The following is a 115,343-nucleotide window of genomic DNA, read 5'->3' on the forward strand; positions in this document are numbered from 1 at the left end:
TCGGCACGGTCTGTGTCGCGGTGCCCGTCTACAGCGGGACCACCCTCGGCTCGCTCGGCGTCTCGCTGCGCGCCGACCGCCGCTTCCGGCTGGAGGAGACGCGGGCCCGGCTGGAGGAGGTCCGGGCGCGGCTGATCCCGACCGCGAGCCGCATCACCCGGGGCCTGTCGCTCACTATCTGAAAATCCTCTCCTTGTCGCACCCGGGGTCGAAACGATTCCCTATATAAACCGGACATTTCCCCGGCCCCCATGCCCCCGCGTACAGGTGAGGACAGCGGACAAGACATGAGCCACGCCCAGGATCACGGTCGTGACCATTGGCCGAGGCGGCTGGTCGCCGCCTCGCCCGTACTGCCCATACTGATCGTCTCCGCCCTCGTGCTCGTCGATCTCGTCGGCGGGTCGGGGATGGCGTGGGTGCCGCTGCTTGCCACGGGACCCGCCCTCGCCGCCACCACCTGTGGTCCGCGCGGCGTCCTGCTCGTGGGGCTGCTGTCCGTCGTCGTGGGCGTGAGCCTCGGTGTGCGGGGCGGTGCTCCGGGCAGTGAGCTGGCGGTCGCGCTGGCCGCGCTGCTGGTCGTCACCCTGGCGTGTGCAGTGACCAGCGCGCTGCGCGGGCGGCGCGAGCGGGTGCTGGCCGCCGTCCGCTCGGTCGCCGAGGCCGCGCAGCACGCGCTGCTCCAACCCGTGCCGGCGACCGTCGGCCCGTTCCAGGTGGCCGTCCGCTACAGCGCCGCCGCCGCGGAGGCCCGGATCGGCGGCGATCTGTACGCCCTGGTGTCCACGCCGTACGGCGTCCGGCTGATCGTCGGCGATGTGCGCGGCAAGGGGCTGCCGGCCGTGGGGACGGCGGCGCTGGTGCTCGGTGTGTTCCGGGAGGCCGCCCATGACGAGCCCGATCTGCTCGACGTCGTCGCGCGGATCGAGCGCAGCCTGGCGCGCAACCTGGGCAGCGACGACTTCGTCACCGCCGTGGTCGCCGGGTATCCGCGGCGGGGGCAGCTCGAGGTGGTCAACTGTGGTCACGCGCCGCCGCTGCTGGTGCGCGACTCCGTCGTCGTACCGGTGGAGCCGGACCGTCCGGCCCCGCCGCTCGGCCTGCGCGCCCTGTCGGGCGAGACGCCCGAGCTGCATGTGCTGCCCTTCGACGACGAGGACCAGCTCCTGCTCTACACCGACGGCGTCACCGAGGCCCGCGACCACGACCGGGAGTTCTATCCGCTCGCCGAGGGCCTGGCCCGGCACACGTGCGACGACCCGGTGGCCACGGTCACCGCACTCCACGACGAACTGCTGACCCACGTGGGCGGCCGACTGCACGACGACGCGGCCCTGCTGCTGCTCCGCATGCCGCCGGCCACGCAAGCCCCCGCCACCTGTGACACGCCCGACGGCGGGCGCGTCGAGTCCTGCTCACCGTAGATCCCCGCCCGCCCAACGCGCAGCACCGCGAGGCCGACAACGCCCCCGCGAACTCCACCCACCCGCAGAGACCCGCCAGCACATCCGTAACACCCGCAAGACGCCCAGCGGCAGGCGCCAGGCGGCACGCCCGGCCCTGCCCCCTTGGGTCCCCGCCGCCCAACGCACAGCACCACCGAGGCCGACACCGACCCCTGCAAGCTCCACCCACCCGCCGAGCACCCGGCGCGGTCACCCCTCCCTCTGCGTCGCCGCGGGCCCGGAAGGGTGGCGTGGGCTCAGCATCGCCGCCAGCGACTGGGTGAACCGGGTGGCCGGCCACGGCAGTCGGCGGCCCGCGGCCGTCTGTACCTGGGCCTCGCGCTGCCGGAACACCGGGTGGTCGACGCGGACATGGGTCACGCCCTCGGCGCCGCCGTCCCCACCCAGGTCGCCGAGGTCCCCGACCAGGGCGAGTCCTCCTCCGGCGCGTACGAACTCGTACCCCGGGGCGAGGGAGTCGCAGACCAGGGCGGGGCGTACGGTCAGGCCCTCCAGTTGTACGCCGATGTCGAAGAGTTCACGCTGGCTGGAGCCCGGTGGGGCCAGCGCCAGCGGATGCGCGCACAGTTCCGCGAGGCCGATCCGGTCGCGGCCGGCCAGCTCGTGGCCGAGCGGGACCACGGCGCACACCGGCACCACGACGGCGCACTCCACACGGACGTCGTACTGTGGCCCCATCGCATAGGTGACGGCCACGTCGGCGATGCCCTCCACCACTCGGCGCGTGGCCTCCCGGCGGGGGACGACGTCGAGGCGGAACGACACATCGGGGTGCTCGCTCCGGAACCCGGCCATCGCCCGGGGTACGAGACGGCGCGCGAACCCCTCCGAGCAGGCCACGCGGACATCGCGTTCCTCGGCGCCGCGACCCGTGCGCAGCTCCTCGACCAGCGCGGCGGACTCGGTCTCGGTGCGGCGGGCGTGGGCCAGCAGCCGGGAGCCGGCGTCGGTCAGGGTCATGCCGCGCGGATGGCGGGCGAACAGGGCGATGCCGAGCCCCGACTCCAGCTTGGCGATCTGCCGGCTGACCGCCGACGGCGCGACGCCGAGCACCTGCGCGGCCTCGGTCACCGATCCGGAACGGGCGACCTCCAGGAAGTACGTGAGGTTCACCGGAAGCAGCCGCATCGTCCGTCCTCCATGAACTCGCATGAACTCGCATGAAACCCGCCATCAGCATTGCCGAAAGTAGAACGCCGACCGGCACAGACGGCAATGGTCATGGACCGGGAGTCCGTCCTAGGCTGCGGGGACGATGCCGTAACCCCTGGAAGGTCTGTCCGTGGTTCCCGAGCAACTGGTGTGCAAGGCCGAGGAGTTCGTCGACTCGGGCGGCTTCTTCACGGAGCTGGCCTCGATGGTCGCGTACCCGACGGAGAGCGCCCGCCCGGAAGGCCGCGTTGCCCTGGACGCATACCTCGACGAGGTCCTGGCGCCCGCGCTCGCCGGGCTCGGCTGCCGGGTCACCCGGTACGAGAGCCCCGATGCCGCCGGTCCCTTCCTGCTGGGCAGCCGGATCGAGTCGCCGGAGCTGCCGACGGTGCTGTGCTATGGCCATGCCGACGTGGTGGAGGGGCAGGCCGGCCGGTGGCGCGAGGGGCGTGATCCGTGGACGCTGACCGCCGAGGGCGATCGCTGGTACGGGCGCGGTGCCGCCGACAACAAGGGGCAGCACCTGGTCAATCTCGCGGCGCTGCGGCTGCTGCTGGCCGAGCGGGGCGCGCTGGGCTTCAACCTGAAGTTCCTGTTCGAGTCGGGCGAGGAGATCGGCTCCCCCGGCCTCGCCGAGTTCGCCGCCGCGCATCGCGACGAGTTGCGGGCCGACGTGCTTCTCGCCTCGGACGGACCGCGCGTGGACGCGGCGACGCCGACCCTGTTCCTCGGCGCGCGCGGCGGCGTCCAGCTCCTCCTCGACGCGGATCTGCGGCCGGACTCCTACCACTCCGGCAACTGGGGCGGCGTGCTGCGCAACCCGGCCACCACCCTCGCGGGCGCGATAGCGACCCTGGTCGACGGCCACGGCCGTATCCGCGTACCGGCGCTGCTGCCGCCCGCCGTCGCGGACGCGGTCCGCGAGGCGCTCACCGGCATCGCGGTCGCGGGCGGCGCCGGCGATCCGGTGCCGGACGAGGGCTGGGGCGAGCCCGGTCTGTCGGCCGCCGAGCGGCTGTACGCGTGGAACACCCTGGAGGTGCTCGGCCTCGGCGCGGGCGACGTCGACCACCCCGTCAACGCGATCCCCGGCCGGGCCCGCGCGGTCCTTCAACTGCGGTACGTCGCCGGCACCGACGTCGGCGGGGCGGCGCGGGCCGTCGCCGAGCACCTCGCCGAGCACGGGTATCCGATGGTCGACGTCCGCCTCCTCGGCAGCTTCGCGGCGAGCCGTACGCCGCTCGACGACCCGTGGGCGCGCTGGGCCCGCACGGCGCTGGAGCGGGTCGCCGGGCGCCCGGTGGCGGTCCTGCCCAACATCGGCGGCTCCCTGCCGAACGCCGTCTTCACCGACGTCCTCGGGCTGCCGACCCTGTGGCTGCCGCACTCCTACCCCGGCTGCCTCCAGCACGCCCCCGACGAGCACCTGCTCGCCTCCGTCGCCCGCGAGGGCATGGCCCTGGCGACGGGCCTGTTCCACGCGCTGGGCCACCCTCCGGCCGGCCTCCCCCTGCCGGCCCGCGCCTGAGCTGTCGGCCCACCGCCAGGCACACGAACGGGGCGGCGCACTCCGACGGTCTGTCGGTGTGCGCCGCCCTCGGGTGGGACGGGTTGCGGGTGCCGGCCCGCGTGGCCATGGCGGTTACTTCGGGTCGTCGTTGAACTTCGAGGTCGACCAGAAGTAGCCGAGCACCGCCAGGCCCAGGCACCAGGCGACCGCGAGCCATCCGTCGTTGCCGATCCCGGTGCCGAGCAGCAGACCGCGCAGGGTCTCGATGGCGGGTGTGAAGGGCTGGTACTCGGCGATCGGCCGGAACCAGCCCGGCATCGTCTCCAGCGGGACGAAGGCGCTGGACAGCAGCGGCAGCAGGATCAGCGGCATGGCCTGGTTGCTGGCGGCCTCGGCGTTCGGGCTGACCAGGCCCATGCCCACCGCGATCCAGGTGAGCGCCGTGGCGAAGAGCACGACCAGTCCGAACGCCGCCAGCCACTCCAGGACGGTCGCGTCGGTGGAGCGGAAGCCGATGGCCACGGCGACGGCGCCGACGAGGACCACGCTCAGCACCGACTGCAGCACGCTGCCGACGACGTGCCCGACGAGCACCGAAGGGCGGTGGATCGCCATCGTGCGGAAGCGGGCGATGATGCCCTCGGTCATGTCGTTGCAGACCGAGACCGCGGTGCCGATCGTGGTGCTGCCGATGGTCATCAGCAGCAGGCCCGGGACGATGTAGGCGATGTACGCGGAGCGGTCCGGGGCGCCGCCGCCGATGCCCGCGCTCATGGTGTCGCCGAAGATGTAGACGAAGAGCAGCAACAGCATGATCGGCGTGAGCAGCAGGTTCAGCGTGAGGGACGGATAGCGCCGGGCGTGCAGGAGGTTGCGGCGCAGCATCGTGGAGGAGTCGCGCAGGGCGAGGGCGAGGTTGCTCATCGGGCGGTCTCCTTGGGCTGGTGGGGGACGACGGCGCCGCCGGTCAGGGCGAAGAAGACGTCGTCGAGGTCGGGGGTGTGCACGGTCAGCTCGTCGGCCTCGACGCCGGCCGAGTCCAGCCGGTCGAGGATGGAGCGCAGCGCGCGCTGGCTGCCGTCGCTGGGGAGTTGCAGGGCGAGGGATTCGTCGTCCCGGGCGCCGTCGCCCAGTGCGGCGGCGGCGCTCCGGTAGGCGGCCGGGTCGGTGAAGCGGAGCCGGACGTGTCCGCCGGGGACGATCCGCTTCAGCTCCTCGGCGGTGCCCTGCGCGGCGATCTGGCCGTCGTTGAGCACGGCGATGCGGTCGGCGAGTTCGTCGGCCTCCTCCAGGTACTGGGTGGTGAGGAAGACGGTGACGCCGCCCGTGACCAGCTCACGGATGATCTGCCACATGGTGTGCCGGGAGCGTGGGTCGAGCCCGGTGGTCGGTTCGTCGAGGAAGATGATCCGCGGGTCGCCGACCAGGGTCATGGCGATGTCGAGGCGGCGCTTCATGCCGCCGGAGTAGGTGGAGGCGGGCTTCTTCGCTGCCTCGGTGAGGTCGAAGCGCTCCAGCAGTCCGGCGGTGACCCGCCGTCCCTCGCGCTGGGAGAGGTGGTGCAGGTCCGCCATGAGGAGCATGTTCTCCTCGCCGGTGATCAGCCCGTCGACTGCGGAGAACTGTCCGGTGACGCCGATCGAGGCGCGCACCGCCTGGGGGTCGGCGGCCAGGTCGTGGCCGCCGATGTGGATGGCGCCGGTACCCGGGTCGGCGGAGACGAGCGTGGAGAGGATCTTGACGGCGGTGGTCTTTCCGGCGCCGTTCGGGCCGAGCAGGGCGAAGATCGTGCCTTCCGGGACGGCCAGGTCGACACCGTCGAGGACGGTCTTGTCGCCGTAGGACTTGCGCAGCCCGTTCGCCGCGATGGCCAGGTTGGTCATGGAGGGTGCTCCTTGTCGCTCAGAGGCTGCGGGCGGTGATGTCGCCGTAGGACGTGGTCGCGTGGATGGTCAGGCCGGCGGCGGCGCCGTCGGCGTTCTTGAGCGCGTTGTGGATCCGGCCGTAGCCGGTGCCGGCGTCGAGGGAGGCGGAGACTCCGCGGGCGGCGCCGACCGAGATCTCTCCCTTCTCGGTGCGCAGCGTGACGGTGCCGTGCACCGCCTCGGCGATCCGGATGTCGCCGCGCTGGGTGCTGATCTCCGCGGGGCCGCCCAGCCGGCCGACCGAGACGTCGCCGTCGAGGACGGTGAGGCGGGCGCCGGCGGTCTCGTCGAGCTTGACCGGGCCCTGAGCGACCTCGAAGGTGACGTCGCCGAGCCGCCCGACGCCGCGGAGTTCACCGCCGGCCGCCTTGCCCTCGATACGGGACCCGGCGGGCAGCTGGACCGTGACCTCGACGGATCCGGAGGGGCCGAAGTACTGGTTCTTCGCCGCCGGGGCCGTGATCCGCAGGACGCCGTCGGCGTAGCCGACCTCGGTCTGCTCCGCCGCCTTCACGTCGCGGCTCTTGGAGGCGTCCGCGGGCAGGACCTCGACGGTGGTGTCCGTGCGGTCGGCGGCGATGAACCGGATGAGACCGCCGGGGAGGTCGAGAACGGCGGAGATCGGGGCGGAGGTGTCGAACTGCTGCATGGTGTGCTCCTGTGTTCGTCGTCGTTTCTGACATTGGAAAAGCTACGTTGCGTTCATGGATCCAGCAACATGCTTGTTGCACCCCATCGCTATCTCTGCAGGTAGATGCTGATATTTCGTTGCAACGAGCCTGGGCTTTAACGCAACGAACCCAGTAAGTCCGTTGCAATGGATAGCAAGTGAAGGCTATGCTGGAGGCACCACGGAGCACGAAGGAGACCGCGATGCCGGGAGGCAGGCTCACCCAGCAGGAACGCCAGCAGATCGCGCTGGGACTGGCCGACGGCCTCGCCTACGCGGAGATCGCCAGGCGCCTGGAGCGCCCGACCTCGACCATCACGCGCGAGGTCATGCGCAACGGCGGCCCCACCGCCTACCGCGCCGACCTGGCCCACCGCGCCACCGAACGCCGCGCGCACCGCCGCAAGCAGGCCGCGCCCCGGGGGCCGCAGGCGCCGCCGCAGGCCTACGGACGCGACGCGGAGGCGGTGCGCGAGTACGAGGAGACGTTGACCACCGTCTTCATGCAGTCGGGCATGACCAAGATGACGGCCCGGGTGATGGCCGGCCTCACCATCAGCGACACCGGCAGCCTCACCGCGTCCGAACTCGTCCAGCGTCTCCAGGTCAGCCCGGCATCCATCTCCAAGGCGATCGCATTCCTCGAGAGCCAGGAGTTCGTCCGCCGGGAGCGCGACGAACGCCGCCGCGAGCGCTACGTCGTCGACGACGACGTCATGTACCAGTCGATGATGGCCAGCGCCCGCGCCGTCGCCCAGGTCGCCGAGACCGCACGGCAGGGCGTCGGCGTCCTCGGTTCCGGCACCCCGGCCGCCACCCGTCTCGAGAGCATGGCCCGCTTCCTGGACTTCGTCGGCGAGAGCACCGCCCGCGCCGCGGAGCAGGCGCGGGCGGTGCTCTACACGAAACCCGAAACCCCCGCGGGCGGTGCCGCCGAGCCGGGCCCGGCCCGCTGACGCCGTCGCGGCCCTCGCCGCGCGGGTCTCCCCGCGGAGCACCCCGTGCTAGAAAAGAGGCATGGCCGGAATCCTCGGCCGGCTGCGCTCCCTGTTGAGCGCACGCACCGTCGCCCGCCAGGTCTTCGTGCTGCAGGCCGCGATCGTCGTGCTCCTCGTCGTCGCCGCGGTGGTGGCCCTGGTGCTCCAGGTGCGCACCGACTCCAGGCGGGAGGCCGGCAACCGCTCCCTCGCCGTGGCCGAGGCCTTCGCGAACGCGCCCGGTGTGGTCGACGCCCTGGCCGGCCCGGACCCCAGCGCGGAACTCCAGCCGCGGGCCGAGGCGGCGCGCGAGGCCACCGACGTGGACTTCATCGTGGTGATGACCAGGGACGGGATCCGCTACACCCACCCCAACCCCGAGCAGATCGGCAAGCACTTCGTCGGCACCATCGCCCCGGCCGCACAGGGCGGTGTCGTACGGGAGACGTACACCGGGACCCTGGGGCCGTCGGTGCGGGCCGTGGTCCCCGTGACCGACGGCGACGGCCGGATCGTCGGGCTGGTGGCCGCCGGGGTGACGCTGGCCAGCGTGGGCGGGATCGTCGACCACCAGCTGCCGGTGCTGCTCGGCACGGCGGCGGCCGCGCTCGTCCTCGCCACCGCCGGGACCGCGCTGGTCAGCCGGCGCCTGCTGCGGCAGACGCACGGGCTGGGGCCCGCCGAGATGACGCGGATGTACGAGCATCACGACGCCGTCCTGCACGCCGTACGGGAAGGCGTGCTGATCATGGACGGGCGGCACCGGCTGGCGCTGGCCAACGACGAGGCGCGCCGGCTGCTCGGGCTGTCGGCGCACGCGGAGGGGCTGCCCTGTATCGCCCTGGGCATCGGCAGTGACCTCGCGGGGCTGTTCGCCTCCGGGCGGGACGCCACCGACGAGGTGCACCTGGCACGGGGCCGGCTGCTGGCCGTCAGCCAGCGCTCGACCGACCGGGACGGCGGCCCGCCCGGCAGCGTGGTCACCCTGCGGGACACCACCGAGCTGCGCACCATGACCGGCAGGGCGGACGTGGCGCAGGAGCGGCTGAAGCTGCTGTACGACGCGGGGCTGGAGATCGGCACCGCCCTCGATGTCACACGCACCTCACAGGAGCTGGCCGAGTTCGCGGTGCCCCGGTTCGCGGACTTCGTCTCCATCGATCTGGCGGATCCGGTGCTGCGCGGCGAGGAGCCCAAGGAGGGCCGTACGGACATGCGCCGGGTCGCCTTCCAGGGCGTACGGGAGGGCAGCCCGCTCTATCCGGTCGGCAAGCTGATCCACTTCGCCAAGGGCACCCCGCAGGCCTTCGGGTTCGGCACCGGAGAGTCCGTGCTGGAGGAGGACCTGCCCGCCTTCTCCGGCTGGCAGCGGCAGGATCCCGACAACGCCCGCAGAATCGTGGAGTTCGGGATCCACACGATGCTCACCGTGCCGCTGCGGGCCCGTGGCGTCATCATGGGCATGGCCACCTTCTGGCGCGCCGACCGGCCCGATCCGTTCGAGCCCGACGACATCTCCCTCGCCGAGGAGCTGGTGGCGCGCGCCGCCGTCAGCATCGACAACGCCCGCCGCTACACCCGTGAGCACACCCTGTCGGTCACCCTCCAGCGCAGCCTGCTGCCCCGGGCGCTGCCGGAGCAGAGCGCGCTCGACGTCGCCTACCGCTATCTGCCCGCACAGGCGGCGCAGGGCGGGGTCGGCGGGGACTGGTTCGACGTCATCCCGCTGCCGGGTGCGCGGGTGGCACTGGTCGTGGGGGACGTCGTGGGACACGGACTGCACGCGGCGGCCACGATGGGACGGCTGCGTACGGCGGTCCACAACTTCTCCACCCTGGACCTGCCGCCCGACGAACTCCTCGGCCATCTGGACGAGTTGGTGGCCCGCATCGACCAGGACGAGGGCGACGGCGAGATAGCGCCCATCACCGGAGCGACCTGTCTGTACGCCGTGTACGACCCGTCCTCCGGGAATTGCGCCCTCTCCCGCGCCGGCCACCTCGAACCGGCGCTCGTGCACCCCGACGGCGAGGTCGAGTTCCTGACTGTGCCCGGCGGGGCGCCGCTGGGCCTGGGCGGCAGCCTGCCCTTCGAGGCGACCGAACTGCGGCTGCCGGAGGGCAGCGGTCTTGTGCTGTACACGGACGGGCTGGTCGAGGACCAGGGGCGGGACATCGACGAGGGGCTGGAGCGGCTGCGCGGGGCGCTGGCCGCGGCGCCGCCGACCCGGGGCCGGACGCCGGAGGAGACGTGCAAGTCGGTGCTGGAGGAACTGCTGCCCGAGCGGCCGCGCGACGACGTCGCCCTCGTCGTGGCCCGGACCCGGCTGCTCCCCGCCGACCGCACGGCGAACTGGGACGTCCCGGACGACCCCGCCGCCGTGGCACGGGTGCGGGCGGCGGCCACCCGGACGCTGGACGAGTGGGGGCTGGCGGAGGAGGCGTTCACGACCGAGCTGATCCTCAGCGAGCTGGTCACCAACGCCCTGCGCCACGCCACCGGCCCCATCCGCGTCCGCCTCGTCCGCGACCGCGCCCTGATCTGCGAGGTCTCCGACGGCAGCAACACCGCCCCGCATCTGCGCAGCGCGGCCACCACGGACGAGGGCGGCCGGGGACTGTTCCTGGTGGCGCAGTTCGCCGAGCGGTGGGGGACGCGCTACACGGCGCTCGGCAAGGTGATCTGGACGGAACAGCCCCTGCCGGGCTCGTGACAGGGCCACGACGAAGCCATGTAAAGCGCGGATGACGAAACCGTTGACGGAAACATGACTCACTTTTATCTTCTGTCCCATCACGATCGGAATCACGAACTGCGTTCGACATTCCGAACTTACGGACAGGGACGGTCTCGTATGCCCCGGATGTCTCACCCCCCACTCAGGAGACGCCGCAGATCGCTGATCCTCTGCGTGCTCGCGGCCCTCCTCACCCTGGTGGCCACCACTCAGCCGGCGTCCGCGGCGGACGGCCGCCCGTACACCAACCCGCTGAAGTCGTTCAAGGGCGCCGACCCGTGGCTCCAGTACCACGACGGCGACTACTACCTGATCACCACGACGTTCACCGGCATCCTCGGCATCCGCAAGTCGCCGACGCTCGCGGGTCTGGCCACCGCGCCCAACGTCCAGGTGTGGTCGGACACCACGTCGACCCGCAACACCAACTTCTGGGCGCCGGAGATGCATCTGTTCAACGGCCGCTGGTACGTGTACTACTCGGCCGGCCGGAGCGGCGTCGCCTGCTGCGACTCCCAGCGCACTCATGTGCTGGAGAGCGCCGGGACGGACCCGATGGGGCCGTACACCTACAAGGGCTCGCTGACCGGGTCCAATCTCACGCCGGGCGGCTGGCTGATCGACGCGAGTGTGCTGCGGGCGAACAACAGGCTGTATCTGCTGGGCAGCGGGTTCGTCAACGGCAGTACGCAGAGCCTGGTCATCGCCCCGCTGAGCAACCCCTACACGCTGGCGAGCGACAACTTCACGATCATCTCCAGCCCGACCCTGGACTGGGAGCGCTCCGGCAACCCGGTCAACGAGGGCCCCGAGCCGCTCTACCGGGGCGGCCGCACCTTCCTCACGTACTCGGCGAGTTCCTGCCAGACCGCCGACTACAAGCTCGGACAACTGGAGCTGACCGGCTCCGACCCGCTGGACCCGGCGTCCTGGACCAAGAAGCGGACCCCGGTCTTCCAGCGCAGTGACGCCAGCGGCGTCTACGGCCCGGGACACAACGGCTTCTTCACCTCCCCCGACGGCACCGAGAACTGGATCGTCTACCACGCCAACTCCGCCTCGAACGGCGGCTGCGGCAACGGACGCACCACCCGGGCCCAGGAGTTCACCTGGAACGCCGACGGCACCCCGGACTTCGGCACACCGGCCGGCCTCGGCACCACCCTTCCCGGCCCGTCCGGCGAGACGGCCGCGACGCCGACGTCGTACACCCTCGTCAACCGGTCCAGCGGCAAGTGCCTGGACGTGAACGGCGGCAACACCGCCGACGGCACGAACATCTTCCAGTGGACCTGCAACGGCGGGGCCAACCAGAAGTGGAAGGTCGAGGACCTCGGCGACGACACCAACCGACTGGTCAACGTCGCCACCGGCAAGGTGATGGACACCGCCGAGTGCTCCGCCGCCGACGGCGCCGGGATCCGGCAGTGGTCCTGGCTCAACAACAAGTGCCAGCGCTACCGGCTCGTGTTCACCGCGAGCGGCGACCACGTCCGGATCGTCAACGAGTCCACCGGCAAGGTCGCCGACGTCGCCAACTGCTCCACCGCGAACGGCACCGACGTGCGCCAGTGGACCTGGCTGAACAACAACTGCCAGCAGTGGCGCCTCGTCCCCGCGACCTGATCTTCCAACTCCCGCATTGGAGAAGCACCTTGAGACGCAACGCCCTGCGGCTGCTCACGGCCGTCCTGATGGCCCTCGCGGCCTGCCTCGCCGGGCCGGGTCCCGCCGCCCAGGCCGCCGTGCCGGACTCCCCCGCCGTGACCTTCACCAACCCGATCGCTCTGCAGCGCGCCGATCCGCACATCTTCAAGCACACCGACGGCTTCTACTACTTCACGGCGACCGTTCCGGCGTACGACAAGATCGTCATGCGCCGGGCCACCACTCTTCAGGGGCTCTCCACCGCCCCGGAGACCACGATCTGGACCAAGCACGCGAGCGGTGAGATGGGCGCCCACATCTGGGCCCCGGAGATCCACTTCATCGACGGCAAGTGGTACGTCTACTTCACCGCCGGCTGGTCCAACGACAAGTGGCGGATCCGGCCATACGTCCTGGAGTCCAGCTCCGCCAACCCGCTCACCGGCACCTGGACCGAGAAGGGCCGCATCTCCCTGCCCCTGGACACCTTCTCGCTCGACGCCACGACGTTCGTGCACAACGGCACCCGCTACCTCAGCTGGGCGCAGAACGACCCCGCCGTCGGCGCGGGCACCAACATCTACCTGGCCCGGATGTCCAGCCCATGGACCATCACCGGCAGCCCCGTGATGATCGCCCGGCCCACCCACGCCTGGGAGAAGGTCGGCGCGACCGTCAACGAGGGCCCGGCCTTCATCCAGCACGGCAGCAAGGTTTTCATGACCTTCTCCGCCAGCGCCACCGACGCCAACTACTGCCTCGGCCTGCTGACCGCCGATGCCACGGCCGACCTGATGAACCCGGCGTCCTGGACCAAGAATCCCTCGCCGGTCTTCAAGAGCAACGACGCCACCGGCCAGTACGGTCCCGGTCACAACAGTTTCACCGTCTCCGAGGACGGCAAGTCGGACATCCTCGTCTACCACGACCGCGACTACAAGAACATCAGCGGCGACCCGCTCAACGACCCCAACCGCCGCACCCGCTTCCAGAAGCTGTACTGGAAGGCCGACGGCACCCCTGACTTCGGCATCCCGGTGGCCGACGGGGTCACGCCACAGCGCCTGTCGTCGTACAACTTCGCGGACCGGTTCATCCGGCACTGGGAGTACCGCGCCCGCATCGAAGCGAACGTCTCGCCGCTCGCGGACTCGCAGTTCCGCGTGGTCACCGGCCTGGCCGGCAGCGGCACCGTCTCCCTGGAGTCCACCAACTTCCCCGGCTACTACCTGCGGCACAAGAACTACGAGGTGAGGGTGGAGAAGAACGACGGCACGGCGACGTTCGCGTCCGACGCCAGCTTCCACCAGCGGGCCGGGCTGGCTGACTCGGCTGGGGTCTCCTACGAGTCGTACAACTACGCGGGCCGCTACATCAGGCACTACGAGTACCTGCTGTACATCCAGACGCCGAGCACGGCGACGGACCGGGCGGACGCCACGTTCTACGCCCAGTGATCCGGTGAGGAACGGGATCCGGGCCGGTCGTCCGTGCGGCCCGGATCCCGCAGAACCGTTCCGTAAGATCACCTCCGTGGCGAACTTCCTCCTTCAGCGCACGGTCCCGCTCCCCCTCCCCGAGGCGTGGCGCCGCCTGACGGAGTGGTCCCGCCATGCCGACGTCGCCCCGCTGACCCGCGTCCGCGTGACCACCCCCGGGCCGACCCACGAAGGCACCCGCTTCGTCGCCCGTTCCGGCATCGGCCCCCTCTCCTTCGACGACCCGATGGAGGTGACGGTGTGGCGGCCGCCGGGCGACGACGCTCCGGGGCTGTGCCGGCTGGAGAAGCGGGGCCGGGTCATCACGGGCTGGGCCGAGATCGAGGTGCGGCCCGGTCCGGGCGGGCGCGCACGGGTGCTGTGGCGGGAGGAGTTGCGGGTGCGGTTCGTGCCGGGGGCGTTCGACGGGGTGGTGGAGCGGACGGCTCGGGCGGTGTTCGGGCGGGCGGTGAATCGGTTGCTCAGACGGCCGTGAGGCCCCGGTGGCGGCCGTGCCAGAGTGGGCGCCATGGCCAAGACCGAGGCAACGAGCGTGACGCCGGGCGAGGTTGAGGCGCCGACGGCGGACGGACTGCGGTGGTCGCCGGCCAGCGCCCGGGACACCGGGGACGACGGCGGGCTCGGTCGGCCGGCCCTCGGCGACCGCTGCCGGCACTCCGTCCCGCGCTCCGGTGTGCCGAACCGGCTGCGCCCCGGCTTCTGGGACAACAACGGCCAGCGCTGCGGCACGGCCGACGTGCTCGCGCCGGCCTGCGACCGGATCGCCGAGCAGGGCGACCCACCCGACCCACCCCACTGCGCCCACGCCCTCGTCACCGACATCGCCCGCCACGCCACCCGCGACGCCGGCGGCGCCCGTTGGTCCAACGTCGAGCACCGGGCCGACCCGATCAGCCGGGGCGGTGACCCGGCCTACGCGTTCACCTGGCCCGATCAGCCGGCACCGCGGACCTGGGACGGGTGTCTCGCTAGGCCACCGAACCGATCCGTCCCGCCGGGGACGACGTGGACGTCGTGTCGTGATGGATCGGTGTGTGCGCGCCGGTCAGTGAGGCGCCGCTGCCGCCACGCCGGGCCGCGACGATCTCCGACCCGATCGACAGGGCCGTCTCCTCGGGCGTACGGGCGCCCAGGTCCAGGCCGATCGGGGAGTGCAGCCGCGCCAACTCCAGTTCGGTGACGCCGACTTGGCGCAGCCGCTCGTTGCGGTCCAGATGCGTCCGCCGTGACCCCATCGCGCCGACGTAGGCGACCGGGAGGCGCAACGCCCGTTGCAGCAGGGGCACGTCGAACTTGGCGTCGTGGGTGAGTACGCACAGGACGGTTCGGCCGTCCACCTCCGTGGCCTCCAGGTATTTGTGGGGCCACTCGACGACGATCTCGTCGGCCTCGGGGAAGCGCGCCTTCGTCGCGAAGACGGGGCGCGCGTCGCACACGGTCACGTGGTAGTTCAGGAACTTGCCGATCCGCACCAGGGCCGAGGCGAAGTCGATCGCGCCGAAGACGATCATCCGGGGCGGCGGTACGGAGGACTCGATCAGCACCGTGAGCGGGGCGCCGCAGCGCGAGCCCTGTTCGCCGATCTCCAGGGTGCCCGTGCGGCCCGCGTCCAGGAACGCGGCCGTCTCCGCCGCGACCGTGCGGTCCAACTCGGGGTGGGCGCCGAAGCCGCCCTCGTGCGAGCCGTCCGGGCCGACCAGAAGGGCACGGCCCATCAGCTCCGCCGGCCCGGACACGATCCGTGCCACCGCCGCCGCCTCGCCACCCGCGGCCGCCCGCAGCGCGGACGCGAGCACCCGGCGGGCCGGGTCGGTGGAACGTGCCGGCGTGACCAGGATGTCGATGATGCCCCCGCAGGTCAGACCGACCGCGAAGGCATCCTCGTCGCTGTAGCCGAAGCGCTCCAGAACCGTCTCGCCGTCCTGCAGCGCCTGTTGGCACAGCTCGTACACCGCGCCCTCCACACAGCCGCCGGAGACCGAGCCGATCGCCGTGCCGTCGGCGTCCACCGCGAGCGCGGCACCGGGCTGCCGGGGTGCGCTGCCGCCGACCGCCACCACGGTGGCGACGGCGAAGTCACGCCCCTGCTCGACCCACCGGTGCAACTCCTCGGCGATGTCCAGCATCTGTCGGTCTCCTTAAAGCGGTTGTGTGGAGGGCGGTGCACACCCGCCGGCGCACCGGCTAGTGCACGCCCATCCAGCTCTCAATGGGATTGAGGGCGAAGAAGACCAGGAAGATGCCTGTCAGGGCCCACATGAATGCCCCGATCTCCCTCGCCTTGCCCTGAGCGATCTTGATGGCCACGTACGAGATGACGCCGGCCGCGACACCGGCCGTGATCGAGTACGTGAACGGCATGATGACGACCGTCAGGAACACCGGGATCGCGGTGGCCCGGTCGGCCCAGTCCACATGCCGTGCGTTCATCATCATCATGGCGCCGATCACCACCAGGGCCGCCGCCGCGACCTCGCCCGGCACGATCGCCGTCAGCGGGGTGAAGAACAGGCAGGCCGCGAAGAACAGTCCGGTGACGACCGAGGACAGGCCCGTGCGGGCACCCTCGCCGACGCCGGTCGCCGACTCGACGAACACCGTCTGGCCGGACGCGCCGGACACACCGCCGATCGCACCGCCCGCGCCGTCGATGAACAGCGCCTTGGACAGGCCCGGCATCCGGCCCTTGTCGTCGGCGAGCTTGGCCTCGGTGCCGACGCCGATGATCGTCGCCATCGCGTCGAAGAACCCGGCGAGCACCAGGGTGAACACGATCATGCCGACCGTCATGGCGCCGACCTCGCCCCAGCCGCCGAACTCGACATTGCCGAAGATCGAGAAGTCGGGCATGGACACCGCGCTGCCGTGCAGTTCGGGAGCGCCGCTGGCCCACTGCTTGGGGTCGATGACGTCGAGGGCGTTGAGGACGACGGCCAGTACGGTGCCGCCGATGATGCCGATCAGGATCGCGCCGGGGATGCCGCGCGCCTGGAGCATGAAGATCGCGAGCAGGGTGGCCGCGAAGAGCAGCACCGGCCAGCCGGCCAGTTCGCCGGCCGGGCCGAGGGTGACCGGGGTGGCCTCGCCCTGGTGCACGAAGCCGGCCTTGAAGAAGCCGATCAGGGCGACGAACAGGCCGATGCCCATGGTGATGGCGTGCTTGAGCGCGAGCGGGATCGCGTTCATGATCATCTCGCGCAGGCCGGTGACGACCAGCAGCATGATGACGACGCCGTACATCACACACATGCCCATGGCCTGCGGCCAGGTCATCTGCGGGGCGACCTGTGAGGCGAGCACGCCGGAGACGGAGAGGCCGGCGGCGAGGGCGAGCGGCACCTTGCCGAAGAAGCCCATCAACAGCGTGGTGAGGGCCGCCGCGAACGCGGTCGCGGTGATCAGGGCCTTCTGGGCGAGGGTGTCCCCCGCCGCGTCCTTGCCGGACAGGATCAGCGGGTTGAGCAGGAGGATGTACGCCATCGCCATGAAGGTGGTGACGCCGCCGCGCACCTCGCGCGCGACCGAGGATCCTCTGTGGGATATGTGAAAGTACCGGTCGAGCCAGGACCTGCCGGCCGGGACGCGGGTGCCTTCTCCCGCGTCTTCGGCTGTGGTCCTGGGCTCCGTTGACTGCTGGGTCATGTGGGCCTACTCCCAAGGTTCATAGGGGCACCCGCGGATTGCCTTCGGCGATCGACGGGGTTTGGGGAGGTGCACGACCCGGGGGACGGCCCGAGACGAACAATCGGGGGGTCCTGGGGGGACGAAGTCCCCCCAGGAGAATTCACCGGTTCAACCCCCGGAGGGTTGCGTGCCCGTGAGGTGTTCGGGCCGTACCGGCGTTCGGTTGAGCTCCAGCCCGGTCGCGTTCCGGATCGCCGCGAGGACGGCCGGGGTCGACGACAGGGTGGGGGCCTCGCCGACGCCGCGCAGCCCGTACGGGGCGTGGTCGTCGGCGAGTTCGAGCACGTCGACCGGGATGATCGGCGTGTCGAGGATGGTCGGGAGCAGGTAGTCCGTGAAGGACGGGTTCCTGACCTTCGCGGTCTTGGGGTCGACGACGATCTCCTCCATCACCGCGATGCCCATGCCCTGGAGGGTGCCGCCCTGGATCTGGCCCAGGACGGACAGCGGGTTGAGCGCCTTGCCGACGTCCTGGGCGCAGGCCAGTTCGATGACCTTGACCAGGCCGAGCTCGGTGTCGACCTCGACGACGGCGCGGTGCGCGGCGAAGGAGTACTGGACGTGGCCGAAGCCCTGGCCGGTGCGCAGGTCGAAGGCCTCGGTCGGACGGTGCCGCCACTCGGCCTCGACCTCGACGCTCTCGTCTTCGAGCACGTCGACCAGGTCGGCGAGCACTTCGCCGCCGTCGGTGACGACCTTGCCGCCCTCAAGGAGCAGCTCCGCCGTCGCCCAGGCCGGGTGGTAGGAGCCGAACTTGCGGCGCCCGATCTCCAGGACCTTCTCGCGGACGAGTTCGCAGGAGTTCTTCACGGCGCCGCCGGTGACGTACGTCTGCCGCGACGCGGACGTCGAGCCGGCGCTGCCGACCTGGGTGTCCGCCGGGTGGATGGTCACCTGGGTGACGCCCAGCTCGGTGCGGGCGATCTGCGCGTGGACGGTGACTCCGCCCTGGCCGACTTCCGCCATGGCCGTGTGCACGGTGGCGACGGGCTCGCCGCCGATGACCTCCATGCGCACCTTGGCGGTGGAGTAGTCGTCGAAGCCCTCGGAGAAGCCGACGTTCTTGATGCCGACCGCGTAGCCGACCCCGCGGACGACGCCCTCGCCGTGCGTGGTGTTGGACAGACCGCCCGGCAGCTGCCGTACGTCCGACCCCTCGCTGGACTCCCACTGGCGCTCCGGCGGCATCGGCATCGCCTTGACGCGGCGCAGGAGTTCGGCGACCGGGGCCGGGGAGTCGACCGGCTGCCCGGTCGGCATGATGGTCCCCTGCTCCATGGCGTTGCGCCGGCGGAACTCCACCGGGTCCATGCCGAGTTGCTTCGCCACCTTGTCCATCTGCGCCTCGTAGGCGAAGCACGCCTGGACCGCGCCGAAGCCGCGCATGGCGCCGCAGGGCGGGTTGTTGGTGTAGAGGGCGATGGCCTCGATGTCGACGTCGTCGACCACGTACGGGCCGATCGACAGCGAGGAGGCGTTGCCGACGACGGCCGGGGAGGCGGAGGCGTACGCGCCGCCGTCCAGCACGATCCGGCACTTGACGTGGGTGAGCTTGCCGTCGCGCGTGGCCCCGTGCTCGTAGTACAGCTTGGCGGGGTGGCGGTGGACGTGTCCGAAGAAGGACTCGAAGCGGTTGTAGACGATCTTGACCGGCTTGCCCGTGCGCAGCGCCAGCAGACAGGCGTGGATCTGCATCGACAGGTCCTCGCGGCCGCCGAAGGCGCCGCCGACGCCGGACAGCGTCATGCGGACCTTGCTCTCGGGCAGGCCGAGGACGGGCGCGATCTGGCGCAGGTCGGAGTGCAGCCACTGGGTGGCGATGTAGAGGTGGACACCGCCGTCCTCGTCGGGCACGGCGAGGCCGGACTCCGGGCCGAGGAAGGCCTGGTCCTGCATGCCGAAGGTGTACTCGCCCTTGACGATGACGTCGGCCCGCTTCGCCGCCTCGGCGGCGTCGCCGCGGAAGATCGGCTGGCGGTGCACGATGTTCGGGTGCGGGACGTGGCCGGAGTGGTGGTCGTCGCGGTTCTCGTGGATGAGGATCGCGTCGGGGGCGGTCGCTGAGGCCTCGTCGGTGATGACGGGCAGTTCGCGGTAGTCGACCTTGATCTTCGCGGCGGCGCGGCGGGCGGTCTCCGGGTGGTCGGCGGCGACGATGGCGACCGGCTCACCGTGGTGCCGGACCCTGCCGTTGGCCAGGACGGGGGTGTCCTGGATCTCCAGGCCGTAGTTCTTCACGTCGGTCGGCAGGTCGTCGTACGTCATGACGGCGTACACGCCCGCCATGGCGAGCGCCTCGCTCGTGTCGATGGACACGATCTCGGCGTGTGCGACGGTGGATCGGAGGATCTGCCCCCAGAGCATGTCCTCGTGCCACATGTCGGACGAGTACGCGAACTCGCCGGTGACCTTGAGGGTGCCGTCCGGGCGGAGCGTGGACTCGCCGATGCCGCCCTTGGTCTGGGACCCCTGGGTGATCTTGGTGGGAGCGCCGTTGGTGGGCATGCTGCTCAGACCGCCTCTCCCTGCCGGGCGGCCGCGAGGCGGACCGCGTCCATGATCTTCTCGTAGCCGGTGCAGCGGCACAGGTTGCCCGAGAGCGCCTCGCGGATGTCCGCGTCGGTGGGGTTCGGGTTGCGCTCCAGCATCTCGTCGGCGGCGACCAGCAGACCCGGGGTGCAGAACCCGCACTGGACCGCGCCGGCGTCGATGAACGCCTGCTGGATCGGGGAGAGTTCGGTGCCCTCACCGGTCTGGGAGTCCTGGCCCTTGGCGGCCCACTGCTGGGCGTCGTTCAGCGAGGTGCCGCAGGCTCCGGTGGCACAACCGCCGCCCTCGGCACGCTGCTTGGCGAAGTCGGCCAGGCCCTCGACGGTGACGACCTCACGGCCCTCGACCTGCCCGGCGGCGACGAGGCACGAACACACCGGCACACCATCCAGCCGGACCGTGCAGGACCCGCACTCGCCCTGCTCACAGGCGTTCTTGGACCCCGGCAGACCGAGCCGCTCGCGCAGCACGTACAGCAGGCTCTCGCCCTCCCACACGTCGTCGGCTTCCTGCGGACGTCCGTTGACAGTGAAGTTGACGCGCATTACGCGGCTCCCTCCGTGAGGCGGCGCTCGCCGCGGTACGACTCCCAGGTCCAGGTCAGCGTGCGGCGGGCCATGACGCCGACCGCGTGCCGGCGGTAGCTCGCCGTGCCCCGGACGTCGTCGATCGGGTTGCAGGCGCCCGAGCACAGCTCGGCGAACTGCTTGGCGACCGACGGGGTGATGATCTTGCCGTTGTCCCAGAAGCCGCCCTCTTCGAGCGCCGCGTTCAGGAACTCCTCGGCAGCCTCGGCCCGGATCGGCGTCGGGGCGGCCGAGCCGATGCCGGTGCGGACGGTCCGCGTCTCGGGGTGCAGCGCGAGCCCGAAGGCGCACACCGCGATGACCATGGCGTTGCGGGTGCCGACCTTGGAGTACTGCTGCGGTCCGTCGGCCTTCTTGATGTGCACGGCCCGGATCAGCTCGTCGGCGGCGAGCGCGTTGCGCTTCACGCCGGTGTAGAACGCGTCGATCGGAATACGACGGGACCCGCGCACCGACTCGACCTCGACCTCGGCGCCTGCCGCCAGCAGGGCGGGGTGGGCGTCGCCGGCCGGGGAGGCGGTGCCGAGGTTGCCGCCGACGCCGCCGCGGTTGCGGATCTGCGGGGAGGCGACCGTGTGCGAGGCGAGGGCCAGGCCCGGCAGCTCGGCGCGCAGGTGCTCCATGATCTCGGTGTACGGCACGGAGGCCCCGAGCCGCACGCTCTCCTCGCCGGCCTCCCACTCGTAGAGGTCACCGATGCGGTTCAGGTCGAGGAGGTACTCGGGCCGACGGTGGTCGAAGTTGATCTCGACCATCACATCGGTGCCACCCGCAATCGGCACAGCGGTGGGGTGCTCGGCCTTCGCGGCGAGCGCCTCCTCCCAACTGGCGGGGCGAAGGAAGTCCATGACCGGCTCTCTTCTTCGTCTCGTGGGTCGTACGGTTTGAGCCAGATCAGGTGCGGCGGGCCCGGCTCGTTCATGTGCTGTTAACGCGCATTGACGTCAGTACACAGCGCCCTGCTCCACCGGGGTCAGTCACGGAAACCATGAAGGAGTTGGCTGGCCAGGGAGGTCATCTTGTAGATTCGTATGAACGGAGGTCACCAGTAACCTCCACGTCTTTCTCCGGAAACATCGGGCACAGCCCTGTGACCTGGGACACCGTCCGAAAGACGACGAGCACCGCGCTCCGGCGCCGCTCATCGGGCCCGCCGATCGGGCCGCACCCACGGACCCCCAGGATTCATCGTAGATTTCGAGACAAGGAACGGCGGCGACGAGAATGCGGCTGCGCGCACTGCTGGAAACGGACGCGCTGGGCCTCAAGCTGCTCGGCGGCGAGGACGAGCTGGACCGCACCGTGCGCGGGGTGATGACCACCGACCTCCGGGACCCCAGCCGCTATCTGTCCGGCGGGGAGCTGGTGCTCACCGGGCTGGCCTGGCGTCGGAACGCCGCGGACTCGGACCCTTTCGTGCGGATCCTCGTACAGGCCGGGGTCGCGGCCCTCGCGGCCGGTGAGGCCGAGCTGGGCGACATCCCCGACGACCTGGTGGTGGCCTGCGCCCGGCACCGTCTGCCGCTGTTCGCGGTGCACGAGTCGGTGGCGTTCGCGACGGTCACCGAGCATGTCGTTCGGCAGGTGAGCGGCGAGCGCGCCGGGGACCTCGCGGCCGTCGTCGACCGGCACCGCCGGATGATGACCTCGGGCCCGGCGGGCGGCGGCCCGGACGTGGTCCTGGATCTGCTCGGCTCGGACCTGGACCTGCGGGCGTGGGTGATGTCGCCGACGGGCCGGCTCATCGCGGGCTCCAAGGTCGGGGGCCCGGCCCTGCCCGTCGAGGTGTGCGCGAGGCTGGCGGCGGAGCATCTGGCGGCCACCCGCACCGGCCGCCGCGGCCCGCACCGGTCGACCCTCGGCACCACCACGTACTCCCTCTTCCCGATCCGCAGCAGCGGCCGCACCCCGCAGGGCGCGCGGGATGTGCGCGAGACGCTGCTGTCGGACTGGCTGCTGGCCGTGGAGGCGGACGCGGGCGACTGGCCCGAGGAGCGGCTCGACCTCCTCCAGGGCGTCACCCAGCTCATCGCGGTCGAACGGGACCGCCGGGACGCGGCGCGCACGGTCCGCCGCCGCCTCGCCCAGGAGGTCCTGGAGCTGGTCCAGACGGGCGCGGCGCCCGCGGAGATCGCCGCGCGCCTGCGGGTCGCGGCACCGGTCCTGCTGCCCGGCCTCGGGGCGGCGCCGCACTGGCAGGTGGTGGTCGCGCGGGTCGAGTGGGAGGACGGCGACATCGAGGCGGGTCCGATCGCGCAGTCCCTCCTGGAGGAGATCCTGGTGGACCCGGTGGCGACGGGGCCCGAACCGTCCGACCGCATCGCCGTCGCCCACACGGGCGACGAGGCGATCGCCCTGGTGCCGCTCCCGGCGGTCTCGTCGGAGCACGACGGCTCGGAGGCCGGCATCCTCGCGGACGCCCTCCTCGACTCGGTGCGCGACCCGCTCGCCGCGGGCCTGGACGGCGACGGCCGGGTCACGCTCGGTGTCAGCGCGGCGGTGCACTCGGCGGAGGGCCTGCGCGGCGCCCTGGAGGAGGCCCGCCACGCCCGCCGGGTGGCGGCGGCGCGCCCGGGCCGGGTCTGCGCGGCGGGCCACCAGGAGCTGGCCTCCCATGTGCTCCTGCTGCCGTTCGTCCCCGACGACGTGCGCAGGGCCTTCACGGCCCGCCTCCTCGACCCGCTGCGCGACTACGACCGCCGCCACCGGGCCGAGCTGATCCCCACCCTCGAGGCGTTCCTGGACTGCGACGGCTCCTGGACCCGCTGTGCGACCCGTCTCCACCTGCACGTCAACACACTGCGCTACCGCGTGGGCAGGATCGAGCAGTTGACGAGTCGGGACCTCTCCCGCCTGGAGGACAAGCTGGATTTCTTCTTGGCATTGCGGATGAGTTGACCTCACGCGGGACCTCGCGAACGGCGGCACGGAGTGGCACCAAGTGCCGCCGTTGTCCCACGACTTTGTGAAATCCTTCACCCACCCTCTTGGCCGGGCCCGGAGATTCGTGCTGAGATGCCGCCACCACTCAACAGCTCGATGGCGTGCTCGGGGAGGGCAAGGTGGCGCATACCGCCATGTCTGGTAACGGAACGACCGCTGGCGACGATCCACTCCAGACCGCGGTATGGCGGCTGCGCTCACGCGCCTGCTGGGCGGACGCGGCGGCCCTGCTCCAGCCGGTGACCGCGCCGGCCGCGCTGCAGCGGGCATCGCTGCTGGTGGAGCGCTGCCTCTACACCGAGCAGGGCTGGCAGGAGGCCGAGGACGCGCTCCGAACGGCCGAAGCGCTCGCGCACAGTGACGACGAACGGGGCGCGGCCGCTTGTGAACGCGGGCAACTTGCGTACGCGGCGACGCTGCACGGAGTGCGCGACCGGGCGGACGAGGCGCGGGCGGCGCTGGGCAGGGCGGCGGCGCTGATCCCTCCGGGGGCGGTGGGCAGGGCGCTGCTGGACTTCCGCCGGGGTCTGCTGGCGGAGAACCTGGCCCGCTCGCCGCAGGCCGCCCGCGCCGCATACCGGCGCGCGCACGCGGGTGCCACGGCCCACGCCGACCCGCTGCTGCTCTCCTTCACCTGGCGTCATCTGGCCGGACTGGCCCTGCGTGACGGCGAGTTGGCGGAGGCGCGGCACGGTTTCGCGGAGTCGCTGCGGATCCGGGAGGAGCTGGGGTATCTGGTGGGCACGGCCCCCGCCCTGGCGTCCCTGGCCGACGCGGAGGCCGAGCCGGAGGCGTCCCGGCTGCGTGAGGAGGCCCGCCGGCTGTTCCGCCTCCTGGGCGGCGTGCCGACCTGGCTCTCGCGGCAGCTGGCCCCGATTCCCCCGGCCGCGGGGGCGGCGACGGCGTAACGAACGGCGTTTCCTCGCCCCCGCCGCCCCTACCCGTCCCATCCCCAGGGGCTCCGCCCCTTCGACCCCACTGGGGCTGCCGCCCCAGACCCCGCTCCGGCCCCTAAAGGGCCTTGTCCTCAAACGCCGGACGGGCTGGATTGCGCCGACCGGCGCTGAAAGGTGGCGCCCAGCGGGTGGGTGGGGGCTCGGGATGGGGAGAGCCAGCCCTCGGGCACCGGACAGGCCGGAGGACGCCGGCTGGCGTTGAAGGGTAGCGCCGGATGGAAAGAGTCCGTCCTCGGGCGCTGGGCGGGCCGGAGGATGCCGGCCGGCGTTGAAAAGTTGCGCCCAGCGGGTGGGTGAGGGCTCGGGGTGGCGAGAGTCCGTCCTCGGGCACCGGACGGGCTGGAAGGTGTCGGTCGGTGTTCAGTGGGCGGTGGTGAAGTGCTCTCCCGCCAGTGACCGCACCACGTCCAGGTCCCTGGCGATCAGTGCGTCCAGCAGGGTGGTGTGCTCCGTCGCGTCCGCGATCAGGTCGGCGTTGCCCCGGCCCGGGGGCCTCACCAGGGGCCACTGGGCCCGCCGGTGGAGGTCGTCGGCGACCTGGACGAGCTGTTCGTTGCCGCAGAGCGACAGCACCGCGCGATGGAAGGTGCGGTCCGACTCCGCGTACGTCGCCCGGCAGCCCGTGGCCGCCGCTCGCACCGTCGCCTCCGCCAACGGCCGCAGCTCCGCCCACCGTTCGGCGGCGACCGTGCGCGCGAGCCGCAGCATCACCGGCACCTCGATCAGCGCCCGCACCTCGGCCAGTTCCGCCAGCTCCCGGGCCCCGCGCTCGACGACCCGGAACCCCCGATTGGGCACGACCTCGACCGCGCCCTCCAGGGCGAGCTGCTGCATGGCCTCGCGCACCGGCGTCGCCGAGACCCCGAACCGCTCGCCGAGCGCGGGGGCCGAGTAGACCGCCCCGGGCGTCAGCTCACCGGTGACCAGCGCCGTACGCAGGGCGTCCAGGATCTGCCCGCGCACCGAGGCCCGCTGCACCAGCGGGCGCGGCATAGGCGGCCGCGGCATCGGCGGCTCACTGTGCGTGTGCTCACCACGAGCCGACACCGCCGGGTCACCCTGGGCCTGCCGCACCTCGGCGGCCCGTCCCTGCACCGGCACCCGCGGCACATCCGTACGGCCCTCCGGATTCCCCGTCACCGCGGAGCCCTGCGCGCCCTGCCTCACGGGTCCTCCTCGGGACGTGTCAGTACTTGGGGTCATTACGGCGGGTTGTTACTCACCCGTCAAGCACCTTAGGCGCAGAACGCGACAGTTCAAACTGCGGCGATCTTGGGTAAGGTAAGGCTTACCTTCAGAGCCTCCACGGATCGGCGGTCCCATGCCCGTGCCCCCTTCGGCCCTCGCAGACGCCTACACCCGTCTCGCCGAGGTCTTCCCGGGGCTCGAGATCACCCAGCCGCCCGCCGGTCGGCCGGTGCCCCGGCACGGGGGCTGGGTCGCCGCGGCCGACCTCGCGGACGGCGCCACCGCCCTCGACGCCTTCCTGGCCTGGGACGACACACAGATACGACGCGACTACGGACAGCCGGCCCGGCCCGATGTCGTCGCCGGCTTCGGACTGCATCGCTACGCCTGGCCCGTCTGTCTGCTGATCACCGTGCCCTGGTTCCTGCTGCGCCGCGTCCCGCGCTTCCCCGTGACGCATGTCTCCTACGACCGCACGGCCCCCGGACTCCCGATGGGCCGCCTGGCGGCCCGCCCCACCACCTTCGCCTGCCTCCCCGACGACCCGGCCGCCATCCTGCCCGGCGCCAGGGTCGCCCCCGACGAGGAGGCTCTGCGCGCCGAGGTGCGCGCGGCCGTCGCCGAGCACCTCGAACCCGTCCTGGCCGGCTTCGGCCCGCGCATGCGGCGACGCGGCCGCGCACTGTGGGGCATGGCGACCGACGAGATCGTCGAGGGGCTGTGGTACGTCGCCCACCTCTTCGGCGACGGCGAGCAGGACCGGGCGCGGCGCGAGCTGGAGCTGCTGCTGCCGGGCGCGACGAAGCCGTACGTCGGCTCGGCCGCCTTCCGCGAGCTGACCGGCCCGAACGGCGAGTCGCTGCCCACCCGCGACCGGGCGAGCTGCTGCATGTTCTACACACTGCGCCCCGAGGACACCTGCGCGACCTGCCCGCGCACCTGCGACGCGGACCGGATCACCAGGCTGGTGGCCGCCGCCGGTTGAGGCACCCTCAGATATGGCCGTAACTCGTCGTGCCGTAAGATCACCCGCGAGCGCGACACCCGTTATGGTTACAGCCGTTTCACGATTTCCTCACTCCGCGCGGGAACTTTCCGTGGAACCACCCGCACGGGTAGTGTTGTTCGAACTCAACTCCCGCCCCTCAAGCGGCAGTTCGAGCAGAACGCCGCCCTGGGCATCCCCTTGCACTTCCTTGGCGGCCTCTTGCCCCGAAACCCCCTGAGGGCCAGCGGGATTGGGCCACTATGGCGGGCGTTACGCCCTATCCCAATGCAAGGGACCCCAGATGAGATTGACCGACATATCGCTGAACTGGCTGCTTCCGGGCGCCGTCCTGCTCCTGGGCCTGCTGGCGGCGATAGCGGTGCTCCGGCGCGGAAAGACCGCGGGGAAGGACACGAGCGCGGACGACTCGTGGGAGCGCAGCGAGGAGCGCCGTAGGCGCAAGGAGGCCATATACGGCACCGTCTCCTACGTCCTGCTGTTCTGCTGTGCGGCGGTGGCCGCGGCACTCTCCTTCCATGGCCTGGTCGGCTTCGGTGAGCAGAACCTCGGCCTCACCAACGGCTGGCAGTACCTCGTGCCGTTCGGCCTCGACGGCGCGGCCATGTTCTGCTCCGTGCTCGCCGTGCGGGAGGCCAGCCACGGCGACGCGGCGCTCGGCTCCCGGATACTCGTGTGGACGTTCGCCTTCGCCGCGGCCTGGTTCAACTGGGTGCACGCGCCCAGGGGCATCGGCCACGACGGCGCCCCGCACTTCTTCGCGGGCATGTCCCTGTCCGCGGCGGTGCTGTTCGACCGGGCCCTGAAGCAGACCCGCCGGGCCGCCCTGCGCGAGCAGGGCCTGGTGCCGAGGCCGCTGCCGCAGATCCGGATCGTGCGCTGGCTGCGGGCGCCCCGCGAGACCTACAAGGCCTGGTCGCTGATGCTCCTGGAGGGCGTGCGCAGCCTGGACGAGGCCGTCGACGAGGTCCGCGAGGACAAGCGGCAGAAGGACGAGAGCCGCCTGCGCCGGCGCGACCAGCAGCGCATGGAGCGTGCGCAGTTGAAGGCCATCAGCCGGGGCCACCGCGGCTTCATCGGCCGCGGCGCCGGACGACAGGTCGAGACGCAGGCTCTGGAGCGCGCCGCCTCGGCCCAAGTCACCGCGGAGCCTGCCATATCCGCGCCGGAGCAGCTGCCCGTACGGTCGCGTCCCTCGCTGCAGCCCGTACGCACCGGTTCTGAGCCGGTCACCGTCGACCTCACTTCGGAGGACGACACAATGGCGCTGCCGCGCCTCGACTCGCTGGAGCGCAAGCTCAAGGATCTTGAGCAGCAGTTCGGCTGAGTACGCCGCTCATCGACGGGAAGGGCGCGATCCGGAACTCGGGTCGCGCCCTTCCCGTCTCCCGCGTCGGTCCCTTCCCGTCTCCCGCGTCGGTCCCGTGCCGTCACGCGGCGTCCGCGTCGAGTTCGAACCACACCGCCTTACCCACCCCGTGCGCGCGCACGCCCCAGGTGTCCGCGAGGGTCTGGACGAGGAGCAGGCCGCGGCCGTTGGTGGCGTCGTCGGCGTTCGTCGCGCGTGGTCTGGGCAGCCGGGCCATGAAGTCCCGCACCTCCACCCGGAGCCCGCCCGGTCCGACGGTCGCCGTCAGCACGGCGTCCCGGTCGGTGTGCACCAGGGCGTTGGTGACGAGCTCGCTGGTCAGCAGCTCGGCTATGTCCGATCGCCCGGGCCCGCCCCAGTGCCGTAGCAGCTCGCGCAGCGCCCTGCGCGCCTCCGGCACGGCCCTCAGGTCCGCCCGCCCGAGTCTGCGCCTGAGCTGAGGCGGCTGCGTGTGTCCCCCGGCGCTCGCGGCCCTGTCCTCCACTGTCTCCACCGAGGAGGCCCCGATCGCCATGGGACCGCCTCCTCGCGCCTGCCTCTTCATGACCCCCGCCCGCGTGCCGATGTCGGTTCCCCTCCTGGCTCGAACACGTTCACGGGAACCATTTCCCGGCCGGACCCTCGGCAGTCATGTCGAATCGTCAACGACCAGGTGTTCGGCCATGGTTGGGGCGGCTCGGGCGGGGTGGATGAACTCCGGAACGTCATCCGTCGGCCGCCCGCAAGCCGCCGTACGCGGTGACCGGGCGTGTCGGCCACCGGCCACGGCCCGGTTTCCGGGTGCGCGACCCGCTCGTGGCGAGGTGAGGCGAGGCGGTGCATCCGGTGCCGGAGCCGGAGGGCCGATCAGTGCGGTCCCGCCCCGCATCGGGTCGACTCCCCACCGACGGCCCGACCGCAGCGGATCGGACCGTCTGCCGACTCCGCTCTGCCGTTCCGGCCGTATCCGACGAAGCCGTGGGGCGGTTGGGGTCGTACGCGCCGTGCACACCCACATGTCCCGCGGCGAGGCAACGACGCGCCTTTGGCCAGTTTCCCGCAAGCCGGGAAACTGGCCGGATCTCATGGGTGCGGGGCCGCCCGCCCGACCCCCGTCCGGGAGGGCGGCCCCGCTGGTGGGTGGCGTGTCGGTCAGTAGAGCTTGTGGACCGCCGTGGTGGTCGTCTTCTTGAAGGCCTTCACCGGCGCGTGAGTGAAGTCGCCCATCTGCCCCCATCGCACGACGGTGACGGTGCCGCCGTCCCGGCCGACGGAGACGAGGTGGATGTCCATGGCACCCCACGCGGCACGGGTCGCGAAGCCGTGGACGCGGGCGCCCTCCTCGACCGGCAGGCGGCCGTAGCCCCGGTAGTCGGCCTCGATCTCCGGGTCCGCGTCCATGCGCGTGACACAGCGCTTGACCTCCCTGTCGAGGCGGGCGGCGAGGGCCTTGGCCTTGGCGCTGTCGCCCACCACGACGGTGAGCTGCTCGGCACCGGTGTCGAGTTCGGTGCGGAAGGTGCGGTGGCGGGAGTCGTAGGCGAGCAGCGCTTCGCCGAAGCAGTACCGCATCTCGTCCGGGAGTCCGTCGGTGACCTTCCCGGCTGTCCAGCCGGAGGGGTGCGGCGGGAGTTCGGACGCCGCGAGGAACTTCGGCGCGGGCGCCTTGGTCGTGGCGCCGGCCGGCGCGGCGCACAGTGCGGTGCCCGCGGTGAGGCCGGCGACGGCGAGTGCGGTGAGCGTGCCGGCTCGGGTGCGCTTGGGCATGGTGGTCCCCCCGTGGATGACAGGAAAATGCGTGAGACGTCGGAAGTGGCTCGGCACCGACGCCGGTTGGTCCGTCCGGCCTGGTCGGTGCCACACCAAGAGCATCAGCCGTCACAGCGGGCGGCGGCAAGCGCCGTCGCCCGATCCGCGACGGTGGAACCATCCCAGCCCTTCTGACGTGCAGGTATATGGAGTGCCTGGGATGCCGTCCCGGGACGGGGAGGACACGGGAGAACAGTGTCGGAAGCACAGGACGACGACGTCCAGGAGTTCGCGGCGTTACTCAGGCGCCTGAAGGACCGCACCGACCGCAGCTACGGTCAGCTCGCCCGGCGCCTGAACATGAACACGTCCACGCTGCACCGTTACTGCGCCGGTGACGCGGTCCCCCTCGGCTTCGCCCCCGTGGAGCGCTTCGCCGCCCTGTGCGGGGCGGCCCCGGAGGAGCGGCTGGAGCTGCACCGCCGGTGGATCCTGGCGGTGGCGGCACGACAGCGCTCGCGTACGGCGGCACCGGCCGCCGCTCCGCAGGCGGACGCCTCCCCCGCTGACCCCGAGGAGCCGACCGGGCAACCACCACAGCCGGAACCTCCCCGCCGCCCCTGGTACCGCCGCCGGCGCCTCCTCGTCTCCGTGGCCGTGGCGACCGCCCTCCTGGCCACCCTCGGCAGCCTCTCCGCCCTGCCGGACGACGAACGTCCCCGGTCGAGCGACTCCGCCGAGGCCTCCCATCCGCCCCGTACGACGGCGCCGGGCACCCCGCGCCCGAAGTCGACCAGGTCCCCGAGCGCCTCCCCCACCACCCCCGCGCCCTCGCCCGACGCGTCGAGGAAGCCGTCGGCGAAGCCCACCGCCACCGCCGACGGGCAGTCCGGGGAAGCAGGCCCGCGGCAGTCCCCGGCCGGCCTGCCGCTCACCTGGAGCGCCGACTCCCATGTCTGGGAGGCCGGCTGCGGCCACGACTACGTCATCGCCAAGCCCTTGCGGCAGGTGCCGCCGCCCCCGGCCCCGCAGGACGCGGCGACCTGGGCGGCGACGCAGAACGCCGTGCACGGGCAGCAGACGATGGTGGAGATCACGGTGCAGGGCCGGACGTCCACGGCCGTCGTCCTGGAGGCGCTGCGCGTACGCGTCATCGGCCGCTCGACGCCCATGGAGGGCGCCAACTACGCCATGGACAACGGCTGCGGCGGAGCCCTGACGCCCCGCTACTTCGACGTCGACCTGGACAAGGACCGGCCCATCGCCCGCCCGGTCGACGGCAACGACACCGGTGTCACCATCCCGGCGATGCGGCTGCCGTACCGCGTGTCCGCCGAGGACCCTGAGGTGCTGCTGGTCGACGCGCGGACGCAGACCTGCGACTGCCGCTGGTATCTGGAACTGGACTGGTCGTCCCAGGGCCGCACCGGCACGCTTCGCATCGACGACCACGGCCGCCCGTTCCGTACATCGAGCACCAAGGGGCTGCCGAACTACGCGTACGACACCTCGGCCCGCGCCTGGGTGCCGTCGGAGGACTAGCGGCACGGGCCGCCGCTAGCTCTCCCACACCGCGGCGGCCGTACGGTCGTCGGCGTACCCCTTCACGCGGACCTGGGTGTCGAGGAGGAACTCCGCGAGGCCGGGCGGTTCGGAGCCGGACCAGCGGCCCGTCAGGTGGGCGGCGAGTGCGGGTTCGCCGCGCAGGGGGTCGGCCAGGCCGCCCGTGCACATCAGGAGGGTGTCGCCGGGGCGGGCCACGGAGGCGCGGAAGCGGAAGGGTTCGCGGGGCGGCTCGGGGGCCGGGTCGTAGGGGCTCGGCGGTGTGGTGATGCCGAGGTCCATGGTGAGGCGGTCGCCGTCGGGGGTCTCGGCGGGGAGCGAGCCGAAGCCGACGACGGGTTCACCGGTGACGTCGGTGACGAGGGGTTCGATGTCCTGCATCTCGCCGTCGCGCAGCCGGAACAGCCCGCCCTCGCCGACGCCGAAGAAGACGCGCGTACGGCATTCGGGGTCGGCGGGGAGCAGCAGGCAGCGCAGGGTCGCCGCGTACTCCTCGGGGTCGATGCCCTGTTCGGCGGCGCTGGCGCGGAGTTTGCCGAGGCTGCGGTCGGTCAGCCGGTGCAGCCCGGACTTGAGGTCGCCGCGCCGGGCTGCCCTGATGTCCTCCGAGAGCCTGGCATGACTGCGGCCGACGGCCCGGCCGATCCAGTGGCAGGCCTCGGCGGCGGCGCGGTGCGCGCCCGGGGTGGCCCGGGCGCCGGTGGCCATCGCGACGAGGAGGAGCGCGTGGTCACCGGTGCCGAAGCGGGCGGTGAGGAGGGAGTCGCGGCGGGGTTCGCCCCGGTAGCGGGCGGAGTCTCCGCGCAGGGAGACGGCGCGCAGGGTGCAGGCGCCGTAGTGGGCGCCGTCGAGGACGGTGTCGGCGACCAGGTCGTCGAGGTCGTCCGGGTCGGCGGGCGGGAGGGCGGTGGGTTCGGCGGCGTAGGTGGGAGGGCCGTCGCCCACGTAGTCGAGGGGGCGGGATGAGGGGGTGGGTGCGGGCTCTTCCGGGGCCGGCCGCTCGGGGGCGTCGGCCGGGGACGGCGGTTCGTCGTCGGCCGGCGGTGTCTCCACGGTGAATCCCGGCGGCTTCGGCAGACCGGGCGGAAACGCCGGCGGAGCCGGCGCGGCATCCGGCTCGGCCCGGGGTGACGGTACGGCCGCGCCCGTCCCCGACCGCTGGTTCACCGCCCCCGCCGCCGAGGCGAACCGGTCGTCCAGTGAGTCGGGGGCCGTGGTCGGGCCCGTGTCGTCGGTGACGTCACCGTACAGCTGCCCCCACCAGTCGTCCTCGCGACCACTGGACCTACCCCCCTGCTGGTTCATGCCCCCAATTGTCCACCGCGCGGCCCGGATGAAAACGGGGCATCGGGAAAATCCGGCCCCGCGAAGCCGCCGTGAACGGCACGGCGGGTGAAGCCCGGAACAGTCTTGCGAAACCACGGACGACACACGTCGCCGGGCGGCCCCACCCCCCACGGGAGAACCGCCCGGCGACTGCCGGGTGACCCGGGCCCCGATCCCCTTCGCGCGCCTCAGCGCACGTCGTAGGCCCGGATCACGATCTGGGTGACCAAGGCGCCGTCCACGCCTCGGCCCAGCTCTCGCCCTCGTCGTAGGCATACGCGAACTCGACCCGGGTCAACTCACCGGGCTCGTGACCCGCGTGGCCCGTCGCCGTGAGCGTGATGCTCTGTCCGTCCTCGGCGGGGAGCGTCTTCAGCCCGTCCTCCGGCAGCGTGTACCGCGGAAACAGCAGAGGTATGCCCTGGGAGTACGCGTCCTCGTCCCGTGCGGAGCGGAACGTCCAGGTCGTGGTGGTGTTCGTGGACCGGTTCCAGGCCCGGGCCGAAGGGGTACGGGCTTTCGCCGATGGTCTCGCCGTCCCGCCGCAGCGTCATGCCGCCGATGTCGCCGAAGCTCCCCGCACGCCCAGGTGTTGGCGGTCGCCCCAGAGGCCGGGTGCCACCCCGATCAGGTCGCCCTGCCGCTCGGCGGCGAGGGCCTCGGTCGCGCCCTCGGCGTAGCCGTACAGGTCGTCGCCGGAGCGGTGGGTCTGGGTGAAGGGGGTCGTGCCGTCGGCGCGAGGCAGGGCGACGGCTCCGTCCCGGGTGACGAGGACCCGGTCGCCGGTGACCAGGGTGACGACGGAGCCGGAGCCGGAGCCGGTGCCGGGGGTGACCGGTGGTCTCGGGCCGGCGGTGGCCGCGCCCAGAACCGTATGCGCCATCCCTCTCCCCAAGATCGCCATCTTCCTGTCCGCCGCCTGCCCGCGGACGCGAAAGCGCAGGCCAAGAAGGCCCAAGTCGGGCAAAGCGGGCGGTGGTTGATGCTGCGGTGGCGACACCTTGGCAGAGTGACGGGTGGTGCGGCGATGATGTGCTGAGGCGGTTTTACGCCGTGGCCGTTTTCCGCCACGGACCGGACGCGGGTGTTCGCTTGGGGAAGGGCGCAGCCACATGCTGGGAGCGATTGGTCTCGACGAGACGCACGAGTCGGCCTACCGGGCCCTGGTGTCCGTGGGCGCGGCAGACGTGCCGGATCTCGCGCGGCGGCTGACGCTCGGCGAGCTCGACACCGAACGCGCCCTGCGCCGGCTGGAGCGGCGCGGGCTGGCCGCGCAGTCCTCGGCCCGGCCCGGCCGCTGGGTCGCCGCGCCGCCCGGGGTGGCGCTCGGCGCGCTGCTCACCCAGCAGCGGCACGAGCTGGAGAAGGCGGAGCTGGCGGCCGCGATGCTCGCCGAGGAGTACCGGGCGGGGGCCACCGAGCCCGCCGTGCACGACATGGTCGAGGTGGTGATCGGCGCGGCCGCTGTCTCGCAGCGCTTCCTGCAGCTCCAGCTCGGCGCGGGCGACGAGGTGTGTGCGCTGGTCACCGGCACCCCGGTCGCCGTCACCGGCACGGAGAACGAGGCGGAGGAGCAGGCCGCCGACCGGGGCGTGCGCTACCGGGTGGTCCTGGAGCGCTCGGTCCTCGACCAGCCGCACGGCGTCACCGAGCTGTCCGCCGCACTCGGCCGCGACGAGCAGATCCGGGTCGTGGACCAGGTTCCGACCAAGCTGGTGATCGCCGACCGGACCCTCGCCCTGGTGCCGCTCATCTCGCACACCGCGGAGCCGGCCGCGCTGGTCGTCCATGCGAGCGGGCTGCTGGAGCTGCTCTGCGGGCTGTTCGAGTCGGTGTGGCGGGACGCGCTGCCGGTCCGCCTCGGCGCCTCCGGCGTCACCGAGCAGCAGCCGGACGGTCCCGACGAGACCGATCTGGAGGTGCTCTCGCTGCTGCTGGCCGGTCTGACCGACGCGAGTGTGGCCAAGCAGCTCGACCTGGGCCTGCGGACCGTGCAGCGCCGGGTGAAGCGGCTCATGGAGCTGACCGGGGTGACGACCCGGTTGCAGCTCGGATGGCACGCCTACGAGCGGGGATGGGTGGCCCGGGAGCGGCAGGGGTGACGGTGGTGCGCCCGCGGAGCGCGCGCTGATCTGCGCACTCCCGCCAGCTCCGGCACTCTGGTCAGATGGGAGTGTGGGACCTCCTGCTGGTCGGTCTGGTCCTCCTGCTCGGCCTGTGCGGAGTACTGGTGCCCGGGGTGCCGGGGTCGTGGCTGGTGTGGGCCGCGGTCATGTGGTGGGCGCTGAAGGATCCCCAGCCGGTCGCGTGGTGGGTGCTCGTGGGGGCCACCGTCGTGCTGTTCCTCTCCCAGGTGGTGCGCTGGGCGCTCCCGCCCCGCCGACTGCGCCCGAACTGGGCCGGCCGCCGGATGACGGTGTACGCGGGGGCGGGGTCGTTCCTGGGCTTCTTCCTGATCCCCGTGCTCGGTTCGATCCCCGGCTTCGTGGCCGGCGTCTATCTGGAGGAGCGGCTCCGCCTGGGCCGACGGGGCGAGGCGCGGGCCGCGACGCGGTCGGCGCTGCGGTCGGGCGGGGGGAGCGTGCTGGCGGAGCTGTTCACGTGCCAGCTGATCGCGGGGGCGTGGCTGGGTGCCGTGATCTGGGGCTGATACATCGGGTCTCTCCCGTCATATTGACGACCATGCACCTCTTCTCTACGTTGCATGCCGGGATAGCTCCGATGAATAGCTCCTAGCGGGAGGCGCCATGCCCAGCCCGTCCAGACGTACCGTGCTCGCCACCGGATCCGCGCTCGGCGGGACCCTCCTCACCGGCGGACCGCCCGCCCCGGCGAGCGCGGCCTCGAACACCGCCCCCTCCGACCCCTGGCGCACCGTCCTCGACGACGCCGACCTCGTGTGGCGACGCATGCCGACGGCCTGGTACGAGGGCCCCTTCCTCGGCAACGGCTTCCTCGGCTCCGGCGTCTACGCCGAGCCGGGCGCCGAAACCAGCGCCGTGCGCTTCAACGTCCAGCACTCCGAGGTCCAGGACCACCGCCCCGAGTTCGGCTCCCTCTTCGGGCTGGCCCGCCTCCCCATCGGCCACTTCACGCTGGAGCCGGCGGGCACGATCACCGGCCTGGACTGGCGGCTGGGCCTGCGCGACGCCGAGCTGACCGGCACGCTCACCACGGACCGGGGCACGCTCACGCTGCGCGCCCTGGTGCACACCGACCGCTCGGTGCTGGCGGTCGAGGTCACCCCCAGCCCGGGCGAGCGCGGCTTCCGGTGGGTGTTCCACCCGGCGGAGGCAATCAGTCCCCGGGCGGCCTTCAAGCCGCTCCCCGACGGCTACCGCGGCAACCCGCCCGCCGAGGTCGCCGAGCACGACGGCGTCTTCGCGGCCGTACAGCCGCTGCTGGCGGGCGGACAGCACGTGACGGCGTGGCGGGAGCGGAGCAGGGGCGGGACGCGGACGCTGTACGTCCATGTCGCGCACTCGTTCCCGGGGACGACGGCGCTGGGCCGGGCGCTGCGGGCCGTACGCCGCGCCGCCCCGCTCCCGTACGCCGCGCTGGCGGTGTCGCACCGGGCCTGGTGGCGCGCCTACTACCGCAAGAGCTTCCTCTCCCTCCCCGACGCCCGGATGCAGCGCTTCTACTGGATCCAGCTCTACAAGACCGCCTCCGCCGCCCGCCGCGACGCCCCCGTGATGGCGACGAGCGGCCCCTGGCTGGAACCCACCCCGTGGCCCAACACCTGGTGGAACCTCAACGCACAGCTCGAGTACTGGCTGATCCACGGCTCCAACCACCTCGAACTCGACGCGATCACCAGGGCGTTGAGCGAGTTCCGGGACAACCTGGCCGAGCAGACGCCGGCCCCGTACCGCACCGACTCCCTCGGCATCCCCCGCACCACGGACCCCCATCTGATCAACGGTGCCACCAGCGCCCTCATGGGCTACGGCGTCGGCGTCCCCGGCCAGGACCCGCCCACCCCCGAGGTCGGCAACCTCACCTGGGCGCTGCACAACGTCTGGCTCAGCTACCGCCACACGATGGACGAGTCGATCCTCAGGGACGTGCTCTTCCCCCTGCTGCGCAAGGCGGTCGCCTACTACCTGCACTTCCTGGAGCCGGGCCCGGACGGCAAGCTGCATCTGCCCGCCACCTTCTCCCCGGAGTACGGCGGCAACTCACGGGACTGCAACTACGACCTGATGCTGCTGACGTGGGGCTGCCGCACACTGCTGGACTCAGCCGGACTCCTCGGCATCGACGACCCGCTGGCGCCGCGCTGGCGCGAGGTCCTGGCCAGACGAGCCCCGTACCCGACCGACGAGAACGGCTTCATGATCGGCGCGGACATCCCGTTCGCGAAGTCCCACCGCCACTACTCGCATCTGCTCGCGGTGTACCCGCTGTACGAGCTGACCGGCCGGACGCCCGGCGAACGGGCCCTGATCGAGCGGTCGTTGGCGCACTGGGTGGGCTTCGAGGGTGCCCTGCAGGGCTACACCTTCACCGGTGCCGCGTCGATGTCCGCGCTGCTCGGCAAGGGCGAGGACGCGCTGCGCTACCTGGGCGAGCTGATGTCCCGCTTCGTCCGGCCCAACACCATGTACCAGGAGTCGGGCCCGGTCATCGAGACACCGCTGTCGGCGGCCCAGTCCCTGCACGACATGGTCTGCCAGTCCTGGGGCGACACGATCCGCGTCTTCCCCGCCGTCCCGGCCGACTGGGCGGACGTGACGGTGCACGGCTTCCGCACGCAGGGCGCGTTCCTGCTGTCGGCGGTGCGCGAGGGCGGGGCCACCCGCTGGGTGCGGCTGACCAGCGAGGCGGGCGCGCCCTGCGTCGTACGGCACGGCATCGCTGGCCCGGTGGAGGTGCGCGATGGCCGGGGCCGGCCGCTGCGGTACTCCGAGGCCGGCGACGGGGCGATCCGCATCGCCCTGCCGAAGGGCGACTCGGCCCTGATCACCGCCCGGGGCGACCGGCCGGACCTGACGATCGGCCCGGTCCGGCCGAACGGGGCGGCACCGCGCTGGGGACTGGAGGACGCCTAGAGCGAGCCCTCCAGGGTCAGCAGCCGCGTCTTGCGTTCCAGGCCGCCCGCATAGCCGGTCAGCGATCCGTCGGCCCCGATCACCCGGTGGCAGGGGCGGACGATCAGCAGCGGGTTGGCGCCGATCGCGCCGCCGACGGCCCGTACGGCGGCGCGGGAGGCACCGATCCGGGCGGCGATCTCGCCGTACGTCGTCGTGGCCCCGTACGGAACGTGGTCGAGGGCGGCCCAGACCCGCTCCCGGAACTCACTGCCGTCCGTGCTCAACTCCAGCCGGAACTCCTTGAGTTCACCGGCGAAGTAGGCGGCGAGCTGCTCCTCGGCCGCGCGGAAGGGCGCCAGATCGCGCCGCCACCCCTCCCGCACGGTCCGGCCGCCCTTCTGCCCCGGCACGGAGAGCGAGGTCAGGGCGCCGGTGGCGGGATCGGCGGTGAGGAGAAGGGGGCCGACGGGGCTGTCGAGCTCGGTCCAGCGGGTGGCGTTCGTGAACAGCATGACTACTCCAACTCCCCTGCTGCACGCAGGTGTCGCACGGCGTAAGAGCGCCAGGGGCGCCAGCTTTCGGGGGCGTCCACGCCGGGCGGCGCGACGTCCGGATCGCCCAGGGCGCGGGTGCGGATGACGGCGACGGTACGGGCGTCCAGCCCGGGCAGCCGCAGCAGCGCGTCCCGCGCCTCGTCCCGGTCGGCGCCCGGGTCGAGCCGTACGGCACCGTCGGCGAGGGCGGCGGTGAGCGCGCCGAGGGGGCTGTCCGGGCCGGGCTCGGCCTCGGCGAGGACGGCAGGTTCGGGGAACAGATGGGTGAGGCTGCCGCAGGGCGCGTCCAGCGCCTTCCCGTACCGCCGTACCAGCCGCTCGGCCGCCACCGGCCCCACCAGCGCCCGCACGGCCAGCTCCCCCGCATCGGCGGTCCCGGGCGACCGCAGCCCCGGCCGGGCGGCGACGAGCGGACCGAGCCGGGCGTCGGCGCCGAGCCGCTCGTCGACGGCGTACGGATCGGAGTCGAGGTCGAACAGCCGCCGCAGCCGCTGCACGGCGGTGGTCAGATCACGCGGATCGGTCAGATGGAGCCGGGCGTCGAGCCAGCCGCCGGGATGGGTGGCCGAGGCGGCCGCGGCACCGCCGGGCAGCTCCTCCACCGCGACGACGGCGGTGCCGTGCGGCAGCCGCAGGGTGCGGCGGTAGGTGCGGTGGCCGGTCGGGCCGCCGACCGTCTCGATTCCGGGTACGGCCTCCTGGGCGAGCAGGTCGAAGACGGCACCGGCCTGGTACGGGCCCCGGTGGGCCAGCCGCAGCGGGATCCCGGCCGAGGGGGTGGCCGTGCGCCGGGCGGAGCGGCCGCCCCGGGGCGCGGCGGCGCGCAGCTCGCTCGGTGTCGAGGTGTACACCGCCCGGACGGTGTCGTTGAACTGCCGCACACTGGCGAACCCGGCCGCGAACGCGATCTCCGTGATCGGCAGCTCCGTGGTCTGGAGCAGCACGCGCGCCGTGTGCGCCCGCTGGGCCCGCGCGAGTGCGACCGGTCCGGCGCCCAGCTCCGCGGTGAGCTGCCGCTGCACCTGCCGGGCGCTGTAGCCGAGCCGTGCGGCGAGCCCGGCGACGCCCTCCCGGTCGACGATCCCGTCGCCGATCAGCCGCACGGCGCGGCCGACGACATCGGCTCGCACGTTCCACGCGGCCGACCCCGGCACGGCGTCCGGGCGGCACCGCCGGCAGGCCCGGAATCCCGAGCCCTGCGCGGCGGCGGCCGTCGGGAAGAACCGCACGTTGCGCCGCTTCGGAGTGACCGCCGGGCAGCTCGGGCGGCAGTAGACGCCGGTCGTCTCGACGGCGAAGAAGTACTCGCCGTCGAAACGGGCGTCACGGCTGCGGACCGCCTCGTACCTGGTGTCTTCGTCCATCACAAGGTCCAGTGTGGGCGAGGTACGAAGGCGCTGCTGGCGGAAATCGGACAGGGCGCTGGAGGCGGTTGCCTCGCCTGCGGGGTGCCGCCGGCACCGCCAGGGGGTGTTTTGAAAGCCCCTAGTGCCAACGCCCCCGCTTCGCCTCCATCGCCGCCCTCCCCTCGGCGCCCTTGCGCTTCCAGTCCCGCCTGAGCTCCGCACGGAGCCGCGCGTCCGTCTTGGCCACGATCCACTGGTTCTCCCGCTTCAGCTTGCGGTAGCTCTCCAGTCGCCGTACCGGCAGCTCACCGGCGTCGATCGCGGCCAGCACCGCGCACCCGGGCTCGCTCTCGTGCGCGCAGTCGTGGAAGCGGCATCGCTCGGCCAGCTCCTCGATCTCCGAGAAGACCTGGCCGACGCCCGTCTCGGCGTCCCAGAGGCCGACGCCGCGCAGCCCCGGTGTGTCGATGAGGACACCGCCGCCCGGCAGGGCGAGGAGGTTGCGGGTGGTGGTGGTGTGGCGGCCCTTGCCGTCGATGTCGCGCGCGGCCTGGACCTCCATCACGTCCTCGCCGAGCAGCGCGTTCGCGAGCGTGGACTTGCCCGCGCCGGACTGCCCGAGCAGCACGGTCGTACCGCCGCCGACCATCGCGGTGAGGACCTCGAGCCCCTCCCCCAGCGTGGCGCTGACACTCAGCACCGGCACACCGGGCGCGGTGTTCTCCACGTCCTGCACGAGATGCGCGAGCGTCACCGCGTCCGGCACGAGGTCGGCCTTGGTGAGGACCACGACCGGCTGCGCGCCCGACTCCCACGCCAGGGCGAGGAAGCGCTCGACGCGTCCGAGGTCGAGGTCGACGGCCAGCGACACGGCGACGATGGCGTGGTCGACGTTGGCGGCGAGGATCTGCCCCTCGGACCGCTTGGAGGAGGTGGAGCGCACGAAGGCGGTACGGCGCGGCAGATACGTCCGTACGTAGCGCGGACTGCCCGCGGGTTCGACGGCGACCCAGTCACCGGTGCACACGACCCGCATCGGGTCGTGCGGGGTGACGAACGCCGTGTCGGCGCGTACGAGGCCGTCGGCGGTGACGACGTCGCACTGCCCGCGGTCGACCCGCACGACCCGCCCGGGCAGCAGCCCTTCGGCGTCGTACGGGGTGAACGCGTCGGCCCAGGCGGAGTCCCAGCCGTAAGGAGCCAACGCGGGAAGAACAGAGGGGGAAGTCAACGGGGTGACCCTTCACGAGAGGGCCCCGGCCGCCGCGTGCACAGCACGCGGAGAGATCAGATGAGGTCAGCCGGCGGCCACGGAGGTGGACGTGATGATCTGGATGCGGGCAGCGCCCATCGCAAAGACAGCCATCGGTCGACACCTCCTCACTCATGTCCGCTCGACGGCGGCGGCCGTTCGGCCACCGCTCTGAACCGCTGTCACTCTAGCCCGGCCCCGCGAAGGCCCGTCAACCGATTTATGACGTGCAGTCGTGGCCGTTCAGCGTGAAGTCGACGCCCGCCGAGTTCTCGCCCTCCCACGACGCCAGGAACCCGAAGGCCAGCTCGCCGCCCGCGGTGACGGTCTTGTTGTAGTCGGCGGCGGTGGCGGTGACCCGGGAGCCGTTCTGGGCGAAGCTCGCGTCCCACATCTGGCCGACCTGCTGGCCGTCGCGGAAGGACCAGGCGACGCGCCAGTCGTCCAGGGCGCGTTCGGTGGTGACCTTGATGGTGGCCTGGAAGCCGTCGGGCCATTCGTTGACGAGTTCGTAGTCGACCGTGCAGTCCGCCGATGCGCTCGCGGACGGGTCAGGGTCGTCCTCGCGGGCCGTGGACGACTTGGTGCCCTGGGGCTCGGGGTCGGGGTTCTTCGGCTCGGGCGAGTCGTCGCCCGAGCCGGAGTCCGAGGGGGCCGGGGAGTCCGCGGAGGGCCGGGCGGCGGAGGCGGTCGGCAGCGTGAAGCCGGGGTCGGCGACCGGCTGGCGGTCGGAGGGGCCGTCGCCCGCCGTGGCGCCGTCGCCGGTGGAACCGCCCGGCATCATCGAGACCGCCAGGGCGAGTGCGGAGACGAGGACCGCGGCGACGAGGAGCCCGCTGCGCACGACGCGGGCCTTGTGCGCACCGGGGTTGGGCGGGTCCGCGTCCGTGTCCGCCGGGTCGGGGCGCCCGCCGAGGCGCACCTCGGTGGCCCGGCGGCGGCGCTCCAGGTAGGCGAGGCCGCCCCAGCCGATCACCCCGCCGGCCAGCGCCCCGGGCAGTCCGCCGCCGTGCAGCCGCAGACAGGCGGCGGCCTCGGCGCACTGCACACAGGTGGCGAGGTGGCGGGAGAGGTCGCCCGGGGTGTCGGCGCCGGTCGAGCGGGTGACGGCGTCGAGGAGGCGGGCGTAGCTGCGGCACTGCGCTTCCATCGGCGTGTCGAGGTGGTTGCGCTGGCAGCGGTCCCGGAACAGGCCGCGGACCTGGGCGAGTTCGTCGGCGACGGTGGCCGGGTCGAGGCCGAGCCGGCGGGCCACCACGGTCTGCGGCAGCGCCTCGACTTCGGCCAGCCACAGCAGGGCCGCGTCGGGTTCCTGCAGGTCGCGCAGTCCGCGCAGCGCGAGCGGGCGCCGCAGCGGGGGGCCGCTGTAGCGGGCGGCCTTGTCGGAGTTGAGCCACAGGCGCAGATCGGGGTCGAGGTCGTGGCCCCGGCCGTTCTCCTCCCAGGTGGCCGCCGTGGTGCGTACGGCGGTCAGGAGGAGGGGGATCCGGGGCAGCCGGGCCGGGCGGCGGCCCGCACTGCGGAAGGTCCCGGTCTCGGCCTCGCGGGCCTCACGTATGCCGGCGGAAAACGCCTCCGCGGCGAGCTGGTTGGCGGCCGAGGAGCCGGCCGTGCACAGATCGGCGTACGACAGCACGGCGTCCCAGCACTCGGAGAACAGCGCTGCCTCGGTGGCGTCCTGGGGAGTCGGCAGGTCGGGCATGGGTCTCCTGCATCCACATGCGAGGTCAACTCGCCATATTGGCAGTGGAGTTGGGGGGAACCTCGCGGCAGGACATGAGCCTTTCACGTGAAGAACACAACTGACAAGCGCCGTGTTCACATGTCATGACAGGCCGTCGCGTCCCTGCAACTCCAGCCACTTGTACGGACGCGAGCCCCGTTCGTCTCAACTACACCGTCACCTTCTCCTCGGCCGGGAGGCTGTCCATGAAGGAGCTCACCGAGAACACCGCGCGGCCGGGGCCGGGCGGGCCGTAGCCGGGGGGCGAGGACAGGCCGAAGTCCTCCATCGTCTGGCGATAGGCCTGCAGCAGCCGGATGTGGTACTCCAGCGGGGCGCCCTGCGGGTTGGCCTTGCCGAGCGGGGTGGTCGGCTCGGGGCACCAGGTGGTGAAGCGGGGCGTGATGCCCTGGGACATGAAGAAGCGCAGGCCCTCGGTGGTGGACGCGATGGCCTCGTCGACCGTCTTGAAGCCGAAGGGCTCCGCCATCTCCACGCCCGCGACGAAGTTGGGGATGACGTTGCGGGCACCGAAGACGTCGGCCGAGTCGAGGATGCGCCTGTGCCACTCGTCGCGGCCGACGTAGCGCTCCTTGCCCGGGCAGTACATCTTGAAGAGGTACTCGTCCCACACCTCGTAGTTGGGGTGGTAGATCTGCACGCCGTAGTCCTTGAACCGCTGCACGTCGTCCTTGGGCAGCGCCTGTGCGACGACCTTGCCGATCCAGCGGCCGGGGAAGCGCTCCTCGATGGCCTTGGCGTAGTGGCCGTAGAAGTCGGCCTCGTCGCGGCCGGAGACCGTCTTGGTGATGGCGCCGCCGGTGAGGGTGTAGGCGGTGGAGGCCTTGGCGGTGTCGTACCGGTCGATGATCTCGAGGGCCTCCAGGACCTCCTCGACGTCCTTCACCCCGGTGTACGGGCGGCCGGCCGCCTTGTGCTGGCGCCAGTTGTGGTTGATGTCGCAGTACTGGCACTCCTCCTTGGCGCCGAAGTACTGGCAGACCCGGAAGACGGTGAGGTAGATCAGGTAGCCCCACTGGATGGTCGGGGCGACCTCCATCACCGACTTCCCGTTGGCGAGGGTGTGCCGGTAGTACTCCGGCATCGGCGGCACTCCGACGTCGGCGATCCGCTTGCCGTCGAGGTAGAGGCCGAGCACGCCGTCGTCGCCGGCGGCCACGCGGTACGGCGACGTCGGGTTCACGCGCACCGAGACGACGGTGCGGCGCAGGTCGTACGGGCCGCCGGTGAGGATGATCTCCTCCGGCGGGCGGCGCAGCGCGGCCTCGCCGAGCTCGGGCAGGGTGCCGTGGTCGAAGGAGAAGATGAAGTACGACTTCGGCTTGACCTCACCGCCCTCGTTGTCGCTGAGGGCCGACGGGTCGAAGGCCACTCCGCCCCGGAGCAGATCCTCCTTGAAGACGGCTTCACGCGGAACGTGCGGGAACCTCTCCATCAGATCCTCGACCAGTGCGGTGCGGCTGCCCATCGTGTCTCTCCATCTGGATCGGATGTACGACTCCTCACGGTATCCGTTGCTTGAGAGCCGTCTTGGACTCGGCCCCTCTCACATGTCCGGCCTTTCTGCCGAAAAGCTTCGTGCCGGTGCCACCAAAGCAGACCAGGCGGGCCTTGGGCATCGACTTCGCGCTGCCCCCATGAGGCGGAGGCGAACGGAGTGAGTACTTACTCATTGACGGAGTGAGTACTCACTCCGTACTCTCGCGGGCATGACCGCACCCGAGGAGAACCAGACCACCCGACGTCGCGCCCCCGCCATGTCGCCGGCGCAGCGCCGTGAAATGATCATCCAGACCGCGATCCCGCTGATCACCGAGTACGGCGCCGCCGTGACCACCGCGAAGATCGCCCGCGCCGCAGGCATCGGCGAGGGCACGATCTTCCGCGTCTTCACCGACAAGGACGAGCTGCTGCAGGCATGCATGGCCGAGGCGCTCTCCCCCGAGCACGCGATCCGCGAGCTCGACGCGATCGACGTGTCCCAGCCGCTGCCCGACCGGCTCGCGGAGGCGGCCGAGGCGCTGCAGGCGCACATGGACAGGATGGGCGCGATCCTCGGTTCGCTGGGGCATCGTGGCGGCAAGCACCCCGGCACGGTGCGCGGCGCGGGCCGCGACGAGTCGATGACCCGTGTCCGTGCGGCCCTCGCGGAGCTGCTGGAGCCCGACAAGGCCGCCCTGCGCCGGCCGCCGGAGCAGATCGCCGCCCTCTTCTTCGGGCTGCTCTTCACCCAGCCGCGCACAGAGGACGAGCCCGACCTGACCCCGCAGGAGCTGGTGGAGGTCTTCCTGCACGGGGCGCTCTCGGGGGCCGTCAAGTGAGCGCGCGGAGAAGACGCCTGTGGGTGACGGCCCTGGCCGTCCTGGCCCCGGTCCTGGTGTGGCTGGTCGCGACCCCAGTGCTGGGGCACCGGCTGCGGATCGCCGACGGCGAGCAGACGCTCGACATCGGCGCCGTGCCCGTGGCGGTCGTCGCACTGCTCGCGTCACTCTCCGGCTGGGGGCTGCTGGCCGCCCTGGAGCGGTTCGGGGCGCGGCGCGCCCGCGCCATCTGGACCGGGGTGGCCGGCGCCGTACTCGCTGTGTCCTTCCTGCCGTTGATCGGCGACGGCATGGACGGCGGCACCCGGTTCTTCCTCGCTCTGATGCACCTGGTGGTGGCGGCGGTGCTGATCCCGGGGCTGGGCGGCAGGCCCCCGGGGCGGGAGCCGGTGTCGCCAGGGCCTGTGTGACGTCGTGATCAGTCTCGCCGATCCGGATCCGTCTGGAAGGCGGATCCGGCAGGAAGACGATCGTGACGCGCAGGCAACTCACCGACAGGCATGGGAAGTGGAGCGTCATCTTGGCTGCGACGGGACTGACCGCCTTGACCGCCACACCGGCCACCGCCGCGGTGCCAGCCTGGTCCTCCTCAGGCCTCCCGCTCCAGCACCCCCGGATCCACCGGATACGCCAACTCCCCTCCCGACCACAGCCGTTCCGCCTCCTGCGCGACCGCTAGCCCCAGCCGGGCCACCTCGTTCCCCTGTGAACCGGCCAGATGCGGGGTGATGAAGGCGTTCGGCAGGTCGTACAGGGGTGAGTCGGTGGGCAGCGGCTCGGGGTCGGTGACGTCGAGGATCGCGGTGAGGCGGCCGGTGCGCAGCTCGGTGATCAGGGCGTCGTGGTCGAGCAGGCCGCCGCGCGCGGTGTTGATCAGGACCGCTCCGTCGCGCATCAGGGCCAGCTCGCGGGCGCCGACGAGGTGGTGGGTCTCCGGGGTCTCGGGGGCGTGGACGGTCACGATGTCCGAGGTGCGCAGGAGGTCGTCCAGGGGAAGGAGGGGGACGCCGAGGGCGGCGGCGCCCTCCTCGTCGACGTACCGGTCGGTGAGGCCGACGGCCAGGTCGAAGGGGCGCAGCAGGTCGATCACCTTGCGGCCGATACGGGAGGCCCCGATGACGCCGACCCGGCGGCCGTGGTTGCCGATGCCGGGGACCAGCCCCCAGCCGGGGAAGGCGCGCTCGGTGCGCAGACGGTCGCGGGCGGCGAAGAGGTCCTTGCCGGCGAGCAGGATCATGGCCAGCGTGTACTCGGCGACCGGCACGGCGTTGGCCGCCGCCGCCGAGCTCACCGCGATGTCCCGCCGCCACAGCTCGGGCGTGGCGAGGCCCTTGACCGAGCCGGCCGAGTGCAGCACGGCGCGCAGCTCGGGGGCGGCGTCGAGCACGGCCGCGTCGAGGCGGGGGCAGCCCCAGCCGGTGACCAGGATCTCGGTGCGGGCGAGCGCCTCGGCGACGCCGGGGTCCGTGAAGTCCTCGGCGACCAGCGCGGGATCGATGTCCACGAACTCCCGCAGCCGTGCCAGCACCGGGGGCGGAAAGACGAGCGGCACGTTCTCGGCGGTCATGGCGAACAGAGCCTGGGGACGCTCGGGCAACGAAGTACCTTCCCACTGGGCCGCCCCACCGGGCTGCGGAAACCGTTGAGAAAACGCTCTCTACCGTAGGCGGCGGCGAATGAGAGGGTCAACGTACACGCACGCACGTGGAGGGACGGCAGGCATGACGGAGACGATCACCAACTGGGCGGGCAACATCACCTACACCGCCAAGGAGTTGCAGCGGCCGTACTCGGTCGCCGCGATCGGCGCCCTGGTGGCCGCGAGCGCGAAGGTGCGGGTGCTGGGCAGCGGGCACTCCTTCAACCAGATCGCCGAGCCGGGCCCCGAGGGCGTCCTGCTGTCGATCGCCGCCCTGCCTCCGGTGATCGACGTCGACCGCGAGGCCCGTACGGTACGGGTCTCGGGGGGCGTGCGGTACGCGGAGCTGGCCCGCGCGGTGCACGCGCACGGCCTCGCGCTGCCCAACATGGCGTCCCTGCCGCACATCTCGGTGGCCGGCTCGGTCGCCACCGGCACCCACGGGTCGGGGGTGGGCAACGGCTCGCTGGCCGCGTCCGTGCGGGAGGTGGAGCTGGTCACGGCGGACGGTTCGGTGGTGACCGTCGGCCGCGGCGACCCGCGGTTCGGCGGCGCCGTCACCTCGCTCGGCGCCCTCGGGGTCGTCACGGCGCTCACCCTGGACCTGGAACCGTCCTTCGACGTCCAGCAGCATGTCTTCACCGAACTTCCGCTGGACGGGCTGGACGCGGCGGCCTTCGAGGCGGTGATGTCGGCGGCGTACAGCGTCAGCCTGTTCACCGACTGGCGTGCTCCGGGCTTCCGGCAGGTGTGGCTCAAGCGGCGCACCGACCAGCCGCTGCCCGACATCCCGTGGGCCGCGCCCGCCACCGAGAAGCTGCACCCGGTGCCGGGGATGCCCGCGGTCAACTGCACCGAGCAGTTCGGGGCGCCGGGGCCGTGGCACGAACGACTGCCGCACTTCCGGGCGGAGTTCACGCCGAGCAGCGGGGCGGAGCTGCAGTCGGAGTATCTGCTGCCGCGCGGGCGGGCCGTGGCCGCGCTGCACGCGATCGACGCGATCCGGGACACGGTCGCCGCCGTGCTCCAGACCTGCGAGGTGCGCACGGTCGCCGCCGACGAGCAGTGGCTGAGCCCCTCCTACGGGCGGGACACCGTCGCCCTGCACTTCACCTGGGTCGAGGACACGGCGGCCGTACTGCCGGTGGTGCGGCGGCTGGAGGAGGCGCTGGCCGCGTTCGAGCCGCGGCCGCACTGGGGGAAGGTGTTCGCGATGGAGGCCGGGATCGTGCGCGAGCGGTATCCGCGCCTTGCCGACTTCCGGGCGCTGGCGCGCGAACTGGACCCGGGTCGGAAGTTCGCCAACGCCTTCGTGCAGGACATACTGGGTGACTGATCCTGGGAGGACTTCGTAAACCCCCTTTCCTAACCCCTTGTCGAAAGTTCCCGCACGCCATAGCCTTGCGCCGCGCCGGTGCCGACGACGACCCGGCATGACGTGAAGGGACGGGGCATGGCCAGCCCGGCGAAGCGCACATCACGCGACATCCGCACCGCGAACCGCTACGAGGTGCTGCGCCAGATCATCGCCGCGTCGCCGACCTCCCGGCAGGAGCTGGCGGCGGCCACCGGGCTGAGCCTGGCCACCGTGGCCACGCTCGTGGGCGAGCTGCTCGACCTCCATATGATCACCGAGGTCGGGTTCGAGGACTCGGCCGGGGGCCGCCCGCGGGGGCTCGTGGCGGTCAACGCCTCGGGCGGCGCGTTGATCGGCGTCGACATCGCGGAGACCTACGTCCATGTCGAGCTGTTCGACCTCGCGTTGAACGTGCTGGCCCGCGCCGAGGAGGACGTCCGCCCCGGCGAGAACCTCCCCGCGCAGATGGTCGGCCATGTGGCCGCCGCCGTCGGCTCGGTGGTGGCACAGGCCGGCGTCGAGGGCGCTCGGGTGCTCGGCGTGGGCGTGAGCGTGCCGGGGCAGGTGGACCGGGCCACCGGCATGTCCGAGTACGCGCCCAACTGGGACTGGCACGACGTGCCGCTGCTCGACCTGCTCACCGAGCACATCGCCTACCCGCTCTACCTGGACAACCCGCTGCGCGCCGTCGCGGTGGCCGAGCTGTGGTTCGGGGCCGCGCGCGGGCACGGGGACGCCGTGGTGGTCAACCTCGGGACCGGCGTGGGCGCCGGGCTCGTCCTGGGCGGTGGGCTGCACCGGGGCGTGAGCAACAGCGCCGGCGAGTGGGGCCACACCACGATCGTGCTGGACGGCCGGCTGTGCCGCTGCGGCAAGCACGGCTGCGTGGAGGCGTACGTCGGCGCGTCCGGAATCATGCTGAACCTGCGGGAGTTGAGCCCCGACAGCGCGCTGCTGCACCCCGAGGACCAGACGGCCACCATCGCCGCGCTGGCCGAGGGTCTGCGGGCGCAGGACCCGGTGGCGCTCAAGACGGTCCGGGACACCGCCCGTTACTTGGGCGTCGGCATCGCCGACCTGGTCAACCTGCTCAACCCCGAGGTGGTCGTGCTCAGCAGCTGGGTCGCCGCCGCCCTCGGCGAGCCCCTGGTCGCCGAGGTCCGCGAGGCCGTCGCCCGGCACGCGCTGCCGCGCCCGATGTCCTCCACCGAGATCGTCCTCTCCCCGATCCCCACCGACCCGGCGTGCCTGGGCGCGGCGACGTTCGCGCTGGAGGGGGCGCTGCAGTCGGTCGGGCAGAAGACCTCGCCGGCCGGCCAGAAGGGCTCGTCGGTGAGGCAGAAGGCGGACAAGCGAACCACCCCGGCGAGGGGCCGTACCGGACCGCTCTCGGGATGAGGCGGGTCGTGGCGATCGCTGGTGGTCGCGATCTCCCGTACACCCCGGTCGAGGCCGATGGCGCGGCCGGTGGTGTCCGGCGACTGGACCACGCCCGGCACGATCCCGCCCGCCGGGTGACCTGCCAGGTGCTTCCCCTTGCGCCGAGGCATCCGGCCCGCTGCCGCACCGGCACCCGGCTCTTGATGTCCGTGATCACCCGCGCACCGCGCCCCGATCGCACGCCGTCGCCCCAACCGCAGAACACGGGTGCGCATGTCCGCGTTTCCGGCTCCACCGGGCGGCCGCACGCGCACCGGACTGACCCCGTCACGTCCGGTATCCCGAACGTTGCACAACGCTTCGTGCAGACTTCGTCCAACCCCTTGCCGAAGCCTTAGCCGAAGGTTAACGTCCCGCACCGCAACCCCATTTGAGCCATCTGGCGCTGAGCCGCACCAGCAATGGGCACAGGGCCGCAGCCGCACTCGAGACAAGGACGTCAGCATGTCGGCATCGAGCAACACCAACTGGGACCGCCGAACCGTTCTGCGGGCCGCGATGGGCCTGGCCGCCGCCGGCGGTCTGGCCGCGTGCGGCGGCAACACCGGCCGGAGCAGCTCCGGCGACACCCTCGTGCAGATGTTCCACGCGTATGGCGAGGCGGGCACCGAGCAGGCCATCAAGCGGTACGCGAAGGCGTACAAGGAAGCCAACGTGACCACGCAGTGGATCACCAGCGCGGACTTCGAGAGCAAGCTGTTCTCGTCCCTGCTCACCGACAACGCGCCGGATCTCTTCGAGTTCCACCCGCAGATCCAGATGGTCAAGAGCGGCCAGGTGGCGGACCTGACCGACATCATCGACCCGGTCAAGGACGACTTCAATCCGGCCGACATCAAGTCGCACACGGTCGACGGGAAGATATACGGCGTCCGGATGATCGACGACCCGCAGTTCTTCTTCTACCGCAAGTCGATGCTGGAGAAGGCCAAGGTCGAGGTGCCCACCACGCTCGACGAGCTGATGGAGGCCGCCGCCAAGCTCACCACCGGCAAGGTCAAGGGCCTGTACATGGGCAACGACCTGCACAGCGTCAACGACACGTTGATCTGGTCGGCCGGCGCCCAGCACCTCGACGAGAAGAACCAGATCGCCTACCACACGGACGGCGTCGTCGAGGGCCTGAAGAAGATGCGCCAGCTGTTCACCAGCGGCGACCTTCTCCTCGGCGCCCCGACCGAGTCCTGGGACCCGTCCTCGTTCAACCAGGGCCTGTGCGCCATCCAGTTCTGCGGCATGTGGGCGATGCCGGCGATCCAGGACGCGCTCGGCGACGACTGGGGGGTCTTCCCCTTCCCGAAGGTCACGGACTCCGGCAAGCAGTCGGTCTACAACGGCGGCTGGTCGATGTTCGTCAACGCCAAGGGCAAGAACGTCGACGCGGCCAAGGAGTACGTCAAGTGGCTGTGGATCGACCAGAAGGAGTACCAGGAGGACTGGGCCACCTCCTACGGCTTCCACATCCCGCCGCGCGCCTCGCTCGCGGAGTCGGCCACCAAGCTCAAGTCGGGCAACGCCGCTGAGGGCGTCAGGCTCTTCAACGAGTTCGGGCACTTCGACAACATCGGCTGGACCCAGGCCATGCGCACCGCCTTCGAGGATGTCTTCGCCAACTGCGTCCGCAAGAACATGGACCCGGAGAAGGCTCTCGACAGGTGCGACACGGCCGTCAACCGCGAGCTGAAGAAGCTGTTCGGTTAGGCCGTAGGACGGACCACGCCATGTCGACGACCACACCGCGCGACCTCGCGCGCCCCGCCTCGGCGAAGGCCTCACCGGCCAAGCCGCGGCGGGGGCTGCGGGGCAGCTCCACCTTCAACTTCTGGCTGTTCACCGGGCCGTTCCTGATCGGTCTGGCGATCTTCGTCTACGCGCCGATCCTGTGGAGCCTCTGGCTCAGCTTCTTCGAGGCCCGCTTCACCGTCACACCCGACAAGTTCATCGGGTTCGACAACTACACGTACATGCTGACGAACGACGACTTCGTCGGCTCGCTCGGCACCTTCACCGTCTTCGCCGCGTTCATCGTGCCCACCACCTGGGCACTCTCGCTGGGCCTGGCCCTGCTGGTGAACCGGATGCGCTTCATGCGGGCGTTCTTCCGCTCGGTGTTCTTCCTGCCCACCGCCGTCAGCTATGTCGCCGCCTCGCTGATCTGGAAGATGTCCATCTTCAGCGGAGTCCGCTTCGGCCTGATGAACACCGTCCTCGGCTGGTTCGGGATCGACAACATCGCCTGGCTGATCGACCCCAACCCGCCCTGGTACTGGCTGGTCATCGTGACCGCCCGGCTGTGGCTGCAGGCCGGCTTCTTCATGATCCTGTTCATCGCGGCGCTGCAGAACATCCCGGACGAGCTGTACGAGGCCGCCGCCATCGACGGCGCCAAGCCGGGCTGGCAGACCTTCCGGTACATCACCCTGCCCCAGCTGCGTGCCACGTCCACCGCGGTGATCCTGCTGCTGCTCATCGCCGCCTACCAGGCCTTCGACGAGTTCTACAACCTGCTGTCGAAGACCACCTGGGGCCGCCCGCCCCTCGTCGAGCTGTACTACAAAGCCCTGGGCGAGAGCCAGGACTACGGCGCCGGCAGCGCGGGAGCGCTCATCCTGACCGTGCTGATCTGTGCCGTGACCCTGCTCCAGGGCAAGATCATGGGCTTTGGAAGGGGGGACGAGTCCAAGTGACCACCACCATGCCCGACGTCCAGAAGACCGCGCCGCCGGCCGACAAGCCCCGCCGCGTCCGGCGCGGTGGCGGCGTGATGAGCTCCACCGGCCTCTACATCGCCACCGGCGTCGCCGCCTTCCTCTTCCTGATCCCCTTCTACATCATCGTCCGCAACGCCCTCTCCACCGACGCCGAGATCACCGGAGAGAACTGGAAGATCTTCCCCACGGACCTCCAGTGGGGCAACATCAGCGAGCTCTTCACGGACGAGACGGTCCCCTTCGCCCAGTCCCTGTGGAACTCGACGGTCGTGGCCACCCTGCACACCGTCGGCGTCCTGCTGGTGTGCTCCCTCGCGGGCTACGGTCTGGCCCGCATCCCGTACAAGCACGCCAACAAGGTCTTCTACGCCGTCCTGGGGACCCTGATGGTCCCGACCGCGGTCACCTTCGTCCCCAGCTTCGTGCTGGTCTCCTCGCTCGGCTGGGTGGACACCTACCGCGGTCTCATCATTCCGGGGCTGTTCAGTGGTTTCACCTGCTTCCTGTTCCGGCAGTACTTCTTGGGGTTCCCCAAGGAGCTGGAGGAGGCGGCGCGCATGGACGGACTGGGCTACTGGGGCGCGTACTGGCGCGTCGTGGTGCCCAACTCGCTGAACTTCTTCGCCGCGATGGCGACGATCACCTTCATCAACGGCTGGAACGCCTTCCTGTGGCCGCTGGTCATCGGCCAGGACCCCAGTTCCTGGACCGTCCAGGTCGCGCTCTCCAGTTACATGACCAACCAGGTCGTCGTCTTCCACATGATCTTCATGGCCACGGCCGTTTCCATCCTGCCCCTGGTGTTCGTGTTCCTGTTCCTGCAGCGCTGGCTGGTGCAGGGGATCGCACAGACCGGCATCAAGGGCTGACGTTCTGCTCTCAAGACCTGGAGACCGATGTCTTTGCGCACCACCACTTCCGCCGACTACGTCGAGGACGTCTCACCCGGCACCGGGGCCCTGGCGCCCCGTGCCTGGTACGCCGTCTCGGACGCGAAGTCCCTGTCGCTGAACGGCGACTGGCGCTTCCGCCTGTCGGCGACCGCCGACGCCGAGGACGACTCCTTCGCCGCGCAGGGCTACGACGCCGGGGACTGGGCCGAGGTCACGGTCCCCGGCCACTGGGTCCTCCAGGGCGACGGCGCGTTCGGCTCCCCCATCTACACCAACCACCTCTACCCCTTCCCGGTCGATCCGCCGCGCGTGCCGACCGAGAATCCGACCGGCGACCACCTGCGGGTCTTCGACCTGCCGGAGGACTGGCCGGGCGACGGCGGTGCCGTCCTGCGCTTCGACGGCGTGGAGTCCTGCGCCCGCGTCTGGCTGAACGGCACGGAGCTCGGCGAGTTCAAGGGCTCCCGGCTGCCGCACGAGTTCGCGGTCGGCCAGCTGCTGAAGCCGGCCCAGAACGTGCTCGCCGTCCGGGTGCACCAGTGGTCGGCGGGCTCGTATTTGGAGGACCAGGACCAGTGGTGGCTGCCGGGCATCTTCCGTGACGTCACCCTGCTGCACCGCCCGGCGGGCGCGGCGGGCGACTTCTTCGTGCACGCCTCCTACGACCACACCACGGGCGAGGGCACCCTGCGCGTCGACTCCGACGTCGACGGGCGGGTGTCCGTGCCCGCCCTCGACATCGATGTCGCGACCGGGGAGCCGGTGACGGTTCCCGTCGAGCCGTGGTCCGCGGAGACGCCGAAGCTGTACGACGGCGAGCTGGTCACGCCCGGCGAGCGCGTGCCGCTGCGCATCGGCTTCCGTACGGTCGTCCTGGAGGACGGCCTGATCAAGGTCAACGGCCGGGCGATCCTCTTCAAGGGTGTCAACCGGCACGAGTGGCACCCGGAGAAGGGCCGCGCCCTGGACCTGGTGACCATGCGCGAGGACGTGCTGCTGATGAAGCGGCACAACCTCAACGCGGTGCGCACCTCGCACTACCCGCCGCACCCGGCCTTCCTCGACCTGTGCGACGAGTACGGGCTGTGGGTCGTCGACGAGTGCGACCTGGAGACCCACGGCTTCACCGAGCAGGCCTGGCGCGACAACCCCGTCGACGACGACCGCTGGACCCCGGCCCTGCTGGACCGCGCGGCCCGCATGGTCGAGCGCGACAAGAACCACCCGTCGGTCGTGTTCTGGTCCCTCGGCAACGAGGCGGGCACCGGACGCGGGCTGACCGCGATGGCCGAGTGGATCCACGGCCGGGACTCCTCGCGCCTGGTGCACTACGAGGGCGACTGGAACTGCCGGGACACGGACGTGTACTCGCGGATGTACGCCTCCCACGAGGAGGTCGAACGCATCGGGCGGGCTGTGGACGGCGGCACGCACAAGAGGCGTCAGCTCCCCTTCATCCAGTGCGAGTACGGCCACGCGATGGGCAACGGGCCGGGCGGGATCGCCGACTACCAGCAGATCTTCGAGCGGTACGAACGCCTCCAGGGCGGCTTCATCTGGGAGTGGATCGACCACGGCATCACCCATCCCGAGCTGGGCTACGCCTACGGCGGCGACTTCGGCGAGGAGCTGCACGACGGCAACTTCGTCTGCGACGGGCTGATCTTCCCGGACCGGCAGCCCTCCCCAGGGCTCGTCGAGTACAAGAAGGTGATCGAGCCGGTCCGTATCGAGGGCGACGGCACGGGCGGCACCGTACGGGTGACGAACGCGTACGACTTCGCCGACCTCTCGCACCTGCGGTTCGAGTTCTCCCACTCGGTGGACGGGCTCCCCACGGGGGCGCACACGCTCACCGTGCCCGCCCTCGCGCCGGGTGAGTCGGCGGAGGTCAAGCTCCCCGCGGCCCCCGACGGCCAGGGCGAGGAGGTGCTGTGGACGGTCCGCGCGCTGCTCGCCGAGGACACGCCCTGGGGACCCAAGGGCCATGAGGTGGCCTGGGGCCAGGGGACCGTCGCCCCGCGCACACCCGTGGCCGTCGCCGCCTCGGCGCGGCCCGTGCGCGAGGAGCGGCTGATCACGCTCGGCCCGGCGACCTTCGACGCCCGCTCGGGTGCGCCGAGGACGATCTGCGGCCTCGACGTGAGCGGGCTGCGCCTGGACGTGTGGCGGGCGACGACGGACAACGACGACGGCGCCTCCTGGCAGGACGACACCCGCTACGGCGTCCTGTGGCGGGGGCTCGGCCTGCACCGGATGCGGCACCGCCTGGACGGCGTGGAGTCGACCGACGACGCGCTGACCGTGCGCACCCGGGTGGCGCCCGCCGCCGCCGAGGTGGGCCTGCGCACGGTGTACCGCTGGACGTCCGACGGCACCCTGCTGAAGCTGACCGTGTCCGTGACCCCCGAGGGCGACTGGACGGTGCCGCTGCCCCGGCTCGGCATCCGTTTCGGGCTGCCGGCGGACACCGCGCGGGAGGTCCTGTACTTCGGCGGCAGTGGCGAGGCGTACCCGGACACCCGTGCCGCCTCGATGCTCGGCCAGTGGACGCCGGGCATCGACGACCTGCACACCCCGTACGTCCGCCCGCAGGAGAACGGCGCCCGTGCCGACGTCCGCTGGGCGGAGCTCGGGGGGCTGCGGATCGAGGGCGACCCGGAGTTCTGGTTCAGCGCCCGGCGCTGGACCAACGAGCAGCTGGACGCCGCCCGGCATCTGACCGACCTCACGCCCGGCGACACGCTCTGGATCAACCTCGACCACGGCCAGCACGGCATCGGCTCGCAGTCCTGCGGCCCGGGCCCGCTGCCGCAGTACTTCCTCACGGTCGAGCCCACGGAGTTCTCGTTCGTGTTCTCGGTCACCGAGTGAGAACACCAAGTGAGAGAACCGTAAATCGATTGACCGATTGATCGACTTTCCGACACCGTCAGAGAGGTCAGTTGCGGCCGGTCGGCGGACAACGCCGACCGGCCGCGACTTGTGTTCAGAGCAAGGGAGTTGATGCCACTTGGATGGCAGTATCGAGGTTCGCGGACTGTCCCGAACCTTCCACACCACCGTCCGCCGCCCCGGCTTCGCGGGCGCGCTGCGCTCACTGGTCGACCCGGAGAAGGTCGCCAAACACGCCGTCTGCGACGTGACGTTCTCCGTCGCCCCCGGCGAACTCCTCGCCCTGCTCGGCCCGAACGGCGCCGGCAAGTCCACCACCATCAAGATGCTCACCGGCATCCTCACGCCGACCGCCGGCGAGGCCAGGGTCGCGGGCGTGGTGCCGTACGAGGAGCGCGAGCGCAACGCCCGTAACATCGGCACCGTCTTCGGGCAGCGCACCCAACTGTGGTGGGACCTCCCGGTGCGCGAGTCGTTCGCGATCCTGCGCGACATCTACGAGGTGCCGAAGGCGGAACACGCCGCCCGGCTGAAGGAGTTCGACGACCTCCTCGACCTCTCCTCCTTCTGGGACACCCGGGTCCGCCATCTCTCCCTCGGCCAGCGCGTCCGCTCCGACCTGGCCGCCGCCCTGCTGCACGACCCGCCGGTGGTCTTCCTCGACGAGCCGACCATCGGCATGGACGTGGTGGTGAAGGAGCAGGTGCGGGAGTTCCTGCGGCACCAGGTGGCGGAGCGCGGCCGTACGGTCCTGCTCACCACCCACGACATGACGGAGGTCGAGCGCCTCGCCGAGCGCGTGGTACTGATCAACCACGGGCGGCTCGTGCTGGACGGCACGCTCGACGAGATCCGCCGGGAGTTCGGCTCGACCTGGCAGGTGCGGGTGACGCTGGCCGACCCGCACACCGAGGCCAGCTCGCTGCCGGGCATCGCGCTGCTGCGCCGCGAGGGACCGCAGGCCGTCTTCGGCCCGGACGGCCCAGGCGCGCCGACCGTGCACCAGGCGCTGAAGCAGGTCATCGAGCGGTACGAGGTGACGGACCTCGCCCTCGACGAGGCGGACCTGGAGGACGTGATGCGGGCCGCGTACGTCCATGCCGAGTCCGCGGCGGGGGGAGCCTGAGATGGCCGCCCTGCTGCACGGCTGGCGCGCCGCGCGCGTCACGCCGCTCGGTGAGCTGCACACGCCGGCCCGGATGACGGCCGTCCTGCTCCGGCTGACGGTGCAGGTGGTCCTGGTGGCGTCGCTGTGGCGCGGCCTGTACTCCCACACCGGCACCACCGCCGGACTGACCCGCGACCAGGCGGTCACGTACGCCGTCCTGGCCGTACTCGCCTCCCGACTGCGGGAGTTGGACCAGTACGCGGGCCGGGACACGGTGCTGCAGCACATGCACTTCGGCACGATCGTCTACTGGTATCTGCGCCCGCTGCCGCCCCAGCGCTACTACGCGCTGCGCGCCCTCGGCGAGCAGCTCTACGGGCTGGCGTGGGCGCTCGGCGCGTATGTGGTCTGTCTCGCGGCGGGGGTGGTGAAGCCGCCCGGGTCGGCGGCGGTGGCAGGGGTGTTCGCGGTGAGCATGCTGCTGGGCCAGTGGGTCCTGTACTACGTCATGCTCCTGCTCGACCAGCTCTGCTTCTTCACCATCCGCAACAACTCCGCGATGCTGATCCTGATCTTCGCGCAGAACCTGCTGTCCGGGGTGTACGCGCCGCTGTGGTTCTTCCCGGACTGGTTCATCACGCTGAGCGGGTTCCTGCCCTTCCAGGCGACGCTGAGCGTGCCGCTGTCGATCTATGTCGGCCGGATCGAACTGTCCGACGCGGGCGTTCAGTTGGCCGTTCAGGCGGCCTGGGTGGTGGCGCTGGCGCTGTTCACCCGATGGGTGTGGCGGCGGGCCGCGCGGCGCGTGATCTCGCAGGGAGGCTGAGGTGTCGTCGAAAGCCGTGAAATCCGTGCGCATCGTGTGGCGCATCTCGCTGCTCAACATCCGTGCCGCGATGGAGTACCGCACCGAGTTCCTGCTGAACATCGCGATCGGTGCGATCTGGCAGATGTCGGTGATCGTGTTCGCGACGGTGCTGCTGGCCCGGTTCACCGGAATGGGCGGCTGGGAGAGCTCGGACGTCCTGCTGATCCCGGCGATCCGGATGCTCGCGCACGGTCTGTTCGTACTGCTCCTCGGCCGTATGCACTTCATCGGCCGGCAGATCCAGGAGGGACGGATCGACATCTACCTCCTGCGTCCGATGCCGGTGCACCGCCAGGTCCAGCTCGACTACTTCCCGACCAACGCGATCGGCGACCTGACGGTCGCGGCGGGTCTGATGGTGGGCGCGCTCGGCCGCAGCGGGCTGGACTGGACGGCGGGCCGCGTCGGGTATCTGACCGCCGCGGTCATCGGCGGCATGCTGCTTGAGGCGGCCCTGTTCACGGCCGTGGCCTCCGCGTGCCTGCGCTATCCCGCCGCCGACTACTGGGGCCGCTGGCTGGAGGAACTCCTCGGCACCTTCGGCAGCTACCCCCTGAACGTCCTGCCGAAGGCGGTGGGCGGCTTCCTCACCTTCGCCCTCCCGCTGGCGTTCGTCGCGTACTTCCCGGCCGCGGTCCTCACGGGCCACGACACCGCCGTCCCGTACTGGCTGGCGGCGGCGTCGCCCCTGCTGGGGCTGGTGGCGTATGTGGGGGCGCGGTGGCTGTGGCGGTGGGCGCTGGGCCACTACGCGGGCGTGAACGGATGACGGTGCCCCCTCAGTGATCCGCGCAGCAAGGCGTCGGATCCGCCACCTCGAACGGCACGAGCGTTCCGCCCACCGCCGGCATGGCGGTCAGGACGAGTTCGCCGTCCTGCCACTGGGGGCGGACGTGGCCCCCGGTCACCAGGCGGTCGTCGGGGGCGGGTCGGCCGGGGGTGCCGAGGATCGTCACGCGGTCGATCGCCGAGCGGGACAGGACGTCGGCGATGGTCAGGGTGCCGGTCAGGGACGTGACGCCCGGGTAGACCACCGCACGGCCGTTCGCGTCCGGTGTCCCGGGTGTCACCTCGTGGCCCCCGGCCGTGAGCCGCTCCTGGGCGGTACGCAGGAGCGGCTCGGTCGGGAGGGTGAGGGAGACGGCCACCCGCGGCCGGTCTCCCCGCACCAGGTGGGTGCAGCCGAACGCGCTCTCGGGAAGGGCGAGTTCGGCCGCCAGCGTGTGCAGCAGGTGGTCGGCCGCGCGCAGGTCTCTGACACCCGCGTCCACCGTCAGGGCGTACGGCGTCACGAGGGCAGGACCCACACCGGGTTGGAGTAGAACCACAGGTCGCGCCACGGGTCGGCGTCGCCGACGACGTCGATCGCCGGGCCCGCGGGGTCGACGGCGGCGCCCATCGGGCCGACGGCGCTGCGGTTGCCGTCGGTGCCGCGCAGGCGGACGTAGACGGGGCGGTCGACCCTGCCGAGGTCGTAGGTGAGGCGGACCGTGCCGGACGGCTTGTTCACCTCGTACGACTTCACCACCTTGGCCGTCGGCGCGGTGAAGGTGTCCCGGTCCGCGGCCGGGCCGGTCACATCGCCCTGGATGACGTCGACGCGGGCGAGCTTCGGCACGAAGCCGGCCCAGTTGGCGCCGCCGGCCATGGCCACGTCGACCGTCAGCGTGACGCTGGTGCCCTTGCGGACGTGCAGGGCGCCGCCCAGCGTGGCCCAGCGGTAGCCGCCCCGCACGCGGACGTCGAGGCCGCTGATGAGCTGTCCGTGGTCGACCCAGACGCGGCCGGCACGGATGCCGTTCATGACGGCGGCGTACGAGAAGCCGTCCGCGCCGACGTGCGTACGGCTGTACTGGCCGGGCCAGTAGTCGCCCTCGGTGAGGTCGATCGTGCCGCTGTAGACGGGGTCGGTGTGCTTGCCGTTGGCGAGGTAGTCGCTGTCCGGGCCGCCGCGCTCGGCGGTGTCCGTGTAGACGTTGTGGGAGTCGGAGTTGGCGGTGATCCACCAGGGCTTGCCCTCGGCGAGGAGGCTGTCCCACAGACCGCCGACGGTGGCGGTCATCCAGTCGAAGCCGCCCCAGGTGCGGTAGCTCTCCAGCGGGTAGCCTGCGAAGGAGTTGGCGCCGGGGCTGTTGTCGTAGATGCCACGGGCCCGGCCCATCCCGAGCGGCTTGGCGATACCGCCGGCCTGGTGGCCCGGCGCGCCCTCCATGCCGACCGCGATCTGATGACGCGCGGACGTGGCGTCGCGCCAGGCGCGTATCTCGTGCGGGGAGTCGATGCCCTTGCGCGCCGGGTGGTTGGCGAGCATCAGGATGTCCTTGACCTTGCGTCGCTGGACCTGCCGGGCAAGGAAGTTGAGGCCGGCGATGGCGAGGGCCTCGTTGGCGGGGGTGGAGTCGGAGGCGCCGTTGACCGAGCCGTCGTAGTCGGTTTCGAACTGCTTCAGTACCGAGACCTCGTTCCTGCCCGGGTGCACGAAAACGGTTCCGTGCTCGGCGCCCGGGATGTTCCACTCCAGGCCCTGGAAGACAAGGGTGTCCTCGTAGGCGTCACGCGCGTCACGGATGTCCGGGTTGACCTTCTCCACACCGATCTTGGAGTGGGTGACATTGCCGTGGTCGGTGATGACCAGCCAGTCCATGCCGTGCTTGGCGCCCTGGCGGACCTGGTCGACGACGCGGTACTTGCCGTCGTTGCTGTACTGGGTGTGGATGTGGTGGTCACCGGCCAGCCACAGGAAGCCGTGACCGCGGCGGCCTGCGGAGGCCGGCGTGGCGGCGGCCGCGGTCGGGGCCACGACGCTCGCGGCGGCCAGGCCGGCGCCCAGCAGGCCCGCCCGGCGCAGCAGGGTGCGGCGTGACTGCTGCTCGGGGGTCAGGGCCTCGTCGGGCACGGCGGGGTCGAAGGCGGCGGGGAGCGCGGACGCCGCCGCGTCGGACGAGTGATCGTGGTCATGTCCGTGGTGATGATGACCGTGCGCGTGCCCGTGTCCCATGAAACGCCTCCCGGGTTGCCACTGCCTTGCAGCGGCTGCCTTCTACGGCGCTGTTGCGCCGTCTGTGGAGGATCAAGGCGAAACATGAACATTGAACGAGCGACGCATGGCCGTCGGGTGCCACCGACGCGGCAGAACTCCCCGTCCCTCACTGTTTCCCCAACGGCCCTTGTACGTCACCCTGGTTGACATCGAACCTGAGCAACGCTCACCTTCAGCGTTCACCCTCTTCGTCATCCATCGGAGACTCCCCCACCATGAGAAGACTCATCGGCACGCTCGCGGCGGCCGCGCTGGCCGTCACCGGCCTCACCGCCACCGCGGCCACGCCCGCGACGGCCGCCACCTCCGGGTCCTTCAACGTCCTGACGTACAACATCGCGGGCCTCCCGCTCGGCCTCGGCGACAGCGACCCCGAGACGAACACGCCGCTCATCGGACAGCGGCTGGCCCCGTACGACATCGTCAACGTCCAGGAGGACTTCAACTACCACGCCTCGCTGTACGCCAACGACACCCACCCGCACCGCACGGCGACGAGCGGCGGCGCGGCCTTCGGTGACGGTCTGAACACCCTCTCCGACCACTCCTTCGAGGACTTCCAGCGGGTGAAGTGGAACCAGTGCACCGGCACGAACTGCCTCACCCCGAAGGGCTTCTCGCTGGCCCGGGTCCGCCTCGCCGAGGGCGTCTTCGTGGACCTCTACAACGTGCACACCAACGCGGACTCCGACGACGCCGCGCTCGCCGCCCGCCGCGCCAACATCGAGCAGCTGTCGGACTTCATCCAGGCGAACTCCGCCGGCAACGCGGTGATCGTCATGGGCGACACGAACACGCGGTACACGCGCGCCGGCGACAACATCCGCACGCTCGTTTCCGACAACGGTCTCAAAGACCCGTGGGTCGACCTGGTCAAGGGCGGCACCCCGCCCGCGCAGGGCAGCGACCCCGTGCTCTGCGACAACGCCGCCCCGGCGAACGACTGCGAGGTCGTCGACAAGGTCCTCTACCGCGGCAGCAACCTCGTCTCCCTGAACGCCACCCGCTACAACAACGACTGGAAGTCGTTCCTCCGCTCCGACGGCAAGCACCTCTCCGACCACTTCCCGCACGCGGTCGACTTCTCGTACACCGTCAACTCCGCCCTCAAGGCGAGCGACTTCTGGGGCGGCCCACACGGCACGGCGTTCAACGACGCCGACGATCTGCCGGGAACCGTCTCCCCCCGCACGCTGACGCTGCGCGGCGCCTCCCGCCTGGACGCGGTCTCCCTGACCCACGACGGCGGTACGACGCTCAGCCACGGCGGCACGGGCGGCACGGCCACGTCCCTGACCCTCGCCTCCGGCGAGCACCTCACGTCCGTCAAGCTGACGCAGGGTCAGAAGGACGGCCGCACAAGGATCTTCTCGGCCGCCTTCACCACGGACAAGGGCCGCACCCTGACCTCCGGCACGGCAACGTCCGCCACGAAGACCTTCACAGCCCCGTCCGGCTGGCAGATCGTCGGCTTCACGGGACGGTCCGGCGACGAGATCGACAAGCTGGGCGTGCTGTACGCGCCGATCCGCTGATCGCGGCACGCGGGGACACCGGCGTTCGTCACGGCTCCCGGGCGAGCAGCCGCTCCAGTGCCACGGTGACGTGGGCCGGGCACTGGTCCATCACCCAGTGGCCCGCGTCGTCGAACATCGTCAGTTCGGCGTGCGGAACGCGCTCGGCGAGTTCGACGGCGATCGACGAGCTGAGGTAGGTGTCCCCGCGGCCCCACACGATCGCGGTGGGGCATCGGATGTCGCCGAGCCGCCGACGCAGCTCGGGCCGGGCCGGCACGCGGTAGTCGCCGAAGAAGTGGACCAGCCAGCGCCGGCCCTCGGGCGTGTCCATCCAGTCGACATGGCTGTCCAGGAGCTCTTCGTCGAAGTGGCCGCCGCGTACCAGCACCCCGAGCGAACGGCGGTGCAGACCGGCGAGGGGGAGCCGTGCCGCCAGCGCCCGGAGCCCGGGGGTGCGCCCGGCCAGGGTGAGCAGGCCGAAGACGGCGTACCAGCGGGGCACGAAGGAGGACTGGGCGCGGCTGTTGAGGATGGCCAGCCGTCGTACCCGGTCGGGGTGGGCCTGGGTGAGGCCGAGCGCTAGGAAACCGCCGTAGTCGTGCCCGAACAGGTTCACGGCGTCGATGCCGAGGGCGTCGAGCAGCCGGCCGACGCGGGCGACCTCGGTGTCGTAGTCGAACCGCAGGTGCAGCGGTCGTTCGGACTCTCCCCAGCCGAGGAGGTCCGGCGCGATCACCCGGTACCGGCGCGCCAGTGCCGGGATCTGATGGCGCCAGCAGCGGTGGTCGGCCGGGTAGCCGTGCAGGAGCAGCACCGGCTCGCCGTCGGCGGGCCCCGATTCCCAGCACGCCATGCGGGCACCGTCCACCACGACCGACCGAGCCCGGATCATCTGTGCACCGGGGCCTTTCGCACTCATCGCCTCTCCTACCGTTCGCTCGAACTCCGCACGCGATGACGTACCCACAGGGGTGACACCCGCGAACCGACCGCGCATCCGACTCACCAAAAGGGGGCTCACCCGCTCGCCCGCTCACTCGCTCCGCAACACCTCCGCGATCGTCAGCCGCCCCGCCCTGCGCGCCGGTACGAACGCCCCGAGCACCGCGATGGCCAGCCCCGCGAGGGCGAGCCCGGCCAGGGCGGGGGCCCGCCACACGTCCGTCATGTACGGCGGCAGGGAGATGTCCACGGCGCCCGCCATGCGCGGCATCACCAGCTCGTAGCCGGCCACGCCCAGCGGGATGCCGAGCAGGGAACCGATCGCGCCGAGCACGGCCATCGACGTCACCGTCATCGCCGTGACCTGGCGCGGCGTCATGCCGATCGACTTCAGCATGCCCAGGTCCCGCCTGCGGTCACGGGTGTTGAGGACGACCGTGTTGAAGACGCCGAGGGAGGCGACCGCGGCGAGCATCAGGGTGAGGGCGGAGGCCGATCCGACGATGGTCTGCGTGATGGTGTTGGCGCCCCGCACATCCGGTGTGATCCCCGCGTCGGCGGCGCGGGCCGCGCGGGCGTAGGCGGCCGGGTCGGTGCCGGCGCGCAGTGCGACGTGGTAGGCGATGGGCTTCTCGTCCGGCGCCAGCGCCGTCAGCGTCGGCCAGTCGGCGGCCACGACCCGGGCGTTGCTCTCCATGAACTCCCCCACGACCAGGACCCGTTCGGAGCGCCCGCCCTTCTCCAGGCGCACCCGGTCGCCGACCCGTACGCCGTTCTGTCGCAGGAAGGCCGAACCTGCCACGATCTCGCCGCTCGCGCGCATCCACCGGCCGTCGGTGAGCACACCGCCCAGACCGAGCCGGTCGCCGCGGCGGCCCTCCAGGATCACCGGATGCGCGGAGCCCGCCAGGCGTACGTCGACCGAAGCCCGGGCCGTGATCGCCCTCGCACCCGGCAACCGCCCCAGCAGCGACTGGAGTTCGGGGTCGTCGTGCTCCGGCTGGATCTCCTTGCCGTTCTTGAAGTGGGAGGCGTACACGGTCACCTGGTAGGCGTCGCGGCCGGCGTTGCCGAAGCGGTTCATGGTCGTCGCCAGGCCGGTCGCGAACGTCACCGTGGTCACGCCGAGAACCACGGCGGCCAGCGTCAGCGCGCTGCGTCCGGGCCGGGCGAACGGCAGGCCCATACCGAGGCTCACCGAGCGCGGCAGCCTGCTGCCGGCCAGCCGGCGCTGGATGCCCAGGGCGCGGCCGGCGCGTGGGGCGCTGCCCGCGCTGATCGCCCGTGCCGCCGACATCCGGTGGGCGCGCAGTGCGGGGGCGAGCGCGGCGAGGAGGCAGACAGCGGGCATGCCGAGCAGGGTGACGGCGTTCACCCACGCGGCGACGGAGACACTGTCGTGCAGCACTCCGGCGTCGGGCCCCATGAACACGAACTCGAAGAAGGGGCGCGCGATCAGGTTGCCGACGACCGTGCCGAGCACGCACCCGGCCACCGCCGGCACGGAGATCATCGTGAGGTAGACGGCGACCACCTGCCCCGGCGTGAAGCCGAGCGCCTTGAGCACACCGATGTGCCGGAGCCCGGAGATCACGGCCCCGCTGACCACGTTGGCGATGATGAGCACCGCGACCGCGATGCCGAGGACGCCGAAGGCCATCAGATACGGGGTGTAGGCCCGGGCCGAGCTGCTCACCTGGTGCTTGAGGGTGAGATACGACCGGGAGGCGGTGAGCGCCTGAGCGGGGAGCGCCTCGGTGACCGTGTCGAGCTGTGCGCCGAGCCGGTCGTCCGAGGACGCGTCCGGGAAGCGGAACAGCATCTGGGTGGCCGTCGGACGCAGGGCGCCGATCTGCTCGGGCGCGACCCAGGCGTCCGCGGTGCGGCTCAGGTCGAAGGCGAACCCGACGACGGTGAGGTCAGGGCCGCCCGAGGGCATCGGGAGCCGCTTGCCGAGGTCGTCCGCCGTCCAGTCGGACTGCCGGTTCAGCACGACCTCGCCGGGCCGGGTCGCCCAGCGGCCCGCCCACAGGTCGAGCCGGTCGACGGGGCCGCCGGGGTCGGCGCGGCCGACGACGGTGATCTCGGCGCCGAGGCCGAAGTGCAGGGTGCTGTCCGGGAGTTCGACCGTGGCCTGCGCGTAGGGACCGGCGGCGGCCGCGACGCCGGGGTGCCGGGCCGCCTCGGCCAACCGCGCGTCGGAGACCCTCGCCGGGTCGAACACGGCGACCACATGCGGTCCGCGCTGCTTGCCGAAGGCCTTGTCGAAGGGCGCGGAGGCCGCGTCGAGCAGGCCGAGGGCCACCACCATGGCCACGGTCGAGGTCAGGGTGACCAGCGCGATGACGAGGGTCTGCAGCCTGCGCCGCCGTACCGCCGCGCGGGCGGTGCGCCATACGGCCCTCATGCGGACGGCTCCAGGGTGTGCTCGCCGGTGACCCGGCCGTCGGCGAACTCGACGAGGCGGCTGGCGCAGCGCCGGGCCAGATGCTCGTCGTGGGTGACCAGGACCAGGGTCTGGCCGATCTGGTTGAGGTCGAGCAGCAGGTCCATCACCTGCTCCCCGGAGCGGCTGTCCAGGGCGCCGGTCGGCTCGTCGGCCAGCAGCAGGGCGGGGCGGTTCATCAACGCCCTGGCCACGGCGACGCGTTGGCGCTCGCCGCCGCTGAGCACGGCCGGGTAGGCGCGTCGCCGGTCGGCGATGCCGAGCTCGTCGAAGAGCTCCAGGGCCCGGCGGCGGGCCTGCCGGGCCGGGGTGCCGGTGAGCTGAGCGGCCAGCGCCACGTTGTCGAGGGCCGACAGGTCGTCGATCAGGTTGAAGAACTGGAAGATCATGCCGATCCGGCGCCGCCGGTACAGGGCGAGCCCCTTCTCGCTCAGCTCCCCCACGTTCTCCCCGTGCACGACGACCGTGCCGTCCGTCGGCCGGTCGAGGCCGGCGATCATGTTCAGGAGCGTGGACTTCCCGCACCCCGACGGCCCCATCACCGCGACCGCCTCCCCGGCCCGGATCCGAAGCGACACACCGGCCAACGCGGTCGTCTCGCCGTACTCCTTGCGCACGCCGTCGAGTCGTACGACGGCCTCTGCCCTGCTGTCCTCACTGCCCATGGACAGGACGCTACGAGGCCGGCCCGGGCCCGGACATCCCTCCCCGGATGGCACCTGGCCGGGCACCTCATCCTGCGGATGCAGGACCTGCATCTCCGGGCCGATGCGCTCGCGGTGATCGTCTGCCAGGGTGAACCCATGGGGGACTGGGAAGCGGGCTGGGTCACGGCGGCGGTCGCGGGTGCGGCCGTACTGGTGCTGACCGTCGCGCTGCTGCGGACGCGGCGCCGCTGGCGGGACGCCGTCGGGGAGCGCGGCTGGCTGCTGGAGCGGGAGCGGGAGAGCGCGGCCCGGGTGGCGGTCACGGCCGAACGCGACCGGATCGCCCGCGAGTTGCACGACATCGTCAGCCACACCGTGAGCCTCATGGTGGTCCAGGCCGGCGCCGCCCGCGAGGTCCTGGGCACGATGCCGGACGAGGCCTCGACGGCGCTGCGGGCGGTGGAGGACGCGGGGCGGGGCGCGATGACGGACCTGCGGCATCTGCTGGGGCTGCTGGCCCCGTCGGCGAACGGCGAGGACGACGGCACGGACGTCCCGCAGGACGGTCCTGCCGCCGACCTCGCCCCGCAGCCCGGCCTGGACCGGCTCGGCCAACTCGTCGACCGCGTCTCCTTCGCGGGCCTGCCGGTCGAGGTCCGCGTCTCCGGCGAGCCCCGCCCGCTCCCGCAGGGCATCGACGTGACGGCGTACCGCATCGTCCAGGAGGCGCTCACCAACGCGCTCCGGCACGGCGACGGGGGCAAGGCCGAGGTCACCGTGCGGTACGCGGAGCACGCGCTGCGGGTGGAGGTGCTGAACACCGGCCCGAGCGTGCTGACCGGCACGGCACCGAGGCAGCCGCGGCTCCGGGAGGGCACCGGGCGCGGCCTGCTGGGGCTGCGGGAGCGGGTCGCGGTGTACGGCGGTGACCTGGACGCCCGACGGCGGCTCGGCGGCGGCTACCGCGTGCGGGCCCGTATCCCCCTGGACCGCCCGTGACCGAACCGGCTCCCCGCGTCCTGATCGCCGACGACCAGACGCTGATCCGCACCGGATTCCGGCTGATCCTGACCGTGCGCGGCATCGAGGTGGTCGGCGAGGCGGCGGACGGCGTGGCGGCGGTGGCGATGGCGCGCGAACTCGCCCCGGACGTCGTGCTGATGGACATCCGCATGCCGAACATGGACGGCCTGGACGCCACCCGGCGCATCCTCCAGCAGAGCCCGGACTGCCGGGTGTTGATGCTGACGACCTTCGACCTGGACCGCTATGTCTACACCGCCCTGTCGATCGGGGCGAGCGGCTTCCTCCTCAAGGACGTCACGCCCGAGCACCTGGCGGCGGCCGTACGCCTGGTCGGCACCGGCGACGCGCTGCTGGCCCCCGCCATCACCCGCCGCCTGGTGGAACGCTTCGCCAAGGACCCCGCCGACCGTCCGCCCACGGTCCCCGCCGACCTGGCGGCCCTGACGCCCCGCGAGCTGGAGGTCCTGACCCTCCTGGGCCGGGGCCTGTCCAACACGGAACTCGCCGCCCACCTCACCCTGAGCGAGGCCACGGTGAAGTCCCACGTGGCCCGCATCTTCGCCAAGCTGTCCCTCCGGGACCGCGCCCAGGCCGTCGTGCTGGCGTATGAGACGGGGTTGGTACGGGCGGGCGAAGGCGGGGGGCACTAGCATCGCGCCTGGACACCCTAGGTTTCCGTGGTCGCAGGACGCAGGAGGAGACACCCCCATGGCCCGCGCAGGACTCACCGCCGACCGCCTGGCCGCGGCGGCGGCCGAGCTGGCCGACGAGGTCGGGTTCGACCAGGTCAGCCTCTCCGCGCTGGCCCGGCGGTTCGGGGTGAAGGACGCGAGCCTGTACTCGCACGTCAGGAACCTTCAGGACCTGCGGACGCGGGTGGCGCTGCTGGCCGGTGGCGAGATGATCGACCGGATCGCCGCGGCGGTGGCGGGACGTGCCGGCAAGGACGCGCTCGTGGCGTTCGCGGACGCGTATCGCGCGTACGCGCTCCAGCACCCGGGGCGTTACGCGGCGACCCAGATCCGCATCGACCCGAGCCTCGTCGCCGACTCCCCCGCCATGCGCCGCACCGCCGAGATCACCTACGGCATGCTCCGCGCCTACGGCCTCGACGAACCCGACCTGACCGACGCCGTCCGCCTGCTGCGCAGCACCTTCCACGGCTACTGCTCCCTGGAGTCCACCGGCGCCTTCGGCGCCCCCCGCGGCGTAAGCGAGTCATGGGAGCGCGCTGTCGACGCCCTGCACGTGGCGCTCGCGAACTGGCCGCGCGAGGAGCGGGACCGGCGCCCAGCCCGGTTGTCACCCTGACCCCTTGGACAGCGGCCGCCAGTCACCTGCCGCCGGGGATGTCCGTGGCCATGGTTCCTCGGTCCCTCGCCGGTGATGAGTCCGAAGGGTCTGACACCCGGGAAGGCTTCAAGCCCCACAGGGCCTACGCCTCGTCGCCGTGAGTCAGGTCGCTTCGCCGGCTCAGCGCGTCCACCTCGCCGTACGAAGGCACGGCCCCGCCCGGCGTCCGGCCCTCCCGGATCTCCCCCATGGCCTCCACCGCCGCACCCAGTGCCCGCCGGTAGAGCAGCGAGCCGAGGCTGATGCGGCGGACGCCGAGGCCGGCGAGCCCGGGGACGGTGGGGCCGACCGGGGTGTAGAGGACGTTGAGGGGGACGTCGAGGTGTTTCACCAGGTCGGCGATCTGGCGAGGTTCGGTGACCCCCGGCACGAACACCCCGTCCGCGCCCGCCTGCTGATAGACGTCGAGGCGGTCCTTCGTGTCCGCCTCCCCGCCGCCCAGCCAGTACGTGTCGGTGCGGGCGTTGACGAAGAGGCCCGGGGCGGCGGCCTTGACGGCGGAGATCTTCGCGGCGTGCAGCGCGGGCGGGCCGAGACGGTCCTCCAGATTGATGCCGACGGCTCCCACGGCCGCCAGCTCCCGGGCGAACTCCCCCACCTCCTCGGGGTCGTCGCTGTAGCCGTCCTCCGCGTCGACGGTCAGGAGGCACGGTCCCGAGCCGAGGGCGAAGGCGAGGCGGAGGGTGTCGTCGCGGGTGGCCGACGCCCCGTCGGGCAGGCCGACGGCCGCCGCGACCCCGAGGCTGGTCGTGCCGATCGCGCGGAACCCCTGAGCGGCGAGCGCCCGCGCCGAGGCGTGGTCCCAGGCGTTGGGGAGGAGCAGGGGTTCGTCGCCGTGATGGAGCTGGGCGAACGGGTTGCGGGTGGATTCCGTCATGCCGGCAACGCTAGGCCCACGTCGATTCGGTGCCCACCGAAGTCCGCCATCCCCTGGTCGCCGGGCTCGCCGCCACCGCCGCCCTCGTGGGAGCAGCGCCACGAAGGTCGTGAGCTCCCGCGTCACCGGCGATGTGGCGGTCCACAAGGACGGGAGGCTCGAATCCGCCCTCAGCCCTGTACGCCCACGCCCTCGCCGTCCGCCAGCCGCACCCGGACCTCACGCCCGTCGCTCCAGCGGACGCGGAGCCCGTCCTCGCCGTCCACGCGCACGGACACCAGGTCCTCCAGCGGCGCGGGGTCCGGCTCGGCCGTGAGGCGGGCGAGGGCGACGAAGAGGGTGGGTCCGTCGCCGGTCACGCCGGACAGTTCGCGGCTCAGACCGGCGACGGGCCGCAGCTCGGCGCGCACCCCGTCCCGGCAGGCCCACCCGGTCACCCGCACCGGCGTCCTCGGCTCCGCCCCGGCCACCAGATGGGCCCGCACCTCCACGGCCCCCCGCGCGAGCACCACGCTGGTCACCCGGACCGACTCACCGACCGAGTGCCGCGAGGCCACCCAGCCGTCGCCGACCCCCAGCGGCACGATGTCCGTACGGCTCGGGTCGGCGCCGACGAGCACGCTGTTGTCGTACGACGGTGCGGGCCGCGTGGCCGTCGAGTAGGCGAGGCGGGTGTAGTACGGGTCGTAGCGGACGTCCTCGCTGCCGTGGTTGTGGAGGCGGACCAGTCCGTCCGAACGGGTGGACTGCACCAGCCAGTTGGGGGCGGCGATCGGCGTGATCGCGTCGGCGCGCTCGGCCGGCCCCGGTTCCTCCGTCGCCGTCCAGACCTCGTGCTCGGCCGGCAGGAGCAGGGCGAGGAAGCCCTTGCTCGCCCAGTACGGCGACGCGGGGCCCGAATAGCCCTGCAGGACCGACTCGTCGGGGCCGTGCCAGCCGAGGGTGAGCAGGCCGTTCGCGTCCACGGCTCCCCGCTCCAGGAAGTACTTCAGCGCGCCGGAGGCCAGCCGCCGGGTCTCCCCCGGCGGCAGCGGCGTACGGCCGGTGAGCGCGCCCAGCCACAGCGGTGCCGTCGTCGCGAACCGATACGTCAGGGAGCGGCCCTGGTGCATCGGCGCGCCGTCGCCGCCGAACAGTCGGGCGTAGTCGTCGAGATGCCGCGAGAGCCGACCGCCGTACAGCTCCAGCAGCCTCTCGTCCTGGGCCAGCCACGCGTGCAGCACCGGGTACAGGTGCATCGCCCAGCCGTTGTAGTAGTCGTACTTGCGGCCGTCGCCGTCGGTGTACCAGCCGCCGCCTGCGTACCAGTCCTCGATCCGCTCCAGCCCCCGGTCGATCGCCTTGCCGGACTCCTCGGTCTCGTACCCGATCTCCTGGAGGAAGCCGCCCACCGTCACCGGGAACAACTCCCAGTTGCAGGGCCAGGCTTCGGCGGTCAGCGCGTCCCCGAGCCAGGCCGCCGCCCGCTGCCGCACCGGATCGTCCAGCCGGTCCCACAGCAGCGGCCGGGTCAGCCGCAGCGCGAGCGCGATCGACGCCGCCTCGACCAGCGGCTGGCTGCGGTCCTCGATACGGGGCCAGACTCCGGACGTGCCGGCCGCGAGTCCGTCGGCATACCGCTCCAACGCGGTCTCGTCCCGGCGGAAGGCGGCCAGCAGCAGCGTACGGGCGTACCCTTCCAGCCCGTCGGAGAGACGGCCCGACCAGCTCTGCCGGTCACCGGGAAAGTGGTAGAGGGCACGGTCCTCGGTGGCGTACGGCTCCACGGCGCCGAGCAGGGCGTCGGCGGCCGCCTCCCAGTGGGCGCGGGTGTAGCCGGTGTACGGGCTGAGGGTGCGGTCGTCGGGCGGCAGCTGCATGGTTCTCATTCCGGCTCGGAGAAGATCGGACCTGGGACGCCCCGGTTCCGGTCGGGGCGCCCCAGGGGTTCATCCCACCCGCACCTGGCCCTGGGGCACCAGATGCCGGGCGACGAGTTCGTCGCGGACGAGGCTCGCGTACACCGTGGCGCCGTGCGCCGAGGTGTGGGTGTTGTCCCGTTTCTCGTTGTAGAGGTAGAGCGCCTTGGACGCCTCCACGCCCAGGGACTCCACCAGTGCCTTGGTCTTCGCCGTCAGGTCGACCAGGGGGACGTCCCGGTCGGCGGCGACCGCGCGGATGACCGCGGGGTGGTCCACGCCCAGGCCGTTGACCAGCAGGGCCGTGTTGTTGTTCAGCGTGCCGTCGGAGTTGAACCAGCGGCGCACGATCGGGGTGACGAGGACCGGCTCACCGCCCTTGGCGCGTGCGCCGTCCACCAGTGTCTCCAGATTCGCGCGGTACGTCGCCTCGTCGGTCGTCTTGTCGTTGTGGGCGAGCTGGATCAGGACCAGGTCGCCGGGCCGGATCCGGGGCTGGACGGTGCCCCACAGGCGGGAGTCGGCGAGATAGCTGACCGTGCTCTCGCCGGAGTCGGCGTAGTTGGCGACGGACAGGCCCTTGCGCAGGTACTGGGGCAGTTGCTGGCCCCAGCCGGAGTACGGGTCGCCGGGCTGGTCGCAGACCGTGGAGTCGCCGACGAGGAGGATCTGGCGGGTACGGCGCGCGGGGGTGACCTTGATGTCGGCCAGCGCGGGAGCCGCGCCGCCGAGCAGCAGGTCGAGGCCGGGGGTGCCTTCGGGGCCCGTCGGCTCGCCCTGCGGTGTGCGGACGTTCACGGTGAAGCTGCGCGCCACCCGTTCACCGGCCGGGGCGGACGTCTCGGGGAGCAGGGTGCGGCGTGTCTCCCCGGCGATGGTCGTGCTCGACGCCGCCTCGCCGCCGAGCAGGACCTTCACGTCGTAGGTGCCGGGCGGGACGTCGAAGTGGCAGGCGGTGGCGGTGCAGTGGGCGTCGGCGGCGGCCTGGGCCGGTGTCGCCGTCAGCGCGGTTCCCAAGGTGGCCGCCGCCACCAGCGCGGCGGTGCTGAAACGTCTCATGCACGACTCCTCACTCGGATGGACCCGGCGTTCGACTGGACCGTACCCGTTTGGACAAGCGCTTTCTAGGTTCCGGCGTCAGATCACAGAACTCCCCGGCCACAGCCAGCGCAAGCCCTTTCGCGAAATCGATTCAACTGTCACTCTGCACACACCCCGCACCACACACTTCGCAGCACTTCGAAGGAGGCACCCCCCATGTCCGGATCCCACGACAGATCCGTTCGCCGCCGCACCTTCGTCCTCGGCGCCACGGCCGCCGCAGGCACGGCGGCCCTCGCCGGCACGGCGCGCGCCGCGGCCTTCGGCTGGCGCGACGACGGCTCGAACTACGTCGTCGACACCGGCGCCCACCTCGTCTTCAAGGTCAGCAAGTCCAACGGCGACCTGACCTCGCTGGTCTACCGGGGCACGGAGTACCAGGGCTACGGCGGCAAGAACTCGCACATCGAGTCCGGCCTCGGCAGCTCCACGGTGTCCGTCCGGCAGTCCGGTTCGACGATCCTGATCTCGGTCGCGTACGGCACGCTGCGGCACTACTACGCGGCCCGCAGCGGCGAGAACAACATCTACCTGTGGACCAACAAGGCCGACACGTCCGTCTCGGCGACCCGCTACATCCTGCGCGTGCGCAAGGGCCTGTTCCTCAACGACGAGCCCGACTCCTACACCTACGCGCCCACCACCGTCGAGGCCTCGGACGTGTTCGCCAAGTCCGACGGCCAGACCCGCTCGAAGCACTACTCGAAGCTGCGCGTCATGGACTACGACTACATCGGCTGGTCGGGCGGCGGCGTCGGCCTGTGGATCGTGCGCAGCAACCACGAGAAGGCCTCCGGCGGCCCGTTCTACCGCTCCCTGCTGCGCCACCAGAGCGCGGACGGCGGCGGCCTGTACGAGATCCTGTACTACGGCCAGAACCAGACCGAGGCCCAGCGCTTCGGCCTGCAGGGCCCGTACGTCATCGCCCTCACGGACGGCGGGGCGCCCTCCGCGTCGCTGTTCCCGGGCACCCTGACCACCTCGTGGGCGGACTCCCTCGGCATGTCCGGGTACGTCGGCGCGGGCGGGCGCGGCAAGGTGGCCGGCGTCGGGATCGCCGGGCGGAACACGGCGTACCCGTACACGGTCGGACTCGCCAACTCGGCGGCGCAGTACTGGGGTTCGGCGCGCTCCTCGGACGGTTTCTTCTCGATCGGGGGCGTGCTGCCGGGGACGTACACCCTGACCGTCTTCAAGGGCGAACTCGCCGTGCACACGGGGTCGGTGACGGTCGCGGCCGGTGCGACGACCACGCTCAACACCATCACCGTCCCGTCCTCCAACGACCCGGGCAACGCCGCCGCCATCTGGCGGATCGGCGAGTGGGACGGCACGCCGAGCGGCCTCAAGAACGCCGATCTGATGACGTACGCGCATCCGTCCGACGTCCGGGCGGCGCCCTGGACCGGCAATGTCGTCATCGGCAACAACGAGACGTCGGCCTTCCCCTGCTACCTCTGGAAGGACGTCAACAGCGGGATCCTGGTGTACTTCCGGCTGACGGCGGCCCAGGCGGCGGCCGCGCACACCCTGCGGATCGGGGTGACGACGGCGTACGCCAACGGCCGCCCCCAGGTGACGGTGAACGACGCCTGGACGTCCGCCATCCCCTCCCCGCCCACCCAGCCGAACACCCGGTCGCTGACCAACGGTTCCTACCGGGGCAACAACCACACGTTCACGTACAGCGTGCCGGCGTCCGCCTGGAAGACGGACACCGGCCAGTACAACGTGCTCAGGATCGCTGTGGTGAGCGGTTCGGGGCTGACGGGCTATCTCAGCGCGGGCACGGCGGTCGACGCGATCGACCTGCTGGCCTGAGGGCACCTCACGTCCCGCGCGTCCACTGCTGGTTGGTTCCTCCGTTGCAGGTGTAGGTGATGATCGCGGCGGAGTCGGCGGTGGACGCGCCGTTGACGTCCAGGCACTCGCCGGTGGCGCGGGACCTGATGTTCACGTAGGAGCCGGTGGTGGTCAGCGACCACTGCTGGCCGGTCGCGGAGGCGTCGCAGTTCTCCTGGGTGACCGTGCTCGCGTTCTCCTGGACGCACAGGGAGCTGTGCCGGGTGACGAGCTGGTAGTAGCCGCTGCCGACGGACTTGAGCCAGTACTTCTGGTTGCCGCCGCCGTTGCAGTCGTACTGCTTGATCTGGGCGCCCTGCCACTGCGACTGGCTGGTGACGTCGGCGCACCGGCCGCTGTGCCGGGCGATCAGTGTGTTGTACGTGGCGCTGGTGCCGCTGATCGAGCCGGTGGCCGTGTCGATGGTGACCTCCGGGGACCAGGACATGGACATCGAGGTCGAGGACGGGAAGGTCAGCGGCAGCCAGACGTAGCGGGAGTCGTTGACGGTGCCGCCGAAGGAGTTGCCCCAGCGGTCGCCCAGGTAGAGGTACGAGGTGGTGGAACCGCCCTGTACGGGGAGGACGTACGCGGTCTGCGAGCCGTAGGTCGTGGAGTCGCCGACGTTCCTCATCGCGGTCCACGGGCCGGCGAGGCTGGTGGCGGTGGCGTACTGCTGCTGGTTGGGGTTCCAGCCGGTGGCACCCGACGTCAGCATGAAGTAGACGCCGTTGCGCTTGAACAGGGCGGGAGCCTCCCGGTGGCCGCCGTGCCAGGGGTCGGCGACCAGCGCGGCGATGCCGGTGTAGTCGCTGGTCAGACGGTAGATGTGCAGGTCGTAGTTCTCGCGGGCGGCGGAGACCATGTAGCCGGTGCCGTCGGTGTCGACGAACACCGTGATGTCACGGGACATGTGCTGACCGAACGGGCGGAAGCTGCCCTGCCAGGTGTAGTCGCCGTCCACGGTGTCGGAGACGGCCACGGCGGCGCGGGCCTGGCTGTAGTCGACGCCGTTCTCCTTGTGCATCCACATGACGAACTTGCCGGTGGCGGCGTTGTACATGACCTTGGGGCGCTCGATGTTGGCGGTGGCCAGCTCCGAGTGGCTGGACTGGGTCAGGACGTGGTTCCTGAACTCCCAGTTCTTCAGGTCGGTGGAGCGGTAGGCGTCCACGTAGCGGAAGGTGTTGTCGGCGTTGCGGTGCTCGCCGAACCAGTAGTAGTACGAGCCGACCTTGATGACCCCGCCGCCGTGGGCGTGCACCGGGTTGCCCGAGGTGTCGGTGAACTGCGTGCCGGTGGTGACGGTCCGGGGTGCCGCCTGCGCGGGACCGGCGGTGGCCAGGGCACCGGCCACGGCCAGACACAGGGCGAGCAGCACCGCGTACGCACGTCTCATCTCAAGCACTCTCCTCCGCGGTCACGGCGGACGTGTCCGCCACGGGTATGCCGAAGTCCGGGGTGCCGTCCGCGTTCCAGTTCAGCTTCTGGATGCGGGTGTGCCGGTTGGGGTCGTTGAGCGGGTCGCCGTTGATCTCCTTGTACTGGCGGGCGTGGTAGACGAGGACGTCGGTGCGGCCGTCCTCGGCGACGGTGAAGCAGTTGTGGCCCGGGCCGTACTGCTTGGTGGTGTCGTTGCTGGTGAAGACCGGGGTCGGCGACTTGGCCCAGCTCGCCGGGTCCATCAGGTCGCTGTCGGCGTCGGCGGTCAGCAGGCCGACGCAGTAGTTGAAGTCGGTGGCGGAGGCCGAGTAGGTGAGGAAGATGCGGCCGTTGCGCTTGAGGACGTACGCGCCCTCGTTGACCTTGAAGCCGACGCACTCCCAGTCGTACTCCGGGGTGGACAGCCGCACTTGAGGACCGGTCAGTGTCCATGGATTCGCCATCTTCGACAGGAAGAGGCCGGTGTTGTTGTCCAGGCCGGGCTCGTGCTGCGCCCAGCACAGGTAGCGGGTGCCCCGGTGGGTGAAGGTGGTGGCGTCCAGGGAGAAGGTCTCCCAGGCCGTCTTGACCTGGCCCTTCTCCACCCAGGTGCCCTTGAACGGGTCGGGGTGGGCGTTCTCCAGGACCCAGATGCGGATCCGCCACACGTCCTCGGCGGGCGCGGCGGCGAAGTAGATGTACCACTTGCCGCCGATGCGGTGCAGCTCCGGGGCCCAGATGTGGGCGCCCATGTCGCCGGTGGGGTGGGCCCGCCAGATGACCGACTCGGCGGCCGTGGACAGGCCGTTCAGGGTGCGGGAGCGGCGCAGGATGATCCGGTCGTACTCGGGGGCGGTGGCGGTGAAGTAGTAGCGCCCGTCGATGTGGCGGTGGATGTGGGGGTCGGCGCGCTGCCGGACGAGGGGGTTCTCGTACGGGACAGCCCGTCGGGGTGCGGCGTGGGCGACACCGGGGACGGCCGAGGCGGCGGTCAGCGCGCCGGCGGCTGCGGCGCCCTTCAACAGCAGCCTGCGGCTGGGGGGTTCGGGCAGGTCGTTTTCGCGGCTCATACGGACTGCCTCTCAGGGTTCTCATGGGGGATCTGTTCGAAATTACGGACATGATCTGTCATTACGAACGCCGAAAAGGTAAGGGTGTGGAACGTGGAGGTCAACGGGTTGGACGGGATGAGGGAGAGCGCTTTCTGGTCGGGTTTTCTGGCCCGGGTGCGATTTTCTGTTATCGACCGCCTTCCGCCCCGTCTCCCATACCGTGCGCAGCCTTACCCACAAGACAGCAGCGGCCGCCGGCGCCCTCGCCGCGGTCGCCGCCCTCACCGTCACCGCTTCCCCCACGGCGGTGGCCGCCGGCCCCCGGGACATATCCGCCGATGTGCTCGGGGGCCGGGACGTCACGCTCGACGGCGACGCGGTGGTGACCGTGCCGCCCGGCACGACGACGTACGACGGCGTCTTCCGCGGCGAGGGCACCCTCACCGTGCGCGGCACCGGCACGCTGATCCTGACCAGGGACAGCGATTTCACGCTGCCCAAGTCGCGGCAGCGGCAGCAGGTGAGCGTCCGCGGCGGCAACCACCCCTACGTCACCACGACCCGCCCCGACCCGCCCGCGATCACCGTCGAGCGCGGGGCGACCCTCCAGTACGGCAACGGCGGCACCACCGGGCTGATCGGCCACTTCCCCTACAACACCCCGGCGTTCCGGCTCAACCAGGACAACATCCGGGTCGACGGCACCCTGCGGCTGTCCCTGAGGAGCGCCTACAACCTGGGCACGATCAGCGGCTCCGGGCTCATCACCCAGCCGCGCTTCCTCTGGGGCACCTGGGACATCTCGGGCACCCACCCCTTCTCCGGGGTGATCGACAACGGCACCCAGGCGAACGCCGGCGCACCGGAGTACGCGACGTCACTGCCCAATGTGCGCAAGATCCTCAACCAGGGCACCTGGACCGTGGACACCCCGCTGGGCCAGACCGTCACCCAGCGCATGGACTTCTACCAGCGCGAGTACGGCAGCGACATCAACGTCCAGTCTCGACCCGGCAGCAAGGTGGTACTGACCGGCCAGTACAGCTGGTCGAACCAGGGCGGGGACACCAACCCCTCGCTCAGCGACCCGGCCCTGAACTGGACGCCCGCCCGCAAGAACGTCAACAAGCGCGGCACCAACATCAAGGGCGCCAACGTCCAGTGGGGCGACGGGACGACGAACAAGATCTTCATGCCCGGGACCGCCGAGACGGTCTACATCAACCTCCTCGCGGCACGCTCCCGTTCCCTCCTCACCTTCAACTACAACGGGCCGGTGACACTGGGCGCCCCCATCGGCGGCGGCGTGTTCCACGACACGCTCTCCGCACCCGGCGCCGGGGACATCGTCATCAAGGGCACGAAGGGCAACGACGTCACCTTCGCGGCCGTGCAGTACTACGACGGCTCGACGACGGTCGAGAAGGGCGCGGTGCTGCGGCTGGGCAGCGGCAGGCGGGGCGGCGACGGCGGGCTCTACACCAAGGGCGGCCTCTACAAGGTCGTCAACAACGGCTCACTGGTCCTGAACAACGTCTCCAAGCCCCTCACCCTCTCCCGCGTCAGCGGCACCGGCTCGCTGACCCAGGCGGGGTCCGCGACGACGACGCTGACCGGCACGTCGGTGACCTACACCGGCAGGACGACGGTCAAGAAGGGCACCCTGGCGCTGCGCGGCGGCGCGACCCTCGACCGCAGCAGGTCGATCACGCTTCCCTCCGCCGACTCCCGACTGGACGCCGGCACTTCGGGCCTTCGCGTGGCGACGACGCTGACCGGCAAGGGAACCGTCGAGGGAGCGGTGACGAACGACGGCGTGGTCGCGACCGGGCTGACCGTCGCCGGCGACTACACACAGTCGGCGAAGGGCGAACTGGTGCTGCGCGACGGCCCGTTGCGGGTGACCGGCGCGGTCCGCCTGGCCGGGAACCTGGACCTCGCCTCCGCCGCCACCGGGAGCGAGCCGGCCCGCACGATCACGGTCCTCGACCACCGGGGCCGGGCCAGGACGACCGGTACCTTCACCGGCCTCGACGAGGGCGAGAAGCTCCAGCTCGACGACACCGCGTACCGCATCTCCTACCGGGGCGGCGACGGCAACGACGTGGTCCTCACGGCCGTCACCACGAGCCCCTCCCCCGGCTCCGACACCCCCCGCACCGCCGCCGACACGGTCGCCTCCCCCGGCACCCGCACCACGAGCGCCGCGGGCAACGGCCTCGGCTGGTGGCCGTACGTCCTGGCCGCCGGGCTGCTCGTCGGGCTCATGGTGCCGGTGACGCAGCGAGGGCGCGGGCGTGGTCGACGGCGGGGCGGGCGGCACGCGGCTCAGGGCTAGGGCCATCCTGCGGGGCCCTTCTGATGGATCTCCGTGGAAGAAGGGCCCTGGACCCTGCCGTGGCACACCGGGAGCCGCTCCGGCGGCCGGTCCCGGCTCGGCTACCGTCGACACCATGACCAGCACCACCGCCTCCCTCGCCGAAGCCCTCGCCACCGGGACGCTCGTCCTCGACGGCGGTATGTCCAACCAGCTCGAGTCCGCCGGGCACGACCTGAGTGACGAGCTGTGGTCGGCGCGGCTGCTCGCGGAGCGGCCGGCGGCGATCACCGAGGCGCATCTGGCCTACTTCAGGGCGGGCGCGGACGTGGCGATCACGTCCAGCTACCAGGCCACCTTCGAGGGGTTCGGCAAGCGTGGCATCGGGCGCGAGCGGGCGGCCGAACTGCTCGCGCTGAGCGTGGAGTCGGCGCGCGAGGCGGCGCGGCGGGCGCGGGCCGAGGGGATCACGCGCCCGCTGTGGGTGGCCGCGTCGGTCGGGCCGTACGGGGCGATGCTGGCGGACGGCTCCGAGTACCGGGGCCGGTACGGGCTGAGCGTGGACGCGCTGGAGCGCTTCCACCGGCCGCGTCTGGAGGTGCTGGCGGCGGCCCGGCCCGATGTCCTCGCCCTGGAAACGGTTCCCGACGCCGACGAGGCGCGGGCGCTGCTGCGGGCGGTGCGCGGGCTCGGTGTTCCGGCCTGGCTGTCGTACTCCGTCGCCGGCGGGCGCACCCGCGCCGGGCAGCCGCTTCAGGAGGCGTTCGCCCTGGCCGCGGACGCGGACGAGGTGATCGCGGTCGGCGTGAACTGCTGTGCGCCCGAGGACGTCGAGGGCGCCGTCGAGAGCGCGGCCCGGGTCACGGGCAAGCCGGTCGTCGTCTACCCCAACAGCGGTGAGGCCTGGAACGCCGAGGCGCGGGCCTGGGACGGGCGCGCCACCTTCACGGCCGAGGAGGTCCTGGGGTGGCGGGCGTCCGGGGCGCGGCTGATCGGCGGGTGCTGCCGGGTGGGCCCGGACGCGGTCGCGTCCATCGCGAGGGCGTTGAAGGCGTAATGCCTGTCGGCCCTGCCACCGCACTGCTAGCCTCCGGTCGGGAACCGGTTGCTGCCGTGTTCCCGCAGCTCTAGGGGCGAGGCAGACATGACCAGAAAGAGCGGGGACGCCGGGCGCAGCACCATCCGGGACGTGGCGGCGCGTGCCGGGGTGTCCGCGTCGACCGTGTCCCGGGTGCTCGGCGGGGTGTACCCGGTGAGCGCGTCGACCCGCTCGCGGGTGCAGCGGGCGGTCCGTGACCTGGACTACGTCGCGGACGCGCGCGCCAAGGCGGTGGCGGGGGTCGGCACGCCCACGCTGGCGTTCGTGCTGGAGGACATCACCGGGCCGTCGTTCGCGCACATGGCGTACGGGGTGGAGCGGGAGGCGAGGCGGCTCGGCCATCTGTGCCTGGTGTGCACCACGGAGGGCGACGTCCAGCACGAGGTCGAGTTCGTCGAGATGATGCGCGCCCAGCGGGCCGCCGCCGTGATCCTGGTCGGCGGCTCCGCCGACACCCCGGAGTACCGCGAGCGCACCCGCCGGATGGCCGACTCGCTGGCGTCGGCGGGCTCCCGGCTGGTGCTGTGCGGCAGGCCGCCGCTGGGCCCCGGGGCGCCGGTCACGGTCATCGAGTACGACAACGAGGGCGGCGCCTACGCCCTGGTCGCCCACGTCCTCACCCAGGGTCACCGGCGTGTCCTGTTCCTCGGCGGCGGGGCGGACCACACCACGGCGCAGGGCCGCGAGCGCGGCTATCTCGCCGCCCACCGGGCCCGCGGCCTGGACCCGGACCCGGCGCTGCTCCGGCACGGCGACTTCACCCGCGACTCCGGCCACCGTCTGATGCGCCAGGCCCTGAAGGAGGGGCTGGACTTCACGGCCGTGGTGGCCGCCACCGACATGGTCGCCGCGGGCGCGCTGACCGCCCTGCACGAGGCCGGCCTGGAGGTGCCCGGCGACGTGTCACTGGCCGGCTACGACGACATCCCGTTCGCCCGCGACCTGCACCCGGCGCTCACGACGGTCCACGTCCCGTACGAGGAACTGGGCCGCCTCGCCGTACGCACGGCCCTGGGACGCACCCCGGACCATCCGGACGAGCATCTGCTGCTGGGCACGCATGTGGTGGTGCGGGACTCGGTGGGGGCGCTCGCCGAGTAGCGCTCCCAGGCTCTCACTGCCGGCGGACCGCGCCCGGCAGCCGCAGCCGGCGTACGACGGACCGCAGTTCCGTGCCGCGCGGGGGCGAACCGTCGGCCGGGAGCGACGCGGCGGTGGGCTCCCGGGCCGGGGCAGCCGCCCACAGGGCGAGTTCGGCGTCTCGCGGGCCGTGCGCGGTGTGGGTCTCGCCGTCGCCGAAGATCCGTACCGGATGCGAGTCGTCCCACCGCTGCCACCCCGGGTCGCCCTCGACCGCGAACCGCACCCACGCCCGGTGGATCTCGTCCGCGAGCTCCTGCGGGGCGCCGTCGCCGGCCAGCCTGCGGGACTCGGGGACGTCGCCGGTGTCGAAGACGAAGCCGAGTTCCAGGGCGTGGCAGGCGCCGAGGTCGGGGAGGGTGGAGGGCCAGGCGAACTCGTACACGTACGACGTTCCCGGGCGGGCGTCGGCCAGGTGGTGCAGGGGGACGCGCAGCAGGTGGTCGGTGACCATCTGGCCGACGATCTCGGCGGTGCCGGCCTCCGGGTGCAGGGCGCGGTAGCCGCGGGGCACCTCGGCGCCGACGTGGCAGCGGGCCATGGCGCCGGCCAGGGCGACCGCGCCGAGCCGGTCGACGCGCTCAAGGAGGCCGCCGGGCACCAGCCACAGCCGGTACTCGTCCCGGGTCCAGCCCGTCAGCAGGTCGACATCACGGGCCGCCGCGCCCTCCGCCAGGGCCTCCATCGGGTCGCGCGGCACCATGTCACCGTCGACGACGATGCCGAAGGCGGGGCCGCCCAGCACGGGGCTGCTGAGCCGGCCCACCTCGGCCTGGGTGCGCAGCAGCAGCTCGCGGTCGACCTCGGCGAAGGCCGCGGCGGTGGCGGGGATCTTCAGCCGGGTGGCCATCCGGCGGACCATCCGCCGCACCTTGTCCCGCTCGGCGGCCTCGGGCGGCCCGCTCTGCAGGATCGCGCGCCGGACCAGGCCCTGGGCCTGCGGTGCGGCGAGCAGCGCGCCGGTGCTGATCGCACCGGCGGACTGGCCGAACAGGGTGATGCGGTCCGGGTCGCCGCCGAAGGCCGCGATGGACCGGTGGACCCATGTCAGGGCGGCGAGCTGGTCGCGCAGTCCCGGGTTGGCGGGGGCGTCCGGGAAGTAGCCGTAGCCCTCGACGCCCAGCCGGTAGTTGACCGAGACCAGCACGACCCCGTCCCGGGCGAAGGGCCGCCCGTCGTACACGGGCACGCCGGAGGAGCCGCGGGTCAGGGCGCCGCCGTGCAGCCACACCATGACCGGCAGCCGGGCGCCGGGGCCGGGTTCGGGGGTCCAGACGTTGAGGTTGAGACAGTCGTCGCCGGGCACGACGGGGTCCGACAGGTACTGGGCGAATGCCTCGGAGTACGGCGGCTTCGGCGGGGTCGGCCCGAAGGCTCCGGCGTCGCGCACACCGTCCCAGGGTTCGGGCGGTGCGGGCGGCCGGAAGCGCAGCGGGCCGAAGGGGGGCGCCGCGTAGGGGATTCCCCGGAACACCGCGACGCCGTGCTCGTACCGGCCCCTTACCGCACCGTAGGGCGTGCTCACCACGGGGTCTGCCTGGACTGCCGTCATACGTCCACCAGCCTCCTCACCGCGCTCGTGCACCGTGAAGATCAGAGCAACTCATTGTGGCCCGGTATTCCGGCGCACGAGCGCGGTGAGGGGCTATTCGGACCACACGGCTACTTGGCGTACATCAGGGTGCCGAAGCCGAGCTGGTCGAAGCCCCCGCTGGTGGAGCCGTAGTCACCTCCTCCGCCCTCGGGGGCGACGGAGAAGCACATCTGGCTGATGTACTTGTCGTCGAGGTACAGACGCCGGTTGTAGTGGTAGTGGAGCATGGCCCACACCGGGCGGACCTGGCCCCTGCTGCCGGATCCGATCACCGTCTGTGACTGCTGAGCGCAGTTCTGGCCACTGCCCCAGGTGTAGGTGGTGTAGGGCACGTTCATGCCCAGGTTGTACTTGGCGACGTACTGGGCGGCCTTCATGAAGCGGCGGCCGTCGTAGGAGTACAGGTCGTCGCCCTGGTTCCAGGCCATCTCGCACAGGGCGCCCATCTGGCCCATGCCCATGACGGTGTGGCCCTGGTCGCGGCCGGACTCCTGCCACTGGCCGAGGTCGTAGCCCTCGACACCCGGGTACAGGAACGGCACCGCGCGCCGGATCTGGCCGTTGCCGCCGCCGTTCTTGAAGTAGTCGACGGCCTGATCGTACTTGGCGCCGTCGTCGCACAGGATCCCGATGGCCAGGATGGAGGCCATGTTGCACAGGTCCCAGTTGGCCCAGTAGTTGGTGATGCAGGCGTCGTTGTGCTCGCGCAGGAACCGGTCGTTCAGCGGGTAGAAGACGTTGAGCATCATCGTCTTGAACCGGCCCAGGTCGAACCCGGCGTACCCGCGCATGAGCTCGGCGGCGTTCGCGAACTGCCAGCCGTAGAGGCCGGCGGCCAGGTACCGGTCGGCGTTTCCGGTGATGGTGGTGAGCGTGGACGACCACGCGTTGAGGATGCGTACGGCGCAGTCGCCGTTCGCGGCGGTGCCGCCGATGTGCCAGCGCAGCGCGTTCTGGTAGGCGGCGTGGATGTCGTTGTAGAGCTGGGGGTAGTTCTGCCCGTCGCCGCCGCGGATGATCGTGGCCGTGGGCCGGGGCGACCAGGTGGACTGGGAGTGGGAGTTGGCGGTCAGCCGGTTCCAGCCGGACAGCCAGGGGTCGTTGCCCGCGGCGACCCTGACCTTGGCGCGGTTGATGTCACCCCAGTTGTGCAGCATGCCGGGGTGGGTGAAGGTCGCGGGGGCCGCGTCGGCCGTGCTGCCCGTCAGCACGGCCGCGGAACCGCCGACGGCGAGGGCGGCGGTGAGGCCGCCCGCGGTCTTCAGCAGACCGCGACGGCTCACCTCTGCGTCTGGTGTGTGGAGGTGCCTGTGGGGGGAAGTGCGGCTCATTCGGTGCATCTCCATTCCGTGGAGGATCTACATGGGGGTGATGCTCACCTCGTCGAACTCGGTGGTGCAGCGAGCCAGGGGGTTGCGTGAGCAGACCACGAGGCCCACGTAGTAGGGGGCGTCACCGAAGCCGGGGATCGAGCCCTCGGCGAGGGGGGTCCAGGTGGCGCCGTCATCGGTGGACAGGGCCGCGGCGAAGGCGGTCCCGACGCGCTTCAGCCGCAGCAGGGTGGGAAGGGCGGCCGTTCCGTTCCCGGTGAAGGTGGACCTTCCGGCCACGGTGGTGCGCAGCATGAGCTGCGCGGTGGTCCCGCCGGAGACGATCGCTCCGGCGGCCTGGTCGAAGGGCGACAGCGACTTGGCCATGAGCAGGCCCACCCGGTCGGCGCTCGCGCCCGTGCGGGAGACGAGCCGGGCGGTGATCTCGCAGTCGCCGGTGACGGGCCGTCGTACGAACTGCCCGGTCATTCCCTGGTTGTTGACGGTCAGATCGACTCCCGCGCCGCGCACGGTGAAGGTGCCGTCGGCGTACGACGTACTGCCCGGGGTGTGGATCGCCGCGACGCCGAACGTTCCGAAGTCCCGGTCGTCGAGGACGACATCGCCCAGGTCGCCGTACGTCCACGGGGCGGGCGGGGGCGTGCCGACCGTCAGGGTGAGCTTGCCGGTGCCGTCGCCCGCCGCGTTGCCGGCGGTGGTGGTGACGGTGAACTCGCCGGTCCTGTTGGGCGTTCCGGAGATCAGGCCGGTGCGCCTGTCGAGGCGGAGGCCGTCGGGCAGGCCGTCGGCGGTGAACCGCACGGGCTCGTGCGAGCCGCGCAGGACGTGCCGGAAAGCGTCGCCCTTGTTGGCGAACGCGCTGGTGGCGGAGGTGAGTTGGGGCACGGTCGGGGTCGGCATCCGCGCGGCGGTCGATTCCGAGAGCGGGCCGCGTCCGCCGCAGTTCGTCTTCGCGACGGCGTAGTGGTACGTCGTCCCGGGTGCGCCCGTGGCGTCGGCGTACCGGACGCGGGTGCCGAAGCCGACCGCGCCGATGCCGGTGGCGATCGTCTCGAAGGGGCCGTCGGCGGAGGTGGAGCGCAGCACCTTGTAGCGGGCGGACGGATCGGGGTCGGTCCAGGCCAGCTCGACGGCGTCGGCGCCGGTGGCGGCGGTGAGGCCGGTGGCGGTACGGCCGGGGCGGGGCGGCGACCAGATCTCGCCGATGGCCGCGGAGGTGACGCAGACGTTGTCGAAGGCGCCGGTGCCGGTCTCGGCGTACTCCTCGTCGACGCCGAGGCACGAGGTGAGGACCAGACCCGCGTACGCCGTGCGCCCCAACTCGACCTCGCTGGAGCCGACTTCGGTCCAGCGGATGCCGTCCGGGGAGATCGCGCCGGTGCAGCGCCGGCCCTTGCGGGTCACGCGCACCCAGTACGGGGCCCGCAGCCGGTAGCCGTCGCCGGCGCCCTCGACGTAGGGAGCCTCCAGGGGGGTCGCCGACTCGGGCAGCTCCCCCAGGTTGGAGATCGGGAAGGCGGCCGAGCTGGTGATCGCCGTCTGCTGCGAGGGCGGCACGGGCGTGCTGCCGGTGCCGGTCACGGCGGCCCCGGCCTTCGGGCGGACGCTCCACACGCCGCTCCACGTGTGCAGCGGCAGCCCCTGGATCAGCATGGCGGCGTGGGCCGCGTCCGCGTCGAGTGAGTCGCGCAGGGTGACGCCGATCTTGGAGTACTGCGAGCTGAGCGGGAAGACGATCCGTGCGGTGATCGCTCCGTCACCGGGCAGCCGGAGGTGGGTGCTGCGGTAGGTGTCGGCGGTGCCGCTCGCCTCCAGGACGAACCGTTCGCCGTCGAAGCCCGCCGAGCCGGGGATCTTCACCGCGCCGAGGTCCTCGGTGGACCAGGGCTCGGGCAGCCCGGCGGTGAGGGCGGTCGGGAGCGAATCGGCGCTGCTGCCCCGGGAGTTGGTGGCGTTGACCGTGTAGTAGTACGTCCGTCCCTCGTTGACGCCGGTGTCCTTGTAGGCCGGCTTGTCGACGCCGGAGGCGATCTCCTCGTACGGCCCTTCGAGGCGGGTGGCCCGGCGGACGGTGTACGTCTTCGCCCACGCGGTCGGCAGCCAGCTCACGGTGACGGAGCGGCCGTCGGTGGTCGCGGTGAGGCCGGCGGGGGCCGTCGGCGCGGTGGGTGAGGCGGCCGTCGTGGCGGCGTACGTGAGGGTGCCCCAGCCCGGGTGGTCCTCCTGGTATCCCTCGACGAAGCGCGTGCCGCCGGTGCCCCGGAAGACGACCTTCTCGGTGTAGGGGGCGGGTTTGCCGAGGCGGCCGGCGTAGTGCGCGTACGCCATCTCCCACAGCGGCCGCCACACTCCGCGCTGCCGGCCCGAGACGGCCGTCTTGACGTACTTGCCGGTGCGGTCGAGGTCGGGGGTGAAGGGGACGGAGTCGTCGCCGAGGTTGTAGCGGCCGAAGTACTCGAAGTTGGCGAGGATGCGGTCGTCGGCGAAGGCGTACAGGTCGACGCCCTGCCGCCAGGCGACCTCGGCCGCGTCGGCGAGCAGGCCGAGGGCGAGCTGCTCGTGGGCCTGGTCGCGGCCGGACTCCTGGCCCTGACCCGTGGCGGAGACGACGCGGTGCAGCACCGAGCCGTTGCCGGCGCCGGCGATCGCGAACCGCAGGGCGTCCTCGAACAGCACCCGGTTGTCGCAGAAGACGCCGATGGCGAGGATGGTGCGCAGCGCTCCGAGGTCCCAGTTGCCGTTGGCGTAGAGGCAGTAGCCGGACAGGGCCGGGTACCAGACGTCGGTGAAGGAGCGCTCGCAGCGGCGTATCGACTCCTCGGGCCAGCCGTCGTAGCCGCTGTGGCGGAGGATCTCGGCGGCGTTGACCAGCTTGAAGCCCTGGATGCCGGCGCCGAGTTGGCCGTCGGCGCCGGTGATGCCGGTGAGGGAGGCGGCCCAGACGTCGAGGATGTCGCGGGCCTTGTCGGCGTGGCGTACGTCGCCGGTGACGGCCCACATGAGGGCGTTGTGGTAGGCGGCGGCCGCGTCGTCGGCGGCCTGGCGGGTCCAGTTGGTGGGGCCGCGGCCCCAGGTGGTGATCTGGCCGGTGTTGCGGATGCCGTAGGTGTGCTGGGCGCGGAAGTCGGCGGCCAGCGCGGCGAAGCCGGAGGCGATCGGCTCCCGGCCTTCCGCGACCGCGGACTTCATCCGGTCCAGGTCGGCGCGGGAGTGCAGGAGGCCGGGGTGGGCGAAGGTGAACGCCGTGTCGGCGGTCTGGGCCCACGCGGGCGTGGCGGCGAGGGCGGACAGCAGTCCGCTCCCGGCCACGCCCGCGAGTCCCGCCGCGCCGAGGAACGTCCGTCGGCTGAGGGCTTGCATGGAACTGTCTCCTGGCTTACGGGTGCTGCACGGTGATCGAGACGGACTTGGTCGCCGTGCCCACGGTGTTCGTGGCCGAGACGGTGACCTTGTAGGTGCCGGGCACCTGCGGGATGCCGGAGATCAGGCCGGTCCTGTCGTCGACCTTCAGCCCCTGGGGCAGTCCCTCGGCGTCGTACGACGTCGGCAGCGCGCTCGCGGTGACGAGGTGGTTGAAGACCTGGCGTGCGGTGGCCGTGGCCTCGCCGGCGCTGGTGATCTCGGGCGCCACCGTGGCGGCGGCCTCGCTGTCCTTCAGGAAACGCAGGCCCGTCACATGCTCGTTGACGAACATCGGCACCATGTCCGGCGTCAGGTACCAGCGGGGCTTCTGCATGGTGTCGGCGATGACCGTGTCGTTGATCGCCAGGTTCTGGAAGGTGAGGTTCTTGATCTGCCGGTCCGCGTCGTAGCCCACGACGATCGGCATGTGCTCGTTCTTGCCGTTGTAGGTGACGTCGCGGACGTAGACGTCGTGGATGCCGCGGCCGGGCGAGGCGTTGTAGCGGTTGGCCATGACGCGCATGTTGAACAGCTGGCCCCAGGTGAAGTCCTCGACCCGGACGTCCTGGATGCGGACGTTGCGGATGAGGTTGCTGTCGCCCGGGTTGAGGGCGAAGCAGCCCTGGTAGAGGACCTGCGGCTCGCGGTGCTGGAGGACGTCGATGTTGCTGAAGACGATGTTCTCGATGGTCTCGGGCTGCTCCGGGTTGCCGTGCGTGCCCATGTTCACCGGGTGGGCGACGTCGGCCCACAGGGTGGAGTCGCGGACGGTGACGTTGCGGCAGTCGCCGTAGTAGTCCCAGCGGTGGGCGTAGATGGCGATGCAGTCGTCGCTGTTGCGCATCCAGACGCCCTCGATCAGGACGTCCTCGCTGCTGAACACGTCGATGCCGTCGCCCCACTGGCCGGAGCTGTAGGAGTGCAGGTTGCGGACGGTGACCTGCTTCGACTGGCCGATGGTGCAGGAGTAGCCGGACTTCGGGTTGAGGACGAGGATGCCGTCGATCTCGATGTTCTTGGAGAACTTCACCAGGGTGGCGGCGTCCGAGGCCGTGATGATGCCCCGGCCGAGCAGCCGGGCGTTCTCCACGTTGATGAACTCCACGCGGGCCTTCAGCACCGCGCCGCCGGCCAGGTACACCGTCTTGCCGCTGGGCACCTTCACCACGCCGTCCGAGGGGGTGTGCATGCCCGGGCCGAAGTAGATGACGTCGGGATCGTCCGCCTCCGGCCGCGTCTTCTCGATCGGGTTGGCGTGCAGCTGCAGGTTGCCGTAGATGTCGCCGTCGATCTCGATGGAGAGGTTGCGCGGCTCGGTGAGGGCGAAGGTGATGGTGTCGCCGCTGACCTCGTGCTGGATGTCGTACGACAGCGGTCGGACGCGGGCGCTGCCGATCGCGCCCTTGGCGGACGTGACCTGCACCTCCACGGTGCCGGTGAAGTCGAGGCTGGCGACCGAGGTGGGCCGGATGATGCCGCTGCCGGTCTTCTCGTTGATGGTCTTCGTGGTGGCGCGCAGGACCGGAACCGGCTTCCACTGGCCGCCGGGGGTGCGGGCCTTGACGACATAGCTGGTGTTGATCGGCATGGCGCCCGGCACGGGGTGCACCACGAGCCGGTCGGCAGCCTCCGGTCTGTCCTCCGCGCTCGCGGTGCCGGCCGCCGTGCCGAGCAGGGAGTACGCGGCGGCGGTGGCGCCCGCGGCCTGGATGAGGGTGCGCCGGGACAGGCCGGTGACGTGGGTGTGGTTCATGGCTGAGTTCCTTATGAGAAAGGGGTTTTGTATGGGCTACTTGAGCCCGGACGTGGACATCCCGGCGACGAAACCGCGCTGGGCGACGAGGAAGATCAGCAGGATGGGGACGACGTACATCACCGAGGCGGCGGCCTGGAGCTCGGGGACGGGCGTACCGCCCTCGTTGACGTAGGTGGTCATCACGGCGACGGCGAGCGTGGTGCGGTCGGTGGACAGCAGCAGCTGCGGGGCGATGTAGTCGCCCCAGGTCCAGGTGAAGGCGATGATGAAGCTCGCGGACAGCACCGGCCAGGACTGCGGCAGGAAGATCCGCCAGAAGATCGACGGGTATCCGCAGCCGTCGACGATCGCGGCCTCCTCCAGCTCGCGCGGCATGCCCGCGAAGAACTGCCGGAAGAGGAAGACCAGATACGGCGCCGCCGACAGCCCCCACAGCACCCACGGCCAGTACGTGTCGACCATGCCGACCTTGGCGAAGATGAGGTAGGTCGGCAGCAGGGTGACCATCTGGGGCAGCATCATCGACCCGAGCAGGATGCCGAACAGCACCTTCTTGCCGGGCGCGTCGAGCCGGGCGAAGCCGAAGCCGACCCATGCCGAGCTGACGGTGACGAGCGTGGCGTAGAGGAGGGCGATGATCAGGGAGTTGCGGGCGTAGCCGAGGAAGTCGATCTGGGTGAAGGCGTCGGCGAAGTTGTGCCACTGGAAGGCCTCGGGCAGCCAGTGCACGGGCGAGGCGGCCAGCTCGCCCTGGGTCTTCAGGGCGGACAGGACCAGCCAGCCGAAAGGCCCGAGGAACAGGCCGGTGACGGAGACGAGGACCGTGTAGAGGACGAGGCGCCTGGTGCGTACCCGCACCCGCGCGTCGGTCGCCGATGACTGGGGCGGCAGGGTGGTGGCGGTCACTTCTTCGCCTCCGGGTCGACGTTGTAGAACACCGCGCCGGACGTGAACCTGAAGATGAGTCCGGTGGCGATGAGGATCAGGACGAAGAGCACCCACAGCAGCGCGGAGGCGTAGCCGTAGCGGCCGAGCGCGAAGTACTGCGCGAAGACGTGCATCATGTACAGGTAGTTGGACTGCGGGACCGTGGTGATGCCGCTCGTGTCACCGAGCGGGGCCAGCAGCAGCGGCATGATGGTCTGCACCGAGGCGATCATCCCGGTCACCGTCTGGAAGAGCAGGACGGGCGACAGCAGCGGCACGGTGATGCTGCGGAAGGTGCGCCAGGCGCTCGCCCCGTCGATACAGGCCGCCTCGTGGAGTTCCCTGGGTACGTCCTGGAGGCCGGCCAGCGAGATGATCATGACGTTGCCGGCGGCCCAGAGCACCGTCATCAGCAGCACATACCGGGCGTAGGGGTCGGCGAGCCAGCCGATGGCCTCGAAGCCGAAGAAGGTGACGACGCCGTTGGTGGCGCCGGAGTTCGGGTCGAAGAGCAGCTTGAAGGCGAGGCCCGCGCCCACCGGCGGAACCACGGCGGGCAGATACAGCAGGGTGCGGAACAGACCGCGCGCCTTGAGCGGCCGGTTGACCAGGACGGCGAGGGCCAGCCCCGCGATGATCGACAACGGCACCGAGGTCACCGCGAACAGGCCCGCGCGGCCCAGTGCGCCCCAGGTCACCGGATCGTTCAGCAGCTCGCGGTAGTTGTCGAGTCCGACGTACTTCCAGTTGGGCGAGATGCCGTCGAACGTGGTGAAGCTCAGCCACAGCGCGTACCCCATCGGCGTGACGGTCAGCAGCAGGAACCCGATGATCCAGGGCGAGGTGAACAGGTAGAACGCCCGGTGCCTGCGCGCGGTCATGGAGATCCGCGGCCCGGCGGTGGCCGGCGCGCGCCCGGTGTCGGTGGCGGCGCTCGATCGGTCCGCGGCGGAGGAGATCTGGTCGACCGTCATCCCACTTGCTCCTTACCGCGCTTCATCTGCTCGTTGAAGGCCGAGTTCAGGCGCCCGGCGAGGGTGTCGACGGAGATCTGACCGTTCATCGCGGCGGGGGCGATCTGGTTGAAGAGGGCGTCGAGCGCGTCCGCCCTGGTGTACGGAGTGAACGAGACGACCGAGAAGTGCTTCAGCTCGTTCTCCTGCACCTTCAGCACCCGCTTCTGGTACTCCTCCTGTGCGGGCATCAGCGAACGCAGGGACTTCAGCGTGGGAATGCCCCAGCCGCCGGAGGCGCGCGCCTTGGCCGGCTCCTCGCCGAAGAACCACTCGAAGACCCGCCACGCGGCGTCCTTGTTCTTCGCGCCGCGCGGCATCCACAGCCCGGTGCCGCCCTGGCAGGCGCTGATCCGTTCACCGCCCGCGAAGATGGGGGCGGGCGCCAGGCGGGACACCGCCGCGAGCTTCTTGTCGGGGTAGATCATGCCGCCCAGCCAATAGCCGGAGTTCGACATGGCCAGCCGCCCGGCCTGGAAGGTGGGCCCGTCCCAGCCGTTGGGGTCGGGCTGGATGAGGCTCGGCCCGACCTTGGTCTTGCAGTAGTCGATGTACCAGGCCAGCGCCTTGCGGGCCTCGGGGGCGGTGAAGTCGACGCGGGAGAAGTCGTCGTTGAAGAGACTGCCGCCGGCTGCCGCCGTCATCGTCGCCAGGAGCGTGGACCGGGTCAGCCCGTTGAAGCTGCCGCCGAAGACGGTGGTCTGACCGCTCTTGCGCTGCACGAGGCGCTTGGCGTTGTCGAGCCACTCCTCATACGTGACCGGCCCGGTCTCCGGCGGGTAATCGGCCCCGCCCTTGTCGAAGGCCGCGGTGTTGTACCAGTACATGGAGTCCTGGGAGAAGTCCTTCGCCATGCCGTAGCGCGGGCCCTTGCCCTGGGTACGGCCGTCGTAGCGCCACAGGTCGTTGACCGGGTCCAGGTCGTCCTCCTTGAGGACGCGGCTCCGGGCGAAGTACGGATCCAGGTTCTCGGCCACGTCCCGGGCCGCGAAGAACGGCAGGTCCTCGGCACCGACGCCGCGCACCAGGTCCGGCGGGTTGCCGCTGGTGAGCATCGCGATCAGCTTGGTGATGTCGTACTTCACCAGGACGATCTTGATGCCGAGGTCCTTCTTGGCCTGCTGAACCTGCTCCGGGAGGATGTCCCCGGAGTTGACCATCACGGTGACGGTCTCACCGGAGCCGCTGACCCCGGTCGACACCTGCATCGCGCAGCCGCTCAGCGCTGCTGCGCCGGCCGCGGCGCCACCCGCCGACAGGGCGAGGAATCGGCGGCGACTCACGGGAGCACCGGCCTGGGTGTGCATGAACAACCCACTCTCTGTTCACTGGCGTGCGACGTTCACTGGCATGCGATATTTCCGCAACCGGTTTCTATGGCGGTGGAGGGAGCTTCTTCCCGAGAGCACGGCACGTCAAGAGGCATGACGAACTTTCGAAAACTGTGAGGGGCCCGGTGCGGTGAGGGTCCTGGGCCGTACGCTGCGCTTGGTTCCGGCAACCGGTTGCCCAGGTGCTGGTGGTGGCGCTGGTGGCGGCACTGGTGACGGCGCTGATGGCGAAGGCGGCGTCGCGTCGATGCCGGCGCGTGCCGCAGCGCGGCGGGGTGAGCGACCGGGCGGCGATCGAGCTGCGACCGAGCTGCGATCGAGCGAAAGTCAGGTAACCGATTTCGCCTCAGAGCCGGATCAGGGTTCCGCGGCCACGGCAACACGGGGTGGCACTACTGCGCCTCGACACCCCGCACCACCGCTCCCACCGCTCCCGTCACGTACTGAGCCCAACCGATTGACCGGCCGTTCTCCGCAGATCTACGGTAGAAGGCGCTTTCTGAAAATGTTTCCATCCAGTCCGTCATCCGTCAGGAGAACCATGCCCAGCCCGCTGCCACCGAGGGCCGTCTTCGCCATGGATCCGGTGCACCTCCCCCTGCTCTTCCCGCCGGCACTCATGGCCCGGTTGCGGAAGGCCTGCGACCTCGACCCGGCGCTCGTCGTACGGGACTTCGCCGATCCGGTGTCCGCGGCCGCCCTGTCCGAGGCCGAGGTGCTGATCACCGGCTGGGGCTGCCCCCACCTGGACGCCGACGCCCTCGCCGCCGCACCCCGCCTGCGTGCCGTTCTGCACGCCGCCGGGTCGGTCCGCTCACTGGTCGGCGAGGCCCTGTGGCAGCGGGGCATCACGGTCTCCAGCGCCGTGACCGCCAACGCACTGCCCGTCGCGGAGTACACGCTGGCCATGATCCTGCTCGCCGGGAAGGACGCCTTCACCCACCGCGAGCGCTTCCGGGCCACCCACACCTACCCGACCCAGGCCCTGACCGCCCCCACCGGCAACGTCGGCCGCCGGATCGGCGTGATCGGGGCCTCACGGGTGGGCAGACGCCTGCTGGAGCTGCTGCGGCCGTTCGACTTCACGGTGCTGCTGCACGACCCGTACGTCAGCCCCGCCGAGGCCGCCGAACTCGGGGCCGAGCTGCTGTCGTTGGAGGACCTGCTGCGGCACAGCGACATCGTCAGCCTGCACGCGCCCGACATTCCCGAGACCTACCGGATGCTCGACGGGGACCGGCTCGCCCTCATCCGGGACGGAGGCGTGCTCATCAACACCTCGCGCGGGGCGTTGATCGACCCCGAGGCGCTGACGGACGAGCTGGTTTCCGGGCGGTTGCACGCGGTGCTCGATGTGACCGAGCCGGAGCCGCTGCCCGCGGGGTCACCGCTGTATCACCTGCCCAACGTCTTTCTGACGCCTCATATCGCCGGGTCGCTCGGGAACGAGCTGGAGCGGCTGGGGCGGATCGTGGTGGAGGAACTGGAGCGGGTGGTGGCGGGGATGCCCTTGGGGCATGAGGTGCGGTGGGCTGATTTGGGGCGGGTGGCTTGAGGGGGGGTGGGTGAGGGGTCAAGTTCTGAGGCTGGGGTGCCGAATGTCTGGTTCGGTCGCCTACGGGGCGCCTTGTGCCGGTGTCGAGAGGGCGATCGTGCTCGACCCTTCGGGCCTCCGCGCGTTCGCCCTCTCGACACCGGCGCGCCCCTCCGGCTCCCTCACGGCCGGCGCGTCGGCACAGTGCAAGTTGGTGGGCCGTTGCTCGGCGTCACACAGGGACAGTGCGAGTTGGCGGGGCGCTGCCCGGCGTCACACAGGGACAGTGCGAGTTGGCGGGGCGCTGCCCGGCGTCACACAGGGACAGTGCGAGTTGGCGGGGCGCTGCCCGGCGTCACACAGGGACAGTGCGAGTTGGCGGGGCGCTGCCCGGCGTCACACAGGGACAGTGCGGGTTGGCGGGGCGTTGCCGGCGTGGCGCGGGCACAGTGCGGGTTGGTGCCCGGCGCAGCGCGGGGACACCGGCCCACCGCCCGGTATCGCGCAGGCCCAATGCGGGGACATCGGGCCCCTGCTGCCCAGCATCACGCAAGCGCAATGCGGGAACATCGGGCCCCCTGCCCAGCATCACGCAGGCGCGGTGCGGAGGCATCGGGCCCCGCCCGGCATCACCCAGGCACAGCACAGGTCTGCGCGCGGCCGTTGTCCGACACCGCGCAGCAGGAATACCGGGCCGCCGCCGCCCGGTCCCCCACACGCCCAGCTGCCCGGAGTCAGCCATGGGATACGGTTTCCGTGAGGCAAGCGCGACGGTGAAGGAGCCGCAAGGGTGAGTCAGCGCAAGGTGGCCGGCGATGCCGGCCGGGCCACCATCCGGGACGTCGCGGAGCGCGCCGGCGTCTCCGTCGCCAGCGTGTCGCGCGTGCTGTCCGGCAACTACCCGGTGTCGGAGGATCTGCGGCGGCGGGTGATGAAGGTCGTCCGGGACCTGGACTACGTCACCAACGCCCACGCCCGCTCCCTGGCCGGCGGCGGCACGCCCACCGTGGCCATCCTCATCAACAACATCACCGGTGCCGCGTTCGCCCATGTCGCCAAGGGCGTTGAGGGCGCCGCCACACTGCGGGGCTGGCTCTCGCTGGTCGGCACCACGGGCGACGACCCCGAGCGGGAACTCGCCCTGGTCAACCTCATGCGGCAGCAGGGGGTGGCGGCCGTGGTGCTGCTGGGCGGCGCCTACGACTACGCCGAGTACCAGCTGCGCATGGCCCGCTTCGCCCGCTCGCTGGACGCGGCCGGGTCGCATCTGGTCCTGGTGGGCCGGCCGCCGCTGGAGGGCGACGTACCGGCCACCACCGTCGACTACGACAACGAGGGCGGCGCCTACGCCATGGCCAGCCATCTGCTGTCCGCCGGGCACCGCAAGGTCCTCGTGCTGCCGGGGCATGCCGAGCTCACGACCGCCCAGGGCCGTCTGAAGGGCGCCGAGCGGGCCTTCGAGGCGTACGGCGTGCCCTTCGAACCGGGAATGGTGCGGCACGGGCCGTACGACTACGAGCACGGGTACGAGGCCGTGGAGGATGCCCTCGAGCAGGGGCTGGACTTCACCGCGGTGCTCGCCGGGACGGACGTGGTCGCCGCGGGTGCCATGCAGGCCCTGCGCGCGGCGGGGCTTCGGGTGCCGGAGGACGTGTCGATCGTCGGTTACGACGACATTCCGCTCGCCTCCCAGCTCACCCCTCAACTCACCACGGTCCACGTGCCGTACGAGGAGATGGGCCGTGTCGCGCTGCGTGCGGTGGCCGATCGGCGCGAGGGCGGTGCCGGCCGTCGCAAGGGCGGCGATGGCGACCATCTGGTGCTGGGCACCCATGTCGTCGTACGCAACTCCGTACAGCCGCCCACCCGGCGCGGCTGACGGACGTAACGCCCGGGGTGAGTAACACCCTGCGCGCGTTTCGTAAACGTTTTCCGTCCTCCTCTCCGACATTCGCCGGACACCCGCGAGCGGTCGGCAACGGTCTCTCGTCTGCCGACAAGTGGCCCTCCACCTGCACTGACGTCCTTCGACCCGGACCGGGCCGTCACGCGCCCGAAGATCACCGGACGGACAAACCGGCGTAACAAATTTCCGCGCACCTCTTGCTATGAGCCGAGACGTCGGCCTACCGTCCCTGCAACCGCTTACTACAGCTTCCGCTTGGCCAACCCCCGCAACCGCGAGCCGACGGTTTTCCCGGCCGCCGTTTCTGGCCAGTGGCACCGAGCCGCCGTCCTCGTTCCGAGAACGCCCAATTCCGAAGGATCACGGTCAGATGAACTTCACCAACCCCCGGAGAAGGTTCGCCTCCGCCGCCGTCGCGGGAATCGCTCTGACAGGTCTGCTCGCCGCCTGCGGCGGTTCCGACTCCGGAGACTCGGACTCCGGTGCCAAGGCCTCCGGCCCCGTCACACTCGACTTCTGGGGCTGGGCCAACGGGCAGGAGGCCGTTGTCAAGGCGTTCAACGCCTCGCACAAGGACGTCCAGCTCAAGTACACGAAGGTCACCGACCAGCTGACCATGCAGAAGCAGCTGACGAATGCGGTCAAGGCGGGCAACGCGCCCTGTCTGCTGCAGAACACCGGCGAGTACGTCACGAGCTGGGTCGCGCAGGGTGCGCTCGCCGACATCACGAAGTACGTCGAGTCCAGCAAGGACAAGTTCAACCCCGGCTCGTGGGCGGTCGGCCAGGTGCAGGGCAAGGTCTACGGCGTGCCCACCGCCTCGGCGCCCGCCTTCACCATCTACCGCACCGACGTCTTCGAGAAGTACGGCCTGGAGCCGCCCAAGACCTGGGACGACTTCATCGCCGCGGGCAAGGAGCTGAAGAAGCACGACATCAAGATCACCAACTACGCCGGTGAGGACCCCAGCACCCTGGAGGTGCTCGCCATGCAGGCCGGGGCGAACTGGTACAGCATCGACGGCGACTCCTGGAAGGTGGACTTCCAGGACGAGGGCACCCTCAAGGCCGCGAAGGTGATCCAGGACATCATCGACAACGACCTGAACTCGAAGCTGTCGTTCGCGGACTACGCGGCCGTGCAGCGCAACTACGACAAGGGCGGCACCGTGACCCGCCAGATCTCCACCTGGCAGATGTCCGGCATGGTGCAGAACTTCACCGACTCCTTCGGCGACTGGGCGCTCGCCCCGTGGCCGACCTTCAAGGGCGAGGCGGCGCAGACGCCGGCCGGCACCAACCAGAGCGGCAACCTGACGCTGGTGACCGAGGGCTGCAAGCACAAGGAGCCGGCCGCGGAGGCGGCGCTGTGGATGTCCACCGACACCGGCGCGGTCAAGACGATGGCGAGCCCGGAGACCGGCAGCGGCGTGATGCCCGCGCTGGCCGACAGCAGCTCGTACGTCGCGGAGGCGATCCCCGAGAAGCTGCTCGGCAAGAACTACGAGCCGGCCCAGAAGACCGTCATGGACAGCATGGACACCATCCGGACCGGCTGGACCTTCGGCCCGAACTGGACCGCGATGTTCACGGAGATGCAGGACGAGTGGGCCAAGGTCGTCAGCAAGGAGCAGAAGGTCACCGACCTCCTCGCGCACATGCAGGAGTGGACGGTCAACGACCTGAAGCAGCGCGGCATCAGCGTCAAGGGCTGAGGCGTACCCGATGATTCGCTCCCAGCGCTGGAAGGGTGCCGCGTTCACGGTGCCCTTCCAGCTCGGCTTCGTCTTCCTCTATCTGCTTCCGATCGGTTACGCCGTCTACCAGTCGCTGTATCTGGAGAAGTCGTCCGGGCTGGGCCTCGGCGGCGCGACCACCGAGTTCGTCGGGCTGGACAACTACGGCCAGGGCCTGACCGACTCGGCGTTCATGGGCTCCATCCTGAGGGTGGTGCTGTTCGCCTGTGTCCAGATCCCGTTCATGCTGCTCGTCAGCCTGGTGCTGGCGCTCTTCCTGGACGCGGCCACCTCGAAGGTGGCGAGCCGGTTCCGGATCGTGCTGCTGGTCCCGTACATGATCCCCGGGGTGGTCGCGGCCATCGTGTGGATCAACCTGTACAGCCCCGAGGTGGGTCCGCTGACGCCGCTCGGGAACCTGTTCGGGTTCGACTGGAACTTCTTCGCGCCCTCGATGGTGTGGCCGGCCATCGGCAACCTGCTGACCTGGCACGGCATCGGCTACAACATGGTGATCATCTACTCGGCGCTCCAGGGCGTGCCCCGGGAGCTCTTCGAGGCCGCGCGCCTCGACGGCGCCTCGGAGCTGCGGATCGCACTGAGCATCAAGGTCCCGTTCGTGCGCGGCGCGCTCGTCCTGACGGCTCTGCTGTCGATCATCCAGATGCTGCAGATCTTCAACGAGCCCGCGCTGTTCCGGAACGTGACCCCGCAGACGGTCAGCGACAGCTTCACCCCGATCATGATCATCTACAACCAGGCGTTCAACGCCGCCAACTACCACTACGCCGCGGCCCTGTCGGTGCTGCTGGCCCTGATCCTCGGGGTCGCCTCCTTCCTCTTCTACCGGCTCACCTCGAGGGAGGTCGACTGATGGCGCTGACGGAAAACCGTAAGGAAGACGGCACGGACAACGGCACGCGAACCGCCGCCGTGCCGCCCCGCAAGGGCACCGTCCGACGGCTCGCCGCCCCGGACCCGGCCTCGCGTTCCAGGGGCGGCCAGCGCTTCCTGCTGCTGGGTCTGATCATGGCGAGCGTCTACAGCCTCTTTCCGGTGTACTGGCTGATCATCGCCTCGACCAAGGACCGCGTGGGGCTCTACCAGAGCAACGGGCTGTGGTTCTCCGGCTGGCACCTGTGGGACAACCTGGAGCAGGTCTTCACCTACGAGGGCGGCATCTTCCTGCGCTGGACCGCCAACTCGTTCCTGTACGCCGGTGTCGGCTCCCTCGGCGGCACGCTGATCGCGCTGGCCACGGGCTACGGCCTCGCCCGCTTCGACTTCCCCGGACGGGGCGCGGTGTTCGCGGCCGTGGTGGGCTCGTTCCTCATCCCGATCGCCCTGCTCACGCTCCCGCTGTACCTGCTGTTCTCGGCGATCGGGCTGGTCGACACCCCGTGGGCGATGCTGATCCCCTGTCTGATCAACCCGTTCAGCGTGTACCTGGCCAAGGTGTACACAGAAGCCACCATCCCGTATGAGCTCCTGGAGGCCGCCCGCATCGACGGCGCCGGTGAGCTGCGGATCTTCTTCAGCATCGTGCTGCGGATGATGACCACCGGCGGTGCGACCGTCTTCCTGCTCGCCTTCGTCAACACCTGGAACGCGTTCTTCCTCCCCCTGACCGTGCTGCGCGGCCAGGAGAACTGGACGCTCAACCTGGGTCTGTACCACTGGTCCGGCAAGAAGCTGGAGTCGGGCATCGACGTCACCAGCCTCGTCCTGACCGGCGCGCTGCTGTCCATCATCCCGATGGCGATCATGATGGTCGCGATGCGGCGCTACTGGCGCAGCGGCGTGACGCTCGGCGCCCTGAAGTGAGCCCACCGCCCGGGATCCGCACCTGACTCCTGGGGGCCGCGGGCGACCCTGACTCCCCGTGGCCCCCAGGTTTGACCGAAGCCCCTGGAGCCCTTCCGTGACCGTGCTGCACAACCCCGTCATCCGCGGCTTCGCCCCCGACCCCTCCCTGGTCCGGGTCGGTGCGTGGTACTACGTGGCGACCAGTTCCTTCGAGTGGTTCCCGACGATCCCGGTCCACCGCTCCCGCGACCTGGCGCACTGGGAGTACGCGGGCCACGTCCGGGGCGCGGTCCCCGGCGGCTCGCTCGCGGGTGTCCCCGACTCCGGTGGCGTCTGGGCACCGTCGCTGAGCTGGGACGGGGAGCGGTTCTGGGTGGTGTACTCGGTCGTGCGCTCGGTCGGGACGCCGTACTTCGACCTCGACACCTACGTCGCCACGGCCACGGAGGTCGACGGCGAGTGGAGTGCCCCGCGTCGCATCGCGAGCCACGGCTTCGACCCCGCGCTCTTCCATCACGAGGGCCGGCTGTGGCTGCTCAACATGCAGAGCGACCACCGCCCGGGCGGGCAGCGATTCGCCGGGATCGTCCTGACCGAGCTGGACCGCGAGACCCTGGCCCGGGTCGGTGACACGCACCTGCTGCTGCGGCACGAACGGCTCATCGAGGGACCGAAGTTGGTCAAGCGCGACGGCTGGTTCCACCTGGTGCTGGCGGACGGCGGCACGGGGGTCGAGCACGGGGTGCTGGTGGCACGCAGTCGTGCGATCACCGGCCCTTACGAGCTCGACAGCCAGCCCCTGCTGACGACGCGCGACGATCCGTCGGTGCCGTTGCAGAAGGCCGGGCACGCGGAGTTGGTCGAGACGCCGGACGGCGAGTGGGTGATGAGCCACCTCGCGGCACGGCCGTTGCGGACGCCGGACGGCCCGCGCTGCCCCCTCGGCCGGGAGACCGCGATCCAGGCGCTGACCTGGGACAAGGCGGGCTGGCCCCGGCTGCGGCAGGGCGGCTGGCACCCGGCGGTCGAGGTCGACGTGCCGACGCCTCCCGCCGAGCCGGGGCCCCGGCTCGCCGACCCCGACGACCCGTTGGGCTGGCCCTGGAGCACCCCGCGCGGCTACGCCGACCCCGGCTGGGCCGACGCCACCGCCCGCCCCGGCTGGATCCGGCTGCGCGGCCGGCACGGACCCGAGTCGCGGTGGGCGTACAGCCTGCTGGCGCAGCGGATCACCGAGCACCGCGCGGAGGCGGAGGTGACGGTCGAGGCCCGGCCGCGCTCCTTCACACAGGCCGCCGGGCTGGTCCTGCGGTACAACTCCGAGGCGTATCTGAGCCTCGACCTCACCTGGGCGGAGCCCGAGGGCGAGGAGCAGCGCGGGCAGCAGTGGCGAGGCGAGGGCCGTACGGTGCTGAGCCTCGTGGAGCGCGAGGAGTTCGGCACGCGGCGGGCGGCCGTGGTGGACGTGGCCGCGGGCGCGCCGTTGACCTTGGGTGTGACGGTCGAGGACGGCCGGGCGCGGTTCTGGTACGTCCGTGAGGGTGTGCGCGCCCCGGTCGGCCCGCCGCTGGACTTCACCAGGCTGTCGGACGACTACGGCTCCAAGCTGCGCTTCACCGGGTCGATGGCCGGCGTCCATGCCGTGGACCTCGTCGACTCGTCGTTCACGGCCGACTTCACGGGATTCCGCCTCACCTGCTGGTGATCCCGGGCATGTTCGAAGTTTCGAAAGTCACGGCCCGTGCGCTCCTGCGAACTGACGGGCTCTTCCGGACTCAGCGCGGCGAACCTAGGGTAGGAAGCGCTTACTGTTTCCGCGCTGGTCGAAACTTTTCATGGCCCTCGGGCGGGCCGGAGAGGTGGTTCCCGATGGTCCGAACGGACGGTGCGAGCGTGGCTGCCGGACCGACCCTCGCGGTCGTGGCACGCGAGGCCGGGGTGTCGGTGCCGACCGCCTCCAAGGTGGTCAACGGCCGGGAGGACGTGGCTCCGGAGACCCGCCGCCGGGTCACCGAGGCGCTCGACCGGCTCGGCTACGTCCGCAGACCGCGCTTCGAGGCGGCGAAGACACCGGGCCTGGTCGACCTCGTCGTGCACTCGCTGGACACCTCCTGGTCGGGCGCGGTGCTGCACGGGGTGGAGGCGGCGGCCCACGACGCGGGCCTGGAGGTGGTGGTGTCGGCGGGGCTGACCCGGACGCGGGGCGCCCGACCGGAGCGGGGCTGGCTGGACAAGCTCATCGCGCGCGGCTCCTCCGGGGTGCTGTTCAACCTGGCCGAGCTGACCGCGTCGCAGTACGCGTGGCTGGAACAGCACCGCATCCCGTTCGTGATGATCGACCCGGTGCTGGAGCCGCCGCCGGGCGTGGTGTCCGTGGGCGCGGCGAACTGGCAGGGCGGGGTGACGGCGACCGAGCATCTGCTGGCGCTGGGCCATGAGCGGATCGCGGTCATCGCCGGTCACCAGCGCAAGATGTGCAGCACCGCCCGGGTGGCCGGGTATCGCTCGGCGCTCGCCTCGGCCGGGGTGCGGCACCGTCCCGAGTACGTCCGGCACGCGGGCTTCGACGAGGGCGTGGCCCGCTGCCGGATGCTGGAGCTCCTCGATCTGCCCGAACCGCCGACGGCCGTCTTCGTCTGCTCGGACCGGATGGCCCTCGGGGTCTACGAGGCGCTGGCGGAACGGGACTTGACGGTGCCGAGCGATATGAGCGTGGTCGGCTTCGACGATCTGCCGGAGGCCCGCTGGATCTCCCCGGCCCTCACCACGGTCCGCCAGCCGCTGTCGGAGATGGCGGCGACGGCGCTGCGGCTGCTGGTGCGGATGATGGACGGGGACCGGCCGGAGAGCACACGGACGGAGCTGTCGACGCGGCTGGTGGAACGGTCGAGCACGGCCGTGCCGCGCGTCTGACGGCGATCCCCGGCGACGGCCGGGGTCTCGGCTGCGGGACGAGCCTTCAGCTCTTCTTCTGCGCTGTCGTTCCCCTCCGCCTGGTTGTGGTGCTCTTGCGGGGTGCGGCCGCCTTCTTCGCACGCGGCGCCGCCCCTTGCCCTTCGTGCGTCTCTCCCCGTGTCCTGCCGCGTACGACGTAGGTGGCCCCGCCGATGGCGACGGCGATCGGCCATTCGAGCGCCCCGGCGACCGTCAGTGCGCCCAGGCCGCCGTAGAAGAGCAGATCACTGCCCGGGACCGCGGGCAGTCGGCCCCTGCCCGGGAGACCGGGCACTCGTGAGGTCAACTCCTGCGCGCTGGCCTTGAGATCTCCCGGAGTCATGTACGGGAGGGACAGGTCGGGATGGGCGTGGTGCATGTGCAGTACCTGACCGCCGTCCCCGGACGCCTTGGTCTGAGCTGAGCTGGACATCATGCGAACCACTCAAATCGAGCCAATTGAATCCAATGCCTCTCATTACATTCTGACGCGCATGGCGACCGGACGGAATCGCCGGCCGGTGGAAGACCGGGCCTCTTTCCGGCATGACCGGGACGCCGCGGAGGCGATGCCGCACATCCTCGCCGCGGCCCTCGCCAACGTGGCGATCGGCCTGCTCGAAGCGCTGATCATGCGCCCCCTTCAAACGCAGGAGTTTCCTGGCGTCGGCCGCGGTGGCGGCCGGGACGTCGGCCGCGGTCGCCGGCACCGCGCAGGCCGCCGCGCCGACGGCGGGCGCACCGGCCGCCGCGGCCGGCCTCGGGTCCGTGGCGCGTCTGATGGCCGTCCCCGCGGACAGCCGCGGCGTCGAGTGGCTCAGGTCCGCCCTTCAGGTCGCCGTGGGACTCGAACTCGCCACCATCCCGCCCTACCTGTGCGGCTGGTGGTCCGTCAGGGACCACCGCGGCGAGGTCGCGCGGATGCTGCGGCGCATCGTCGGTGACGAGATGTACCACCTGGGCATCGTCTGCAACCTGCTCACGGCCGTGGGCGGCAGGCCGCGGATCAAGGCCGCCGCACCGGTGTACCCGGGGCCGCTGCCGGGCGGGGTGCGGGCCGGGGTGACCGTCTACCTCTCGGGCCTGACCAGGCCCTTCGTACGCGATGTGATGATGGCGATCGAGGCCCCCGAGGAGTCCCTCGCCCGCAACGCGGCCTCCCCCACCGTCGGGGAGTTCTACGAGGGCATGCTCCGGGCGTTCCGGACCGTGCGCCCTGAGCTGTCGACGCGGACCCAGGTGACCCAGCACATCGACTCCGACGAACTGCGGCCGGTGCGCAGCCTCGACGACGTCGAGCACGCCATCGAGATCATCAGGGAGCAGGGCGAGGGCACCGACAGCTCCCCGCTCGACACCTTCTCGGACGACCGTCCCGCGCACTACTACGCCTTCGGCGAGATCTACCACGGCCGGGAGCTGCGCCCGACCGACGACGGCTGGCGGTACGTCGGCGGGCCCGTGCCCTTCCCCGACGTACGCCCCATGGCCCCCGTCCCGGCCGGCGGCTGGCGCAACCCGCCGGCCCATGTCGGCGGTCTTCTGTTCCGCTTCGACGCCATGTACAGCACGGTGCTGGACTCCCTCGACGCGGCCTGGGCGGGCGGCGGCCACCGCGCCCTGGGGGCGGGCATCCACACCATGCGCGGACTGGAGCGCCCCGCCGTGGAGCTGATGGAGACCGCCATCCCCAACACCCGCAGCACCTACGGCCCCCAGTTCCACGCCCTGCGCAGGCCCGGCACGCGGGACGGCGCTTAACCCGCGTTCGCCGCCCAGTCGATGCCGCCGCGCAGATGGGCGCGGAAGTCCGGGTCCTCGTAGGCCTCCGCGGCGTGTCCGAGGGCCGTGTAGAAGACGCGGCCCGCGCCCTGCTCGCGGCACCACACCAGCGGGTGGTCCGCGCCCATGCCGCCTCCGTCGTACGACGACTCGTCGGCGGAGGCCAGCACCCGTACCGCGGCACGGGGGTTGGTGCGGAAGTCGTACCACTCGTCGACGAAGTCCCATACGGCGGGAAGGTGCCGGGTGGCCGGGTGCTCGTGGTCCTCGACGATCGCCTTGCCCGGCTGGTGGTCGGGGTGCCGGTCGAACCGGGCGCCCAGCAGTTCGCCGTAGTACGGCCAGTCGTACTCGGTGCAGGCCGCCGAGTGCACCCCGGCGAAGCCACCGCCCGCCTCGACGTACGCGGCGAGCCGCTCCCGCCCGGCGGGGGTGAGGACCTCGCCGCTGGTGGAGAGGAAGACGACGGCCGCGTATCCGTCGAGGGGCCCTTCGAGCGCTCGGGGGTCCTCGGTGTGGTCCACCTCGAAGCCGCCGACGGTGCGGAGGGCTTCGACGCCGGCCGGGATCGAGTCGTGCCGGTAGGCGGTGGTGCGGGTGTAGACGAGGAGTCGTACAGGCATGCGAATGAGCCTAGGTCGGCTCGCGTGTACGGCGCACTCGTCCCGGTGATCCGAAAATTTCGGCCCGCCCGGCCCGGTGGACGGTAGCGTCCAACCGCGCCCGTGGTTGAGTCCGTTCACCCCTGCGCGTGACCGTACCCTCGCGACAATCCGTGCATGACCCATGACTGGCAGCAGCAGATCCACGTGCTCCACGAGGAGTTGGTCCGCCGTGACGACCCGGCCGCCCGGGTGCGGGAGGCCGACGCGGTGGACGCCTCGCTGCGGTATCCCGGGTTCGCCCTGCGCGGGCCGGTGTTCGGGGTCGCCGTGCGGGATCCCGCGGTGGGGCCCGAGTGGCGGGTGCTGAAGCCGGTCGTGAACGGGATGCCGCAGATGTGCCGGGACTCGCTCAACACCCACCTGTGGTTCCGCGCGAAGGACGACACCGACGATCCCGGCGTACGCGCCGAACTCCTCGCCGCCGTGGACCGGTTGAGCCGGGAGCCGGTGAACGAGGTGGAGGCGTGCGGCGTGCGGTACCGGATCGTGCGCGGGGACGAGTTCACCCGCTGCGACGACCACGGCCTCGAGCCGCCCCGGCCCACCGACCCGGAGCCGGCCGAACGGACCTGGAACGTCCGCGACGACCACACCCCCTCCCCCGACCTGGACCTCGTCCTCGACGCCGACCTCCCGCAGGGCGGCCCGATGGCGGGCGCCCTGCGGGCCTGGCTGCGGAGCTTCGCGTACCGGGGCGTGCGGTTCCCCGCCGCCGTGCGCGGCGATTCGGAGCGGGCGGTGCGCTCCCATCCGGACGTCGTGCTGCTGCCCACCTGCTTCGGCGTGGTCGAACGCGAGGGCACCGGCTGGGAGCCGTCTCTCGCCGTCCAGGCCACCCCGCACGACGCCCGGCGCGTGCTGTACGACGCGATGGCCGAGATGTGGCCCATGCTGTACCGGTTCGACGACGCGAAGACGGCCGTGTACGCGAAGGCGGCCGAGGAGTTCCGGGCTCTGGAACGCGCCGACGAGGCGCGAGTGGCGGGCCGGGTGTTCCGGGTCTGCCGCGTCGAGCGCATGCTGCGCATGGGTCCCGACGGACCGGAGACCCCGCGCCCCTCGGACGTGGACGAGTACGGCCCCATGAAGATCCACCCGACGCTGCTCCCCGACGGCACCGTGGTCTTCGACGAGTGAGCGACCACCCGTCCCGGCGCACAGGTGTTCCAAAACTCGGGCCGCCCTGCGTAGCCTCGGCTGCGATGAACGCCATCCCCGCGCATCTGGATCACCTCGTCCTCGCGACCCCTGACCTGGCCGCCACCGTCGCCGACTTCGCCCGGCGCACCGGAGTGACCCCCGCCCTCGGCGGCGTGCACGTCGGGCTCGGCACCCGTAACCACCTGGTGTCGCTGGGCGGCACCAGCTACCTGGAGATCATCGGCCCGGATCCCGAGCAGTCCGCGCCCGGCCGGCCCCGCCCCTTCGACGTCGACGGGGTCACTGCCGCGCGCACGGTCACCTGGGCGATCCGCCCGCCCGACATGGACGCGGCCATCGCGGCCGCCCGTGCCCGGGGCTACGACCCCGGCCCGGCACAGCCGATGAGCCGCCGCAGGCCCGACGGCACCCTGCTCCGGTGGCGCCTCACCGACGGCGAGGACGCCCACCCCTCCGGCCTCGTCCCGTTCCTCATCGACTGGAGCGCCACGGTCCACCCCACCGCCTCCGGCCTGCCCGCCACGCCCCTGCTGTCCCTGTCCGCGAGCGCCCCCGACCCGGACGAGATCCGCCCCCTGCTGGCGGCCCTCGACACGGACCTCGACCTCACGACCGGCCCGGTGGGCATCTCCTTCACGGTGGCCACCCCGCTGGGCCCGGTGACCTTCGACTAGCGACCCGGCCCCGGGGCAACCGTCCCGGCCCGGGTGTCCGATTCCTTCAAGACCGGCCCGCGCCCGGCTGTCTACGTTGGCCGCATGACTCCACGATTCGATGCCATCGGCCTCGTCGTCTCCGACATGGCCGCCTCCGTCGCCTTCTACCGCCGCCTGGGCGTCGCCTTCCCCGACGGCTCCGAGCACGAGCCGCACGCCGAGGGCGAACTGCCGGGCGGGCTGCGCCTGTTGTTCGACACGGAGGCCAATGTGCGGTCCTTCGTCGAGGGCTGGGAGCCGCCCACGGGTGGCGGCCGGGCCTCGCTGGCGTTCCGGTGCGCGGATCCGGGTGAGGTGGACACGGTGTACGAGGAGCTGCTGGCCGCCGGCCACCAGGGCGGGCTCAAGCCGTGGGACGCCTTCTGGGGCCAGCGCTACGCGACCGTGCACGACCCGGACGGCAACGGCGTCGACCTGTTCGCGCCCCTAGGACCGGCCGAGTAGCTCGCCGAGCGGCAGTCCCGCCAACTCCTTGACGTCCCGCGCCAGATGGGCCTGGTCGGCGAACCCGGCCCGCGCGGCCGTGTCCGCGAGGCCGACACCGTCGCGCGCCAGTGCGAGCGCCCGCCGCAGCCGCAGGATCCGGGCCAGCGTCTTGGGTCCGTAGCCGAAGGCGGTCAGGGAGCGCCGGTGCAACTGCCGGGCGCCGAGGCCGAGTTCGTCGGCGGTGGCGGCGACGGAGCGCCCGGCGTCGAGGGCGGCGACGACATGCCGCAGCGCCGGGTCGGGCGCCACCGCGTCGGCGGCCCGCTCCAGCGCCACGTCCTCAAGGGCGGTGACGGGATCGCCGGCGGCCTCGATACGACGGCACAGCCGCCGCACCTCCGAGGCCGGCCACAGCTCGGCGAGCTCGACCCGCAGATCACGCACCTCATGCGCGGGCACGCCGAGAATGGCGGGAGCGGTACCGGGATAGAAACGGACGCCCATCCACGCACTCGGCTCGCCACCGGTGACGTAGGCCCGTGTATCGGGCCCGGCGACGAGCAGGCGTCCGTCGTTCCAGAGCAGGTCCATGCATCCGTCGGGCAGGACCCGCCCGGCGCCGGGACCGGACGGAGTGTTCGTCCAAACGACAGCGCCCGCGAGCCGGGATGACCGCTCCGCATACACATACGCCAGCGTAAGCGCCCCTTTAGGGGCGCGGGGAACTGCGCGAGCAACCACGGACAACCCGCAGCCCGCACACACGACTCACCCCTACGGCGAGCCCCGTCCCACCCCCCGATGCTCCTGCGGACTCACCCCATAGACCCTCTTGAACGCGCTGGAGAGGGCGAACGCACTCCCATACCCCACTCTGCGCGCGATGGCCTCCAGCGTGTCGTCGGTGTCCCGCAGCGCGTCCGCCGCCAGTGCCATCCGCCAGCCCGTGAGGTACGTCATCGGCGGCTCCCCCACCAGCTCGGTGAACCGCCGGGCCAGCGCGGCCCGCGACACCCCCGCCTTCGCCGCCAGCGAGGCCACCGTCCAGGGGTGGGCCGGATCGTCCTGGACGAGCCGCAGCACCCGGCCGACCACGGGGTCGGCGAGCGCCGCGTACCAGGCCGGTGCCGCCGCCTCCGGGCGGGAGAACCAGGCCCTGAGCGCGGCGATGACCAGCAGGTCGAGCAGCCGGTCCAGGACGACCTCCTGGCCGGGCTCGTCGCGGACGATCTCGTCCATCAGGTACGGGGTGAGCGGGCAGTTCCACACGTCGGACGGGAGCGTCAGCAGCGGCGGCAGCGCCTTCAGCAGCCGGCCGCTGATCTCGCCCTCCCACAGATAGGTGCCGATCAGCATCACGGTGGAGCCGTCGAGCCGGTCGCCCCAGGTGCGCACGCCCAGGTCCATCGAGCCGTTCAGGGAGCGTCCGTCGGGGTAGCGGCACTCGGCGCCCGGCAGGATCAGCGCCTGGGGCGCGGTGCCGGGGTCGTCGGCGCAGGTGTAGGGGTCGGGGCCGCGGGCGATGGCGAGGTCCCCGGGGCGCAGCCGGATGCTCCCCCGGCCTTCGGCCGGGGGGACCCCCATCTCGCTTCGCTCGCCCTGGTCCGGGATCACCCAGGACTCGCCGCGGACCATGACCATGACGGTCAGCGGGGCGCGGTCCTCGATGCGGATGGACCAGGGCGGCTCGAAACACGCGCGGATCATGAAGGCGCCACGTGCGCGGGGACCCTCCAGAAGGCCGGCGAGAGCGTCCATGTCGTCAGCGTAGACGTCCGCGCATGGGAATGAGCCGTTCGGCGATGGGCTGTTGGGGCGCGCGACCGTTGACTGGAGGCATGACGGAGAACGCGGCCGAGAAGGCCGACACACAGCGGATGACGGTGGTGGTGACCGGTGCCTCGGGCCGTACCGGGAGCCGGGTGGCGCGAGCGGCGCGCGATGCGGGGCTCACGGTGCGGGCGGCGTCCCGGGCGCGCGGGTTCGACTGGGAGGACCCGACGACATGGGCGCAGGTGCTGCGCGGCGCGGACGCGGCGTATCTGATGTACCCGTCCGACGTGGGCTCCCCGGCGGCGGCCGAGGGCGTCGGCGCGCTCGCGCGGGAGGCGGTCGGGCTGGGGGTGCGGCGGCTGGTGCTGCTGTCGGCCCGGGGCGAGGACCAGGCGTTGCCGACCGAGGAGGCGCTGAAGTCGTCCGGCGCGGACTGGACGATCGTACGGGCCACGTGGTTCTCGCAGAACTTCAGCGAGGGGCCGCTGGTGGAGGGGCTGGTGAACGGGGAGCTGGTCTTCCCGGCGGGCGAGGTGCGGGAGCCGTTCGTCGATGTGCGGGACATCGCGGACGTGGTGACGGCGGTGCTGACGTCCGGGGACGCTCATGCGGGGCGGACGCTGGAGCTGACCGGGCCGCGGCTGCTGTCCTGGCGGGAGGCGGTCGCGGAGATCTCCGCGGCCACCGGCACGGCGATCACGTACACCCCGGTTCCGGCGCGCTCGTACGGCGAGGCCCTGGCCGGGTTCGGGGTTCCGCCGGAGGAGGTCGAGCTGCTGGTGGAGGTCTTCGAGACCCTCATGGACGGCCGTAACGCCCATGTCACGCACGACGTCCACGAGGTCCTGGGACGCGCGCCGCGCGACTTCACCGACTTCGCGCGGGAGGCCGCGGCGGCGGGGGCGTGGAAAGCCTGAGCCCCTCAGGCCCTGCCCTGGTCCTCCGGCTTGTGCGGGGGGTGGTGGGTGCTCTTCACATGGGTGCGCAGCCTCGACGTCACGTCCTCCGGTGGCAGGAAGCGGGTCCAGCGCTCGGGGAACTCCGACGGCATGTCCGGGTCCTCGGGGTCGTGCTCGTGGGCCGCGGCCGTGCGGGCCACGTACTCGGCGACCTGGGCCTCGCGCATCCGCTCGTTGGCGGCGCGGGCCGCGGCCGTCGCGGCGGCCGGCCAGACCCGGTCGATCGCGGCGTTGACCGCGGCCCCGACGAGCACGGCGAACGCGGACACGCCGATCCACAGCAGTACGGCGACCGCGGCGGCGAGGGAGCCGTAGATCGTCGCGCCCTCGACCGTGTTCTGGAGGTAGATGCGCAGCAGGAAGCTGCCCAGCACCCACATGCCGAGGGCGACCAGGGCGCCGGGCACGTCCTCGATCCAGGGTGAGCGCACCGGCACGGACACGTGGTACAGCGTGGTCAGGAACGCGATGGACAGGACGATCACGACCGGCCAGTACAGGACCTGCACCAAGGTCTCCGACCACGGCACGATCCGCACCACCGCGTCCGGTCCCGCCACCATCAGCGGCAGCGCGACCGAGCCGATCAGCAGCGCCGCGATGAACAGGGCGAACGCCACCAGCCGGGTCTTGACGATGCCGCGGACGCCGTCGAGGCCGTACATCACGGTGATCGTGTCTATGAAGACGTTCACCGCCCGCGACCCCGACCACAGGGCGAACAGGAAGCCGACGGAGATGACGTCGGGGCGGCCGCCGTTCATCACGTCGTCCAGGATCGGCTGGGCGATCTGGCGCACCCCCTTGTCGGACAGGACGGTGCGGGAGGCCTCCAGGAGGTTGGTCTCCAGGCTGTTGATGGTGTCGGTGCCGGTCCAGTCGTCGACGTAGCCGAGGAGGCCGATGAGGCTGAGCAGGAGCGGGGGCACGGACAGCAGCGTGAAGAACGCGGCCTCGGCCGCGAGACCCAGGATGCGGTACTCGATGCACGAGTTCACCGTGTCCTTGAGCAACAGCCAGGCCGTCCTGCGCTTCGAGACGTTCCGGTAGAGGACACGCGCCCGGTGGAGACGACCGGAGGACGGCTGGGGGGACGATTCACTTGCTGGCTGCACGACCTAAAGGTATCCGCCGTGCGCGGCAGCACTCATCCGCCGTGTCAGGGTGGAGACCACGGCCCTCCTCAGGGATAGGTTCACAGCCATGGCAGGCAGCACCCATACCGTGACCAACCAGCCCCCGCCCCTGGTCGGCTACGACGTCTACACCGCCGACCGGGCCCTGACCGCGGCCGTCGAGCGGCATGTCGCCCCGCGGGCCCTGGACGAGGTGCGCGAGGAGCTGGCCGCCTTCGGGCGGACCTGCGGGTCGGCGCAGGCGCAGGAGTGGGGGGTACTGGCGAACGAGAACCCGCCGCGGCTGCGGACGCACGACCGCTACGGCCATCGCATCGACGAGGTCGACTTCCATCCGTCCTGGCACCGGCTGCTCGGCAAGGGCGTCTCGGCGGGCCTGACCGCGGCCTGGGTGCGGCCGGGCGGGCATGTGCGCAGAGCGGCGGCCTTCCTGATGTGGACGCAGGTCGAGGCCGGCAACGGCTGCCCGCTGTCCATGACCCACGCGGCCGTCCCGGCGCTGCGCACGGATCCCGGCCTCGCCGCCGAGTGGGAGCCGCGGCTGACGTCCATGGTCTACGACCAGGGTCTGCGGCCCGCCGGGCGGAAGGCCGGAGCCCTGTTCGGGATGGGCATGACGGAGAAGCAGGGCGGCAGCGACGTACGGGCCAACACGACCACCGCCACCCCGCTCGCCGAGGCCGGGACGTATCTGCTGACCGGGCACAAGTGGTTCTGCTCGGCTCCGATGTCGGACGGTTTCCTGGTGCTCGCGCAGGCCCCGGAGGGGCTCACGTGCTTCCTGGTGCCGCGGGTCCTGGAGGACGGCGGCCGCAACCCGTTCCTGATCCAGCGGCTGAAGGACAAGCTGGGCAACCGGTCGAACGCCTCCGCCGAGGTCGAGTTCGACGGGACGTGGGCGCGCCGGGTCGGTCGGGAGGGGCGCGGGGTGCGCACCATCATCGACATGGTGGCGGCGACCCGGCTCGACTGTGTGCTCGGCTCGGCGGGGCTGATGCGGCAGGCCGTGGCGCAGGCGGTGCACCACTGCGACCACCGTGCGGTGTTCGGCGACCGGCTCGTCGACCTGCCGCTGATGCGCAACGTACTGGCCGACCTGGCGGTCGAGTCGGAGGCGGCGACCACCCTCGCGCTGCGGCTCGCGGCGGCCTACGACGACGACGGCGAGCAGGAGCGGGCGCTGCTGCGGATCGCGGTGCCGGCCGCCAAGTACTGGGTGACCAAGCGGTGCGCGCCGGTGACCGTCGAGGCGTCCGAGTGCCTGGGCGGCAACGGGTACGTCGAGGAGTCCGGGATGCCGCGGCTGGTGCGCGAGTCGCCGCTGAACTCGATCTGGGAGGGCGCGGGCAACGTCCAGGCGCTGGACGTGCTGCGGGCGTTGCGGCGCGAGCCGGCCGCGCTGGACGCGTATCTGCGGGAGGTCGGCCTGGCCCGCGGTGCCGATCACCGGCTGGACGCGGCGATCAAGGGCCTGTTGACCGAACTGGCCGATCTGGAGGGCATCGAGGCACGCGCCCGGCGCCTGACCGAGCGGCTGGCGCTGGTGTTGCAGGGCTCGCTGCTGGTCCGGTTCGCACCGCCGGAGGTCGCCGACGCGTTCTGCGCCGCGCGGCTGGGCGGCGACGGGGGCGCGGCCTTCGGGACGCTGCCGTCGACCCTGGATCTGGCGTCGGTGGTGGACCGGGCCAGGCCCAAGGCCTGAACTGCCCGGTGCGGAGGTGGCACGGGGGTGGTGCTGCGCCGACACGGCACCACCCCCGCGCATGGCCCGTTCGAGGCCGCGAACGCCGCTCGGGACGGCGTCGCTCAAGTTTCAATCAGGTCAGGGCGGTCCACCAGGGTTGCAAGGGGTTGCAACTTGCCGGCGACTGTGGGCGGAGTGTGTCCCTCCGCGAGCGACGGGCGGCACTATGAGACACGCGCCATTTGAGACACGCACAATGAGACACAGTCAGCACGCACAGTCAGCACGCACAGTCAGGACGAGACCTCTTCTGCCGGGAGGACCCTTGGCGCTCTCGCCGACGGACGTGACGCAGCTCGCCGCCGTGGACTCGGCGCGCGCCGCGCGAGTACTCAGCGAGGTCCGCGCCGCCACGCTCTCCGGACAGCGCGCGCCCGTCGCGCCGCGCCCGGTGATCGAGCAGTCCTGGGAGCGCACGCTGCGCAGCGGGGTCGACCCGGACCACGACGTCCGCTCCGGGCTGCTGTCCCGCGAGGAGGTGCAGCGGCGCCGGGAGTCGACCACGCTGCGCCAGGTGATGCCGGTGCTGCGCGAGGGGCTGCTGTCGGTCGCCGACGTCGCCCACCACATCATGGTCGTCGCCGACGACGAGGGCCGGGTGCTGTGGCGGGAGGGCAACTCCTCGGTGCTGCGCAGGGCCGACGGGCTCGGCCTGGCACTCGGCGCCGACTGGCGGGAGAGCGTCGTGGGCACCAACGGCCTGGGCACCCCGGCGGTGGTGCGCCGGCCGGTGCAGGTCTTCGCCTCCGAGCACTTCCAGCGCTCGCAGACCTCCTGGACCTGCACCGGGGCCCCCATCACCGACCCCCGGGACGGCCGGCTGATCGGTGTGGTCGACGTCAGCGGGCCGCTGGAGACCATGCACCCGGCCACGCTCGCCTGGGTCGACTCGGTGGCCAAGCTCGCCGAGGCCCGGCTGCGGGAGGTGCATCTGACCTCCCTGGAGCGGCTGCGCGCGGTGGCGTCGCCGGTGCTGGCGCGGCTGTCCGGGCGGGCCCTGGTGGTGGACCGGCACGGCTGGACGGCCGCGGTGACCGGGATGCCGTACACGAACCGGGTCGCGCTGCCCGAGGGGCTGTCGCCGGGCCGGCGGTGGCTGCCGCCGCTGGGGCTGTGCGCGGTGGAGCCACTGGCGGGCGGCTGGCTGCTGCGGGCCGACGACGAGCCGGTGCCGCACGGGGCGACGCGGATCGCGCTGGACCTGACGCGGCCGCGCCGCTGGTCGGTGACGGTGTCCGGCGGGGCGGGCGCCTGGAGTCACGAACTGAGCCCCCGGCATGCCGAGTTGCTCTATCTGCTGGCCCTGCACCGCACCGGTCGCAGCGCGGCGGGGCTGGCCGAGGACATGTTCGGCGACGCGGGCCGCACGGTGACGGTGCGCGCCGAGATGTCGCGGGTACGGCGCTATTTCGGGGAGTTCCTGGAGCACCGGCCGTACCGCTTCCGCGAGGACGCGGAGGTGGAGGTGCTGTTGCCGGACGACCCGCGCGAGCTGCTGCCGCATTCGACGGCGCCCGCGGTGGTCCGGGTGCGGATCTCGACCGACCTGCCCTGAGCCGACTCCGTATTTCCGCATATTTGCAGGGTCTTAGTCCGCAAGCGTGCCCAACTGCCGTAGCATCCCTGTACGGGCCACCCCACCTGCTCCTTTGGTCAACGCACGGACCAATAGCCGCAGTTGGCTCGCCTCGGGAGGTTTGATGAAGCACCGCGGCAGACACCGTCGACGCAGGCAGGGCCGCGCCGTTCGCGCGTTCCTCGCCGGCACCGCCCTCGCACTCACCGCCGCCGCCACGATGATCAGCGCCTCACAGGCCACGGTCGGCGACGACCCCGGGGCGCTCGAGCCGCTCACCAGGGCCGCCGAGACCGGCGCGCTCCGGCTGAAGGAGCAGTTGGTCCCGCAGGCCACCCTCGACGAACTCGCCGCCGGGATGGGCAAGCCGGTCGGTGTCAGTGCCGTCCTGGAGACCGCCGACCGGAGCCTGCGCAAGTCGAGCGGCTGTACGGCGAGCGAGCGCACGGCGCTGCCGGTCGCGCCGACGGCCACGCGCGCGTACTGCTGGGACGCCGCCGACACCGCGTCCTGGCGGGCGGGGGCCGTCACCGGCTCGGGTGACGCCGACGACGACGGCTGGTGGAACGACAATCGGGTGATCCTCTCCGGCTGGAGCCAGGGCACCGCCGACCGAGGTCTGGCGCGGGTCGCCTTCGTCGACGCGAACGACCTGGCCCACCTCAGGTACGCGTCGGCGCTGCTCGTCGTCCCGGTGGACGGCGGCCGGAACTACCGCGCCCTGCCCTCCCGGCTGTCGGGCATGGTCTGGTACCAGGACAAGCTGCTGG

At 71.6% G+C, this 115,343-nt stretch carries 92 protein-coding genes (2 of these 92 only partly in view); 50 read left to right on the forward strand and 42 right to left on the reverse strand.

All coding sequences use genetic code 11. The features are described 5' to 3' along the window. Both IM697_RS31965 and IM697_RS31970 read left to right on the forward strand, forming a co-directional pair. On the forward strand, window positions 1-182 hold the 3' portion of the coding sequence (locus tag IM697_RS31965) for an IclR family transcriptional regulator (protein ID WP_194039559.1). 598 nt of this gene lie to the left of the window's left edge; only the last 182 of its 780 coding nucleotides appear in the window; the start codon falls outside the window, past its left edge; its stop codon occupies window positions 180-182. 105 nt (window positions 183-287) lie between these two features. After that, window positions 288-1,424, forward strand: coding sequence for a PP2C family protein-serine/threonine phosphatase (locus IM697_RS31970; RefSeq protein ID WP_194039560.1), 1,137 nt, complete (start codon window positions 288-290; stop codon window positions 1,422-1,424). A 231-nt stretch (window positions 1,425-1,655) separates the two neighbouring features. On the opposite strand, the gene IM697_RS31975 is transcribed toward IM697_RS31970, so the two are convergent. Next, window positions 1,656-2,594, reverse strand: a complete 939-nt coding sequence (locus IM697_RS31975) for a LysR family transcriptional regulator (protein ID WP_194039561.1) — start codon at window positions 2,592-2,594, stop codon at window positions 1,656-1,658. A gap of 154 nt (window positions 2,595-2,748) precedes the next feature. On the opposite strand from IM697_RS31975, the gene IM697_RS31980 reads away from it, so the two are divergent. Further along, the gene (locus IM697_RS31980) at window positions 2,749-4,146 is read left to right on the forward strand and encodes a M20 family metallopeptidase (protein WP_194039562.1); all 1,398 of its coding nucleotides are present in this window, start codon (window positions 2,749-2,751) and stop codon (window positions 4,144-4,146) included. A gap of 114 nt (window positions 4,147-4,260) precedes the next feature. On the opposite strand, the gene IM697_RS31985 is transcribed toward IM697_RS31980, so the two are convergent. From IM697_RS31985 to IM697_RS31995, 3 genes are read right to left on the reverse strand one after another with little or no spacing between them, the layout of a single operon-like run. Further along, complete coding sequence (locus tag IM697_RS31985) at window positions 4,261-5,052, reverse strand: ABC transporter permease (RefSeq protein WP_194039563.1); 792 nt, start codon at window positions 5,050-5,052, stop codon at window positions 4,261-4,263. Then, window positions 5,049-6,011, reverse strand: coding sequence for an ATP-binding cassette domain-containing protein (locus IM697_RS31990; protein WP_194039564.1), 963 nt, complete (start codon window positions 6,009-6,011; stop codon window positions 5,049-5,051). Before IM697_RS31990 ends, IM697_RS31985 begins: the two co-directional genes overlap by 4 nt. Before the next feature lie 19 nt (window positions 6,012-6,030). Continuing rightward, window positions 6,031-6,702, reverse strand: coding sequence for a DUF4097 family beta strand repeat-containing protein (locus IM697_RS31995; protein WP_194039565.1), 672 nt, complete (start codon window positions 6,700-6,702; stop codon window positions 6,031-6,033). A gap of 224 nt (window positions 6,703-6,926) precedes the next feature. Here IM697_RS31995 and IM697_RS32000 point away from each other — a divergent pair, with 224 nt between their 5' ends. From IM697_RS32000 to IM697_RS32020, 5 genes are all read left to right on the forward strand, one after another. Then, window positions 6,927-7,679: a helix-turn-helix domain-containing protein gene (locus IM697_RS32000; protein ID WP_194039566.1), complete on the forward strand. Its 753-nt coding sequence runs from the start codon at window positions 6,927-6,929 to the stop codon at window positions 7,677-7,679. Window positions 7,680-7,740: 61 nt separating this feature from the next. Beyond that, on the forward strand, window positions 7,741-10,413 hold the full coding sequence (locus IM697_RS32005) for a SpoIIE family protein phosphatase (RefSeq protein WP_194039567.1): 2,673 nt from the start codon (window positions 7,741-7,743) through the stop codon (window positions 10,411-10,413). A gap of 150 nt (window positions 10,414-10,563) precedes the next feature. Beyond that, a complete protein-coding gene (locus IM697_RS32010; protein WP_194039568.1) occupies window positions 10,564-12,063 on the forward strand; it encodes a family 43 glycosylhydrolase in 1,500 nt (499 codons plus the stop codon). 68 nt (window positions 12,064-12,131) lie between these two features. Then, complete coding sequence (locus IM697_RS32015) at window positions 12,132-13,541, forward strand: family 43 glycosylhydrolase (protein WP_194049970.1); 1,410 nt, start codon at window positions 12,132-12,134, stop codon at window positions 13,539-13,541. A 76-nt stretch (window positions 13,542-13,617) separates the two neighbouring features. Then, window positions 13,618-14,058: an SRPBCC family protein gene (locus tag IM697_RS32020; protein WP_194039569.1), complete on the forward strand. Its 441-nt coding sequence runs from the start codon at window positions 13,618-13,620 to the stop codon at window positions 14,056-14,058. A gap of 493 nt (window positions 14,059-14,551) precedes the next feature. Here IM697_RS32020 and IM697_RS32025 read toward each other — a convergent pair whose 3' ends face one another. From IM697_RS32025 to IM697_RS32045, 5 genes are all read right to left on the reverse strand, one after another. Then, a complete protein-coding gene (locus IM697_RS32025; protein WP_194039570.1) occupies window positions 14,552-15,709 on the reverse strand; it encodes an XdhC family protein in 1,158 nt (385 codons plus the stop codon). Window positions 15,710-15,767: 58 nt separating this feature from the next. Continuing rightward, window positions 15,768-17,225, reverse strand: coding sequence for an NCS2 family permease (locus tag IM697_RS32030; protein ID WP_194039571.1), 1,458 nt, complete (start codon window positions 17,223-17,225; stop codon window positions 15,768-15,770). A 150-nt stretch (window positions 17,226-17,375) separates the two neighbouring features. Beyond that, entirely contained in the window at window positions 17,376-19,772 is a 2,397-nt protein-coding gene (locus IM697_RS32035) for a xanthine dehydrogenase family protein molybdopterin-binding subunit (protein WP_194039572.1), read from the reverse strand. Between the two features lie 5 nt (window positions 19,773-19,777). Then, window positions 19,778-20,362 (reverse strand): (2Fe-2S)-binding protein, encoded by a 585-nt coding sequence (locus tag IM697_RS32040; RefSeq protein ID WP_194039573.1) that lies wholly within the window; start codon window positions 20,360-20,362, stop codon window positions 19,778-19,780. Continuing rightward, a complete protein-coding gene (locus IM697_RS32045) occupies window positions 20,362-21,252 on the reverse strand; it encodes an FAD binding domain-containing protein (protein WP_194039574.1) in 891 nt (296 codons plus the stop codon). The genes IM697_RS32040 and IM697_RS32045 overlap by 1 nt, the downstream gene beginning before the upstream one ends. A 376-nt stretch (window positions 21,253-21,628) precedes the next feature. Between IM697_RS32045 and IM697_RS32050 the strand changes: the two genes are divergently transcribed. Together IM697_RS32050 and IM697_RS32055 are read left to right on the forward strand one after the other, a co-directional pair. Beyond that, entirely contained in the window at window positions 21,629-23,302 is a 1,674-nt protein-coding gene (locus IM697_RS32050) for a PucR family transcriptional regulator (RefSeq protein ID WP_194039575.1), read from the forward strand. A gap of 164 nt (window positions 23,303-23,466) precedes the next feature. After that, window positions 23,467-24,255: a hypothetical protein gene (locus IM697_RS32055; RefSeq protein ID WP_194039576.1), complete on the forward strand. Its 789-nt coding sequence runs from the start codon at window positions 23,467-23,469 to the stop codon at window positions 24,253-24,255. A gap of 408 nt (window positions 24,256-24,663) precedes the next feature. Here the strand turns inward: IM697_RS32055 and IM697_RS32060 are convergent, their stop codons facing one another. After that, a complete protein-coding gene (locus IM697_RS32060) occupies window positions 24,664-25,470 on the reverse strand; it encodes a GntR family transcriptional regulator (RefSeq protein ID WP_228044262.1) in 807 nt (268 codons plus the stop codon). Between the two features lie 154 nt (window positions 25,471-25,624). Here IM697_RS32060 and IM697_RS32065 point away from each other — a divergent pair, with 154 nt between their 5' ends. Beyond that, the gene (locus IM697_RS32065) at window positions 25,625-26,476 is read left to right on the forward strand and encodes a (2Fe-2S)-binding protein (protein WP_194039578.1); all 852 of its coding nucleotides are present in this window, start codon (window positions 25,625-25,627) and stop codon (window positions 26,474-26,476) included. A gap of 304 nt (window positions 26,477-26,780) precedes the next feature. After that, the gene (locus IM697_RS32070) at window positions 26,781-27,824 is read left to right on the forward strand and encodes a DUF2637 domain-containing protein (RefSeq protein ID WP_194039579.1); all 1,044 of its coding nucleotides are present in this window, start codon (window positions 26,781-26,783) and stop codon (window positions 27,822-27,824) included. Window positions 27,825-27,927: 103 nt separating this feature from the next. Here IM697_RS32070 and IM697_RS32075 read toward each other — a convergent pair whose 3' ends face one another. Both IM697_RS32075 and IM697_RS32080 read right to left on the reverse strand, forming a co-directional pair. Further along, a complete protein-coding gene (locus tag IM697_RS32075; RefSeq protein WP_228044263.1) occupies window positions 27,928-28,380 on the reverse strand; it encodes an ATP-binding protein in 453 nt (150 codons plus the stop codon). 617 nt (window positions 28,381-28,997) lie between these two features. Continuing rightward, complete coding sequence (locus IM697_RS32080; RefSeq protein ID WP_194039581.1) at window positions 28,998-29,612, reverse strand: hypothetical protein; 615 nt, start codon at window positions 29,610-29,612, stop codon at window positions 28,998-29,000. Window positions 29,613-29,849: 237 nt separating this feature from the next. Here IM697_RS32080 and IM697_RS32085 point away from each other — a divergent pair, with 237 nt between their 5' ends. Beyond that, a complete protein-coding gene (locus tag IM697_RS32085; RefSeq protein WP_194039582.1) occupies window positions 29,850-31,136 on the forward strand; it encodes a helix-turn-helix domain-containing protein in 1,287 nt (428 codons plus the stop codon). Window positions 31,137-31,151: 15 nt separating this feature from the next. On the opposite strand, the gene IM697_RS32090 is transcribed toward IM697_RS32085, so the two are convergent. Next, complete coding sequence (locus IM697_RS32090; RefSeq protein ID WP_194039583.1) at window positions 31,152-32,462, reverse strand: PP2C family serine/threonine-protein phosphatase; 1,311 nt, start codon at window positions 32,460-32,462, stop codon at window positions 31,152-31,154. Between the two features lie 571 nt (window positions 32,463-33,033). Further along, a complete protein-coding gene (locus tag IM697_RS32095) occupies window positions 33,034-33,366 on the reverse strand; it encodes a hypothetical protein (RefSeq protein WP_194039584.1) in 333 nt (110 codons plus the stop codon). Between the two features lie 229 nt (window positions 33,367-33,595). Between IM697_RS32095 and IM697_RS32100 the strand changes: the two genes are divergently transcribed. The 3 genes from IM697_RS32100 to IM697_RS32110 all read left to right on the forward strand — a co-directional run bounded on the left by IM697_RS32100 (window position 33,596) and on the right by IM697_RS32110 (window position 37,537). Further along, window positions 33,596-34,585 (forward strand): helix-turn-helix domain-containing protein, encoded by a 990-nt coding sequence (locus IM697_RS32100; protein ID WP_194039585.1) that lies wholly within the window; start codon window positions 33,596-33,598, stop codon window positions 34,583-34,585. Between the two features lie 65 nt (window positions 34,586-34,650). Further along, a complete protein-coding gene (locus IM697_RS32105; RefSeq protein WP_194039586.1) occupies window positions 34,651-35,133 on the forward strand; it encodes a DUF456 domain-containing protein in 483 nt (160 codons plus the stop codon). A gap of 97 nt (window positions 35,134-35,230) precedes the next feature. Beyond that, window positions 35,231-37,537 (forward strand): glycosyl hydrolase family 95 catalytic domain-containing protein, encoded by a 2,307-nt coding sequence (locus tag IM697_RS32110; protein ID WP_194039587.1) that lies wholly within the window; start codon window positions 35,231-35,233, stop codon window positions 37,535-37,537. Here the strand turns inward: IM697_RS32110 and IM697_RS32115 are convergent. The 5 genes from IM697_RS32115 to IM697_RS32135 form a co-directional block, all read right to left on the reverse strand. Beyond that, entirely contained in the window at window positions 37,534-38,031 is a 498-nt protein-coding gene (locus IM697_RS32115) for a methylated-DNA--[protein]-cysteine S-methyltransferase (RefSeq protein ID WP_194039588.1), read from the reverse strand. The genes IM697_RS32110 and IM697_RS32115 overlap by 4 nt on opposite strands. Window positions 38,032-38,033: 2 nt before the next feature. Then, window positions 38,034-39,437, reverse strand: a complete 1,404-nt coding sequence (locus IM697_RS32120; RefSeq protein WP_194039589.1) for a bifunctional transcriptional activator/DNA repair enzyme AdaA — start codon at window positions 39,435-39,437, stop codon at window positions 38,034-38,036. 121 nt (window positions 39,438-39,558) lie between these two features. Further along, window positions 39,559-40,650 (reverse strand): ribosome small subunit-dependent GTPase A, encoded by a 1,092-nt coding sequence (gene rsgA, locus IM697_RS32125; protein WP_194039590.1) that lies wholly within the window; start codon window positions 40,648-40,650, stop codon window positions 39,559-39,561. A 241-nt stretch (window positions 40,651-40,891) separates the two neighbouring features. Further along, complete coding sequence (locus IM697_RS32130; protein ID WP_194039591.1) at window positions 40,892-42,373, reverse strand: cellulose binding domain-containing protein; 1,482 nt, start codon at window positions 42,371-42,373, stop codon at window positions 40,892-40,894. Between the two features lie 190 nt (window positions 42,374-42,563). Next, complete coding sequence (locus tag IM697_RS32135) at window positions 42,564-43,883, reverse strand: radical SAM protein (protein WP_194039592.1); 1,320 nt, start codon at window positions 43,881-43,883, stop codon at window positions 42,564-42,566. A gap of 241 nt (window positions 43,884-44,124) precedes the next feature. Between IM697_RS32135 and IM697_RS32140 the strand changes: the two genes are divergently transcribed. Beyond that, window positions 44,125-44,736: a TetR/AcrR family transcriptional regulator gene (locus IM697_RS32140; RefSeq protein ID WP_194039593.1), complete on the forward strand. Its 612-nt coding sequence runs from the start codon at window positions 44,125-44,127 to the stop codon at window positions 44,734-44,736. Window positions 44,737-44,759: 23 nt separating this feature from the next. After that, a complete protein-coding gene (locus tag IM697_RS32145; RefSeq protein WP_322734534.1) occupies window positions 44,760-45,146 on the forward strand; it encodes a DUF6069 family protein in 387 nt (128 codons plus the stop codon). Between the two features lie 179 nt (window positions 45,147-45,325). Here the strand turns inward: IM697_RS32145 and IM697_RS32150 are convergent, their stop codons facing one another. Continuing rightward, the gene (locus IM697_RS32150; protein WP_194039595.1) at window positions 45,326-46,333 is read right to left on the reverse strand and encodes a hydroxyacid dehydrogenase; all 1,008 of its coding nucleotides are present in this window, start codon (window positions 46,331-46,333) and stop codon (window positions 45,326-45,328) included. 124 nt (window positions 46,334-46,457) lie between these two features. Here IM697_RS32150 and IM697_RS32155 point away from each other — a divergent pair, with 124 nt between their 5' ends. The 9 genes from IM697_RS32155 (at window position 46,458) to IM697_RS32195 (ending at window position 58,416) form a co-directional block, all read left to right on the forward strand. Then, a complete protein-coding gene (locus tag IM697_RS32155) occupies window positions 46,458-47,711 on the forward strand; it encodes an FAD-binding protein (RefSeq protein WP_194039596.1) in 1,254 nt (417 codons plus the stop codon). 117 nt (window positions 47,712-47,828) lie between these two features. After that, the gene (locus tag IM697_RS32160; protein WP_194039597.1) at window positions 47,829-49,130 is read left to right on the forward strand and encodes an ROK family transcriptional regulator; all 1,302 of its coding nucleotides are present in this window, start codon (window positions 47,829-47,831) and stop codon (window positions 49,128-49,130) included. Between the two features lie 486 nt (window positions 49,131-49,616). Beyond that, window positions 49,617-50,873, forward strand: coding sequence for an ABC transporter substrate-binding protein (locus tag IM697_RS32165; RefSeq protein WP_194039598.1), 1,257 nt, complete (start codon window positions 49,617-49,619; stop codon window positions 50,871-50,873). Between the two features lie 20 nt (window positions 50,874-50,893). Continuing rightward, a complete protein-coding gene (locus IM697_RS32170) occupies window positions 50,894-51,859 on the forward strand; it encodes a carbohydrate ABC transporter permease (RefSeq protein WP_194039599.1) in 966 nt (321 codons plus the stop codon). Between the two features lie 8 nt (window positions 51,860-51,867). Then, on the forward strand, window positions 51,868-52,752 hold the full coding sequence (locus tag IM697_RS32175) for a carbohydrate ABC transporter permease (RefSeq protein WP_194049971.1): 885 nt from the start codon (window positions 51,868-51,870) through the stop codon (window positions 52,750-52,752). A 27-nt stretch (window positions 52,753-52,779) separates the two neighbouring features. After that, the gene (locus IM697_RS32180) at window positions 52,780-55,650 is read left to right on the forward strand and encodes a glycoside hydrolase family 2 TIM barrel-domain containing protein (protein WP_194039600.1); all 2,871 of its coding nucleotides are present in this window, start codon (window positions 52,780-52,782) and stop codon (window positions 55,648-55,650) included. Window positions 55,651-55,789: 139 nt separating this feature from the next. After that, window positions 55,790-56,797, forward strand: coding sequence for an ABC transporter ATP-binding protein (locus IM697_RS32185; protein WP_194039601.1), 1,008 nt, complete (start codon window positions 55,790-55,792; stop codon window positions 56,795-56,797). A 1-nt stretch (window position 56,798) separates the two neighbouring features. Continuing rightward, window positions 56,799-57,605, forward strand: coding sequence for an ABC-2 family transporter protein (locus IM697_RS32190; protein ID WP_194039602.1), 807 nt, complete (start codon window positions 56,799-56,801; stop codon window positions 57,603-57,605). A 70-nt stretch (window positions 57,606-57,675) separates the two neighbouring features. Further along, the gene (locus IM697_RS32195) at window positions 57,676-58,416 is read left to right on the forward strand and encodes an ABC transporter permease (RefSeq protein WP_407699663.1); all 741 of its coding nucleotides are present in this window, start codon (window positions 57,676-57,678) and stop codon (window positions 58,414-58,416) included. Between the two features lie 10 nt (window positions 58,417-58,426). On the opposite strand, the gene IM697_RS32200 is transcribed toward IM697_RS32195, so the two are convergent. Then, the gene (locus tag IM697_RS32200) at window positions 58,427-58,954 is read right to left on the reverse strand and encodes a hypothetical protein (protein ID WP_228044264.1); all 528 of its coding nucleotides are present in this window, start codon (window positions 58,952-58,954) and stop codon (window positions 58,427-58,429) included. Next, window positions 58,936-60,645, reverse strand: coding sequence for a PHP domain-containing protein (locus IM697_RS32205; protein ID WP_194039603.1), 1,710 nt, complete (start codon window positions 60,643-60,645; stop codon window positions 58,936-58,938). Before IM697_RS32205 ends, IM697_RS32200 begins: the two co-directional genes overlap by 19 nt. 257 nt (window positions 60,646-60,902) lie before the next feature. On the opposite strand from IM697_RS32205, the gene IM697_RS32210 reads away from it, so the two are divergent. Further along, a complete protein-coding gene (locus tag IM697_RS32210; protein ID WP_194039604.1) occupies window positions 60,903-62,222 on the forward strand; it encodes a jacalin-like lectin in 1,320 nt (439 codons plus the stop codon). A 28-nt stretch (window positions 62,223-62,250) separates the two neighbouring features. Here IM697_RS32210 and IM697_RS32215 read toward each other — a convergent pair whose 3' ends face one another. The 3 genes from IM697_RS32215 to IM697_RS32225 form a co-directional block, all read right to left on the reverse strand. Then, window positions 62,251-63,123 (reverse strand): alpha/beta fold hydrolase, encoded by an 873-nt coding sequence (locus IM697_RS32215; protein WP_194039605.1) that lies wholly within the window; start codon window positions 63,121-63,123, stop codon window positions 62,251-62,253. 114 nt (window positions 63,124-63,237) lie between these two features. Beyond that, the gene (locus IM697_RS32220) at window positions 63,238-65,553 is read right to left on the reverse strand and encodes an ABC transporter permease (RefSeq protein WP_194039606.1); all 2,316 of its coding nucleotides are present in this window, start codon (window positions 65,551-65,553) and stop codon (window positions 63,238-63,240) included. Then, entirely contained in the window at window positions 65,550-66,257 is a 708-nt protein-coding gene (locus IM697_RS32225; RefSeq protein WP_194039607.1) for an ABC transporter ATP-binding protein, read from the reverse strand. Before IM697_RS32225 ends, IM697_RS32220 begins: the two co-directional genes overlap by 4 nt. Window positions 66,258-66,335: 78 nt before the next feature. Between IM697_RS32225 and IM697_RS32230 the strand changes: the two genes are divergently transcribed. Genes IM697_RS32230 through IM697_RS32240 form a run of 3 tightly spaced genes read left to right on the forward strand, consistent with a single transcriptional unit; the run spans window position 66,336 to window position 68,576 of the window. After that, a complete protein-coding gene (locus IM697_RS32230) occupies window positions 66,336-67,238 on the forward strand; it encodes a sensor histidine kinase (protein WP_228044265.1) in 903 nt (300 codons plus the stop codon). Continuing rightward, complete coding sequence (locus tag IM697_RS32235; RefSeq protein ID WP_194039608.1) at window positions 67,235-67,915, forward strand: response regulator; 681 nt, start codon at window positions 67,235-67,237, stop codon at window positions 67,913-67,915. Before IM697_RS32230 ends, IM697_RS32235 begins: the two co-directional genes overlap by 4 nt. A gap of 58 nt (window positions 67,916-67,973) precedes the next feature. Next, complete coding sequence (locus IM697_RS32240; RefSeq protein WP_194039609.1) at window positions 67,974-68,576, forward strand: TetR-like C-terminal domain-containing protein; 603 nt, start codon at window positions 67,974-67,976, stop codon at window positions 68,574-68,576. Between the two features lie 124 nt (window positions 68,577-68,700). Here the strand turns inward: IM697_RS32240 and IM697_RS32245 are convergent, their stop codons facing one another. From IM697_RS32245 to IM697_RS32255, 3 genes are all read right to left on the reverse strand, one after another. Then, complete coding sequence (locus tag IM697_RS32245) at window positions 68,701-69,495, reverse strand: isocitrate lyase/PEP mutase family protein (protein ID WP_194039610.1); 795 nt, start codon at window positions 69,493-69,495, stop codon at window positions 68,701-68,703. A 170-nt stretch (window positions 69,496-69,665) separates the two neighbouring features. After that, window positions 69,666-71,354 carry a DUF2264 domain-containing protein gene (locus IM697_RS32250; RefSeq protein WP_194039611.1) on the reverse strand — a complete coding sequence of 563 codons (1,689 nt, stop codon included), beginning with the start codon at window positions 71,352-71,354 and terminating at the stop codon, window positions 69,666-69,668. 69 nt (window positions 71,355-71,423) lie between these two features. Next, on the reverse strand, window positions 71,424-72,452 hold the full coding sequence (locus tag IM697_RS32255; RefSeq protein ID WP_194039612.1) for a rhamnogalacturonan acetylesterase: 1,029 nt from the start codon (window positions 72,450-72,452) through the stop codon (window positions 71,424-71,426). A 198-nt stretch (window positions 72,453-72,650) separates the two neighbouring features. Between IM697_RS32255 and IM697_RS32260 the strand changes: the two genes are divergently transcribed. After that, a complete protein-coding gene (locus tag IM697_RS32260; protein WP_194039613.1) occupies window positions 72,651-74,315 on the forward strand; it encodes a rhamnogalacturonan lyase B N-terminal domain-containing protein in 1,665 nt (554 codons plus the stop codon). Window positions 74,316-74,322: 7 nt separating this feature from the next. Here IM697_RS32260 and IM697_RS32265 read toward each other — a convergent pair whose 3' ends face one another. Together IM697_RS32265 and IM697_RS32270 are read right to left on the reverse strand one after the other, a co-directional pair. Continuing rightward, a complete protein-coding gene (locus IM697_RS32265; protein ID WP_194039614.1) occupies window positions 74,323-75,735 on the reverse strand; it encodes an RICIN domain-containing protein in 1,413 nt (470 codons plus the stop codon). Window position 75,736: 1 nt separating this feature from the next. Next, the gene (locus IM697_RS32270; RefSeq protein WP_194039615.1) at window positions 75,737-76,828 is read right to left on the reverse strand and encodes a glycoside hydrolase family 43 protein; all 1,092 of its coding nucleotides are present in this window, start codon (window positions 76,826-76,828) and stop codon (window positions 75,737-75,739) included. Between the two features lie 202 nt (window positions 76,829-77,030). Between IM697_RS32270 and IM697_RS32275 the strand changes: the two genes are divergently transcribed. The 3 genes from IM697_RS32275 (at window position 77,031) to IM697_RS32285 (ending at window position 81,327) form a co-directional block, all read left to right on the forward strand. After that, window positions 77,031-79,148: an autotransporter gene (locus tag IM697_RS32275; protein ID WP_194039616.1), complete on the forward strand. Its 2,118-nt coding sequence runs from the start codon at window positions 77,031-77,033 to the stop codon at window positions 79,146-79,148. Window positions 79,149-79,263: 115 nt separating this feature from the next. Further along, window positions 79,264-80,184, forward strand: a complete 921-nt coding sequence (mmuM, locus tag IM697_RS32280) for a homocysteine S-methyltransferase (protein ID WP_194039617.1) — start codon at window positions 79,264-79,266, stop codon at window positions 80,182-80,184. Window positions 80,185-80,271: 87 nt separating this feature from the next. Beyond that, window positions 80,272-81,327, forward strand: coding sequence for a LacI family DNA-binding transcriptional regulator (locus IM697_RS32285; protein WP_194039618.1), 1,056 nt, complete (start codon window positions 80,272-80,274; stop codon window positions 81,325-81,327). A gap of 13 nt (window positions 81,328-81,340) precedes the next feature. On the opposite strand, the gene IM697_RS32290 is transcribed toward IM697_RS32285, so the two are convergent. The 7 genes from IM697_RS32290 to IM697_RS32320 all read right to left on the reverse strand — a co-directional run bounded on the left by IM697_RS32290 (window position 81,341) and on the right by IM697_RS32320 (window position 92,696). Continuing rightward, the gene (locus IM697_RS32290) at window positions 81,341-82,918 is read right to left on the reverse strand and encodes a carboxylesterase/lipase family protein (protein WP_194039619.1); all 1,578 of its coding nucleotides are present in this window, start codon (window positions 82,916-82,918) and stop codon (window positions 81,341-81,343) included. Between the two features lie 110 nt (window positions 82,919-83,028). Further along, complete coding sequence (locus tag IM697_RS32295; RefSeq protein WP_194039620.1) at window positions 83,029-84,291, reverse strand: alginate lyase family protein; 1,263 nt, start codon at window positions 84,289-84,291, stop codon at window positions 83,029-83,031. Between the two features lie 27 nt (window positions 84,292-84,318). After that, window positions 84,319-87,651 carry an alginate lyase family protein gene (locus tag IM697_RS32300; RefSeq protein ID WP_194039621.1) on the reverse strand — a complete coding sequence of 1,111 codons (3,333 nt, stop codon included), beginning with the start codon at window positions 87,649-87,651 and terminating at the stop codon, window positions 84,319-84,321. 16 nt (window positions 87,652-87,667) lie between these two features. Further along, window positions 87,668-89,446: an Ig domain-containing protein gene (locus IM697_RS32305; RefSeq protein ID WP_194039622.1), complete on the reverse strand. Its 1,779-nt coding sequence runs from the start codon at window positions 89,444-89,446 to the stop codon at window positions 87,668-87,670. A gap of 36 nt (window positions 89,447-89,482) precedes the next feature. Continuing rightward, entirely contained in the window at window positions 89,483-90,355 is an 873-nt protein-coding gene (locus IM697_RS32310; RefSeq protein WP_194039623.1) for a carbohydrate ABC transporter permease, read from the reverse strand. Continuing rightward, window positions 90,352-91,350 (reverse strand): carbohydrate ABC transporter permease, encoded by a 999-nt coding sequence (locus IM697_RS32315; RefSeq protein ID WP_194039624.1) that lies wholly within the window; start codon window positions 91,348-91,350, stop codon window positions 90,352-90,354. The genes IM697_RS32310 and IM697_RS32315 overlap by 4 nt, the downstream gene beginning before the upstream one ends. After that, the gene (locus IM697_RS32320) at window positions 91,347-92,696 is read right to left on the reverse strand and encodes an extracellular solute-binding protein (RefSeq protein WP_194039625.1); all 1,350 of its coding nucleotides are present in this window, start codon (window positions 92,694-92,696) and stop codon (window positions 91,347-91,349) included. Before IM697_RS32320 ends, IM697_RS32315 begins: the two co-directional genes overlap by 4 nt. Before the next feature lie 565 nt (window positions 92,697-93,261). Between IM697_RS32320 and IM697_RS32325 the strand changes: the two genes are divergently transcribed. The 7 genes from IM697_RS32325 to IM697_RS32355 all read left to right on the forward strand — a co-directional run bounded on the left by IM697_RS32325 (window position 93,262) and on the right by IM697_RS32355 (window position 102,614). Further along, on the forward strand, window positions 93,262-94,275 hold the full coding sequence (locus IM697_RS32325; RefSeq protein ID WP_194039626.1) for a hydroxyacid dehydrogenase: 1,014 nt from the start codon (window positions 93,262-93,264) through the stop codon (window positions 94,273-94,275). A 769-nt stretch (window positions 94,276-95,044) separates the two neighbouring features. Further along, window positions 95,045-96,133, forward strand: coding sequence for a LacI family DNA-binding transcriptional regulator (locus tag IM697_RS32330; protein WP_194039627.1), 1,089 nt, complete (start codon window positions 95,045-95,047; stop codon window positions 96,131-96,133). Window positions 96,134-96,530: 397 nt separating this feature from the next. Next, window positions 96,531-97,874, forward strand: coding sequence for an ABC transporter substrate-binding protein (locus IM697_RS32335; protein WP_194039628.1), 1,344 nt, complete (start codon window positions 96,531-96,533; stop codon window positions 97,872-97,874). A gap of 10 nt (window positions 97,875-97,884) precedes the next feature. Continuing rightward, complete coding sequence (locus IM697_RS32340) at window positions 97,885-98,769, forward strand: carbohydrate ABC transporter permease (protein ID WP_194039629.1); 885 nt, start codon at window positions 97,885-97,887, stop codon at window positions 98,767-98,769. Further along, complete coding sequence (locus tag IM697_RS32345; RefSeq protein ID WP_228044266.1) at window positions 98,769-99,719, forward strand: carbohydrate ABC transporter permease; 951 nt, start codon at window positions 98,769-98,771, stop codon at window positions 99,717-99,719. The genes IM697_RS32340 and IM697_RS32345 overlap by 1 nt, the downstream gene beginning before the upstream one ends. Before the next feature lie 97 nt (window positions 99,720-99,816). After that, window positions 99,817-101,406 (forward strand): glycoside hydrolase family 43 protein, encoded by a 1,590-nt coding sequence (locus IM697_RS32350; RefSeq protein WP_194039630.1) that lies wholly within the window; start codon window positions 99,817-99,819, stop codon window positions 101,404-101,406. Between the two features lie 164 nt (window positions 101,407-101,570). Next, the gene (locus tag IM697_RS32355; protein ID WP_194039631.1) at window positions 101,571-102,614 is read left to right on the forward strand and encodes a LacI family DNA-binding transcriptional regulator; all 1,044 of its coding nucleotides are present in this window, start codon (window positions 101,571-101,573) and stop codon (window positions 102,612-102,614) included. A 46-nt stretch (window positions 102,615-102,660) separates the two neighbouring features. On the opposite strand, the gene IM697_RS32360 is transcribed toward IM697_RS32355, so the two are convergent. Continuing rightward, window positions 102,661-103,071, reverse strand: a complete 411-nt coding sequence (locus IM697_RS32360; RefSeq protein ID WP_194039632.1) for a hypothetical protein — start codon at window positions 103,069-103,071, stop codon at window positions 102,661-102,663. 239 nt (window positions 103,072-103,310) lie between these two features. Between IM697_RS32360 and IM697_RS32365 the strand changes: the two genes are divergently transcribed. Beyond that, a complete protein-coding gene (locus IM697_RS32365; protein WP_265582684.1) occupies window positions 103,311-104,396 on the forward strand; it encodes a ferritin-like domain-containing protein in 1,086 nt (361 codons plus the stop codon). On the opposite strand, the gene IM697_RS32370 is transcribed toward IM697_RS32365, so the two are convergent. Beyond that, entirely contained in the window at window positions 104,393-105,040 is a 648-nt protein-coding gene (locus tag IM697_RS32370) for a ThuA domain-containing protein (RefSeq protein WP_194039633.1), read from the reverse strand. The genes IM697_RS32365 and IM697_RS32370 overlap by 4 nt on opposite strands. 156 nt (window positions 105,041-105,196) lie before the next feature. Between IM697_RS32370 and IM697_RS32375 the strand changes: the two genes are divergently transcribed. The 3 genes from IM697_RS32375 (at window position 105,197) to IM697_RS32385 (ending at window position 107,403) form a co-directional block, all read left to right on the forward strand. Next, on the forward strand, window positions 105,197-106,219 hold the full coding sequence (locus IM697_RS32375; protein ID WP_194039634.1) for a DUF5954 family protein: 1,023 nt from the start codon (window positions 105,197-105,199) through the stop codon (window positions 106,217-106,219). A 65-nt stretch (window positions 106,220-106,284) separates the two neighbouring features. After that, complete coding sequence (locus tag IM697_RS32380; RefSeq protein WP_194039635.1) at window positions 106,285-106,917, forward strand: VOC family protein; 633 nt, start codon at window positions 106,285-106,287, stop codon at window positions 106,915-106,917. Between the two features lie 84 nt (window positions 106,918-107,001). Further along, window positions 107,002-107,403 carry a VOC family protein gene (locus IM697_RS32385; protein WP_194039636.1) on the forward strand — a complete coding sequence of 134 codons (402 nt, stop codon included), beginning with the start codon at window positions 107,002-107,004 and terminating at the stop codon, window positions 107,401-107,403. Here IM697_RS32385 and IM697_RS32390 read toward each other — a convergent pair. Both IM697_RS32390 and IM697_RS32395 read right to left on the reverse strand, forming a co-directional pair. Continuing rightward, on the reverse strand, window positions 107,386-108,072 hold the full coding sequence (locus tag IM697_RS32390; RefSeq protein ID WP_194039637.1) for a helix-turn-helix domain-containing protein: 687 nt from the start codon (window positions 108,070-108,072) through the stop codon (window positions 107,386-107,388). The two genes, IM697_RS32385 and IM697_RS32390, sit on opposite strands and share 18 nt — an antisense overlap. 87 nt (window positions 108,073-108,159) lie before the next feature. Then, the gene (locus tag IM697_RS32395) at window positions 108,160-109,143 is read right to left on the reverse strand and encodes an AraC family transcriptional regulator (protein ID WP_194039638.1); all 984 of its coding nucleotides are present in this window, start codon (window positions 109,141-109,143) and stop codon (window positions 108,160-108,162) included. Window positions 109,144-109,223: 80 nt separating this feature from the next. Between IM697_RS32395 and IM697_RS32400 the strand changes: the two genes are divergently transcribed. Continuing rightward, window positions 109,224-110,075, forward strand: coding sequence for an NAD(P)H-binding protein (locus IM697_RS32400; RefSeq protein WP_194039639.1), 852 nt, complete (start codon window positions 109,224-109,226; stop codon window positions 110,073-110,075). A gap of 5 nt (window positions 110,076-110,080) precedes the next feature. On the opposite strand, the gene IM697_RS32405 is transcribed toward IM697_RS32400, so the two are convergent. Beyond that, window positions 110,081-111,232 carry a YihY/virulence factor BrkB family protein gene (locus tag IM697_RS32405; RefSeq protein WP_194039640.1) on the reverse strand — a complete coding sequence of 384 codons (1,152 nt, stop codon included), beginning with the start codon at window positions 111,230-111,232 and terminating at the stop codon, window positions 110,081-110,083. An 88-nt stretch (window positions 111,233-111,320) separates the two neighbouring features. On the opposite strand from IM697_RS32405, the gene IM697_RS32410 reads away from it, so the two are divergent. From IM697_RS32410 to IM697_RS32420, 3 genes are all read left to right on the forward strand, one after another. Then, window positions 111,321-112,955, forward strand: coding sequence for an acyl-CoA dehydrogenase family protein (locus IM697_RS32410; protein ID WP_194039641.1), 1,635 nt, complete (start codon window positions 111,321-111,323; stop codon window positions 112,953-112,955). Window positions 112,956-113,262: 307 nt separating this feature from the next. Then, a complete protein-coding gene (locus tag IM697_RS32415) occupies window positions 113,263-114,552 on the forward strand; it encodes a GAF domain-containing protein (RefSeq protein WP_194039642.1) in 1,290 nt (429 codons plus the stop codon). 145 nt (window positions 114,553-114,697) lie between these two features. After that, window positions 114,698-115,343 carry the 5' portion of a hypothetical protein gene (locus IM697_RS32420; protein ID WP_194039643.1) on the forward strand. The gene runs 644 nt beyond the window's last position, so 646 of the gene's 1,290 nt are visible here — the first part of the coding sequence; the start codon lies at window positions 114,698-114,700; its stop codon lies off the right edge, out of view.

This window comes from Streptomyces ferrugineus (assembly GCF_015160855.1).
Taxonomy (GTDB): Bacteria; Actinomycetota; Actinomycetes; order Streptomycetales; family Streptomycetaceae; genus Streptomyces; species Streptomyces ferrugineus.

Bases quoted from the DNA above. Each gene is read 5' to 3' on its own strand.
- IM697_RS31995 (WP_194039565.1), bottom strand. From the start codon at position 6,702: ATGCAGCAGTTCGACACCTCCGCCCCGATCTCCGCCGTTCTCGACCTC.
- mmuM (WP_194039617.1), top strand. From the start codon at position 79,264: ATGACCAGCACCACCGCCTCCCTCGCCGAAGCCCTCGCCACCGGGACG.
- IM697_RS32080 (WP_194039581.1), bottom strand. From the start codon at position 29,612: ATGCCCAAGCGCACCCGAGCCGGCACGCTCACCGCACTCGCCGTCGCC.
- IM697_RS32095 (WP_194039584.1), bottom strand. From the start codon at position 33,366: ATGGCGCATACGGTTCTGGGCGCGGCCACCGCCGGCCCGAGACCACCG.
- IM697_RS32265 (WP_194039614.1), bottom strand. From the start codon at position 75,735: ATGAGACGTGCGTACGCGGTGCTGCTCGCCCTGTGTCTGGCCGTGGCC.
- IM697_RS32395 (WP_194039638.1), bottom strand. From the start codon at position 109,143: ATGGACGCTCTCGCCGGCCTTCTGGAGGGTCCCCGCGCACGTGGCGCC.
- IM697_RS32355 (WP_194039631.1), top strand. From the start codon at position 101,571: ATGGTCCGAACGGACGGTGCGAGCGTGGCTGCCGGACCGACCCTCGCG.
- IM697_RS32240 (WP_194039609.1), top strand. From the start codon at position 67,974: ATGGCCCGCGCAGGACTCACCGCCGACCGCCTGGCCGCGGCGGCGGCC.
- IM697_RS32255 (WP_194039612.1), bottom strand. From the start codon at position 72,452: ATGAGACGTTTCAGCACCGCCGCGCTGGTGGCGGCGGCCACCTTGGGA.
- IM697_RS32385 (WP_194039636.1), top strand. From the start codon at position 107,002: ATGACTCCACGATTCGATGCCATCGGCCTCGTCGTCTCCGACATGGCC.
- IM697_RS32320 (WP_194039625.1), bottom strand. From the start codon at position 92,696: ATGCACACCCAGGCCGGTGCTCCCGTGAGTCGCCGCCGATTCCTCGCC.
- IM697_RS32075 (WP_228044263.1), bottom strand. From the start codon at position 28,380: ATGGCGATCGGGGCCTCCTCGGTGGAGACAGTGGAGGACAGGGCCGCG.
- IM697_RS32045 (WP_194039574.1), bottom strand. From the start codon at position 21,252: ATGGACTTCCTTCGCCCCGCCAGTTGGGAGGAGGCGCTCGCCGCGAAG.
- IM697_RS32160 (WP_194039597.1), top strand. From the start codon at position 47,829: ATGGCCAGCCCGGCGAAGCGCACATCACGCGACATCCGCACCGCGAAC.
- IM697_RS32050 (WP_194039575.1), top strand. From the start codon at position 21,629: ATGCGGCTGCGCGCACTGCTGGAAACGGACGCGCTGGGCCTCAAGCTG.
- IM697_RS32040 (WP_194039573.1), bottom strand. From the start codon at position 20,362: ATGCGCGTCAACTTCACTGTCAACGGACGTCCGCAGGAAGCCGACGAC.
- IM697_RS31985 (WP_194039563.1), bottom strand. From the start codon at position 5,052: ATGAGCAACCTCGCCCTCGCCCTGCGCGACTCCTCCACGATGCTGCGC.
- IM697_RS32180 (WP_194039600.1), top strand. From the start codon at position 52,780: ATGTCTTTGCGCACCACCACTTCCGCCGACTACGTCGAGGACGTCTCA.
- IM697_RS32065 (WP_194039578.1), top strand. From the start codon at position 25,625: ATGCCCGTGCCCCCTTCGGCCCTCGCAGACGCCTACACCCGTCTCGCC.
- IM697_RS32340 (WP_194039629.1), top strand. From the start codon at position 97,885: ATGATTCGCTCCCAGCGCTGGAAGGGTGCCGCGTTCACGGTGCCCTTC.
- IM697_RS32090 (WP_194039583.1), bottom strand. From the start codon at position 32,462: ATGAACCAGCAGGGGGGTAGGTCCAGTGGTCGCGAGGACGACTGGTGG.
- IM697_RS32005 (WP_194039567.1), top strand. From the start codon at position 7,741: ATGGCCGGAATCCTCGGCCGGCTGCGCTCCCTGTTGAGCGCACGCACC.
- IM697_RS31975 (WP_194039561.1), bottom strand. From the start codon at position 2,594: ATGCGGCTGCTTCCGGTGAACCTCACGTACTTCCTGGAGGTCGCCCGT.
- IM697_RS32290 (WP_194039619.1), bottom strand. From the start codon at position 82,918: ATGACGGCAGTCCAGGCAGACCCCGTGGTGAGCACGCCCTACGGTGCG.
- IM697_RS32205 (WP_194039603.1), bottom strand. From the start codon at position 60,645: ATGGGACACGGGCACGCGCACGGTCATCATCACCACGGACATGACCAC.
- IM697_RS32345 (WP_228044266.1), top strand. From the start codon at position 98,769: ATGGCGCTGACGGAAAACCGTAAGGAAGACGGCACGGACAACGGCACG.
- IM697_RS32270 (WP_194039615.1), bottom strand. From the start codon at position 76,828: ATGAGCCGCGAAAACGACCTGCCCGAACCCCCCAGCCGCAGGCTGCTG.
- IM697_RS32110 (WP_194039587.1), top strand. From the start codon at position 35,231: ATGCCCAGCCCGTCCAGACGTACCGTGCTCGCCACCGGATCCGCGCTC.
- IM697_RS32215 (WP_194039605.1), bottom strand. From the start codon at position 63,123: ATGAGTGCGAAAGGCCCCGGTGCACAGATGATCCGGGCTCGGTCGGTC.
- IM697_RS31990 (WP_194039564.1), bottom strand. From the start codon at position 6,011: ATGACCAACCTGGCCATCGCGGCGAACGGGCTGCGCAAGTCCTACGGC.
- IM697_RS32135 (WP_194039592.1), bottom strand. From the start codon at position 43,883: ATGGGCAGCCGCACCGCACTGGTCGAGGATCTGATGGAGAGGTTCCCG.
- IM697_RS32250 (WP_194039611.1), bottom strand. From the start codon at position 71,354: ATGCAGCTGCCGCCCGACGACCGCACCCTCAGCCCGTACACCGGCTAC.
- IM697_RS32070 (WP_194039579.1), top strand. From the start codon at position 26,781: ATGAGATTGACCGACATATCGCTGAACTGGCTGCTTCCGGGCGCCGTC.
- IM697_RS32225 (WP_194039607.1), bottom strand. From the start codon at position 66,257: ATGGGCAGTGAGGACAGCAGGGCAGAGGCCGTCGTACGACTCGACGGC.
- IM697_RS32195 (WP_407699663.1), top strand. From the start codon at position 57,676: ATGGAGTACCGCACCGAGTTCCTGCTGAACATCGCGATCGGTGCGATC.
- IM697_RS32010 (WP_194039568.1), top strand. From the start codon at position 10,564: ATGTCTCACCCCCCACTCAGGAGACGCCGCAGATCGCTGATCCTCTGC.
- IM697_RS32035 (WP_194039572.1), bottom strand. From the start codon at position 19,772: ATGCCCACCAACGGCGCTCCCACCAAGATCACCCAGGGGTCCCAGACC.
- IM697_RS32360 (WP_194039632.1), bottom strand. From the start codon at position 103,071: ATGATGTCCAGCTCAGCTCAGACCAAGGCGTCCGGGGACGGCGGTCAG.
- IM697_RS32260 (WP_194039613.1), top strand. From the start codon at position 72,651: ATGTCCGGATCCCACGACAGATCCGTTCGCCGCCGCACCTTCGTCCTC.
- IM697_RS32105 (WP_194039586.1), top strand. From the start codon at position 34,651: ATGGGAGTGTGGGACCTCCTGCTGGTCGGTCTGGTCCTCCTGCTCGGC.
- IM697_RS32120 (WP_194039589.1), bottom strand. From the start codon at position 39,437: ATGGACGAAGACACCAGGTACGAGGCGGTCCGCAGCCGTGACGCCCGT.
- IM697_RS32140 (WP_194039593.1), top strand. From the start codon at position 44,125: ATGACCGCACCCGAGGAGAACCAGACCACCCGACGTCGCGCCCCCGCC.
- IM697_RS32170 (WP_194039599.1), top strand. From the start codon at position 50,894: ATGTCGACGACCACACCGCGCGACCTCGCGCGCCCCGCCTCGGCGAAG.
- IM697_RS32325 (WP_194039626.1), top strand. From the start codon at position 93,262: ATGCCCAGCCCGCTGCCACCGAGGGCCGTCTTCGCCATGGATCCGGTG.
- IM697_RS32025 (WP_194039570.1), bottom strand. From the start codon at position 15,709: ATGCTGGACATCGCCGAGGAGTTGCACCGGTGGGTCGAGCAGGGGCGT.
- IM697_RS32285 (WP_194039618.1), top strand. From the start codon at position 80,272: ATGACCAGAAAGAGCGGGGACGCCGGGCGCAGCACCATCCGGGACGTG.
- IM697_RS32175 (WP_194049971.1), top strand. From the start codon at position 51,868: ATGCCCGACGTCCAGAAGACCGCGCCGCCGGCCGACAAGCCCCGCCGC.
- IM697_RS32220 (WP_194039606.1), bottom strand. From the start codon at position 65,553: ATGAGGGCCGTATGGCGCACCGCCCGCGCGGCGGTACGGCGGCGCAGG.
- IM697_RS32380 (WP_194039635.1), top strand. From the start codon at position 106,285: ATGAACGCCATCCCCGCGCATCTGGATCACCTCGTCCTCGCGACCCCT.
- IM697_RS32335 (WP_194039628.1), top strand. From the start codon at position 96,531: ATGAACTTCACCAACCCCCGGAGAAGGTTCGCCTCCGCCGCCGTCGCG.
- IM697_RS31970 (WP_194039560.1), top strand. From the start codon at position 288: ATGAGCCACGCCCAGGATCACGGTCGTGACCATTGGCCGAGGCGGCTG.
- IM697_RS32245 (WP_194039610.1), bottom strand. From the start codon at position 69,495: ATGACGGAATCCACCCGCAACCCGTTCGCCCAGCTCCATCACGGCGAC.
- IM697_RS32115 (WP_194039588.1), bottom strand. From the start codon at position 38,031: ATGCTGTTCACGAACGCCACCCGCTGGACCGAGCTCGACAGCCCCGTC.
- IM697_RS32230 (WP_228044265.1), top strand. From the start codon at position 66,336: ATGCAGGACCTGCATCTCCGGGCCGATGCGCTCGCGGTGATCGTCTGC.
- IM697_RS32155 (WP_194039596.1), top strand. From the start codon at position 46,458: ATGACGGAGACGATCACCAACTGGGCGGGCAACATCACCTACACCGCC.
- IM697_RS32295 (WP_194039620.1), bottom strand. From the start codon at position 84,291: ATGAGCCGCACTTCCCCCCACAGGCACCTCCACACACCAGACGCAGAG.
- IM697_RS32210 (WP_194039604.1), top strand. From the start codon at position 60,903: ATGAGAAGACTCATCGGCACGCTCGCGGCGGCCGCGCTGGCCGTCACC.
- IM697_RS32190 (WP_194039602.1), top strand. From the start codon at position 56,799: ATGGCCGCCCTGCTGCACGGCTGGCGCGCCGCGCGCGTCACGCCGCTC.
- IM697_RS32375 (WP_194039634.1), top strand. From the start codon at position 105,197: ATGACCCATGACTGGCAGCAGCAGATCCACGTGCTCCACGAGGAGTTG.
- IM697_RS32300 (WP_194039621.1), bottom strand. From the start codon at position 87,651: ATGCAAGCCCTCAGCCGACGGACGTTCCTCGGCGCGGCGGGACTCGCG.
- IM697_RS32000 (WP_194039566.1), top strand. From the start codon at position 6,927: ATGCCGGGAGGCAGGCTCACCCAGCAGGAACGCCAGCAGATCGCGCTG.
- IM697_RS32015 (WP_194049970.1), top strand. From the start codon at position 12,132: ATGGCCCTCGCGGCCTGCCTCGCCGGGCCGGGTCCCGCCGCCCAGGCC.
- IM697_RS32370 (WP_194039633.1), bottom strand. From the start codon at position 105,040: ATGCCTGTACGACTCCTCGTCTACACCCGCACCACCGCCTACCGGCAC.
- IM697_RS32030 (WP_194039571.1), bottom strand. From the start codon at position 17,225: ATGACCCAGCAGTCAACGGAGCCCAGGACCACAGCCGAAGACGCGGGA.
- IM697_RS32130 (WP_194039591.1), bottom strand. From the start codon at position 42,373: ATGCCCGACCTGCCGACTCCCCAGGACGCCACCGAGGCAGCGCTGTTC.
- IM697_RS32315 (WP_194039624.1), bottom strand. From the start codon at position 91,350: ATGACGGTCGACCAGATCTCCTCCGCCGCGGACCGATCGAGCGCCGCC.
- IM697_RS32305 (WP_194039622.1), bottom strand. From the start codon at position 89,446: ATGAACCACACCCACGTCACCGGCCTGTCCCGGCGCACCCTCATCCAG.
- IM697_RS32100 (WP_194039585.1), top strand. From the start codon at position 33,596: ATGCTGGGAGCGATTGGTCTCGACGAGACGCACGAGTCGGCCTACCGG.
- IM697_RS32410 (WP_194039641.1), top strand. From the start codon at position 111,321: ATGGCAGGCAGCACCCATACCGTGACCAACCAGCCCCCGCCCCTGGTC.
- IM697_RS32165 (WP_194039598.1), top strand. From the start codon at position 49,617: ATGTCGGCATCGAGCAACACCAACTGGGACCGCCGAACCGTTCTGCGG.
- IM697_RS32400 (WP_194039639.1), top strand. From the start codon at position 109,224: ATGACGGAGAACGCGGCCGAGAAGGCCGACACACAGCGGATGACGGTG.